The 89694-nt window shown below is 62.3% G+C and carries 79 protein-coding genes (1 of these 79 only partly in view); 38 read left to right on the forward strand and 41 right to left on the reverse strand.

The window, feature by feature from the left end; genetic code table 11:
• On the forward strand, positions 1-492 hold the end of the coding sequence (locus ACXJKE_RS20260) for a THUMP domain-containing class I SAM-dependent RNA methyltransferase (protein ID WP_457282378.1). It extends 939 nt beyond the left edge of the window; 492 of the gene's 1431 nt are visible here — the last part of the coding sequence; its start codon lies beyond the left edge, outside the window; the stop codon is at positions 490-492.
• Positions 489-935, forward strand: coding sequence for a putative toxin-antitoxin system toxin component, PIN family (locus ACXJKE_RS20265; RefSeq protein ID WP_457282379.1), 447 nt, complete (start codon positions 489-491; stop codon positions 933-935). Before ACXJKE_RS20260 ends, ACXJKE_RS20265 begins: the two co-directional genes overlap by 4 nt.
• On the opposite strand, the gene ACXJKE_RS20270 is transcribed toward ACXJKE_RS20265, so the two are convergent.
• The gene (locus ACXJKE_RS20270; RefSeq protein ID WP_457282380.1) at positions 886-1791 is read right to left on the reverse strand and encodes a LysR family transcriptional regulator; all 906 of its coding nucleotides are present in this window, start codon (positions 1789-1791) and stop codon (positions 886-888) included. The genes ACXJKE_RS20265 and ACXJKE_RS20270 overlap by 50 nt on opposite strands.
• 105 nt (positions 1792-1896) lie before the next feature.
• On the opposite strand from ACXJKE_RS20270, the gene ACXJKE_RS20275 reads away from it, so the two are divergent.
• Positions 1897-2292, forward strand: coding sequence for a tautomerase family protein (locus ACXJKE_RS20275; protein WP_457282381.1), 396 nt, complete (start codon positions 1897-1899; stop codon positions 2290-2292).
• Here ACXJKE_RS20275 and ACXJKE_RS20280 read toward each other — a convergent pair.
• Positions 2266-3993: an FMN-binding glutamate synthase family protein gene (locus ACXJKE_RS20280; protein ID WP_457282382.1), complete on the reverse strand. Its 1728-nt coding sequence runs from the start codon at positions 3991-3993 to the stop codon at positions 2266-2268. The two genes, ACXJKE_RS20275 and ACXJKE_RS20280, sit on opposite strands and share 27 nt — an antisense overlap.
• Positions 3994-4111: 118 nt before the next feature.
• Between ACXJKE_RS20280 and ACXJKE_RS20285 the strand changes: the two genes are divergently transcribed.
• The 8 genes from ACXJKE_RS20285 to ACXJKE_RS20320 all read left to right on the forward strand — a co-directional run bounded on the left by ACXJKE_RS20285 (position 4112) and on the right by ACXJKE_RS20320 (position 12421).
• A complete protein-coding gene (locus ACXJKE_RS20285) occupies positions 4112-4942 on the forward strand; it encodes a UPF0149 family protein (RefSeq protein ID WP_457282383.1) in 831 nt (276 codons plus the stop codon).
• A gap of 703 nt (positions 4943-5645) precedes the next feature.
• Positions 5646-7250: an ABC transporter substrate-binding protein gene (locus ACXJKE_RS20290; protein ID WP_457282455.1), complete on the forward strand. Its 1605-nt coding sequence runs from the start codon at positions 5646-5648 to the stop codon at positions 7248-7250.
• A gap of 13 nt (positions 7251-7263) precedes the next feature.
• Positions 7264-8358: an ABC transporter permease gene (locus ACXJKE_RS20295; RefSeq protein ID WP_457282384.1), complete on the forward strand. Its 1095-nt coding sequence runs from the start codon at positions 7264-7266 to the stop codon at positions 8356-8358.
• Positions 8355-9269: a nickel transporter permease gene (nikC, locus tag ACXJKE_RS20300; protein ID WP_457282385.1), complete on the forward strand. Its 915-nt coding sequence runs from the start codon at positions 8355-8357 to the stop codon at positions 9267-9269. The genes ACXJKE_RS20295 and nikC overlap by 4 nt, the downstream gene beginning before the upstream one ends.
• Positions 9266-10114: an ABC transporter ATP-binding protein gene (locus ACXJKE_RS20305; protein WP_457282386.1), complete on the forward strand. Its 849-nt coding sequence runs from the start codon at positions 9266-9268 to the stop codon at positions 10112-10114. The genes nikC and ACXJKE_RS20305 overlap by 4 nt, the downstream gene beginning before the upstream one ends.
• 23 nt (positions 10115-10137) lie before the next feature.
• The gene (locus ACXJKE_RS20310) at positions 10138-10902 is read left to right on the forward strand and encodes an ABC transporter ATP-binding protein (protein WP_457282456.1); all 765 of its coding nucleotides are present in this window, start codon (positions 10138-10140) and stop codon (positions 10900-10902) included.
• Between the two features lie 73 nt (positions 10903-10975).
• Positions 10976-11947, forward strand: coding sequence for a dipeptidase (locus ACXJKE_RS20315; protein ID WP_457282387.1), 972 nt, complete (start codon positions 10976-10978; stop codon positions 11945-11947).
• A 27-nt stretch (positions 11948-11974) separates the two neighbouring features.
• The gene (locus ACXJKE_RS20320; RefSeq protein WP_457282388.1) at positions 11975-12421 is read left to right on the forward strand and encodes an acyl-CoA thioesterase; all 447 of its coding nucleotides are present in this window, start codon (positions 11975-11977) and stop codon (positions 12419-12421) included.
• 94 nt (positions 12422-12515) lie between these two features.
• On the opposite strand, the gene ACXJKE_RS20325 is transcribed toward ACXJKE_RS20320, so the two are convergent.
• On the reverse strand, positions 12516-13442 hold the full coding sequence (locus ACXJKE_RS20325; RefSeq protein WP_457282389.1) for a LysR family transcriptional regulator: 927 nt from the start codon (positions 13440-13442) through the stop codon (positions 12516-12518).
• Positions 13443-13539: 97 nt separating this feature from the next.
• On the opposite strand from ACXJKE_RS20325, the gene ACXJKE_RS20330 reads away from it, so the two are divergent.
• Complete coding sequence (locus ACXJKE_RS20330; RefSeq protein ID WP_457282390.1) at positions 13540-14184, forward strand: NAD(P)-dependent oxidoreductase; 645 nt, start codon at positions 13540-13542, stop codon at positions 14182-14184.
• A 716-nt stretch (positions 14185-14900) separates the two neighbouring features.
• Here the strand turns inward: ACXJKE_RS20330 and pyrF are convergent.
• Entirely contained in the window at positions 14901-15740 is an 840-nt protein-coding gene (pyrF, locus tag ACXJKE_RS20335; protein ID WP_457282391.1) for an orotidine-5'-phosphate decarboxylase, read from the reverse strand.
• A gap of 271 nt (positions 15741-16011) precedes the next feature.
• On the opposite strand from pyrF, the gene ACXJKE_RS20340 reads away from it, so the two are divergent.
• The 3 genes from ACXJKE_RS20340 (at position 16012) to ACXJKE_RS20350 (ending at position 18769) form a co-directional block, all read left to right on the forward strand.
• Positions 16012-16836, forward strand: a complete 825-nt coding sequence (locus ACXJKE_RS20340) for a cupin-like domain-containing protein (RefSeq protein WP_457282457.1) — start codon at positions 16012-16014, stop codon at positions 16834-16836.
• A 21-nt stretch (positions 16837-16857) separates the two neighbouring features.
• Positions 16858-17637, forward strand: a complete 780-nt coding sequence (locus tag ACXJKE_RS20345; RefSeq protein WP_457282392.1) for a hypothetical protein — start codon at positions 16858-16860, stop codon at positions 17635-17637.
• Positions 17638-17872: 235 nt separating this feature from the next.
• Positions 17873-18769 carry a DMT family transporter gene (locus ACXJKE_RS20350; protein ID WP_457282393.1) on the forward strand — a complete coding sequence of 299 codons (897 nt, stop codon included), beginning with the start codon at positions 17873-17875 and terminating at the stop codon, positions 18767-18769.
• A 264-nt stretch (positions 18770-19033) separates the two neighbouring features.
• Here the strand turns inward: ACXJKE_RS20350 and ACXJKE_RS20355 are convergent, their stop codons facing one another.
• From ACXJKE_RS20355 to tsaB, 3 genes are read right to left on the reverse strand one after another with little or no spacing between them, the layout of a single operon-like run.
• Positions 19034-19810 carry a uracil-DNA glycosylase family protein gene (locus tag ACXJKE_RS20355; protein ID WP_457282394.1) on the reverse strand — a complete coding sequence of 259 codons (777 nt, stop codon included), beginning with the start codon at positions 19808-19810 and terminating at the stop codon, positions 19034-19036.
• Positions 19807-20286 (reverse strand): ribosomal protein S18-alanine N-acetyltransferase, encoded by a 480-nt coding sequence (gene rimI, locus ACXJKE_RS20360; RefSeq protein ID WP_457282395.1) that lies wholly within the window; start codon positions 20284-20286, stop codon positions 19807-19809. The genes ACXJKE_RS20355 and rimI overlap by 4 nt, the downstream gene beginning before the upstream one ends.
• Positions 20283-21038 (reverse strand): tRNA (adenosine(37)-N6)-threonylcarbamoyltransferase complex dimerization subunit type 1 TsaB, encoded by a 756-nt coding sequence (tsaB, locus tag ACXJKE_RS20365; protein WP_457282396.1) that lies wholly within the window; start codon positions 21036-21038, stop codon positions 20283-20285. The genes rimI and tsaB overlap by 4 nt, the downstream gene beginning before the upstream one ends.
• A 176-nt stretch (positions 21039-21214) precedes the next feature.
• On the opposite strand from tsaB, the gene dacB reads away from it, so the two are divergent.
• Entirely contained in the window at positions 21215-22720 is a 1506-nt protein-coding gene (gene dacB / locus ACXJKE_RS20370; protein ID WP_457282397.1) for a D-alanyl-D-alanine carboxypeptidase/D-alanyl-D-alanine endopeptidase, read from the forward strand.
• On the forward strand, positions 22717-22980 hold the full coding sequence (locus ACXJKE_RS20375; RefSeq protein ID WP_457282398.1) for a SemiSWEET transporter: 264 nt from the start codon (positions 22717-22719) through the stop codon (positions 22978-22980). Before dacB ends, ACXJKE_RS20375 begins: the two co-directional genes overlap by 4 nt.
• Positions 22981-23207: 227 nt before the next feature.
• Here ACXJKE_RS20375 and ACXJKE_RS20380 read toward each other — a convergent pair whose 3' ends face one another.
• The 4 genes from ACXJKE_RS20380 to purE all read right to left on the reverse strand — a co-directional run bounded on the left by ACXJKE_RS20380 (position 23208) and on the right by purE (position 26974).
• Entirely contained in the window at positions 23208-23831 is a 624-nt protein-coding gene (locus tag ACXJKE_RS20380) for a LysE family translocator (RefSeq protein WP_457282399.1), read from the reverse strand.
• 379 nt (positions 23832-24210) lie between these two features.
• Positions 24211-25200 (reverse strand): L-threonylcarbamoyladenylate synthase, encoded by a 990-nt coding sequence (locus ACXJKE_RS20385; RefSeq protein WP_457282400.1) that lies wholly within the window; start codon positions 25198-25200, stop codon positions 24211-24213.
• Positions 25200-26468 carry a 5-(carboxyamino)imidazole ribonucleotide synthase gene (locus ACXJKE_RS20390; RefSeq protein WP_457282401.1) on the reverse strand — a complete coding sequence of 423 codons (1269 nt, stop codon included), beginning with the start codon at positions 26466-26468 and terminating at the stop codon, positions 25200-25202. Before ACXJKE_RS20390 ends, ACXJKE_RS20385 begins: the two co-directional genes overlap by 1 nt.
• On the reverse strand, positions 26465-26974 hold the full coding sequence (gene purE / locus ACXJKE_RS20395) for a 5-(carboxyamino)imidazole ribonucleotide mutase (RefSeq protein WP_457282402.1): 510 nt from the start codon (positions 26972-26974) through the stop codon (positions 26465-26467). Before purE ends, ACXJKE_RS20390 begins: the two co-directional genes overlap by 4 nt.
• A gap of 160 nt (positions 26975-27134) precedes the next feature.
• On the opposite strand from purE, the gene trxA reads away from it, so the two are divergent.
• Positions 27135-28034 (forward strand): thioredoxin, encoded by a 900-nt coding sequence (gene trxA, locus ACXJKE_RS20400; protein ID WP_457282403.1) that lies wholly within the window; start codon positions 27135-27137, stop codon positions 28032-28034.
• Between the two features lie 3 nt (positions 28035-28037).
• Here the strand turns inward: trxA and ACXJKE_RS20405 are convergent, their stop codons facing one another.
• From ACXJKE_RS20405 to def, 9 genes are all read right to left on the reverse strand, one after another.
• A complete protein-coding gene (locus ACXJKE_RS20405) occupies positions 28038-28427 on the reverse strand; it encodes a hypothetical protein (RefSeq protein ID WP_457282404.1) in 390 nt (129 codons plus the stop codon).
• 28 nt (positions 28428-28455) lie between these two features.
• Positions 28456-29364: a phosphoribosylaminoimidazolesuccinocarboxamide synthase gene (locus ACXJKE_RS20410; RefSeq protein WP_457282405.1), complete on the reverse strand. Its 909-nt coding sequence runs from the start codon at positions 29362-29364 to the stop codon at positions 28456-28458.
• Between the two features lie 122 nt (positions 29365-29486).
• On the reverse strand, positions 29487-30551 hold the full coding sequence (fba, locus tag ACXJKE_RS20415; RefSeq protein WP_457282406.1) for a class II fructose-bisphosphate aldolase: 1065 nt from the start codon (positions 30549-30551) through the stop codon (positions 29487-29489).
• A gap of 500 nt (positions 30552-31051) precedes the next feature.
• Positions 31052-32485, reverse strand: coding sequence for a pyruvate kinase (gene pyk / locus ACXJKE_RS20420; RefSeq protein WP_457282458.1), 1434 nt, complete (start codon positions 32483-32485; stop codon positions 31052-31054).
• Positions 32486-32664: 179 nt separating this feature from the next.
• On the reverse strand, positions 32665-33858 hold the full coding sequence (locus ACXJKE_RS20425) for a phosphoglycerate kinase (protein WP_457282407.1): 1194 nt from the start codon (positions 33856-33858) through the stop codon (positions 32665-32667).
• A 388-nt stretch (positions 33859-34246) separates the two neighbouring features.
• A complete protein-coding gene (locus tag ACXJKE_RS20430) occupies positions 34247-34582 on the reverse strand; it encodes an AzlD domain-containing protein (protein WP_457282408.1) in 336 nt (111 codons plus the stop codon).
• On the reverse strand, positions 34579-35325 hold the full coding sequence (locus ACXJKE_RS20435) for an AzlC family ABC transporter permease (RefSeq protein WP_457282409.1): 747 nt from the start codon (positions 35323-35325) through the stop codon (positions 34579-34581). Before ACXJKE_RS20435 ends, ACXJKE_RS20430 begins: the two co-directional genes overlap by 4 nt.
• A 34-nt stretch (positions 35326-35359) precedes the next feature.
• Entirely contained in the window at positions 35360-36436 is a 1077-nt protein-coding gene (locus ACXJKE_RS20440; protein ID WP_457282410.1) for a methionyl-tRNA formyltransferase, read from the reverse strand.
• An 84-nt stretch (positions 36437-36520) separates the two neighbouring features.
• Entirely contained in the window at positions 36521-37042 is a 522-nt protein-coding gene (gene def, locus ACXJKE_RS20445) for a peptide deformylase (RefSeq protein ID WP_457282411.1), read from the reverse strand.
• 217 nt (positions 37043-37259) lie between these two features.
• Between def and ACXJKE_RS20450 the strand changes: the two genes are divergently transcribed.
• The 3 genes from ACXJKE_RS20450 to ACXJKE_RS20460 all read left to right on the forward strand — a co-directional run bounded on the left by ACXJKE_RS20450 (position 37260) and on the right by ACXJKE_RS20460 (position 40309).
• Positions 37260-38483 carry a LysM peptidoglycan-binding domain-containing protein gene (locus ACXJKE_RS20450; RefSeq protein WP_457282459.1) on the forward strand — a complete coding sequence of 408 codons (1224 nt, stop codon included), beginning with the start codon at positions 37260-37262 and terminating at the stop codon, positions 38481-38483.
• A gap of 105 nt (positions 38484-38588) precedes the next feature.
• The gene (gene dprA, locus ACXJKE_RS20455; RefSeq protein WP_457282412.1) at positions 38589-39737 is read left to right on the forward strand and encodes a DNA-processing protein DprA; all 1149 of its coding nucleotides are present in this window, start codon (positions 38589-38591) and stop codon (positions 39735-39737) included.
• A gap of 59 nt (positions 39738-39796) precedes the next feature.
• Positions 39797-40309, forward strand: coding sequence for a DUF494 domain-containing protein (locus tag ACXJKE_RS20460; RefSeq protein ID WP_457282413.1), 513 nt, complete (start codon positions 39797-39799; stop codon positions 40307-40309).
• 66 nt (positions 40310-40375) lie between these two features.
• On the opposite strand, the gene ACXJKE_RS20465 is transcribed toward ACXJKE_RS20460, so the two are convergent.
• The 5 genes from ACXJKE_RS20465 to ACXJKE_RS20485 form a co-directional block, all read right to left on the reverse strand.
• On the reverse strand, positions 40376-42838 hold the full coding sequence (locus tag ACXJKE_RS20465; RefSeq protein WP_457282414.1) for a DUF1631 family protein: 2463 nt from the start codon (positions 42836-42838) through the stop codon (positions 40376-40378).
• Positions 42839-42866: 28 nt separating this feature from the next.
• A complete protein-coding gene (gene secF / locus ACXJKE_RS20470) occupies positions 42867-43820 on the reverse strand; it encodes a protein translocase subunit SecF (protein ID WP_457282415.1) in 954 nt (317 codons plus the stop codon).
• 42 nt (positions 43821-43862) lie between these two features.
• Positions 43863-45737 carry a protein translocase subunit SecD gene (gene secD / locus ACXJKE_RS20475; protein WP_457282416.1) on the reverse strand — a complete coding sequence of 625 codons (1875 nt, stop codon included), beginning with the start codon at positions 45735-45737 and terminating at the stop codon, positions 43863-43865.
• A 68-nt stretch (positions 45738-45805) separates the two neighbouring features.
• A complete protein-coding gene (gene yajC / locus ACXJKE_RS20480) occupies positions 45806-46147 on the reverse strand; it encodes a preprotein translocase subunit YajC (protein WP_457282417.1) in 342 nt (113 codons plus the stop codon).
• 229 nt (positions 46148-46376) lie between these two features.
• On the reverse strand, positions 46377-49943 hold the full coding sequence (locus ACXJKE_RS20485) for an indolepyruvate ferredoxin oxidoreductase family protein (protein ID WP_457282418.1): 3567 nt from the start codon (positions 49941-49943) through the stop codon (positions 46377-46379).
• Positions 49944-50128: 185 nt separating this feature from the next.
• On the opposite strand from ACXJKE_RS20485, the gene ACXJKE_RS20490 reads away from it, so the two are divergent.
• Together ACXJKE_RS20490 and ACXJKE_RS20495 are read left to right on the forward strand one after the other, a co-directional pair.
• A complete protein-coding gene (locus ACXJKE_RS20490; protein WP_457282419.1) occupies positions 50129-50614 on the forward strand; it encodes an Lrp/AsnC family transcriptional regulator in 486 nt (161 codons plus the stop codon).
• A gap of 136 nt (positions 50615-50750) precedes the next feature.
• Positions 50751-51407, forward strand: coding sequence for a hypothetical protein (locus ACXJKE_RS20495; RefSeq protein WP_457282420.1), 657 nt, complete (start codon positions 50751-50753; stop codon positions 51405-51407).
• 80 nt (positions 51408-51487) lie between these two features.
• Here ACXJKE_RS20495 and ACXJKE_RS20500 read toward each other — a convergent pair whose 3' ends face one another.
• Entirely contained in the window at positions 51488-51826 is a 339-nt protein-coding gene (locus ACXJKE_RS20500) for a hypothetical protein (protein WP_457282421.1), read from the reverse strand.
• 35 nt (positions 51827-51861) lie between these two features.
• Positions 51862-53007 (reverse strand): murein transglycosylase A, encoded by a 1146-nt coding sequence (mltA, locus tag ACXJKE_RS20505; RefSeq protein ID WP_457282422.1) that lies wholly within the window; start codon positions 53005-53007, stop codon positions 51862-51864.
• Between mltA and ACXJKE_RS20510 the strand changes: the two genes are divergently transcribed.
• Positions 52997-53200, forward strand: coding sequence for a hypothetical protein (locus ACXJKE_RS20510; RefSeq protein WP_457282423.1), 204 nt, complete (start codon positions 52997-52999; stop codon positions 53198-53200). The genes mltA and ACXJKE_RS20510 overlap by 11 nt on opposite strands.
• A gap of 19 nt (positions 53201-53219) precedes the next feature.
• On the opposite strand, the gene ACXJKE_RS20515 is transcribed toward ACXJKE_RS20510, so the two are convergent.
• From ACXJKE_RS20515 to ACXJKE_RS20530, 4 genes are read right to left on the reverse strand one after another with little or no spacing between them, the layout of a single operon-like run.
• Entirely contained in the window at positions 53220-53846 is a 627-nt protein-coding gene (locus ACXJKE_RS20515; protein ID WP_457282424.1) for a response regulator transcription factor, read from the reverse strand.
• Positions 53847-53856: 10 nt separating this feature from the next.
• Positions 53857-55950 carry a two-component system sensor histidine kinase NtrB gene (locus tag ACXJKE_RS20520; RefSeq protein WP_457282425.1) on the reverse strand — a complete coding sequence of 698 codons (2094 nt, stop codon included), beginning with the start codon at positions 55948-55950 and terminating at the stop codon, positions 53857-53859.
• A gap of 10 nt (positions 55951-55960) precedes the next feature.
• On the reverse strand, positions 55961-56767 hold the full coding sequence (locus ACXJKE_RS20525) for a carbon-nitrogen hydrolase family protein (protein ID WP_457282426.1): 807 nt from the start codon (positions 56765-56767) through the stop codon (positions 55961-55963).
• 2 nt (positions 56768-56769) lie between these two features.
• Positions 56770-60975, reverse strand: a complete 4206-nt coding sequence (locus tag ACXJKE_RS20530) for a YhdP family protein (protein ID WP_457282427.1) — start codon at positions 60973-60975, stop codon at positions 56770-56772.
• Positions 60976-61048: 73 nt separating this feature from the next.
• On the opposite strand from ACXJKE_RS20530, the gene glnE reads away from it, so the two are divergent.
• The 8 genes from glnE to ACXJKE_RS20570 all read left to right on the forward strand — a co-directional run bounded on the left by glnE (position 61049) and on the right by ACXJKE_RS20570 (position 73367).
• On the forward strand, positions 61049-63871 hold the full coding sequence (glnE, locus tag ACXJKE_RS20535; protein ID WP_457282428.1) for a bifunctional [glutamate--ammonia ligase]-adenylyl-L-tyrosine phosphorylase/[glutamate--ammonia-ligase] adenylyltransferase: 2823 nt from the start codon (positions 61049-61051) through the stop codon (positions 63869-63871).
• A 45-nt stretch (positions 63872-63916) separates the two neighbouring features.
• Positions 63917-64675: a CerR family C-terminal domain-containing protein gene (locus ACXJKE_RS20540; RefSeq protein ID WP_457282429.1), complete on the forward strand. Its 759-nt coding sequence runs from the start codon at positions 63917-63919 to the stop codon at positions 64673-64675.
• Complete coding sequence (locus ACXJKE_RS20545) at positions 64662-66188, forward strand: efflux transporter outer membrane subunit (RefSeq protein WP_457282430.1); 1527 nt, start codon at positions 64662-64664, stop codon at positions 66186-66188. Before ACXJKE_RS20540 ends, ACXJKE_RS20545 begins: the two co-directional genes overlap by 14 nt.
• A 50-nt stretch (positions 66189-66238) precedes the next feature.
• Entirely contained in the window at positions 66239-67417 is a 1179-nt protein-coding gene (locus tag ACXJKE_RS20550; RefSeq protein ID WP_457282431.1) for an efflux RND transporter periplasmic adaptor subunit, read from the forward strand.
• An 11-nt stretch (positions 67418-67428) separates the two neighbouring features.
• Positions 67429-70551, forward strand: a complete 3123-nt coding sequence (locus tag ACXJKE_RS20555; protein WP_457282432.1) for an efflux RND transporter permease subunit — start codon at positions 67429-67431, stop codon at positions 70549-70551.
• Positions 70552-70707: 156 nt separating this feature from the next.
• Entirely contained in the window at positions 70708-71754 is a 1047-nt protein-coding gene (locus tag ACXJKE_RS20560; RefSeq protein ID WP_457282433.1) for an SDR family oxidoreductase, read from the forward strand.
• A 114-nt stretch (positions 71755-71868) separates the two neighbouring features.
• Positions 71869-72108, forward strand: a complete 240-nt coding sequence (locus tag ACXJKE_RS20565; protein WP_457282434.1) for an acyl carrier protein — start codon at positions 71869-71871, stop codon at positions 72106-72108.
• 26 nt (positions 72109-72134) lie between these two features.
• Positions 72135-73367: a beta-ketoacyl-[acyl-carrier-protein] synthase family protein gene (locus ACXJKE_RS20570; protein WP_457282435.1), complete on the forward strand. Its 1233-nt coding sequence runs from the start codon at positions 72135-72137 to the stop codon at positions 73365-73367.
• A gap of 66 nt (positions 73368-73433) precedes the next feature.
• Here the strand turns inward: ACXJKE_RS20570 and rfaE2 are convergent, their stop codons facing one another.
• Together rfaE2 and ACXJKE_RS20580 are read right to left on the reverse strand one after the other, a co-directional pair.
• Positions 73434-73940, reverse strand: a complete 507-nt coding sequence (gene rfaE2, locus ACXJKE_RS20575; protein ID WP_457282436.1) for a D-glycero-beta-D-manno-heptose 1-phosphate adenylyltransferase — start codon at positions 73938-73940, stop codon at positions 73434-73436.
• Positions 73941-74017: 77 nt separating this feature from the next.
• Positions 74018-74887: a ferritin-like domain-containing protein gene (locus ACXJKE_RS20580; protein WP_457282437.1), complete on the reverse strand. Its 870-nt coding sequence runs from the start codon at positions 74885-74887 to the stop codon at positions 74018-74020.
• A gap of 415 nt (positions 74888-75302) precedes the next feature.
• Here ACXJKE_RS20580 and ACXJKE_RS20585 point away from each other — a divergent pair, with 415 nt between their 5' ends.
• Positions 75303-75887 (forward strand): glutathione peroxidase, encoded by a 585-nt coding sequence (locus tag ACXJKE_RS20585; protein WP_457282460.1) that lies wholly within the window; start codon positions 75303-75305, stop codon positions 75885-75887.
• A gap of 640 nt (positions 75888-76527) precedes the next feature.
• Here the strand turns inward: ACXJKE_RS20585 and ACXJKE_RS20590 are convergent.
• Entirely contained in the window at positions 76528-77145 is a 618-nt protein-coding gene (locus tag ACXJKE_RS20590) for a glutathione S-transferase family protein (protein ID WP_457282438.1), read from the reverse strand.
• A 176-nt stretch (positions 77146-77321) separates the two neighbouring features.
• On the opposite strand from ACXJKE_RS20590, the gene purB reads away from it, so the two are divergent.
• A complete protein-coding gene (gene purB / locus ACXJKE_RS20595; RefSeq protein ID WP_457282439.1) occupies positions 77322-78713 on the forward strand; it encodes an adenylosuccinate lyase in 1392 nt (463 codons plus the stop codon).
• A 294-nt stretch (positions 78714-79007) separates the two neighbouring features.
• Here purB and ACXJKE_RS20600 read toward each other — a convergent pair whose 3' ends face one another.
• Both ACXJKE_RS20600 and ACXJKE_RS20605 read right to left on the reverse strand, forming a co-directional pair.
• Positions 79008-79313: a DUF2007 domain-containing protein gene (locus ACXJKE_RS20600; RefSeq protein ID WP_457282440.1), complete on the reverse strand. Its 306-nt coding sequence runs from the start codon at positions 79311-79313 to the stop codon at positions 79008-79010.
• A gap of 77 nt (positions 79314-79390) precedes the next feature.
• The gene (locus ACXJKE_RS20605) at positions 79391-79858 is read right to left on the reverse strand and encodes a DUF3717 domain-containing protein (protein WP_457282441.1); all 468 of its coding nucleotides are present in this window, start codon (positions 79856-79858) and stop codon (positions 79391-79393) included.
• 515 nt (positions 79859-80373) lie between these two features.
• Between ACXJKE_RS20605 and ACXJKE_RS20610 the strand changes: the two genes are divergently transcribed.
• The 3 genes from ACXJKE_RS20610 to ACXJKE_RS20620 all read left to right on the forward strand — a co-directional run bounded on the left by ACXJKE_RS20610 (position 80374) and on the right by ACXJKE_RS20620 (position 82149).
• Positions 80374-81102 carry a TerC family protein gene (locus ACXJKE_RS20610; RefSeq protein ID WP_457282442.1) on the forward strand — a complete coding sequence of 243 codons (729 nt, stop codon included), beginning with the start codon at positions 80374-80376 and terminating at the stop codon, positions 81100-81102.
• 79 nt (positions 81103-81181) lie between these two features.
• Complete coding sequence (locus tag ACXJKE_RS20615; protein ID WP_457282443.1) at positions 81182-81631, forward strand: hypothetical protein; 450 nt, start codon at positions 81182-81184, stop codon at positions 81629-81631.
• A 164-nt stretch (positions 81632-81795) separates the two neighbouring features.
• Entirely contained in the window at positions 81796-82149 is a 354-nt protein-coding gene (locus ACXJKE_RS20620) for a phage holin family protein (protein WP_457282444.1), read from the forward strand.
• Here ACXJKE_RS20620 and ACXJKE_RS20625 read toward each other — a convergent pair.
• Together ACXJKE_RS20625 and tfpZ are read right to left on the reverse strand one after the other, a co-directional pair.
• Positions 82105-83658 carry a M48 family metalloprotease gene (locus ACXJKE_RS20625; protein WP_457282461.1) on the reverse strand — a complete coding sequence of 518 codons (1554 nt, stop codon included), beginning with the start codon at positions 83656-83658 and terminating at the stop codon, positions 82105-82107. The genes ACXJKE_RS20620 and ACXJKE_RS20625 overlap by 45 nt on opposite strands.
• A gap of 64 nt (positions 83659-83722) precedes the next feature.
• Positions 83723-84502 carry a TfpX/TfpZ family type IV pilin accessory protein gene (tfpZ, locus tag ACXJKE_RS20630; protein ID WP_457282445.1) on the reverse strand — a complete coding sequence of 260 codons (780 nt, stop codon included), beginning with the start codon at positions 84500-84502 and terminating at the stop codon, positions 83723-83725.
• 42 nt (positions 84503-84544) lie between these two features.
• Here tfpZ and moaC point away from each other — a divergent pair, with 42 nt between their 5' ends.
• Positions 84545-85033, forward strand: a complete 489-nt coding sequence (gene moaC, locus ACXJKE_RS20635; RefSeq protein WP_457282446.1) for a cyclic pyranopterin monophosphate synthase MoaC — start codon at positions 84545-84547, stop codon at positions 85031-85033.
• A gap of 8 nt (positions 85034-85041) precedes the next feature.
• On the opposite strand, the gene ACXJKE_RS20640 is transcribed toward moaC, so the two are convergent.
• The 3 genes from ACXJKE_RS20640 to ACXJKE_RS20650 all read right to left on the reverse strand — a co-directional run bounded on the left by ACXJKE_RS20640 (position 85042) and on the right by ACXJKE_RS20650 (position 89135).
• A complete protein-coding gene (locus tag ACXJKE_RS20640; RefSeq protein ID WP_457282462.1) occupies positions 85042-86664 on the reverse strand; it encodes a PglL family O-oligosaccharyltransferase in 1623 nt (540 codons plus the stop codon).
• Positions 86665-86783: 119 nt separating this feature from the next.
• Complete coding sequence (locus tag ACXJKE_RS20645) at positions 86784-88517, reverse strand: Wzy polymerase domain-containing protein (RefSeq protein ID WP_457282447.1); 1734 nt, start codon at positions 88515-88517, stop codon at positions 86784-86786.
• 102 nt (positions 88518-88619) lie between these two features.
• On the reverse strand, positions 88620-89135 hold the full coding sequence (locus ACXJKE_RS20650; RefSeq protein ID WP_457282448.1) for a pilin: 516 nt from the start codon (positions 89133-89135) through the stop codon (positions 88620-88622).
• Positions 89136-89694 lie beyond the last annotated feature (559 nt).

The following is an 89694-nucleotide window of genomic DNA, read 5'->3' on the forward strand; positions in this document are numbered from 1 at the left end:
CGGATCGATGTGGCAGGCGTGGCCGGCATCACCGGCCTGCAGGGACGCGACCAGCGCCGCCAGCAAGGACATGCCGAAGGACGCGTGCAGCAGGACCACCGCAACCAACCCATCGATGAATTTGGCCAGCCGCTGAACCGGGACAGCGGCGATCGGGGCGACACGCGTGAAGAGCCCGCCTTCGAGACTTCGCGCGACCGTTCTGCCAATCCCGGCCGCGAACAGGCACAAAACGCCTGGGGCGAAGAAGCGACGGAGTTTTTTCCGCAACTGGCCGCGCACTGGAAGAAAAACTACGCCGGCTGGACCGCTCACGTGCTCACGCCCGACCTCAAACTGCCGGGCAAGATGCGCCTGAAAGAATCGCGGCGCGTGCCGATGTGGAATGGTCCCATCGAATGCCGCCTGTTCCGCTTTGACATGGTGGCGGGCTCCGCACGCGGCAAGCCCGGCGCAGCCACCCCCACCCCACCGAACGAGCCGGCGGCGTGACGGCCTCAGTGCGCCAGCCTGTCGTGCTGGACACCAACATCGTCCTCGACGTGTTTGTTTTCAACGATGCGGCAGCGCAGCCACTGAAAAAAGCGCTGGAGGCCGGCGAGCTCGACTGGCTGGCCACGCAGGCCATGCGCGACGAACTTGAGCGCGTGCTGGCTTATCCGCAAATCATTCCCCGCCTGGCGTTTTACGAATTAAGCGCCGGTGACGTGCTCGCTGCCTTTGACCGGCATGCTCGCCTGACGGATGTGGCAGCCAAGGCCGGTGTCACTTGCAGCGACCCCGACGACCAGAAGTTCATCGACCTGGCGGTGGCCGGCAAGGCCTTGCTGCTCAGCAAGGACCGGCATGTTCTCTCCATGACCAAACGGCTCGGCAACCTCGGCGTCAGGGTGCAGCGCTCGATGTCTGACGGCAAGCAGCCTTCAGGAAGGTGAGGAAGGCGCGTACGCGAGGAATGTTCTGCCGGCCGGGAAGAACCAGGGCTGACAGGGGCGTCGGGTCGCTGTCGTGGAGCGTCGTCAGTAGCGGCACCAGCCGTCCGTCAGCGAGCGCCTGTTCCCCCAGGAAATCACCGAGGCGGACAATGCCAACGCCGGCCAGGGCCAGGTCAAGCAGCAGGTCGGCGCTGTCGCATGTGATGGAACCTTTGACCGGCAGCATGACACGCTTGCCGTCCTCCAGCACCGGCCATTCCGCCAGACGCGTGAATCCACTTAATTGCAGGCAGTTGTGCGCGAGAAGCTCACGGGGATGCTGCGGAACTCCGTGCCTGGCCAGGTAGCCTGGGCTGGCGACCATGACGCGATGAACAGTTCCCAGCCGCAGCAGCACAAGTCCGGAATCCTGCAAGGGGCCTACCCGGATGGTGACATCGGTCTGGTCGAGCAGGGGGTCTATGCGCTGATCACCGACGGTTAGTGCGACAGAAATATCCGGGTATAGGGCCTGAAACTCCGGCAGCAGGCGCACCAGCTTGTGTTTCGCAAAAGCGGTACCGGTATTGATGCGAATCAAGCCCTGCGGGCGGCCCTTGACCGCCCCGATCTGGGCCTGTGCTTCTTCAACCCGGGCAATGATCGCGCGGGCATGGTGGAGATAGGTTTCGCCTTCCTGCGTGAGTACAAGCCGCCGTGTTGAACGGTGCAATAGCTTGGCGCCAAGCCGGCTTTCGAGCCGCGACACGATACGCGCGACCGCCGAAGCGGTGAGCCCCGCCTCTTTGCCGGCCGCAGCAAATGCCCCTAAATCCACCGTGCGAACAAAGATGGCGATGTCATCGGTGTACTGCATCCCTCATTATGTCGTTTTCAGTCGCAATGACTGACCAATGCACATCTTTATCTAATTTTTGGTCTCTATAAAGTCGGATTTCCACATTTTCAAGGAGTCCTGACCATGCCACTCGCCCGTATTTCGGTGCCCGCGCACCTTTCGCAGGAGTTCATCATGGCCCTTGCTGATGCTGTTCACCAGGGGTTGGTTGAGACATGCGGTGTGCCGCCCGGTGACCGGTTTCAACTGGTTTCGCGTTTCCAGCCCGACGCGATGATCCTGGATCCGACGTTTCCGGACGTGAGCCGCTCGGCCGGCGCCTGCATTGTGGAAATCACTTTTCTGGGTGGCCGCAACGACGCGCGCAAGCGTGAGCTCTACGCCCGCGTGGTCGCTAAGGCGGTCGCCGCCGGCTTTTCGCCGGACGACATCATGATCGCGCTGACGGAAAATTCGCCGATCGACTGGTCGCTTGGCCGTGGCCAGGCGTATTCAGGCCACTGCGACGCGGGTGCCTGAAGTCGCGGCGCCATCGGGTCCGGCGGGTGCCTGCATCGCGGCGCCGTTGGCGCGAAAACTGTGCGCGCTGGCCAGTGGCCAGTAGTAGCTGAAGACCGTGTTCTGCTTTTCCAGCGAGCCCAGCAGCGCACCGGGCTCGACTTGCATGATGAGGTTGCTCAGCAGCCGCACCTCGGTATCGGTCAGGCGCCGCACGATGTGATGCGCGTTGACTTCGCGCGGGTGGCACAGGCCCGCGGCCTGCACCAGCTCCTGCAAGGCATGCAGCGTGCTGCGGTGAAAGTTGCGCACCCGCTCGGCCTTGTCGGGCACCACCAGCGCCTGCTGGCGCACCGGGTCTTGTGTGGTGACGCCCGTCGGGCATTTGCCGGTGTGGCAGCTTTGCGCCTGGATGCAGCCCAGCGCCATCATGAAGCCGCGCCCGGCATTGCACCAGTCGGCGCCCAGCGCCATCAGCCGCACCATGTCAAAAGCGCTCACCACCTTGCCGGCGGCACCGATGGACACGCGGCTGCGCAGGTTCACGCCGATCAGCGTGTTGTGCACCAGCAGCAGGCCCTCTTGCAGCGGCGCGCCCACGTGGTCGGTGAACTCGACGGGCGCAGCGCCCGTGCCGCCCTCGGCGCCGTCCACCACGATGAAATCCGGCGTGATGCCGGTCTCCAGCATGGCTTTCACAATCGCAAACCATTCCCACGGGTGTCCGATGCAGAACTTGAAGCCCGTCGGCTTGCCGCCCGACAGCTTTCGCAGTTTGGCGATGAAATGCATCATCTCGACCGGCGTGGAAAATGCGCTGTGGCTGGAGGGCGAAATGCAGTCCTTGCCCTGCGGTACACCGCGCGCCGCCGAGATTTCCTCGGTGACCTTGGGGCCGGGCAGAATGCCGCCGTGGCCGGGCTTGGCGCCCTGGCTCATCTTGAGCTCGATGAGCTTGACCTGCGGGTCGCATGCGTTGGCGGCAAAGCGTTCTTCGCTGAAGGTGCCGTCTTCATTGCGGCAGCCGAAATAGCCCGAGCCGATTTCCCAGATCAGGTCGCCGCCATGCAGCCGGTGGTGCTGCGAGATCGAGCCCTCGCCCGTGTCGTGCGCAAAGCCGCCCAGCTTGGCGCCCTTGTTCAGCGCCATGATGGCATTGGCCGAGAGCGAGCCGAAGCTCAGCGCCGAGATGTTGAAAACGCTGGCGTGGTAGGGCTGCGTGCAGGGTTCGACCGAGGGCGATGGGTTTTCGGGCGAGCCGCCTATCCACACACGAAAGTCATGTGACGGCAGCTTGGTCGGCGACATCGAATGGTTCACCCATTCATAACCCTGCGCGCCCACGTCCAGCTGCGTGCCGAAAGGCCGGTTGTCGGGCTCACCCTTGGCGCGCTGGTACACCAGCGAACGCTGGGCGCGCGAAAACGGCGTGGCCTCGCTGTCGCTTTCGATGAAGTACTGGCGCATCTCCGGCCGGATGAACTCGAACAGAAAGCGCATGTGGCCGATGACCGGGTAGTTGCGCAGCACCGCGTGGCGTGTTTGCCGCAGGTCGTGCACACCCACGCCCACCAGCACCACGCCGCCGACCAGGCATACCAGGGCCAGCTTGCCCACGCCAAAAACCATCAAACCGAGCAGCCCCAGCAGCGCGGCAAGCCCGCACAGGGCCATAAAGGTGTAACGGACGGGGAACCAGGCATCCAGGCGCTGAAGAAACATGACGGGGCTTCCGTGGGAGGGGTCACAAAAGGGCACAAAACACAGGCATGCAGCCGCGACGCGCCAGATACACTTTGCATCATAAGAGCCTCACGTGACGCTCAGAACTGTTTTTTTCATGAAGCCCACCCCCAAATCCGTCATCCCCTCTAAGCCCTCGCCGGAGCCGGTTTTCCTGGAAGTCGAGGCGTTCGACGAGCTCGATGCCATCCTCGACGACCTGCGCATCCGTTACGACGAAACACCGCAGTGGGAATTCTGCGAAGGCTTCATGGCCGCCGTGATCTGCTCGCGCCGGCCCATCGAGGCAGCCGAATACCTGCCCGTGCTGCTCGCCGTCCCCGCTGAGGGCGAGGCACCGGATCCGGAAGGCGGCTCGTTCGCCAGCGAGGCGCAGCGTGAGCGCTTCCTCATGCTCTGGAACCAGCGCTGGCAGGAAGTCGAAACGGCACTGGACGCCGAAGTGGACTCGCTTGAAGACGACAACTGCTACCACCCCGAGGTCATGGACATACGCGGCGCCGTGGCCGACATGCCGCCCGACGAACGTGCCGCCTTCAAGGGTGAAGACCTGCCCGCATTCGCGCAGGTCTGGGCGCTGGGTTTCATGTTTGCCGTCGAAAGCTGGCCCGACGAGTGGATGGCGCCGCGTGACAAAGACGCCGCCAAATGGCTCGATGGTGCCCTGCAGGCCGTGGTCGCCATGACCGAAGATGACAGCGCCCCGCCCGAGGTGTCACCCCTGAGCGAAGACGGCACGCCCAGCACCAGCATTGCCAGGCTCAACGCGTTTGGCGAGGCCATCTGGGCGGTGTATGACCTGCGTGAGCTGTGGAAGACCATGGGCCCCAAAGTCGAGACGGTGCGGGTGGAGGCCACGCCCGGGCGCAACGACCTTTGTTATTGCGGTAGCGGGAAGAAGTACAAGAAATGTCACGGGGCGGGGTAAAGGCCGTGATCTGACGGCAGGTGTCCTTTGCCGGGTCCGGACGCATCGAATATTTGCTATCAATTTCATAGCTTGTTGCGCCCTATTTAATTGGCCTCAAGCCACTTTTTACCCACAAAAACAAGGCTTGCGAGGCCTCCCGAACGCGTGGGAAGAAGGAGATTTGTCCCCCGAAACTGAAATCAGGTCCGGTTCTGGCTGTTTTCAAGGGAAGTTTCAGCCTTAAGACCAATAAAGGTGGGCGCCAGCAGCTATGCTTTTAATAGCAACAACAAAACACCGGTAAAACCTGCAGAGATCGGCAGGGTCGTCCACCAGGATATTCCGCCGAGCCTCATCATCCGGCAGCCAGCAGGGCAGCAGGCCGTACCGCTCCACCCCGTCCGGCGGCGTCTGGACACGTTTTCCGGGGCAACGGTGTTGGCCGTACATGGGCGGCGACAAATCGGGCCACCGTTCAGCTCGCCAGTTTTCAGGAAGTCGGCAATCGCGGAAAACCCGGGTCTTGACGCGCCTGCTCGGCAGCGCAGAATGCATCAGTCGCGATCACCTCAACTTGTATGTACAAGTTACAGGCCGCCACAACAAGGGGCATGGGCATGATTCCTGCTCATCCCCGACGACCCCGGGGCGCTATCGCCACAAGCGCGTAGCCGCCATGTTTGTTTTGACTGTCCAACCGAAGGAAATCATCTTGAACCACATGCTTCCCCTCCTCAGCCGCCGCGTTCTTTGCGCCACTGCCGCAGCCGCCATGCTGGCTTGCAGCGCCGGCGCCGTGCTGGCCGCCACGCCCAAGGACACCCTGGTGCTGGCCTTCGGTTTCGATGACATCATCACCATGGACCCGGCCGAGGCCTTTGAGCTGTCCGCCGGCGAGATCATGGGCAACACCTATGACCGCCTGCTGCGCCTGGATGTGAACGACCCTTCCAAACTGGTGGGCGACGTGGCCAAATCCTGGACCGTCTCGGCCGACGGCAAGACCTATACCTTCGAGCTCAAGCCCGGGATCAAATTCGCCTCCGGCAATCCGCTCACGGCCGAAGAGGTGGCGTATTCGCTGCAGCGCGCCGTCATGCTGGACAAGTCCCCCGCCTTCATCCTGACCCAGTTCGGTTTCTCCAAGACCAACGTCAAGGACAAGATCAAGGCCACCAGCCCGACCGTGGTGACCCTGGAAACCGACAAGGCCTATGCCCCCACCTTTGTCTTCAACTGCCTGACGGCCAACGTGGCCGGCATTGTCGACATGAAGCTGGTGCAATCGAAAGAGGTCAACGGTGACTGGGGTTACGCCTGGCTGAAAACCAATTACGCCGGCTCCGGCCCGCTCAAGCTGCGCGAATGGCGTGCCAATGAAATCGTGGCGCTGGAACGTAACGACAACTACTACGGCGCCAAGCCCAAGCTGGCCCGCGTGATCTACCGCCACGTCAAGGAATCGGCCACGCAGCGCCTGTTGCTCGAAAAAGGCGACATCGACATCGCCCGCAACCTGAGCCCGCAGGACATCGCCGCGCTCTCGGCCAACAAGGACGTGAGGATGACCTCCACTCCCAAAGGCACGGTCTACTACATCAGCCTGAACCAGAAGAACGCCAACCTGGCCAAGCCCGAGGTGCGCGAGGCCCTGAAATACCTGGTCGACTACGATGCCATCGGCGACACGCTGGTCAAGAACATCGGCGTGATCAACCAGAACTTCCTGCCGCAGGGCCTGCTGGGCGCCAGCAAAGACAAGCCCTACAAGCTCGACGTGGCCAAAGCCAAGGCGCTGCTGGCCAAGGCGGGCCTGGCCAGCGGCTTCAAGGTCACCATCGACATGCGCACCATCCAGCCGGTGCAGGGCATCACCGAGGCCTTCCAGCAAACCGCCAAGCAGGCCGGCATCGACATCGAGATCATTCCCGGCGACGGCAAGCAGACGCTGACCAAGTACCGCGCCCGCACCCACGACATGTACATCGGCCAATGGGGCGCCGATTACTGGGATCCGCATTCAAATGCCGACACCTTCACGCGCAACCCCGACAACGCCGACGATGCCAAGGCCAAGCCGCTGGCCTGGCGCAACGCCTGGGCGATCCCCGAGCTGACCAAGCAGTCGGATGCCGCCGTGCTCGAGCGCGACGCCGGCAAGCGCAAGAAGATGTACGAGGACCTGCAGGCCGAGTTCCGCAAGACCAGCCCCTTTGTCATGCTCTACCAGCAGACCGAGGTGGCGGCTTATCGCACCAACGTGGACGGCCTGAAGCTGGGCCCCACCTTCGACACCAACTACATGTTCAACGCCTCCAAGCGCTGATAGCTCCACGACTTTGGCCATCCCCGACCCCACAGCCGCCGGCGTGGCGCCGCTCAGCGCGGTAGCCACGCGCACGGCGGGCCAGCGCTTCACGCCGCACGCCAGGAGCTTCGGCAACTTCCTGGTGGTGATTTTGCTCACCTACCTGGGCCTGCTCGCGGTCACGTTTTTCATCGGCCGGGTGATCCCCATTGACCCGGTGCTGGCCATCGTGGGCGACCGCGCGCCGGCGCATGTGATCGAGCGGGTGCGCCAGGAGCTGGGGCTGGACAAGCCGCTGTATGAGCAGTTCTACATCTACATCGGCAAGGTGCTCAAGGGCGATTTCGGCGTCTCGGTGCTGACAGCCAACCCGGTGATGACGGACATCAAGCGCGCCTTTCCGGCCACGCTGGAGCTGGCGAGCCTGGGCATCCTGATAGGCGCGGGCCTGGGCGTGCCGCTGGGCGTCTGGGCCGCAGTGCGGCGCGGCAAGCTGGTGGACCAGGTGGTGCGCGTGATCGGCCTGGTGGGCTATTCGGTGCCCATCTTCTGGCTGGGGCTGATGGCGCTGGTGGTGTTTTATGCGCGGCTGGGCTGGGTCTCCGGGCCGGGCCGGATCGACGTGAGCTATGAATACACACTCAAGCCCATCACCGGGCTTTTGCTGCTCGACACGGCCATGACCGGCGAGTGGGAGGCTTTTCGCAATGTGTTTTCGCACCTCATCCTGCCGGCTTCGCTGCTCGGCTATTTCGCGCTGGCCTACATCAGCCGCATGACGCGTTCCTTCATGCTCAATGAACTCGCCCAGGAATACGTGATTGCCGCGCGCGCCAAAGGCCTGTCGGAGTCGCGCATCATCTGGCGCCATGCGCTGCGCAACGCCATGGTGCCGCTGGTCACGGTGATCGCGCTGTCGTACGCGGGTCTGCTCGAGGGCTCTGTGCTGACCGAGACCGTTTTTGCCTGGCCGGGCCTGGGTCTCTACATCACCAACTCGCTCCAGAACGCCGACATGAATGCGGTGCTGGGCGGCACGATTGTGGTGGGTTCGATTTTTGTGGGCTTGAACTTGCTCTCTGACGTCTTGTACAAATTGCTGGACCCAAGGACGCGAATCCGATGACTTCAAAGGTTGCATCTTTGCGCGACTGGCTGAGCACCGACCGCCCTGCCTCGCGCCGCCAGGCCTTCATGGGCCGCATGTACCACGGCTGCCACGATTTTTCGCGCAACCGTCTGGCCATGCTGGGCCTCTTCATCGTGCTGGGGCTTATCCTCGTGGCGATTTTTGCCGACCTGCTCGCGCCGTATTCGGCCTACACCGGCGACCTGCGCACCACACGCCTGCTGCCGCCTTCGTGGACGCACTGGTTCGGCACCGACGACCAGGGGCGGGACATCCTCTCACGCATCATCATCGGCTCGCGCATCACGCTGATGGTGGTGATTCTGGTGGCGGTGCTGGCCGCGCCGCTCGGCCTCATCGTCGGCACTGTGGCCGGTTATGCCGGCGGCTGGATCGACGCAGTGCTGATGCGCATCACTGATATTTTTCTGGCGTTTCCGCGCCTTATCCTCGCGCTGGCGTTTGTCGCGGCGCTGGGGCCCGGCATCCAGAACGCGGTGATTGCCATCGCCATCACCTCCTGGCCGCCCTATGCGCGCATGGCGCGGGCCGAGACGCTGACGATACGCCAGACCGACTACATCGCGGCCGTGCAATTGCTGGGTGCCTCGCCCTGGCGCATCGTGCTGGGCCACATCATGCCGCTGTGCGTGTCGTCGGTGATCGTGCGCGTCACGCTGGACATGGCCGGCATCATCCTGACCGCCGCCGGGCTGGGTTTTCTGGGCCTGGGCGCACAGCCGCCCATGCCGGAGTGGGGCGCGATGATCGCCAACGGCCGCCTCTATGTGCTGGACCAGTGGTGGGTGGCGGCCGCGCCCGGTGCGGCGATTTTTGTCGTGAGCCTGGCCTTCAACCTGCTGGGTGACGGCCTGCGCGATGCGCTGGACCCGAAGGCCGCCAAATGACGGGCGCCAACGCTCCCCTGCTGGTGGTTGACGACCTGCGCGTCAGCTTTCCGCGCCGTGACGGCGGCATGACCGAGGCGGTGCGCGGCGTGTCCTTCACGCTAGGCCGTGAGCGCCTGGGCATCGTGGGCGAGTCGGGTTCGGGCAAATCACAAACCGGCCGCGCCATCATGGGGCTGACCGCACCGGAAGGCCGCATCAGCGCCAAGCGTCTCGAATTTTCCGGTGTGGACTTGCTCAACTGCCCGCCCGCCCAACGCCGTGCGCTGCGCGGCGGCCGCATCGCCATGGTGCTGCAGGACCCGAAGTTTTCGCTGAACCCCGTCATGACCATAGGCGCACAGATCGTGGAGACGCTGCAGGCCCACACCCGCGTCTCGTCGGCCGAAGCCAAAAAGCGCGCACTGGCCGCGCTCGAATCCGTGCGCATCGACGACCCGGCGCGTGTCTACAAGTTGTATCCGCATGAGGTGTCGGGCGGCATGGGTCAGCGCGCGATGATTGCGATGATGCTCATCGCCGACCCGGACCTCCTGATCGCCGACGAGCCGACTTCGGCGCTGGACGTGACGGTGCAGCTACAGGTGCTGTCCATCCTCGACACGCTGGTGGCCGAGCGCGGCATGGGCTTGATTTTGGTCTCGCACGACCTGCGGCTGGTGTCCACCTTTTGCGACCGCATCCTGGTGATGTATGCCGGCCGGGTGGTGGAAGAGCTGGCCGCCGGCGGCCTGGCAAATGCGCAGCACCCCTACACACGCGGCCTGATGGCTTGCCTGCCGCAGCTGGGCGCGTCCACGCATCCGCTGGCGACGCTGGACAGGCAACCGGAGTGGGCGCTGTGAACCCGGTGGCTTCATCCGCATCGCTGGGCCTGGAAGTCAGCAGCCTGCGCGTGGTGTACGACAGCTTTGTCGCCGTCGCCGATACCTCCTTCATCGTGAACCCCGGCGAAAGCTTCGGCATCGTCGGCGAATCGGGTTCCGGCAAATCCACCGTGCTACGCGCCATCTGCGGGCTCGCGCCGCGCACGGCCGGCACGGTCAGGTTGCTGGGCCAGGACAGCGCGCCCGGCAGCAAGGCCTTCAGGCGGCAGGTGCAGATGGTGTTCCAGGACCCGTACGGCTCGCTGCACCCGCGCCACACCGTAGACCGCATCCTCGCCGAGCCGCTGGCCATCCACGGCATCAGCGATGCGGAAGCGCGCATCGAACGTGCGCTGGAAGAAGTCGGCCTGGGCACGGGTTTTCGCTTCCGTTACCCGCACCAACTCTCGGGTGGGCAGCGCCAGCGCATCGCAATTGCGCGGGCTTTGATCCTCGAGCCGCAAATCCTGTTGCTGGACGAGCCCACTTCGGCACTGGACGCCTCGGTGCAGGCCGAGGTGCTCAACCTGCTCGAGGAACTGCGCCGCCGGCGCGGCCTGACCTTCATCATGGTGAGCCACGACCTGGCCGTCGTCACCCACCTGTGCGAGCGGCTCATGGTGATGCAGCGCGGCCAGACGGTGGAGATGCTGCCTGCGGCCGACCTGGCGGCACACAAAGTCACGAATGCCTATACGCTGAGCCTGATGGAGGCTTCCACCGGGTTCAAACGCCGCGCAGCGGACGACGTGTCCGCTACGGCGTAAATCGTTACCAGGCAGGTCTGGCGCGCCGCAGCGCCGCATGCTTTAATTTCTCTTCAACACCACACGCCACGCCATGATCCACTGGGAAGCCCACGCCTGCCTGCCATTGCACCCGGCAGCCGATTTTTCGCCGATGGACGCGTTGCGCGCCGCGGGCGTGAACTATGTATCCGTCAATGTCGGCATGGACATGAACCCGGTGGCGCAAATCATGGCGGTCATTGCGGCCTTCCGCGCGAAGATCGCCGCGAACCCCGGGCGCTACCGGCTGGTGTCCAGCGTGGACGAGATCCGCGAAGCCGCGGCGGCGAGCCAGCTTGCCATCGGCTTTGACCTGGAAGGTGCGATGCCCTTGCAGGAGCGGCCCGAGATGGTGACCCTGTACCGCGAACTCGGCGTGCGGCAAATCCATTTCGCCTACAACCGCAACAACAGCGTGGCCGACGGCTGCCACGACGAAGCACGCGGCCTCACGCCGCTGGGTGTGCGCATGGTGCAGGCCGTGAATGAGGCGGGCCTCTTGATGGACTGCTCCCATACCGGCCGCCGCTGCAGCCTCGACATCATGGCCGCCTCGGCCAAGCCGGTGATCTTCAGCCACGCCAACCCGCTGGCGCTGGTCGAGCACGGGCGCAACATCACCGACGAGCAAATACGCGCCTGCGCCGCAACCGGCGGGGTGGTGTGCGTCTCGGGCGTCTCTGCATTCCTGGGTACGCGCACTCCTACGGCTGACGATATGGCGCGGCATGTGGCCTACGTGGCGGGTCTGGTTGGCGCGCAGCACGCGGGCATCGGCCTGGACATCAGCTTCCGGCAGGATGAGCTCAATGACAACCCGCCGGGCGACTATGACCCCACCTACTGGTGGCCCAGGTCGGCCGGCTACGACCGCGCCGTGCAGCGCATGACTTACACGCCGGTTGAAACCTGGCAACTGCTGCCCGAAGCGCTGCGCCGGGTGGGCCTGAGCGCAACTGAGGTAGAGGGCGTGATGGGCGACAATATGATGCGTGTCGCCGCCGTCGCCTGGCAGCACGCCTGAACAACCCACAACACACCGGCAGCCCCCATGTCCTCCATCACCCTCCGCTTCCTGGCCGAACCCAGTACCGTCAACTTCGGCGGCAAAGTGCACGGCGGCACCGTCATGAAATGGATTGACGAAGCCGGCTACGCCTGCGCCACCAGCTGGGCCAAGCGCTATTGCGTCACCGTGTCGGTGGGCAGCATACGTTTTCAGCGTCCCATCATGATCGGCGACCTGGTCGAAGTCGAAGCCCGCCTGGCCTACACCGGCACGACCAGCCTGAACATCTCGGTGGAAGTGCGCGCCGGCGACATGAAAGTCGGGCAGATGCAGGTCATCACCGAATGCCTGGTGGTGTTTGTCGCGGTGGACCTGGACGGCAAGGCCTTGCCCGCCCAGGAATGGCGGCCGGAGACCCCCGGCGACGTCGCACTGGCCCAGCGTGTGAAGGCGCACCTGGATGCCGCGCGCTCCATGCAACTGACCTGAGCCCGCCGCATAACGCTACCAGATGCGAAGCAACGCCTGATGGGCCTTGACCTGACGGCCGCACTGGCTTGTGTGATGCTGGGCGGGCTGGTGCTCAGGCCGCGTCCGCAACAGGCCTGACACCTACGAACCAGGCCGCCAGCAACTCCAGCGTGTACCGCACCTTGGCCGGCTGCTCGCCGCGCCGCGGCGTGACGGCGTAGACCGGAACATCCGCCATGCGCCAGCCCGGCAGTATCGGCAGCAAGCGGCCTTCGGCCATCGCTTTGCGGTCGTCCTCGCTCACACCCATGCTGATGCCCCAGCCGGCTATGGCCAGCGCATGCAGCGCCGTGACCTGCGAGGCCTGCACCCGGCCTTCCAGCCTCAGGGTTTCGCGTTCGCCGGACGGGCCCAGCAGCTCCAGCATGTCCGCGCTGTTGCTGCTGTTGGGTTTGCTGGCCAGCCAGTCGTGGCGCAGCAAATCCTGCGGCGTGGCGGGCCAGCCGCGTTCGGCCAGGTAGGCCGGCGAGGCGCAGAGCTGGCGCGTCATATCGCCCAGCTTGCGTGCCACCAGGCTGGAGTCGGCCAACTCCCCCACGCGCACCGCGATATCCACGCGTTCGCCGATCAGGTCAACCAGCTTGTCGTCCAGCAGCAGACGCAGCGTGAGCCGGGGGTAGCCGCGCAGCGGCGCCAGCGCCGCTGCCAGCAGGCTGCCAAAGCCGGCCGGCGCGGCCAGGCGCAGCTCGCCTTCGGGTTCGTCGCGCAGCCGCACCAGCGCCTGTTCCGCCGAGCGCGCAGCCGCCACCATGGCGGCACAACCGGCGTGGTAGCGCTCCCCCGCTTCTGTCAGCGTCAGGCGCCGCGTGGACCGGTGCAGCAGGGCCAGGCCGAGCGACTGCTCAAGCTGCCGCAAATGCTGGCTCACGGCCGAAGGCGTCATGCCCAGCTGCCGAGCAGCCGCGGTCAGGGACCCTTTGGCAACCACCTCGGCAAAAATGGCCATGCGCTTGAGCTGGTCCATGGATTTATCGCTCATTAGTTAGCTCTACTTCACAGTGTTAGCGAATTTTGCCGTCTATTCAGGCCGTTGTGAAGTAATGAAACTAGAGACTCTTTTACCCATAGGAGTTTTTATGAACATCGCACTGATCGGCGCCACAGGTTTTATCGGCGCACCCATTCTTTCCGAACTGCTGAGCCGCGGCCACAAGGTCACCGTACTGGCCCGCAACCCTGGCAAGGTCAACCCGCAAACCGGCCTGACCGTAGTCGCCGCCGACGCACTGAATGCCGGCCAGGTGGCCAAAGCCGTGGCGGGCCACGATGCCGTCATCAGCGCCTACAACCCCGGCTGGAGCGAGCCGAAAATCCACGACCTGCACCTTGAGGCCAGCAAAGCCATCGTGAGCGGCGTCAAGCAGGCGGGCGTCAAACGCCTGCTGGTGGTGGGTGGTGCCGGCAGCCTGTATGTGGCGCCGGGCCTGCAGCTGGTGGACACGCCGGAGTTTCCCGCGCAATACAAGCAGGGCGCGCTGGCTGCACGTGAAGCGCTGAACCAGCTCAAGCTCGAAACATCGCTGGACTGGAGCTTTGTCTCGCCTCCCATTGGCCTAGCGCCCGGCGAACGTACCGGCAAGTACCGGCTGGGCGCGGACGACCTGCTGCCCGGCCAGGGTGACAAGCCGGCCGGTATTTCGGTGCCTGACCTGGCTGTGGCTATCGTGGACGAGATTGAAAACGCGCGGCATGTTCGGCGCCGGTTTACGGTTGCTAATTAATGGTCTTATTGGGCTCTGATTCAATGAGGGCGAGCGCAAGCAGCTCCCGAATTGATAGCAACCTCTTTTGGGGTTGTTGTTGATTTGATGGGGGTGCGCTTTGCTGAGTGTTGCTGGCCGGGGGTTGCCCGGCATGCAACTCACTTTCTTTTGCTTCGCCAAAAGAAAGTAAGCAAAGAAAAGGCGACCCTGGTTCCTGCGTCCCTACGCTTCGCTGCGGGCAACCTGCGGTGCTCGGTCCAGCCGGGGTCAAAAACAACTCGCTTCGCTCAAACAAGTTTTTGCCCTGATCCGTCTGGCCCTGCGCTCCTCGGCGCATACACAAGGGGGTGGAGGCAGGAATACCAAACAGCCGAAGACAGGGCCCTGAATACCGGAAGAAACAAGGACACGCCATGGCGTGTCCTTGTTGGTATTTGTCTTGGGTATTGGTATTCGGTCCCCGCTCCCGCTAGCCCCTTCTGTCTGCGCCGAGGAGCGCAGGTTCAGGCGGATCAGGGATCGCGATTGTCTGAGCGAAGTGCAACGTAGCGAGTTCGAGCGAGACCCCGCCTGGACCGAGCACCGCAGGTTGCCCGTAGCGCAGCGCAGGGACGCAGGAACCAGGGTCGCCTTTCTTTTGCTTACTTTTCTTTGGCGAAGCAAAGAAAAGTGAGTTGCATGCCGGGCAACCCCCGGCCAGCAACACTCAGCAAAAAGCGCTGGAACAAGAAAGACTACAGCTTCAGAGCCTCACCCCGAGCCGCTTCCAACACATCCCGAGTCTTCACCGCCTCGCGCCGCGCAGCCTCCGCAAAATCATCCGCCGAAGAGGCATAAATAATCGCACGCGACGAGTTCACGATGATTGGCGCGCCGGCCCGCCAGCCCGCTTTGACGGTCGCGACGGCATCGCCACCCTGCGCCCCCACACCCGGAATCAGCAGCGGCAAGGTCGGCGCCACCGAACGCACACGCTCGATCTCGGCCGGATAAGTCGCCCCCACCACCAGGCCAAGCTGGCCATTGAGGTTCCAGGGACCTTGCGCCAGACGCGCCACATGCTCGTACAACAGCGGCTGGCCTTCAATCGAGGCGAAGCGCTGGTTCTGCAGATCGTCGCCGCCGGGGTTGGAGGTGCGGCACAGCAAAAATGCGCCCTTGCCTTCGTACTTCAAATATGGTGCGACCGAATCAAACCCCATGAAGGGCGAGAGCGTCACCGCGTCGGCACCGTAGCGCTCAAAGGCTTCCTTGGCATATTGCTCCGCCGTGCTGCCGATATCGCCGCGCTTGGCGTCCAGGATGATGGGCACTTGCGGCGCCACGCGGCGCATGTGTTCCATCAGGCGTTCAAGCTGGCCTTCGGCGCGGTGCGCGGCGAAGTAGGCGATTTGCGGCTTGAATGAAATCACCAGGTCGGCGGTGGCGTCAACAATCGCCGCGCAGAAATCGTAGATCTTGTTGGCATCGCCCTTGAGCTTGCCGGGGAATTTCGTAGGTTCAGGGTCCAGGCCGACGCAGAGCATGGAGCGGTTCTGGCGTTCTGCGGCGCCCAGCATGTCGAGAAAAGTCATGTCCCATTTTAAGCTCCCACCATCTCCGCAGCTTGCACCCGGCCCTGATGGAAAACCCCCTGTATGCCAAACGCGCGATTGTCTCCAGCGGCTACCTGTCCGGCGTTTTACACGATGCAACAAAAAAACAAGCGCTAGCGTCATCAGGATTTCACAGTGAATTTTTACGATCACCGCATTGCAAGTGCTGAAGGTCGTTGTGAATTTGTGGATTACCCAAGGCGAATGCCCGCTAGGAATACCTCGCTCCAGGCTCGGGGCTGTGCCAGAGATGGTGTCTCCCCGGGGGCATGAGTGGATAGGTCATGGCCCTGTTGTTTTGCGGGGCATGGGGCGCAACTGGGCCGCGCTGGAGCGTTGGACGTTTCAGCACCTTGCCCATCTGGGCGGGGCCAGGCCTGTGACCTTGGTAGTGGGGAATCGGGAGAGGTCCAGTACCCGGTTTGTGACGTCCACACTTGACCGCTATGTGGCACAACTGGAGTTGCAGACAGCCGCGCAGGAAGAAGGCTCGCATATCGGCTACCTCAAAGAGTTTGATCTGCTCAAGGAGATACCCTCATTGCGCCAGGACGTGCAGCAAGACGCATTATTCCCGCCAGGCAACATCGTCTCCAGCAGCGCATGGATTGGCCCGCAAGGTGCACACACGGGTTTGCATTACGACTTGCTGGACAACCTGGCGGTGCTCACGCGCGGAGTCAAACGCTTTTACCTGGCACGCCCCGGCACCGTGGAACACCTGGGTGCGTTGTCAACTAAGTATGACCGCTGGGCCAAGCTGGCATCGGTGGGCATGCGCGACCTGGCACAAAGCGATGTGCCAACAGACGCACTGTTTGCCGTCGATCTGTATCCGGGTGATGCCATCTACGTGCCTCATGGCTGGTGGCATGAGGTGGTGAATTTGCAAGCCAGCATTTTTCTGAGCGGATTTTTCGGCAACAAGGCCCGGGTCACCCGGCTGTGGCTCACCACAGGTGCTGTGCAGCTGATGCATGACTTCCAGCCCTTGGGCACTCGCAATTGCGCCTGCCATTCGGGTACCGCACACCCGCCACCAGTCCCCGACGTTCCGGGCAGTCAACTCCTTTAACACCCACGCATACCGTTACCCATGACAACCAAACCGACCATCAAAAAGCGCAGCTACATCACCCGCAATTTGCGTATTGGCGATATTCCAGCCTTGCTGGATCTGGAGCGCAAGCAATGGACGCAAGAGCAGCAAGCCACCGCAGAAGACTTTCGATCACGCATTGCCGCGCATCCCGATTTGAGCGGGGGTGCATTTTGCGCAGAAACGGGTGAATTGCTGGCGTCGCTCTTTTGCAAGCCCACCACGGAGGCAGAGTGGGTCAACCCGGGCGACTGGCAAAAGAGTGCCGCTCTGGACGGCAAGGTGCCAACGAACAAGCACGCCTCCCGCTGCCTGTTTGGCATCAGCCTGACCAGCGTGGATGCCGGCGCGGCCTTGCAGCTGATCGCATTTAACTATCTGTATGCGGTGAAATGCGGCACTCGTGAAGTGTTTCTGGGCTCTCCCATGCCCGGGCTCAAACGTCATTTGCAACGCAAACCAGGCGCGTCGGTAGAGGCCTATGCACGGGCTGCGCGGGCCGGTTTGCCGGTTGATCCACAGCTGCGCTACTACCACGGCAAGGGCTTTTGTGAGCTTGTGGCCGTGCGTGAGAACTACTTCCCCCACGAAGCCTCGTGTGATTACGGCGCCATTCTGAAATCCAGAGTGCCCTATCCCTGGCTCACGCCGCTATTTCGCTGGACACCCGTCCCGGTGTTGAGGTCGCTTGCTGCACTGGCGCCGCGCTACGCCATTCCAGAAGACGACAGGGTGCCAGCACGAACAGAGTCTGCCGCTGAGCCAGAAGCGGCGTAGCAATTCAACCCGTGTTGCGCAACCCAGCCAGACTTTGGGCGCACGCTATGCCGGCCCGGCGCAAGCCAGTCCCACAGCTGCCCGCTGGTGAAATACCTCCATCACTGGCCGTACTCACAGAATTCTTCAAGCCAGCATGAGCCGCGGGACTGGCTTTGCCAGACCGCAGGCGGGCGGCCCCCTCGGGGGGCAGGAAGCTACACGAAGTGAGCGACCGTGGGGGCACAATAGTTCCATGCAACTCTCGCAACGCCAACTCATCCTGCTGGTTCTGCTCACCCTGGTCTGGGGCCTGAACTGGCCGGTGATGAAACTGGGGATTGCGGACTTTCCACCCTTGACGTTCCGGGCGATGTCGATCTGGCTGGGCATCCCGGTGCTGGGCATCGCCATGGTGGTGCTGAAGGTGCCGTTTGGGGTGCCGCGGGGCAGGTGGCGTGAGCTCTTCTGGCTGGCTGCGGCCAACATGTTTGTCTGGCATGCACTGATCATCCTCGCCGTCAAAAACCTCAGCAGCGGGCGTGCGGCGATTCTGGGCTACACCATGCCGATTTTTTCGGCGCTGCTGGGCGCCTGGTTTTTTGGCGCGACGCTAAAAGCCCGCAACTGGCTGGGGGTGGCGGCCGCCGCACTGGGCGTGGCGCTACTGCTATGGAATGAAATGACCAACCTGTCGGGCAGCCCCCTGGGTGTGCTGTGCGCGCTGGTGGCGGCCGCGGTGTGGGCGCTGGGCACGCAGCTGCTGCGCAAGACCACGATACCGGCCGCGACGCTGACGTTGTCGTTCTGGATGACGGTGATGACCGCCGTGATGCTGACCGTGTTGGGTGTCGTGTTTGAGATGCCGCAGTGGAAGGCTCCTTCGCCCACGACCTGGGGCGCGATTCTTTACAACGCGGTGCTGATCTTCGGTTTTGCGCATGCGGCGTGGTTCACGCTGGCGCGCGCGCTGCCGCCGGTGGCTTCCACGCTGAGCGTGATGATGATTCCCATCCTCGGGGTGTTTTCAGGCGCGCTGGGCCTGGGCGAAGTGCTGCACTGGCAGGACTGGGCTGCGGTGGTGCTGATGGTGGTGGCGATTGCCTCGGTGCTAGGGCCTGTTCGCCTTATTTCCGGGGCTGCGAAGACCTGACAAAGTGCGCCAATCAAGGCGCGCGACGCCGCGTGTGCATGCGCACACGTAAGGAGTGCAACGCCGAGTGGCGCACTTTGGCGGGCCTTCCCTACGGGTTGCCACTGCAAGGGACCGTCTGCGGCGTTGCCCGCGCTTGCAAGGCCAAAGCCTTGGCTGCGCCCGGGCGCCTTGCATCCAGTCCCTTGCAGTGGCAACGCAGCCCCGGAAATAAGGCGAACAGGCCCCACGCCCAGCCGTGGCGCAGTTAAGGCCTGACAAAAATCAGCCCGGATTGGTGACCAAATTCATGGCCAGGCACAGGTCGTCCCAGGCCTTGCCCTTGTCGGCCGGGTTGCGCAGCAAATAGGTGGCGTCGTAGGTCACGACCATGCGGGCTCCATGCAGGCTGTGCAATTGGCCGCGCTGTTTGCCGAAAGGCTCGGCGGACTGCAACACCGCCTGCGCGGCCAGGCGGCCCATAACGAGCACGACATCGGGCTGCGCGCTGGCCACCAGGGCGGGCAGCGCTTCAGGCAGGCCGGCACCCGCACCGGATGCCGCCTGCCGGACCAGCGGCGCCAGCAGCACCATGCCGGCCTTGTGCAGGCGCGCAGCGCGCAGCATGTTGTCGAGCAGCTTGCCGGCATCACCTTCAAAGGGGTTGAAAGGCTCCCGCTGCAGCGCAGCCGCCGGCGTTTCGGCCAGCACCAGCCAGCGCGCGCCTTCAGCATGGGCGGCGTCAGCGTACAGGGCTTGCGCGTCTCCCATGCGCCACGCAGCCGTCGTGCCGGGTGCAGCGGTTTCGCGCGCCTCGGCCTGCGGGCGAGCCGGCGCCTGCACGGGCCGCACGGGCGGCGCAGCCTCTCGCGGTGCAGCGGACGTGGAAGGCGCACTGACTTTTTGATCAAATTCACTTGCGGGCGTTACTGATCGTGCGCCAGCAGCTACCAAATCAATAGCAGCGGCAGCTTCAGCAGGCGCAGCGGCAACCGGCAGCCACACGCGCACACCCATTTCGCGCAGCATGGCGCGCTGGCGTTTGTCGAGGTCCAGGCTCATAGCGCCAGGCTCATGACGACCGCATCTTCGCGCGTGGAAGCGCCGTCCGGGTAGTAGTTGCGGCGCGTGCCGACGTGGCGAAAGCCGTAGCGTTCATAGATAGCCTTGGCCCGCACATTGCTCACGCGCACTTCCAGCCACAGCCACTGCGCGCCCTGCCCGCGCGACCAGAGGGCCAGCGCATCCAGCATGATGCGGGCCCAGCCCTGGCGCTGGTGTTCGGGGGCCACGGTGATGTTGAGCAGGTGTACTTCGTCAACGCCCTTCATGGCCACAAAATAACCCAGCAGCACGGCGTCGGGCGCATTGCCGGCAGTGAGCAGCTGCGCCTGGTAGCCGGCGTTGAGCGAATCGTTGAAATTGCCGTGCGTCCAGGGGTGGCCATACGCGGTTTTTTCCACGCGCACCACCTCATCCAGCCATGCGGGTGTCATGGCTTCGAACTGGGCTTCGAGGGGCTTGAGGATGGCGTTCATGAAAGGGGTGGAGCGGCGGCCAGCTTGGCGGCCCTGACCTGGTCGCGCTCTTCGGTGGTCAGCGCTACTTTATCGCGAACGTAGAGCGGCAGGGCGAGGTCGGCGCTGACGCACAGCCCGGCAGCAGCCAGCTGCGGCGCCAGGCGCAGCATGGCGGTGGCCGTGGGCAGGGCCTCGGCCTGTGCAAATGCCGCAAGGCTGCCCGGCAAACGCCCGGCGTACACCGCGAAAACATTGCCCGCGAACAAACCGGCCGCAGTGTCCGGCACCAGGTTTTCAGGCCGGACCAGCCCGCATTCGCCGAGCGCCCGGCAGTGCCCGCCGCTGAACTCAAAACCCTGCACATACATTTCGTCCATGCGCGCATCCAGCAGCGCGGTGACGCGCAGGGACGCTTCGTCATCACCCTGCAGCTGAAAGCGCGCTTCTTCGGCCACAGCCATCAGCGTGTCGACAGGCAGCACGGGAATGCCGGCGCCCTGGTTGGCGCCCAGCGCCAGGCCTTGCGCCACCGCGCAGGCGGTGCGCAGGCCGGTAAAGGAGCCGGGGCCGCGCCCGAAGGCGATGGCATCCAGCTCGCCCAGCGCCAGGCCAGCCTCGGCCAGCAACGCCAGGATGGCGGGGATCAGCGTGGTGGAAGCCTGCGCGCCGCCTGGGCCGTTGTGCTGCCAGACGTGCGCACCGTCGGTCAGCGCCACGGACATGCGGTCAGTGCTGGTGTCAAAAGCGAGGAATTTCACAAGTTCAGGCATTAAATCGGGCTCAAGCCCTTATATATCAGGCGCAAGCAGCTATTAAATTCATAGCGATCTGCGGGTACCCGAAGGCTGGGGCCGATGGGTATGCCCTGATTATCCGCGCCAATGGCCGGCCACCCCGGCGCCCACCGGCAGCGCCTTGCAGAACGCTCAACCGCGATAATCCCCGCATGACCCACGACTTGCTGCGCCCGCGCACGACACACACTGTTGCGCTGGCTGCCCTGGCGGCCATGGCAGCCCTGGCCGCAAGCCCCGGCCTGGCACAAACCGCACGCCTGCCGGCCCCGATTGAAAAAGCCCTGTCGCGCGCCAGGGTGCCGCGCGATGCGGTGTCCATGCTGGTGGTGGAAGCCGGCAGCGGCAAACCGGTGCCGCGCCTGAGCTGGCGCGCCGATGTGCCAATGAACCCTGCCTCCGTCATGAAACTGGTGACCACGTACTCGGCGCTCGACGCGTTGGGCCGCGACTTCACCTGGAAGACGAAGGTGATACTGGACGGCAGCGCCTCGGGCGGCCTGCTCAACGGCAACATGGTGGTGCAGGGCGGCGGCGACCCCAAGCTGGTCGTTGAACGCCTGCAGGCCTTGCTGGCCGAGGTGCAGGCCGGAGGGGCGCGGGCGATCCGCGGCGACATCGTGCTGGACCGCAGCGCCTTCAGCGTGCCGCCCACCGATCCGGGCGAATTTGACGGCGAGCCGCTGCGGCCCTACAACGCCCGGCCCGATGCGTTGCTGATCAATTTCAAAACCATCGTGATGACATTCACGCCGGACCTTCCAAATGGCCGTGCGCTGGTGCGCTATGAGCCGCCGCTGGCGGGTGTGCAGGTGGGCGCGACGGTGCCGATCGTGCGTGTGGCGCGCTGCGGCGACTGGCGCAGCGAGCTGCGTGCCAGCGTTGAAAACCCCGTCAACATCGAATTCCTGGGTACCTATTCTTCGGCCTGCGGCGAAAAAGTGTGGCCCAGCGCCTATGCCGACCCCGCGAGTTTTGCGGCGCGCGCCATCGAAGGGTCGTGGCGGCAACTGGGTGGCCTGCTGACGGGCACAGTGCGCGACGCCACGCCGGCAGAGCTGGCCATGCTGCGCAGGACCGGTACCCTCTCGGGCGAAAAGGCCGCGGTGCGGTTTGAATACCAGTCGCCGCCGTTGCTGGAAATGGTGCGCGACGTCAACAAATACTCCAACAACATCATGGCCCAACACCTCTTTTTGACACTCGGGCTTTGGGCCGGCCTGGGCCAGCCCAAAGCCGGCACGCTTGAATCCGCCCGCGCAGCGCTCACCGCCTGGTGGCGCAAAAGCCTGCCCGGCAGCACACCCCCGCTGATGGACAACGGCTCGGGCCTGAGCCGCGAGGAGCGCATCAGTGCCGCCAGCCTGTCGGCCCTGCTGCAGCATGCCGCCAAAAGCCCTTTTGCCGCCGATCTCGCCGATTCGCTGCCGGTGGCCGGCACCGACGCCACCATGCGCGAACGCGCCAGGCCGGTGGCCGGGCTGGCTTTCGTCAAGACCGGCTCGCTGCGCGACGTGACCGCGGTTGCCGGTTATGCCAATGGCGACAGCGGCGCACGCTACATCGTGGTGGGGCTGATCAACCACCCGAACGCGCCCGCTGCGCGCCCGGCACTGGATGCGATGCTGGAATGGGCCGTCAAGGAGGGCAAGCGATGAACGCAACAGACATCGTGGGCTTTCTGGCCGCCGTGCTGACCACGGCGAGCTTTGCCCCGCAGGCCTGGCTGACCTTTCGCAGCCGCGATGTCAGCGGCATTTCACTGGCGATGTACAGCGCCTTTACGGTTGGCGTGGCACTGTGGCTGGCCTACGGTGTGCTGGCGGGCGCCTGGCCCATCGTGCTGGCGAACGCGGTCACGCTGGGCCTGGCGCTGGCCATTCTGGTGATGAAGCTGGTATACGGGCGCGGCGACTGAATAGCCCGGTGCCACACACGCCCAGCGCGGCAGGCACGGATGCTTCATCAATGTGCCTGCAAGTTATCCCTGCCGCCTGTGGACAAGGCTGTTGATGGCGGCGGGACTTGTGGACGAAAACACCGCATGGCGCGGCATTGCGCCACAATGCCCGAAATTTGGGCAAAACGCCTGCCTGGCCCGTCACGGAGCCTGACGGGCAATTCGCGCTGCCCTGAGAACCGGCTCTAGGAGCGCGCTTCGCGCAATGATGCCGCCAGCAGCCCCAGGCCCAATGCGCCGACAGCCACCGAGGCGATGCGGTCCGCCGTGCCCCGCGTACGGGCATACGCAAGCCGCACCCGCTCGCGCGAAAACAAATAGGCCAGCAGCGTGTGCCAGCACAGCGCGTTGACCACGATCATGGCCACGGCCGCGGCCTGCAATGCCGGGCTGGGAGCGGCCGGAAACGAGGCGGCAAACACGCTGCCGAAAAAGAGCGCCGACTTGGGGTTGGTGATGTTGGTGAGAAACCCCAGGCGAAACGCCGCTGCCGATGACACCGCCGGGCCGCCATCGCCCAGTGCAAGGCCGCCCGAGCGCCAGAGCCGGCTCGCCACATAGAGCAGATACAGGCCACCGGCCACCTGCAGCACCAGGCGCAGCCCCGGAAAAATTTGGAAGATGGCGTTGACGCCCAGCACCGCGCACAGCGCCCAGATGGCAGCCCCGGCCGTCACACCCAGCGCCGCGAACACCGCGCTACGCGCCCTATCGCTGGCAGCGAGTTGCGAGACCAGCAGCACATTGGCGCCGGGGCTCATCATGGCCGCGACGTGGAGGAACCAGATGGTGAGGAGGATGGAGAGCATGGGTTACCTCTTTCCTGATGTCCCAGGTACATGGGGACAAATTCGATGTGATGCGCCGGTATCCATCAGCCCGAGTGATGCAAGTGATACCACATTAGCCCAACAAAAATGATCACGAGCCCAAGGACGAGCCAGCCCCAGACAAGCCGGTGGCGTGCACACTTCGCGCAGAAGTCAACGCGCTTGGTTGACCCTCCTTCGTACCTTCGCGTGACGGTCTTGAAGTCAAAGCCAAGCGCTCTTCCGCATTGGTAGCAACACCCGCCAGTGTTCCGCCGGTCGCTCCTGCGCTCGCGCCACATCATCCACAACCCGACGGCGGCACCGATGAGGAGACAAGCGATGGTTCCATCCAACATGGCAGCCGATTCTTGACGCTTCAGCTCGCGGCAGCCCGTTGCAGCCGGTCGCGCACGCCATCCCACTCGGCGGCCGCCGGTGGGTTTTCAATCCAGATCAGCTTGACGCCTTTGGCATCAAAGTCGCGCAACACGGCAAACAGTTGCTGCGCGGTGGCCAGCGCGTCGTCGGGCATGCGGCGGTACAACACTTTTTCTGACTTGATGCGCACGATGCTGCGCGCGTAAACGGCGATGTGGGCGGCCTCGGCGCCCAGCAAATCGAGTGCGGTTTGTATGGGGCCTGCGTCCATCAGGCGCACCTTGGCGTCGGGCGCGTAGTGCGCTTCGAGCGTGCCGGAAGCGCGCGGCGCATCGCCCGGAGCCTTTTGCTCGAATTCGTCTTTCCCCAGCACGGCCTCGCCACACGCGGCTTCGAGTTGCGCGCGCGTGAGGATGCCCGGGCGCAGCAACACAGGCCGCCCGCGCGTGCAGTCGACGATGCTGGATTCGATGCCGACATCGCAGGGCCCGCCGTCGAGCACCAGCAGGCTGTCGCCAAACTCCTGCTGCACATGCTGCGCAGTGGTGGGGCTGACGCGGCCGAAACGGTTGGCGCTGGGGCCGGCAACACCCGTGTCACATGCTTTCAAAAAAGCCAGCGCGACAGGGTGTGAGGGGCAGCGCAGGCCGATCGAATCCTGGCCGCCGGCCGCGGCCGCCGCCACGCCTTCCTTGCGCGGCAGGATCACGGTGAGCGGCCCGGGCCAGAAGGCTTTCATCAGGCGCGCGGCAAACGGCGGCACGCTGCTGGCGTAAGCGTCTACGTGCGCCGCATCGGCCACGTGCACGATGAGCGGATGGTCGGACGGACGGCCCTTGGCTTCAAAAATTCCGGCGACGGCTTGATCGCTGGAAGCGTCGGCGCCCAGGCCGTACACCGTCTCCGTCGGGAAGCCCACCAGCCCGCCGGCCCGGATGCGGCGTGCGGCTTCAAGAATGGCTTCAGGGTCCGTACCGGGAAGAATCATCAGAGGGCGTCCAGGCCGGGCAGGCCCAGGATGGATGCAACCTGGCGTGCCGTGGCCTTGACTGAAGCGACGTCGGGGCCCGTGATGTTGAGATGGCCCATCTTGCGGCCGATGCGGGCTTCGGTTTTGCCGTAGAGATGCAGGTGCGTGCCGGGCAGTGCCAGCACGGCCTGCCAGTCGGGTGTGCGCATCTTTCCATGGGTGTCAAACCACACATCTCCCAGCAGGTTGAGCATGATGGCCGGTGAATGCTGGCGCGGCTGCGGCAGCGGCAGGCCGGCCATGGCATGCACCTGCAGGTCGAACTGCGACACGTCACAGGCGTCCATCGTGTAGTGGCCGCTGTTGTGCGGGCGTGGCGCCATTTCATTGACGATGAGCGCGCCATCGGCGCTGCCGTCGTCCACCAGGAAAAACTCGACGCAGAGCACGCCGACATAGTCAATGTGTTTTGCTATGGTTTTGGTAGCTGCTTGCGCACGACCAGCAAGCGCTGCAGGCATATTTCCTTCATAAGCCTGCGTCACCGCGAGGATGCCGTCGACATGCACATTCAGCTGGGGCGCAAAACTCACGACGCTGCCGTCCCAGCCGCGCGCCACGATGACCGAGCACTCGGCCTTGAGTGGCAGCATTTTTTCGAGCACACAGGGCACCTGCTTCAGGCCGGCCCAGGCGGTGGCCAGTTCGTCCGCATTCTTGACGCGGACCTGGCCCTTGCCGTCGTAGCCCATGCGCGCGGTCTTGAGGATGCCGGGCAGCAAACCGGCGGGCACCGCCTTCAGCTGCCCGGCTGTTTCAATCACGGCGTAGGGTGCGCAGGTAACGCCGGCCAGCACGCCGGATTCGGCGGCGCTGGCGGTGAAGTGGGATTTTTCCTCGATGCGGTTTTGCGCGATGGCCACGGCGGCAGCGCCGGGTGCCACGGGGCGGCTGGCGGCCAGCGCCTGCAGCGCGCCGGCGGGCACGTTTTCAAATTCGGTGGTGACGGCGGCGCACAGTGCGGCCAGTTGGGTCAGCCCTTTTTCATCGCTGTAGCCGGCCTGGATGTGGTGATGGCTCACCAGGCCCGCGGGGCTTTGCGGATCGGGGTCCAGCACCGCCGTGAAATAACCCAGGCGCTGCGCGGCATGCACAAACATGCGGCCCAGCTGGCCGCCGCCCATCACGCCGAGGGTAGCGGGCTGGCCGGAGGCCGAGGCCGTGCCGGGAAAAATAGGCAACTCCGGCAGGCTGGAGGCGGCCCGGGAAGAGGTGGAGGCGGTCATGCGGGCGGCAGCGTCATGGCGTGCGCGGCAGCGGTTTGCTCTGCACGGAAAGCCTGCAATTGGGCGGCCAGCGCCGGGTTGTGCAGGGCCAGCATGGCCACCGCGAACAGGGCTGCATTGGCTGCGCCGGCGTTGCCGATGGCAAAGGTGGCGACCGGAATGCCCTTGGGCATCTGCACGATGCTGTGCAGCGAGTCCACGCCCTGCAAATGCTTGCTGGCCACGGGAACACCCAGCACCGGCACGGTGGTTTTGGCGGCCAGCATGCCGGGCAGGTGCGCTGCGCCGCCGGCGCCGGCAATGATGGCCTGCAAGCCGCGACCGCCGGCACCTTCGGCATAGGCAAACAGCTCGTCGGGCATGCGGTGGGCCGACACCACCCGGGCTTCGTGCGCAATGCCGAATTGCGTCAGGATCTGCACGGCGTGCTGCATGGTCTCCCAGTCGCTGCTGGAGCCCATCACCACACCCACCAGGGGTTTTGCCGAATTGTTGCTTGTTGTCATGCGGGGACCTTCAAGGCCGGGGTTGCAGGTTCTAACCCCATGATTTTAAGGGCAGGCCACCGCAAGGGCCGTGCCGTGCGTGCTACGCTCTTGCCTCTCAGGCGTCCAGCTGCGCCGACCCGGTTGAAAACCGGCCCCGATACCCCAACTCTGCCAGACCATGATCGACGTCACCATTGCCAACTTTGAAGCGGAAGTCGTTGCCGCATCCATGACCACGCCTGTGCTGATCGACTTCTGGGCGCCCTGGTGCGGCCCCTGCAAGTCGCTCGGGCCCATCCTTGAAAAAGTGGAAGTGGAATATGCCGGGCGCTTCAAGCTGGTCAAGATCGACTCCGACCAGGAGCAGCAACTGGGTGCCGCTTTCGGCATCCGGAGCATCCCCACCTGCATATTGATGATGAACGGCCAGCCGGTGGACGGTTTTGCCGGCGCCCTGCCCGAAGGCAAGGTCAAGGAATTCCTCGACAAGCATTTGCCGCCGGCTGAAGAGCAGCCCGAAGAGCAGGAACTCGCGCTCGAAGAAGAAAACACGGACCCCACTGCCGTGCTGGAAAAACTCCAGCATGCCGTCGCCGCCAACCCGGCCGACGACAACGCCCGCTTTGACTATGTGAAGCTGCTGCTGCAGCTGGGCCGCGAAGACGACGCCAAGGTGGCGTTTGCGCCTGTGATCGCCCAGACCACCGTGGTGCGGCGCTTTGACTCGCTCAAGCGCTGGATGGATGCTATGGATTTTGTAGCTACCGGCGCTCATGGAGTGGGCGCTGCAGCCGGTTTTGATGCAAGGATTACGGCCAACAAACGCGATTTCGAAGCACGTTTTGACAAAGCCCGCTGGCTCATGGCGCAGCAGCGCTGGACTGAGGCGCTGGACGAGTTGCTGGAAATCCTGATGCGCGACAAGGCCTGGAACGAAGACCTGGCACGCAAGACCTACATCGCCGTGCTCGACGTCATGGAAGCGCCCAAGCCCAAGGTGGCTGATGGGCAAATCCCGCCGGAAGATGCGACCGTGGCGACGTATCGTCGGCGCCTCAGCAGCGTCGTCTTGAGCTAGGGCTTATTGGCCAAACAGCCAGCGCGTCAAGGCAAAAGCAAACCCGAACAGCGCGGCATAGCCTGCCACCTCAACGCTGAATTCACGGCGCGATTCGCGCCACGCACGAGCCCTTTCGACCAGCAGCCCCGCCAGCAAAGGGGCAAGCAGCAGATTGAGAATTTGCAGCCAGTGCAGGCGAATCGCCAGATGAGGCACCACCAGCACGGTGAGGAGGCCGGCGCCAACACCTGTAGCCACAGACCAGGCAGCTTCCTGCACGGGAGTGAGCTCATGGTCGCGTCCGTGCAGCTTGTACCAGGCCGCCTTGAAAACACCGCCAAAAAACTCACCGAAGAGCTGCAAAAACAGTTCACCGAAAAATTCGAACAGCAACTCGAGCAGGAACTCCATGGAGGGCGCCGGCGACTGCTGCCGTGCCTCAGGCCGTCAGGCGGGCCAAGGCTTCCTGGTACTTGGCAGCAGTCTTGGCAACCACATCGGCCGGCAGGTGCGGCGCAGGCGGCGTCTTGTCCCAGGGCTTGCCGTTGATGCGCACGCTTTCAAGCCAGTCGCGCACAAACTGCTTGTCGTAACTGGGCGGGTTCTGGCCGGCGGCATACGCCGCTTCATAGCCTTCGATCGGCCAATAGCGTGAGGAGTCGGGCGTCAGCACCTCGTCCATCAGCGTAAGCACGCCATTCTCATCAAGGCCGAATTCGAATTTGGTGTCGGCAATGATGATGCCCTTGGTCAGGGCGAAGGCGGCGGCGGTGCTATAGATCTCGATGCTGATCTTTTTGATCTGCGCGGCCATGTCGGCGCCAACTACTTTCACCACCTGCTCGTAGCTGATGTTTTCGTCGTGCTCGCCGGCTTCGGCTTTGGCGGCCGGTGTGAAGATGGGCTCCGGCAGTTTGCCTGCGTTCTTCAGGCCCGCGGGTAGCGGTACGCCGCAGACGGCCTGGCTCTCCTGGTATTCCTTCCAGCCGCTGCCGGCCAGGTAACCGCGCACCACGGCCTCGACCGGGATGGGCTTGAGGCGCTTGACCAGCATGGAGCGGTTGACGACCTGCGGCACCTCGGCCGGGGTGACCACGCTTTCGGGTGTCTCGCCGGTCAGGTGGTTGGGGCAAATGTGGCCGAGCTTGCCAAACCAGAACAGCGCCATCTGCGTGAGCAGCGCGCCCTTGCCGGGGATTGGCTCACCCAGGATGACATCGAATGCACTCAGCCGGTCGCTGGCCACCATCAGCAGCCTGTTCTTGCCCACAGCGTAGTTGTCGCGCACTTTGCCGCGCGCCAGCAGGGGCAGGGAGGTCAGGGCGGAGGTATGGAGTGCTTGGGTCATGGTGGGGGCGAAGCGTAACGAAAGTGAGTCAAAGTAAAAAGCCCGCGCGACTCAGGAAGAGTCCACGGGCTTTGAATTATCGCCAATCCACGCGGGCGGACGGCGGGAATTTTCGGTGCTTTTTAATGCACGACCTGGGCGAGCTCGCCCTTGGCGTACTTGGCGGCCACGACCTGCAGGGCGTCACCCTTGATCTTGGCGCCCTGGCCTTCACAGCCAAATTCGATGTAGCGCCGCTTGCACAGAGCCTTGGCGGCTTCACGGGCGGGCTTGAGCCATTCGCGGGCGTCGAATTTCTCGGGGTTTTCAGCCAGGAACTTGCGCACCGCGCCGGTCATGGCCAGGCGGATGTCGGTATCGATGTTGATCTTGCGCACGCCGTGCTTGATGGCTTCCTGGATTTCCTCGACGGGCACGCCGTAGGTTTCCTTCATCTGGCCGCCGTACTGGCGAATGACAGCCAGCATTTCCTGCGGCACCGAGGACGAGCCGTGCATCACCAGGTGGGTGCTCGGGATGCGCTTGTGGATTTCCTTGATGCGGTCAATCGCCAGGATGTCGCCGGTGGGCTTGCGGGTGAATTTATAGGCGCCGTGGCTGGTGCCGATGGCAATCGCCAGCGCGTCAATTTGCGTGCGCTTGACGAAGTCGGCGGCCTGCTCGGGGTCGGTCAACAGCTGCTCGCGCGTCATGGTGGCGTCGGTGCCGTGGCCGTCTTCCTTGTCGCCCTTCATGGTCTCCAGCGAACCCAGGCAGCCGAGCTCACCTTCGACGGTAACTCCGTATTTGTGGGCCAGCTGCGAGACCTTCTTCGTCACCTCGACGTTGTATTCATAGCTGGCGATGGTCTTGCCGTCGGCTTCGAGCGAGCCGTCCATCATCACGGACGAAAAACCAAGGTCGATGGCGCCCTGGCAAACGGCAGGGTTCTGGCCGTGGTCCTGATGCATGACCAGCGGGATGTTGGGATACATCTCGATAGCCGCCTCGATCAGGTGTTTGATGAAGGGTTCACCGGCGTACTTGCGGGCGCCTGCGCTGGCCTGCAGGATGACGGGCGCGCCGGTCTCTTTGGCCGCTTCCATCACGGCTTGCACCTGCTCAAGGTTGTTGACGTTAAAAGCCGGAATGCCGTAGCCGTTGACTGCCGCATGGTCCAGCAGCTCGCGCATAGAAACGAGTGCCATGTGTGATATCCCCAGAAGTTAGAAAAACACTGCCAAAAGGCGGGTTCCTCGCGAGGGCCGTGCGGCGTAAAAGCCGCCTGGAAACGCCCGTAACCACGAAGTAACCGAAGCCTTGATTCTAACGTTTACCCGAATAGGGTGGGATAACCGAACTTGTGTCTGAATGCATGCCGTAACGGCGTGTAAACATCGTCCACCCCCGTCCAGGCTCACTGCGTGTAGCCTGTTCCCCCCTCGAGGGGGCGGCGCCTTGGGCCGGCGAAGCCGGACCCTTGGCCCCCACTGGTGAAAACCCCCGCTGGTTACGCTACTGATTCTTCATGCCAGCATGGGCCGCGGAACCGGCTTTGCCGGGCCGCAGGCGCGGTCCCCTGCAAGGGGAAAAGGGCTACACGCAGTGAGCCCGATAGGGGTGTGCCAATTTTTCGGCTTTGCCGGGCCGCAGGGCGGGCGGCCCCCTCGGGGGGCAGCGCATTACACGAAGTGAAAAGCGTGGGGGCTCAAGCTACCCTGCAAATCTTCAGCATATTGGTGCCGCCTGGCGCGCCCATGGGTTCGCCGCAGGTGATGGCATAAATGTCACCGCTTTCGACGATGCCGCGTTTTTTCAGGTGGGCCTCGGCATCGCCGAGCGCAGTGTCGCGCTCGACACTCTGGTCCATAAGCAGCGGCCTGACATTGCGGTACAGCGCCATCTTGCGCTGGGTCGCCAGTTTTGGCGTCAGTGCGTAGATGGGGATATGGATACGGTGGCGGCTCATCCACAGCGCCGTAGAGCCCGAGTCGGTCAGCGCCACAATGGCCTTGCAACCCAGGTGGTGGGCCGTGAACAGGGCGCCCATGGCGATGGACTGGTCAATGCGGTCAAAGGTCATGCCGGTGAAGTCGGCATCCAGTTTCACGTCCTCGGCTTTTTCGGCTTCGGCGCAGATATTGGCCATCTCGACAATGGTCTCCAGCGGATAACGGCCGGCGGCGGTCTCGGCCGAGGTCATGACGGCGTCGGTGCCGTCGAGCACCGCGTTGGCCACGTCGCTGACCTCGGCGCGCGTGGGCACCGGGTTGGTGATCATGGATTCCATCATGTGGGTCGCGGTGATGACCACCTTGTCCAGCTCACGGGCCATGCGGATCATGCGTTTTTGCAGCGCCGGCACAGCGGCATTGCCGACCTCGATGGCCAGGTCGCCGCGCGCGACCATGATGCCGTCGCTGGCCCTGCAGATGGCTTCCAGGTTCGGGATCGCTTCGGCACGCTCGATCTTGGCGATCAACCCCGGCTTGTGGCGGTGCTCGGCGCCGGCCACATTGCACAGCTGGCGCGCCATTTCCATGTCACTGGCGTTCTGCGGAAAGCTCACTGCGACATAGTCGGCCTGGAAACTCATCGCAGTGCGAATGTCTTCCATGTCTTTGGCCGTCAGCGCCGGCGCCGTCAGGCCGCCGCCCTGCTTGTTGATGCCCTTGTTGTTGGACAACACGCCGCCAATCTTGACCGTCGCATGGACCTGCTCGCCCTTTACTTTGTCCACGGTCATGACGATCAGGCCGTCGTTGAGCAGCAGGGTGTCGCCGGCCTTGACGTCGCGCGGCAGTTCCTTGTAGTCCAGGCCCACGCCATTGATGTCACCCAGCTCGGTGCGGGACGCGTCGAGCACGAACTTCATGCCTTGCTCAAGCTGCACCTTGCCCTCGGCAAATTTACCGACACGGATTTTCGGGCCCTGCAGGTCGGCCATGATGGCGACCTCGCGCCCGGCGCGGGTGGCGGCCTCCCGCACCAGCCTGGCACGGTCGATGTGGTCTTGCGCCGTGCCGTGGCTGAAATTCAGCCGCACGCAGTTGACGCCAGCGCGAATCATCTGCTCCAGCAAGGCCGGATCGCTGGAGGCGGGGCCAAGGGTGGCAACGATTTTGGTGCCGCGGCGCTGCATCTTCATGTCTGTCTCCTGTAATTTAGTTTCTTATTTTTACACGAATGAGTTACGTAGCGGTTACCAAGCCATCGCCGCAGCCGGGGTATTGGCCAGAAGCCGGAGGGTGGCCCGCTGCATGCAACGTGTCGCGCCCTGAACCTGCAAACCGCGGTTTGCCGTATTTTGCAAGTAGCGCCTCAATGGCCCGCGCGCTTTTGCAGGATTTCAAAGGCCGGAAGCGTCTTGCCTTCCAGCACTTCCAGAAAAGCGCCGCCGCCGGTCGAGATGTAGTCGACCTGCTTTTCAATGCCGTATTTGGCAATGGCGGCCAGCGTGTCCCCGCCTCCGGCGATAGAGAACCCGCTGCTGTCCGCAACGGCGCGCGCAATGCCTTCGGTGCCTTTGGCGAACGCGTCAAACTCAAACACGCCGACCGGGCCGTTCCACACGATGGTGCCGGCCGCCTTGAGCTGCGCCGCAAGTCTCGCGGTGGTTTGCGGGCCGATATCAAGAATCAGGTCGTCATCGGCGACGTCAGTGGCCGCCTTGACGGTAGCCGGCGCGTCAGCGGCAAAGGTTTTGGCGGTGACGACATCGGTCGGGATGGGCACCTCGGCGCCACGCGCCTTCATGGCGTCGATCACTGCTTTGGCTTCGGCCAGAAGATCGGCTTCGGCCAGGCTTTTGCCGATTTTCAAACCGGCGGCCAGCATGAAGGTGTTGGCAATACCGCCGCCCACGATGAGCTGGTCAACATTGGCGGCGAGCGACTTGAGGATGGTGAGCTTGGTCGAGACCTTGCTGCCGGCCACGATGGCAACCAGCGGCCTGCGCGGGCTGGAAAGGGCTTTGGAGATGGCGTCCATCTCGGCGGCCAGCAGCGGGCCGGCGCTGGCGACGGGCGCGTACTGCGCAATGCCATAGGTGGAGGCTTCAGCGCGGTGCGCCGTGCCGAACGCATCGTGCACAAAAATATCGCAGAGCGCAGCCATCTTGCGCGCCAGCTCTTCGCTGTTTTTCTTCTCGCCCTTGTTCAGCCGGCAGTTCTCCAGCATTACCAGCTGGCCGGGTTTGACATCCACACCGTCCACCCAACCCGACGCCAGCGGAACATCGCGTTTCATCAGCTCGCCCAACCGTTTGGCCACAGGCGCCAGCGAATCCGAAGGCTTGAATTCACCCTCCACCGGCCGACCGAGATGGGAAGTCACCATCACGGCGGCGCCGGCATCCAGCGCCATCTGGATGCAGGGAATCGAGGCGCGGATGCGCGTGTCTTCGGTGATGTTGCCGCTGTCATCCTGCGGCACGTTGAGGTCGGCACGGATGAACACGCGCTTGCCGGCAACTTTGCCGCTGGCACACAGGTCGGAGAAACGGATGAAGTTCATGGATGTCTCGCAAAATAAAAAATGCTTTGGGCCACAGCGCCCAAAGCCCTAAATTGTAGGTGCCTGTATGTGCCTGGGCCCGTCAGACAAAGCCGGAAAAGCGTAAATTGAAGCATCAAATGATGCCTCCCGCCCATGCAAAACGTGCGCAAGCAGCTACTGATTTGATAGCGCCCACCATCAACCGCGATGCGAAGCGAGCCGTACCAGGCCAGCATGAGCCCCGGAACCGGCTTTGCCGGGCCGAAGGGCGGGCGGCCCCCGAGGGGCTGGAGCCCGCGGCTCCAAGCCTGCCTGCGCAGGCTTGGACGGGCGACAGAGGCGCAGCGTCTCGCGAGCCGCGGCCTGCAAGGCCTCGGGAGCTACACGAAGTGAGCGACCGTGGGGGCTACCAATTCAACCCCATATGCAACGGCAAATACACCGCCATGCCGGCCAGGATGGTGCCCAGCACGCCGTGACGCCAGTAATACCAGGCGGTGCCGGCGACTACTGCAAAGAGCCGCGCGTCTTTCCAGGTTGCGATGAAGTGGCCCTGCGTCATCACCATTTCCGGCACGATCACTGCGGCCAGCGCAGCAATGGGCGCGTAATGCAGGCCGCGCTGCGCCCAGCCGGGCAGCGTCCAGGGCTTGCTGGAGAGAAAAAAGAAGGAGCGCGTGAGGACGGTCATCAGCGTCATGCCGATGATGGTCACCACCGTCCAGAGATCCGTCTGGTTCATGCTGCGTCTCCGGTTCCGGGAGTGGATACCGCAGGCTTGGCCGGCGCTGATTTTTCCAGCACCAGGCAGACGATGACGGCCACGGCAATGCCCACCAGGATATTGAACTTGAGCGGCAAGGCGAAGGTGGCGACAGCGGCGGCACCCGCGATGGCTGCAGACACCGCGCGCAGTCGGGTGGTGGCCAGCGACCACATGATGCCCAGCAGCGCCAGGATGCCGGCAAAGCCCAGGCCCCAGGACAGCGGAATGGAATTGGCCAGCGCGATTCCCACCAGCGTGGCGCCCACCCAGCTGACCCAGCTCATGCCGCAGCTGCCTACCCAGTAGGCGTCCTGGGCTTCAATGCCGGCAGCATCGGCGGCCGGGTGCGGGAAGCGTTTGGTAAAAAGCACATAGTTCAGGTCGGCCATGCCGTAGCCAAAAGCCATGCGGCGCCACAAGCTCTGGTGCATCACATAGGGGCGCAGGTGGGCGCTGAAGACCATGAAGCGCAGGTTGACGCAAAACGAGGTGGCCAGAATCACCCACATGGGTGCGCCAGCCACGATAAGTGGCAAGGCTGCCAGTTGGGAACTGCCGGCAAAAACCAGCACCGCCATCAGCAGCACCTCGATAAGACTCATGCCCGACTTGACCATCGCCACGCCTGTCATCAGGCCCCAGGCGGCGATACCCGGCGCGACGGTGGCGAGCTCACTCACCCCGAGCCGGAAGTCCGGATGCTTGAAGAATGTCTTCACAAAAAACCCGCCCTTTTCTGTCCCGTCATTTTTTTCACCCCTGTCTGGCGATATCCGGTTGAATGAAGACCATGCCGGGACGTATCTCAAACCCCCGCAAAAACTCGGACGCATCCAGCGCCTTGCCGCCGGCTTTTTGAAGCCGGCTCACACGCAGAACGCCATCGGCGGCACAAATGTCCACACCTTGTGGCCCTGCGGCAAGGACTTCACCGGCCTCGGCCCCGCCCGGCCGGCGCACATCCGCCAGAACTTCGGCACGCCAGAACTTGAGGGTTTGCCCGTCTACAACACCGGCCGCGCCGGGAAACGGGTTGAACGCCCGGATGCGCCGCTCGAGTACGGCAGCGCTTTGCGACCAATCCAGCAATGCTTCATGTTTTTCAATTTTGTGTGCGTAAGTGATGCCCTCTGCGGGCTGAGAGACCGCCTGCAGGCCTCCGCACGCAGCGATCTCGAGGGCCTCCACGATGAGCCGCCCGCCCAGATTGGCCAGCCTGTCGTGCAGCGAAGCCGTGGTGTCGCCAGGTGCGATGCGCAGCTTTTCCGTCAGGAGCATGTCGCCCGTGTCCAGCCCGGCATCCATTTGCATGATGGTGACGCCGGTTTCCGGATCACCGGCTTCGATGGCCCGGTGAATCGGCGCGGCACCGCGCCATCTCGGCAACAGCGACGCGTGGATATTGAGGCAGCCGAATTTCCCGACCCCCACGCTTTTCACTTCGTGTAATGCGCTGCCCCCCGTGGGGGCTAATTTTCCTTGGGGCGGCCCTGCGGAAAATTGCGGGCTCATAACGTCAAGAACCCACTGCGGAAGAATGAGTCCGTAGGCCGCCACCACCATGACGTCCGCGCGTGCTGCGGTGATGGCTTCGCGCGCCGCGGCGGCATCGTCAGGGAATTTGCCGTCCAGCCGCAAGCTTCTGGGTTGGGCGATGGGCGTGTGTGAGGTTTCGGCCCATTGCTTGACGGGCGAAGCCTGCAGTTTCATGCCGCGGCCTGCGGGGCGGTCAGGCTGGCTCAGTACGAGGGGAATCTCAAAACCGGCTGCATGCAGCTTTTCAAGGGCCACACGGGCGAACTCAGGGGTACCGGCAAAAATGACACGCATGGAGTCCGATTCTAAAGACTCCTAGGGAAATCCCGTGGTTCCGGCACGCGGTACTGACGGCCGACGTCCGTACGTACGGACAGGTTAACGGGGCGAGTCGCGCTCCTCGTCCTTTTTCTGCTTGATCATCTTGGTTTTGATGCGGTTGCGTTTCAGCGGGGACAGGTACTCCACAAACACCTTGCCCATCAGATGATCCATTTCATGCTGGATGCAAACCGCCAGCATGCCTTCGGCTGCGTGCACCTGCAGCTTCCCGTCTAGATCCAGCGCCTGTACCTTGATGGCGGTAGAGCGTTCCACGCCGTCATAAATACCAGGCACCGACAGGCAGCCTTCGTCGCCCACGCGTGTTTCTTCGCTGGCCCAGACAATCTCGGGATTGACCAGCACCAGGGGCTGGGTCCGGTCTTCGCTGACATCAATCACGACCAGGCGCTCATGCACATCCACCTGGGTTGCCGCCAGGCCGATGCCCGCCGCTTCGTGCATGGTTTCGAGCATGTCGTCGACCAGCTTGCGCAGGCGCGCATCAACGGCCGCCACAGGCTTGGCAACGGTGTGGAGGCGGGGGTCGGGGTAACGAAGAATGGTTAACTGGCTCATGGAGGAAGGCTGGGCAATGGGTGAGATGTCGCTATTTTCGCCACTTTTCTCTGTTTTTCGGCATCCTGATATTCCCAGAATCGTGTATTCGTTGCTTAATCAAGGGCTTAGGTACAAAATCGTTAGTGATTTATCAAGATATAAACACGGTTTTTTTCGCGGGGTTGCACCCCGAAAACGCCGTCCTAGCCCCATAAAAGCGCCGAAGGCCTACAAGATGCAAACAATTTCTGGTCGTTTCAGTCAAATTTCAATAGCCGCTGCAGCTCTTTTGGGCATTTCGGTCGGCTTGCATGCTCAGAACTTCCCCATCACGGCCGACCAAAAAGCCACGGCAGCCCAAGTGGCCCAGACAGGCGTTCCCCTGGGCGATCTGGCTCCCAATGCGCCCGATACCTACACCGTGAAGCGCGGCGACACCTTGTGGGCAATTTCCGGTTTATTTCTGAAAAACGCCTGGCGCTGGCCCGAGCTATGGGGCATGAACCTCCAGGACATCCGCAACCCTCACCGCATTTACCCGGGGCAACAGCTCTATCTGGAGAAATCCGATGGGCGTGCCGTTTTGCGAACCCGCCAGGCCCAAACCGATGGCCCGCCGACAGACACCGTACGAGTTTCTCCGCGCACCCGCTTTGAAACCCTGGCAGACACCTCCATTCCCACGATCGCGCCCAACCTGATCGAGCCCTTCCTGAATGAGGCCTTGATCGTCGACGAGGCCATGCTTTCCAATGCGCCCCGCATTGTGGCGGCCCAGGAAGGCCGCGTTCTGCTTAGCCGCGGAGATCGCGCCTATGCGCGTAGCCAATACGGCACCGGCAGCACCACCGGCAAACCCCTGAGCATTGAAAAAGGCGAACCGGTCAATTACCGGGTGTTTCGCAACGCAACGCCGCTGAAAGATCCGACGACCCAGGCGATTCTGGGCTACGAGGCGCAATACGTCGGCAAGGCGGAAATAGCACGCGGCGAATCGGTTGCGGAAATAGCCGGTAAAGACGGCAAGCTGCAATCCGAAATCGTGCCGGCGACGATCGACATCGTTGCTACCAAAGAAGAGATGCGTGTGGGTGACCGGCTGTTGGTTGAACCGCCACGCGAGTTGCTGAATTACATACCGCACGCGCCTTCTTCTGCCGTTGCCGGACAGATTGTGTCTATCTATGGAAGTGCCGTGACCAATGCTGCGGAGAACCAGGTCGTGGTCATCAATCGTGGCGCCAGGGATGGCCTGGAACGTGGCCATGTCATGGCCATTCTCAAGGACGGGGAACGACTGAAAGACAAAACCGACAGTAACCGCACGCAGATCAAGTTGCCCAACGAACGAAATGGCCTGTTGATGGTGTTTCGCACTTTTGATGCCGTTTCCTATGCTCTCGTCCTTCAGGTGACTGACGGCGTGAAGGTAGGGGACCGTTTCGCCAACCCCAATTAACCGGCGGACAAGCAACGCACCGGCGTCGGTAATCCGAGCCCACCTACATTCGGGGCAAGTTCTCGAAGTCGTTGACCCTTTCTTCCTTTCAGCTCTGGCTATCACGTGGAAAAACATGAGCTCCAGGCCTGGTTGCGCCTGACCCTCTCAACGGGCGTAGGAAATGAGAATTCCCGCAAGCTGCTAGCCGCTTTTGGATCAGTGCAGGCGATTTTTGACCAGAGTTCAGCCGCGCTGGAACAGTTGGGTTCGGAGAAATTGGCCCGCGCACTCAGGGCAGAGCCTCCAAATCTGGCAGCCCAGCTGCAAATGACGCTGGACTGGTTGCAGGCCGGCGAGCACCGGCGGGTGGTCGCGATTGGAGACGCGGCCTACCCCGCGGCCTTGCTCGACATCGCCGATCCCCCGCTGATGCTCTACATGCTCGGCAAGCATGCACCCCAGCCGCAGGCGTTATCGCCATCCCCCGTGGCCCATATAGCCATCGTAGGCAGCCGCAACCCGACGCCGCAGGGCGAAGCTAATGCGCGCCAATTCGCCAAGGCCCTGGCCGGTGCCAAACTCTGCGTTGTGTCAGGCCTGGCCTTGGGTATCGACGGTGCGGCGCACGACGGCGCCATGCAAGCCGGCGGAGATACCATTGCCGTGGTGGGTACCGGACTAGACCGTGTCTATCCCAAAAAACATCTCGAGCTGGCGCACCGTATTGCGCAGCAAGGCATGATCATCAGCGAATTCCCGCTCGGCACGCCACCGCTGACCGCGAACTTCCCGAGACGCAACCGCATCATTTCCGGCCTGTCGCTGGGCACTCTGGTCATCGAGGCGGCTCTGCAATCCGGCTCGCTGATCACCGCGCGGCTGGCGGCCGAACAGGGCAAAGAGGTGTTTGCCATACCCGGCTCCATCCATTCGCCCCAGTCACGCGGCTGCCACGCACTGATCAAGCAGGGAGCCAAGCTGGTGGAAACTGCGCAGGACATATTGGAGGAATTAAATCTCCCTGCGCGGGGTGTGGCGCCGGGTGCAGCGGCATATACGTCAACAGAGAAAGAAACCGGTCTCCTGGTCGAGTCCCCCTCATCTACCGCCCTGATCGCCGCACTGGGATTCGACGTGGTGAGCCTGGACACACTACAGGCGCGAACCGGGATCGAAACAGCCATGCTGCAGGCACAGCTACTTGAGCTGGAACTCGACGGACAGGTGTTCAGGCTTCCCGGCGGCCTGTTCCAGCGACGCGCTGACGCATAAACACCGCACTCTTTTCACCGGCTTGACAATGCTGCCGCCAACTGCGTTATATTGGACGCATGTTCGAAGTACTCGTGTACGTCTACGAAAATTACTGGCAAGGTGACGCTTGCCCCGAACTTCAGCGGCTCGGCCGCAAACTGACAGCAGCGGGTTTTGAGGCGGAAGAAATCCAGGCGGCCCTCGTCTGGCTCGACGGCTTGAATATCGCCGCCCAAGGCACGCAAATCAGTCTGCCGGCCAGTGCCCCGTCAGAGCTCACCGAGCCCGGTGCGCATCCGGTCATTCAGCCCCAATCCCCCGACAGCCTTCGCGTTTATTCGGTTGCCGAGCAAACACAACTCGGCGCACAGAGCCTGGGATTTGTGAGCTTCCTTGAGTCGTCCGGCGTATTGCCTCCGCACATGCGCGAGATTGTGATTGACCGTGCCATGGCGGCACCGGGCGACCCCGTCACGCTGGATGACCTGAAAATCATCGTATTGATGGTCTATTGGAGCTTCGGCGAAGAACCCGATGCGCTGGTTCTGGACGAATTGTGCGACGACGCGGAAGGTCGCCTTGCTCACTGAATAGCACTGCGGCACAAAAACGACATTTTTGAACCGGTTGCCCGGGCACGCCGGACAACGAGGCCCTTAGCCGAGCAACCGCTCGGGATTTGCATCCAGCTTGGCAAGCGCGTCGCGCGTGGCACGTACCGTGAGCGCTTCCTCTTCCGTAGGCACCAGCAAACCCGACTGCAGGTAGGCCGCGAGCCGACGAGCCTGGATCAGGAAGTTCCGGCCATCGGCAGAAGCAAACAGGTGCAACTGCTTGCGATCACTGCACCAGGCAAACTGCACATGACTGATCTTGCCGTTGTGGTCCAGGCTGAACCATGTACCTACCTGGAGCTCCCGGGCCCATGCGCGCATGGCTTCCGTGGGCTGGCTGCCACCATCGGCGATCACTTCAATGTCGGTAGCATCGATCCCGATCATGGTGACCAGGCTGTCAGTATCTAGCGGCAGGTCGCCGACGTCCTCATCGGAAAGATAGTCTTCCAGGTTCATCAGCCGTTTGGCCATGATCTCCACCCGCTCCTGGGAAATGGTGTCGGTTTTGGACATGAATGCATCGGCCAGCGTATCGCTGATGGTCTTCAGGTGCCCGTCCTGGTCAGACACACCCAAGCCCAGCATGGACATGCCCAGGCGCAGCAGCTGCAGCAATTTCGGCAGGTCTGCAATCACACGGGCGCGATCATTGCGGTTCGGTTTGGCGCTCGCGGCCCACACCAGATCAGCGGCAGCCCGCTTGAGCGTGATGGTTTCCTCGTGCTGCGGCCCGTTCTTCATCGCGGCGATGGCCAGTACTTCGGCCCATACCTTGAAGAGGAATTCGCGGATCTCGTCACGAACCGGCATGTCATTGAGCATGTTCCGCATCTCAATGGTGTACTGGATCGTCATGGTCTCTTTTTGTTCGACCTGTTGCGCGACGCTCACAACACGGGCGGCGCTGCCATGCTCGGAAAGGAATTTGGATAAAAACTTTTCGAACTCGTCATAAACCAGCTGAAACACCCGGCGCCCTGTTTCGGGATACTGCTCTATCACTTGCACAATGCGCTTGACTTCAGATTCCATGGCGCCGCCGGCCACCGTGACGTCAAAGCCCAATACGCAGGAGCCCATGCGGTCGATCAACCGGCGTGCAGGATGCTGCAGCGACTCAAAGAACTCTGGCTCGGAAATCGCCACACGCAATACCGGCATCTGCAAACGGGCAAACCAGACCCGGATCACAGGCGGAATGCGGTCTTCGGCAAGAATGCTCTGGAACATCAGGGCGACGATTTCAATCGTCGCCTTCTCGGATGAGGTGGACGCCGCCTGCTTGAGCGTATTGGTTCGTTCCCGCAAGGCAGTAGCAGCATTGTCGACATGCACCTGGCCATAGATCTGCCCTTGCGCATCTGCGAGCAAGGTACGCTCTGCACCGGTTTCTTCCTGCTTCTGCACACTCACCATGGCCTGCGCGAGCTGAGGCGACGCCTGTGTGGGGTGGGTATCGTCGAAGCCTGCGACCTGGTTCGACAGCAAACGCTTGAGGTGCCCCATCACACCCTGGGCCCTCATGCGTGCCCTGGCGAGCGGCGTCGTCGCCGTTTGCATGCGGGTTTCATCGTAGACTGCGCCGCCTTGCCTGGATACGCCTGGCTGCGACCCTGCCCCTTCGGACGCCGCACCTCGAGAAGCTGCACCCTGACGGCCGGCAGAAGCTGAAGATCGCCCGCCACCCACACCCTGAACCCGGCTATCAGGCCCATCGCCCTGGCCTCCGCCAAAACCACGTGCGCCACCGCCTTCAGACCCGCCGGTCCTGGAGCCGGTTTCGCCGCCGAATTTGCCGCGTTCCTTCTCGGAAGTGGAGGCTTTCCTGGCAGACGCTCCGGCATCCGCAGCGGAGGGTGTGCGTTTGACCAGCGGTCGTAAGTCGATTTCCGCCATCACCCCCTGCTGCACCAAAAACTCGTTGGTGGCATGGTAAGTCTCCAGCAGGTGTGTGCCCATGTCCTTCTGGATGACATCCTGGACAACGAGCCAGACATCCCGTGGCAGCGATGCAAGACTCCATTGCTCAACCATGTGCTGGGCAAGCACCTCGGGGCGAAGAATGTCCTGCTTGTGCAATTCCGTGACGGCCTCCAGGTTTTGGATGCGCAACCGGAGGTCGTTCAACTCCCAGCTTGCGAAGTCCAGCAACCGAAGCGCGAGCCGCGAAGCAAGGATTTTGTCCTCCATCACGTCGTTACCCATCAATTCAAATTTGCCGCTGTCGGCAAACCTCGAGGGCGAGTTTGGCGCAGGAATCGTCTGGGCAGTGGTCCATGCGGCGGTTGTGCCACGAACCCAGGTGGCACCACTTTTCTGGAAAGCCATCCAGGCATCACGCCGGTCCTGCATTTCCCGGACACCGCCGGGCTGATCAACTGCGGCAGTGAGCCTGTCTTGAATGGTTTTCGCCAGTGCAGGCAGTACGCGTACAGCACGCTCCGCAAACAGCGCACGTGCCTGCTCGACCAGAACCCTGCTATTTTTGTTACTTGGAGCCACAGCCGCCCTAGGATGATTAAGTCATAGCTTACACCGTGGCCCCGGCGTTGGGGTCGTTGGGATCCTCGTCTTTTTTGGCCGGCCCTTTCATCAGGTCCTCACGCCGAATGCCAAGCCACATGGCGATTGCAGCGGCAACAAACACCGACGAATAGATCCCGAACAGGATGCCGATGGTCAACGCCAGGGCAAAGTAAAACAGGGTCGGCCCGCCAAAGAGAAGCATGGACAGCACCATGATCTGGGTGGAACCGTGGGTAATGATGGTACGGCTGATGGTGGACGTGATCGCGTTGTCGATGATCTCGGTGGTATTCATCTTGCGATAGCGTCGAAAGTTCTCGCGAATCCGGTCAAAGATCACTACCGACTCATTGACGGAGTAGCCCAGCACCGCCAGCACAGCAGCCAGCACAGCCAGTGAAAACTCCCACTGGAAGAAAGCGAAGAACCCCAAAATGATCACGACGTCGTGCAAATTGGCGATGATGGCCGCCACGGCATATTTCCATTCGAAGCGGAAAGCCAGATAGACCATGATGCCGAAGACCACCATGGCGAGCGCCTTCAGCCCGTCGTGGGCAAGCTCCTCGCCCACCTGTGGGCCGACGAATTCAGCGCGCCGCAGCGTCACATCCGGGCTGGCAGCCTTCAGGGCCGCAAGCACCTTGTCGCTTTGCTGCGCAGTGCTTACGCCCTTTTGTGCCGGCAAGCGAATCATCACGTCGCGTGAGGTGCCGAAATTCTGGACCTGCACATCGGCGAAGCCCAGCCCTGCCACCGTATCGCGGATTTTCCCGACGTCGGCAGCCTGGGTGTAGTTCACCTCCATCAGGGTGCCGCCGGTGAATTCGACGGACAGGTGCAAGCCGCGCGAGAACAGGAAGAATACGGCCAAAGCGAACGTGGCAAAGCTGATGGCATTGAAGATCAGGGCGTGCCGCATAAACGGAATGTCACGCTGGATTTTGAAAAATTCCATCTGGAGTCCTTGGGAAATTCAGGAAAAGGGCCGGGCGTGGGCTTACTTCGCCACCGCACCCGAAGTGGTGGGCCGCCACACAGTGCCAATGGAAACCGTCTTGAGCTTCTTCTGGCGGCCATACCAGAGGTTGACCAGGCCGCGCGAGAAAAACACCGCCGAGAACATGCTGGTCAGGATACCGATGCAATGCACCACGGCGAAGCCGCGGACCGGGCCGGACCCAAAAGCCAGCAACGCAAGACCCACAATCAATGTCGAGGTGTTGGAATCCAGAATGGTTGCCCAGGCCCGCTCATAGCCTGCATGAATCGCCGCTTGCGCGGAGGCACCGTTTCGCAATTCTTCGCGCACACGCTCATTGATCAGCACATTGGAGTCGATGGCCATGCCCAGCGCAAGCGCCATCGCCGCCATGCCAGGCAAGGTCAAGGTAGCCTGCAGCATGGACAGCACCGCGACCAGCAACAGCAGGTTGACGGCAAGCGCCAGGCCGGAAAACAGGCCAAAAAGCATGTAGTAGATCGCCATAAACGCCACGATCACGACAAAGCCCCACGACACGCTGTGAAAGCCCTTGGCAATGTTATCGGCGCCCAGCGTCGGGCCAATGGTGCGCTCTTCAATGATTTCCATGGGAGCGGCCAGCGAGCCCGCACGCAGCAACAGGGCGAGATCGTTGGCTGCGTTGATATTCATGGCACCCGAGATGCTGAACCGTGTACCCAATTCCCCGCGAATGGTTGCCACCGAAATAGCCTGCCCTTTGCCCTTTTCGAACAGCAGGATGGCCATCGGCTTGTCCATGTTCTCGCGGCTTGTTTCGCGCATCACCCGTCCACCCTTGGCATCCAGCGTCAGGGATACATTGGGTTCCTGCTTTTGCGAATCGAAGCCGGCCTGGGCATCCGTCAGGCTCTCGCCGGTGACAAGGACCTGCTTCTTCACAATCACCGGATTGCCGCTGATATCAGGGAATTTTTCCGAGCCGAAGGGAACCATGCCTCCCCCGGTCATGGCTGCACGGGCCTCAGCGCTGTCATCCACCAGACGCATTTCCAGGGTCGCCGTGCGCCCCAGAATATCCTTGGCCTTTGCCGTGTCCTGCACGCCCGGCAGCTGTACCACGATACGGTCTGCGCCCTGTTGCTGGATCACCGGCTCAGCCACCCCAAGCTCGTTGATCCGGTTGTGCAGCGTCACCATGTTCTGCTTGAGGGCCTGGTCCTGGATGCGGCGCGCAGCCTCGGGCTTGATCGTGGCCGTCAGTTTGTACTCGGTTCCTTCCGGCACCTCCATCGTCTGCAGGTCTGGAAACTGGTCCTGAATCAGGCCTTTTGCAGATGCCAGCGTGGCCGAGTCACGCACCTTGATGTCAATAGCCTGGCCGTTGCGGGCGATGCCACCGTGCCGGATATTTTTTTCGCGCAACGACATCCGGACATCTCCGGCCAGGGACTCGGCACGCTTGGCCAGCGCGGCCTGCATGTCTACCTGCAGCATGAAGTGCACGCCTCCACGCAAATCCAGCCCCAGATACATGGGGTTTGCATGCAACGATGTCAGCCATGCAGGCGATCGGGACAACAGGTTAAGCGCCACCACATAACCGGAGTCCCCCGCATCAGGGGCCAGCGCTTTCTGAATCGCGTCCTTGGCCTTGAGTTGCGTGTCGGTATCGCCAAACCGCGCCTTGACGGAATTGCCGTCCAGGGCGATGACATCCGCCGTAACGCCGGCTTCCTTCAATATTTGCTCCACTTTCGCCATCGTCGTACTGTCGATCTTGACGGTGGACTTGGCGCTGGAAACCTGGACCGCAGGCGCTTCGCCGAAAAAGTTGGGCAGCGTGTACAGGGCTGCGACGATGAGCGCAATCACAATGATGGCGTACTTCCAGGCCGGATAACGATTCATGAGAGGGCTGTTCCTGGTGGACGGATGAACAAAGTCAGGCCTGCCGGCCGTTGCGGCCGGCGAAAGCCTTATTTGGCTGGGGTGATAGCGCCTTTGGGCAGCACCTGAATGATCGCGCTGCGCTGCAGCTGGACTTCGACGCCTGGCGCCAGTTCGAGGGTCAGGTACACGTCGCCCAGCTTGGTCACCTTGCCCAGCAGGCCGCCAGCGGTGGCGACTTCATCGCCCTTGGCCAGCGCCTCAATCATGGCGCGATGCTCTTTCTGCTTTTTCATCTGCGGGCGGATCATGACGAAGTACAGGACTACGAACATCAGCACCAGAGGCAGCATGCCCGTCAGCGAGGACATCATGTCGCCGCCGGCGGCAGCAGCGGGAGCGGTTTGGGCAAAGGCAGAAGAAATGAACACGGCTAACTCCACAACGATTTAAAAGACACACTGGCGCGCGCCATCCGGCACGGACAGCGCACAGAGTTCACGATTGTATGCGGCGGGGCATCCGCAGAAGGGGGTAACTGGCGCGCGCCAGGGGCTTTTCAAGCCGGGTTGCGCGCAAAGGGCCGCTGCAAGCTCCGCAGCAAAGCCGTCCCATGAAGGAAACACCGGACCGGCGGCGAGGCCGGCGCCGGTCCAGGCTTTAAGCCGCTTCCCGCTGAACGGTAGATCCGGGGGTACGAAAGGACTCCATCAACGCGGCCCACTGGGGCCGCGCTGCGGCCAGGTGGCGTGCCTTGACATGGCCATAACCCTTGATCATTTCCGGAATCCGGGCAATTTCCAGCGCCGTGGCGTGGTTTTCGGCCGTCAGGCCTGCCATCACGTCCTGCAGGCTCGCCTTGTATTCCTCAATCAGGGCCCGCTCGGTGCGCCGCTCCTCCGTGCGGCCAAAGACATCCAGCGGCGTGCCGCGCAGACCTTTCAGGCGAGCCAACACCTTGAATGCGCCCAGCATCCAGGGGCCGAACTGCTTCTTCTGCAGCTCGCCCTTGTCGTTTTTGGACGCAATCATGGGCGGCGCCAGGTGGTAATTGAGCTTGAAGTCGCCTTCAAACATGCCGTTGACTTTGTTCAGGAAACCAGTGTCGGTGTGCAGGCGCGCCACTTCATACTCGTCTTTGTAAGCCATTAATTTGAAGAGGTAGCGAGCCACCGCCTCGGTCAGCAGCGTCTTGCCCAGCGGCGCTTCCGCGGCGCGCACCTTCTCGACGAAGGCCTGGTAGGTCTGCGCATAAGCCGCATTCTGGTAGGCCGTCAGGAAGTCAATCCGCTTGGCCAGCATGTCGGCCAGTGCGGGCCGTTTGACGAACTCGATCACCTGGGCTGCCTTGAACAAGGCCTGCACAGCAGCCAGGTCGTGCGCGCAGCGCCGGCCCCACTCAAAAGCTGCCTTGTTGTTGTCGATTTGCACGCCATTGAGTTCAATGGCCCGCATCAACGCAGCATGCGACAGCGGCACCCGGCCTTTTTGCCAGGCAAAGCCGAGCATGAGCGGGTTGGTATAGATCGAGTCACCGACCAATTGCACCGCCACCTGCTCTGCATCGAAGCTACCGAGCAAGTCAGCGCCCACTGCAGCAGTCACGGCCGTCTCGCAATTGCCACCAGGGAACTGCCAGGCAGGGTTGGTCACAAAGGCCGCCGTCGGCGTACCGTGCGAGTTCATGGCTACGTAGGTGCGGCCCGGCTGCATGACGGTGAGCGTGTACTTGCTGGCCGCCACGATCGGGTCGCAGCCAATCACCAGGTCGGCCTTGGCGGTGTCGACCTTGGTCGTGTAAATGGCTTCCGGCCGGTTGGCGATCTGGATGTGGCTCCAGGTGGCGCCGCCTTTTTGCGCCAGGCCGCCCGCATCCTGCGTGACCACACCCTTGCCCTCAATGTGGGCTGCCATGCCCAGCAATTGGCCGATGGTGATGACGCCGGTGCCTCCCACGCCGCCTACCACGATACCCCAGGCGTTTTCCGCCACCGGCAACACGGGCTCGGGAACCACAAACAGGCTGCTGGGTGCGCCTTTCTTGTCTTTTTTTGGCTTCTTCAGCTGCCCGCCTTCGACAGTGACAAAGCTGGGGCAAAAGCCCTTCACGCAGGAGTAATCCTTGTTGCAGGTGTTCTGGTTGATGCGGCGTTTGCGGCCGAACTCGGTTTCCAGCGGCTCCACTGACAGGCAGTTGGACTGCACTGAGCAATCGCCGCAGCCTTCGCAGACAAGCTCGTTGATCACCACGCGCTTTTCAGGGTCCACCAGGGTGCCGCGTTTGCGGCGGCGGCGCTTTTCGGTCGCGCAGGTCTGGTCGTAAATGATCGCGGTCGTGCCCTTGATCTCGCGGAACTCGCGCTGGATGCGGTCCAGCTCGTCGCGGTGGTGCACCGTCACGCCTTCGAGCAGCGGCGCGCCGTCGTATTTCTGCGGCTCATCGGTCACGATGACCAGTTTGGCCACGCCTTCGGCACGCAGGCTTTGCATGATCTGCAGCACCGAATGGCCTTCGGGCCGCTCGCCGACCTGCTGGCCGCCCGTCATGGCGACCGCGTCGTTGTAGAGGATCTTGTAAGTGATGTTCACACCCGAGGCGATGGCCTGGCGGATCGCCAGCAGCCCGCTGTGGAAGTAGGTGCCGTCGCCCAGGTTGGCAAAGATGTGTTCGTCGGTCGTAAAAGCCGCCTGGCCCACCCATGTCACGCCCTCGCCGCCCATCTGGGTGAAGGTGGAGGTGGAGCGGTCCATCCAGGTTGCCATGTAGTGGCAGCCGATGCCGGCCACGGCGCGCGAGCCTTCGGGCACGCGCGTGCTGGTGTTGTGCGGGCAGCCGCTGCAAAACCAGGGCGCGCGCTCGCCGGTGTCGGCTTTGCCGGCGGCCAGGGCGCGCTCGCGCCCTTCGATGACGGCCAGGCGCTCGTCCATGCGGGAGATGATGTCTGCGGGCACGCCCAGTTTCTTCAACCGCTTGGCAATCGCCTTGGCGATGATGGCCGGCGTCAGGTCGGCCTTGGCGCGCAGCAGCCAGTTGTCGCTCGGGTTGGAACGGCCCCATTCGCCGCCCGACTGGTCGCCTTCAGGTTCATCGAACTTGCCCAGCACATTGGGGCGCACATCGGCACGCCAGTTGTAGAGCTCTTCCTTGATCTGGTATTCGATGACCTGGCGTTTTTCCTCGACCACCAGGATTTCCTGCAGGCCTTCGGCGAAGTCGCGCGTGATGGTGGCCTCCAGCGGCCAGACAACGTTGACCTTGTGCAGGCGAATGCCGAGCTGGTGGCAGGTCTCTTCGTCCAGGCCCAGGTCGGCCAGGGCCTGACGCGTGTCGTTGAAGGCCTTGCCGCTGGCGATCAGGCCGAACCGGTCTTTGGGGCCGGCGATGACGTTGTAGTTCAGCTTGTTGGCGCGAATGTACGCGAGCGCCGCGTACCACTTGTAGTCCATCAGCCGCGCTTCCTGCTCCAGCGGCGCGTCGGGCCAGCGGATGTGCAGGCCGCCGGCCGGCATCTCGAAATCTTCGGGAATGATGATCTTCACGCGGTCCGGATCGACCAGGATGGAGCTGGACGACTCGACAACTTCCTGGATGGTTTTCATGCCCGACCAGACGCCGGAAAAGCGGCTCATGGCAAACGCATGCAGCCCCATGTCGAGGATGTCCTGCACATTGGAAGGAAAGAACACCGGCAGGCCGCAGGCCTTGAAGATGTGGTCGCTCTGGTGGGCGGCGGTGGAACTTTTGGAGACATGGTCGTCGCCGGCAATGGCGATCACGCCGCCGTGTTTGGCCGTGCCCGCCATGTTGGCATGCTTGAAGACGTCGGAGCAGCGGTCCACGCCTGGGCCCTTGCCGTACCAGATGCCGAATACGCCGTCGAATTTTTTGCTTTGCGGATACAGGTCGAGTTGCTGCGTGCCCCAGACGGCCGTGGCACCCAGCTCTTCATTGACACCGGGCTGGAACACGATGTTTTGTGCAGCCAGGTGCTTTTTGGCGGCCCACAGGGCCTGGTCATAGCCGCCCAGCGGCGAGCCGCGGTAGCCACTGATAAAACCCGCCGTGTTCAACCCCTCGATCGCATCGCGCGTGCGCTGCAGCATGGGCAGGCGGACCAGCGCCTGGACACCGCTCATGAAAGCGCGGCCGTGGCCTAAAGAATATTTATCGTCAAGCGTGACGGTCTCTAGCGCTTTGCGGATGTGTTCAGGTAGGGGCGCGTTCATGTTCGTGGGTCTCCAGGACTGTTTTTTAGTACCGCCTTGTGGGCAGGCCGGCAGAAGGGTCACCCCCGGATAGGGGGCGCCCTCTAGTTGCATGCAAAGTGTATGCCGCCAGCCGTGATATGTCTTTGCTTTGTTTGCCCGATTTATGGCACTTCCAGAAAGGATATTGCTGTAAAGTGGCAAACATGGAAACATTAGACAAGTTTGACATCGCGATCCTGAATGAGTTGCAACTCGACGCCCGGTTGACGAACACGGAATTGGCCTCCCGTGTGGGCCTGTCGGCCGCGCCCTGCTGGCGGCGGGTGCGGGCGCTGGAAGAATCGGGCTTCATCACCGGCTACCGTGCCGAGATCAACCGCCACAAGATCGGGCTGGGCGTTCTGGCCTTTGTGCGGCTGGACGCTGACCGCAACAGTGGCGACGCAACGCGCCAGCTGGAAGAGGCCATCAAGAAGCTGCCGGAGATCGTCTCTTGCCACTACATCAGCGGCACCGGCACTTTCGAGCTGCAGGTGGTAGCGCAAGACCTGGAGGCTTTCAGCAAGTTTGCGCTGCAAAACCTGATCAACCTGCCCAATGTGAAAGACCTGCACACCAGTTTTTCGCTGGGTGAGGTCAAGGCGAGCAGCGCACTGCCGCTCGGGCACCTGACGCGGGTTACAGTCTAAAATTCAAGTAAATAGTGCTTGCAACCCTTTACTGACGGGCGCAACCAGCTATTGATTTAATAGCACGAAATTCGCTCGCTGTTCACAACAGCCAGCGCATGAAACACCTGCAAGACAACGCTTCAAGGAGCCCCGCATGAAACCATCTTCCAGCCCCACCTCTTTGGTCTTTATGCTTTTTATGGCCCTGGCACCCGCCCTGCAAGCGCAACCCGCTATCAATTCAGGAGCAAGTCCGGAGGCGCTACCCATGCGCAACCTGCAGATCGAAGTGCGGCAGGCCGGCAGCAGCCTGCGCTCCCAGAGTGCCTTGGGCGCGCAGGGCGGTGTTGTGCTGCAACCGGGCCGCTCGGGCCTCAATGCCCAGATCACAGCCCAGGACAGCCAGCGCAGCGATTCACGCGACCTGGTGCAGCGCGTGCTGGTGCTCAATGGCCGCAACGCCAACATCAACCTGGGCAACAGCCAGCCGCTGCGGCTGGTACAGGCGCGCCAGGCCGGCACCGTGTTCATCGAGGCCAACAGCGGCTTTTCAGCCAGGCCCACCTGGTACGGCGGCGACAGCGTGGAGCTGGAACTGGCCGCGGGGCAGGCCAGCCGCACAGGCTCGTCGCCGCAGGCTCCCCTGTCCTCATCGTCCACCAGCACCTCGCTGACCGTTCGCCTCGGGGAATGGGTCACCGTGGCCGAATCGGACGATGCGAGCGCCGGCAGCAGCAGCGGCATCGCCGACAGCCGGCAATCGACCCGTCGGGACGGTATGAGGGTCGAAGTCCGCCTCTCCGTGCGCTAGAAGAAGCCGCCCACAAATCGCGGTGAAGCGGTTTTGGCACGGCAGGTCCGCACAACAACGCAAAGAGGTTTTACAGGGAATCAGTCGCGCACGCAGTGTGCCGTCAGCGGCAGCAGCGGATAACGCAGCACCGCCTCGCGGCCGCTGGCGCCCAGGCCAAACTCGGCGCGCATCCGCGGATTGCTGTACACCGTCTGCTGCGCACCCTGGCCGCCTGCGTCACGAAACAGCAGGTCCGAGCCGCCGGCGCTATCCAGCACGGCGGTGTCGTCCACAAACTTCACCTTGAAGTCAGCGCCGTGTTCGCAGCGGTACTGCGCGGCAGGCGAAGGCCCGCCACCCGCCGCGCAGGCTGCCAGCACAAGCGCTCCGGTCACCCCCACCAAGGCCATCCCGGTTCGGGCCGACAGTTGTTTCATGGAATCTCCTTCAGCTTGCCCAACGTTTTGAGCACTCACTTCGGCCAGAGCACCCAGAGCCGCAGCGGCTGGTTGACACGTGCCGCCAGCAGGCCGGCTTCGGGGCCGGTTCCGGCAAAATAATCGGCCCTGACCGCACCCACAATGGCGCTGCCGGTGTCCTGCGCCAGCACCAGCTTCTGCAGGTTGGCCGCACCGCCACGGGACGCCAGCCACACCGGCGTGCCGTAGGGAATGCTTCCCGGGTCAACTGCAATGGAACGGCCCGGTGTCAGCGCCACGCCCTGCGCACCTTTGGGTCCAAAGGCGGTATCCAGTTCACTCAGCGGCTGCTCCTGGAAAAAAGTGTAGCGCGGGTTGCTCCAGAGCATTTGCTGGGCGCGCTGCGGATTTTTCGCAACCCATGCCTTGGTGGACTCCACCCAGGGCGCCGTCATGCGGCCTTCGCCCTGCTCCAGCAGCCACTGGGTCACGCTGCGAAACGGCTGCTCGTTCGTGCCTGCGTAGGCCACGCGCACGACACGCTGCGAGCCGTCGGCTTCGGTGATGTTCAGCCGGCCCGAGCCTTGTATGTGCAGCGACATCGCCTCAACCGGGTCGGCCAGCCAGGCGATCTCGCGGCCGCGCAGCGCCGCTTTGGCTTCAGCAAGGGTGTCGATTTCCTGCCGGGAGAACCACGGTTTGCGGCTGCCCAGCGATGCGGGAGGACGGTACAGCGGCACCTCGTAACCCGCAACGGGCTGCCGGCTGGCCCTGAGCACAGGCTCGTAGTAACTGGTCAACAGCCCCTCGGTTACGCCTTGCAGGCTCTCCACCCGGTAGGGCTGCAGCCGCCTGACCATCCAGTTGCGTTGCTCATCGGCAGACGCAATGCTGAGGCGCCGGATATCGCCGCATAGCGGCGCAAAACCCGGGCCGGGACGCTCGCAGCTTTTGAGCCAGGCGTTCCAGGCCTCAAACAGCGCGTCTTCCTCGAAGCCGGGCAACTCGGCCCAGCGGACCGCGACCCAGCGGCTTTTCCCCTGCACCATGGGCGCAGGCAATGGGCCGGTATCGCCGGCGCGCACGCCCGGGGCTGTGGGCTCGCCCGCAGGGACGGTCGAAGGCGGCCGGGGCGGGCTTGCGCAGGAAGCAAGCAGCGCCGCAATGGCGATAATTGGGACAAGCCGCATGGAACGCATTGACGGCAGCACAAGCATCGAAGCCTCTTTTGAAATCCAAGGAAATGTCATGGCCCTACTTTTGCTCGAAGCCCTGGGGGCATTGCTGCTGCTGGTGTTCATTGTGTGGTGGACGATGTTTTCGGGCCGTAAAAATGGCGAATTGAAGGAATCGGTCCACTCAGAGACCCCGGCAGAGCCCGAAAAAAAATAAGCCCGGCGCAGCGCTGCAATTACAGGTTACGCAGCAGATTGGCCAGCTCCACCGCCGACTTGACACCCATTTTGTCAAAAACCCGGGCACGGTGGACCTCCACCGTGCGCACGCTGATGTCAAGCTGGTCCGCCACCAGCTTGTTGGGCAACCCACCCACCACCAGCTTCATCACGTCACGCTCACGGTCTGTCAGGCCGTCGAGACGGGCCTGCAGGCCCGTCGACTCGCTGTGCTGCGCCAGGGCCCCGGCGGAATGGTTCAGCGCCTGTTCAATGCGGTCTACCAATGCGTTGTCTGAAAAGGGCTTTTCGCAAAAATCAAAAGCACCGCGCTTGACCGCGTCGACCGCCGTTGGAACGTCCGCATGGCCCGTCAAAAAGATCACCGGCAGCGTGGGCAGCAAGCCGTAAGCAATCAGCTTCTCAAACATGGCCAGACCGCTCAGGCCCGCCATGCGTACATCCAGCAGCACACATGAAGGCGACTTGACCGCGAATTGCTGGGATACGCGCGCATCGAACGCCTCTGCACTGTCGAAGGTTTCGCTCAACAGGCGGCGCGAGCGCAGCAGCCAGGCCAGCGCGTCGCGCACGCTGGCATCGTCGTCGACGATATATACCGTGGCATTTTGAATGGGTTCCATGCTGTGTCCTTCAGGCTGTATCCGCACCTGCATCATGCGGCAGGGCCGCCGGCAAGGTGAAACTGAAAATCGTACCCCGCGGCTGGCCGGGCTCAAACCCCAGGAAGCCGCCGTGCTGCTCAATCACCGTGCGGCACAGGCTCAGGCCCAGCCCCATGCCCTCTTCCTTGGTGGTGAAAAATGGCGTGAAGAGCTGCTCGGCCACTTCACTGGGAATGCCTTCACCGCAATCCGTCACCGAAAATTCCACCCAGCGGCTCTGCGCGTTCGATGCGGCTGGACGGATACGCAGCGTCAGCACTTTCTCCCGCGGGGCCGCCTCCGCCGCCCCGCCTTCATGGGTCACAGCCTGCATGGCCTGCATGCCGTTGCGCGAGAGGTTGAGAAGCACTTGCTCAACCATGGTGCGGTCACACAGCACGGGCGTGCAGGTCTCGTCGACCTCGATCACCACGCGCACGCCGAGCTTGCGTGCCTGAAGGGTCACCAGCGGCATGATGGCGTCCAGCAGGGCGCGAGGCTGCACGGCTTCGCGCACCTGATCGCGGCGCCTCACGAAGTCATGCACGCTCTTGATGACCTTTCCCGCGCGTTCGGCCTGCTCTGCAATGCGGCGCATGGCCAGCTGCAAATCTTCCGACAACGGCGCCACCGCTGAGCTGGCGTTCGCTGCCAGCGGCTTGTCATGGTCCATGCCATCCTGCAGCAGGTTGAGTGAGCCGGTGGCGTAGCTTGAAATGGCGGCCAGCGGCTGGTTGAGTTCGTGGCTGAGCAGCGAGGCCATCTCGCCAACCATCGCCAGCCGTGCGGTGGCCTGCAGGCGGTCCTGGCTGGCACGGGAAAGCTCTTCCACCCGGCGCTGTTCACTGACGTCCAGAATCGCGCTCATCCAGCCGGTGTGCTTGCCCACGGCATTGATCAGCGGGGCCTCCATGATCAGCACCGGGAACCGCGTGCCATCGCGCCGCATGAACACCGACTCGTGGCCCTCCCTGGGCAGGCTGTTACCTGCCAGCCGGATTTCCTGGCGCTGCTGGTACACGCCGGCCAGTTCGGGTGGCCAGTAGGGTGAGGGAAAGCTCTGGTTGAGCAGGTCCTTGGCGTCCACGCCAACCATCTTGCAAAACGCCGGGTTCACGTAAGTGATGCGCCCTTGCAGGTCGCGCGCGCGCAGGCCGGTCAGCACGGAGTCCTCCATGGCCTTGCGAAAAGCCAGGGCCTCGCCGAGGTCATGCTCGACTTTCAGCCTGCGGCGCATATCCCTGGCGAGGAGGTACAGCACGGCAAGCAGCGCCAGTGACATGGCCGTGACCAGCGCGGTGAGCACATTGGGGAAAAGGGCCGGCGTGCCCAGCCGGCTTTCCATCCTGACCACCAGCGTATTGCCGGGCAGGTCCAGCAGCTGTTGCGCAATATAGATACGGCTGCCGCGCGAAGGCACGCCTTGCAGGGCCAGGCGCGTCCCGTCCGCTTCGGTAAAAGACAGACCGATGCCCCGGGCGAGCTGGCGGCCAACCAGTTCCCCCAGAATGTCCTGCAGCGAATAGGTGACCACGCTATACCCCGTGAGTCGCCCCGCCACCACGACGGGCAGGCACATGTCGAGCACTTCCAGGCCCAGGCCATCGCGCTGCGGCATGAAATAACTGATGGAGTAAGCCGCACCGCTCAGGCGCCGGGCCGTGGTGCAGGTCAGGCCCACGTCGGTTTGCAAACTGCCCCGCCCGAGCCGCTCGAACACCGAGGTGCGATAGGGCGTCTCCACAAACCCGAGCACATCGAGCGCTTCGTTGCGCCATTCAAGCCGCATGATTTCACGGCGCTCGCGAAGCAGCTCGGCGGCGGATGAATGCCACGGCTCCGGCGTGCGGTCGCTGGACTGCAGCGCCTGCAAGGTCTGGATATTGCGCGTCAGTCCCGAGCGGATGTCTGTTACGGCTTCCGCTGCGTCATGCTCCAGCCGGCTTTGCACCATGCTGGACTCATAACGTCCCGCCAGCCACACCAGAATGCCCAGCAGCGCCACCAGCAGCGCCACCAGCAGCGCCCACAAGGACCAGCGCTTGCTGGCGCGGCTGACGCCGTTTGCAAACGGAAGCCTCACGCGGCCGGCCTCATAGGAAACGATGGTTCAATGCAGGCAAACGGCTTCGCACACCTTCCGTGTGAGTGCTGGAGATTTCACCCAGAACAACGCCTGCGCCTTCAGCCTGCTGAGCCATCACCTCACCCCAGGGATCCACCAGCATGCTGTGGCCCCAGGTACGGCGGCCGTTTTCATGCGTGCCGCCCTGCGCCGCCGCAATGACATAGGCCTGGTTTTCAATGGCGCGTGCACGCAGCAGCACTTCCCAATGCGCCTGCCCGGTAGTGTAGGTAAACGCGCTGGGCACCAGCAGCACATCGGCCTTCAGCGCGCGGTAAAGCTCCGGGAAACGCAGGTCATAACAAATGCTCATGCCGACAGCGTAGACATGGCCATCGCGGGAAGCCAGATCAAACCGGACGGGCTGCGCGCCAGGCTCCAGCACACGCGTCTCGTCATAGTCTTCCTTTCCCTGCGCAAAGCGAAAAAGATGGATCTTGTCGTACCGCGCGATGCATTGGCCCGTCGGCGCATAGGCCAGCGAACAGTTGCGCGCGCGCGCCGGATCAGACGTGGCCATGGGCAGCGTGCCGCCCACGATCCACAAGCCGAGCTCACGCGCCGACCGGCCCAGGAAGTCCTGTATCAAGCCCGTCCCGGCGCTCTCCTGGACTTTCAGCTTGTCGGTGTCCTTGAAGCCCATGATGCAGAAATACTCCGGCAGCACGGCCAGTTCGGCGCCCTGCGCCGCAGCCTGCTCAAGCAGGCTGCGGGCTGCGGCAAGGTTGTCCTGCACGCGCGTACCTGAGACCATCTGGATGGCAGCTATCTTCATGGTTAACGAACCTCCTGAACAGGCTCTGCTGCAGCCTGTGCCTTGCGATCCACCTTGATGATTTTCGGGTCAGACCAGGTTCCTTCAATGTGGAATTCCTGGGTCGCCGCCTGCATCAAAGGCCGGCGCAGGAACATCTGGGCAAGGAAGCTGCCCAGGCCGATGGCCGGATTGATGACTGTGGCAATCAGGGAAGCCGTACCGGCATTGATTTCCGGCACCACGACCGCCTTGATGTTCTGCGTCTCCTTGGCAATATCGGCACTGCCTTCCATCAGCACGGCCGCATTCACGCCCTTCATCTGCAGGTTGTTGGTATAGGCAACGCCCTGGTTGATATTGATGTCGCCGCGGACAAAGTCAAAGGCAAAGCCTTCGGAAAAAACGTCCCGGAAATCCAGGGTCAGCCGCCTGGGCAAAGACTGCAGGCTCAGCACGCCCAGCAGTTTTGTGATGCCCGGGTCAGCCTTGACAAACTGCCCCGACTCCACATTGACATTGAACTGTCCGCTCATGCTGGGATAGTCCAGGCTGAGAGGTGACCCCATCCACGCGACCTGCCCCTCCAGTTTGCCCTTGCCGCGGCGAATGACCTCACCCATGCCAAAGCGCTTGAGCAGCTCACCCGAGTCGGCGATGTCCAGCTTGAAATTCATCACGGTGCGGCGGCGCTCGGCAACCGCGCGCGCGGCACGCGGCGCATTTGCCGCAACGCTCTGGGCATTGATCGCCACCCAGTTGCCCGTTGCCGTCAGCACCGCCTCGGGAAGGATCACATTGAACTTGTTCAGGCGCCATTCGCGCACGCCCTCGCGGGCCGCGGCAGACGCTCCGCGGTTGACGGCGTCGATCTCGACCCGCCCCAGTTTTTTGCCGCGCAGTTCCAGGTCTTCCACCACGATGTCCAGGGCAGGGATGCTGGCGGGCTGCTCGTTCAGGATCGCTTCCACGTCACTGGCCGTACCTGGGGCCAGACTCAAACGGGAAAGCCGCGCATAGACCCGCCCCGCGCCTATGCCGCCAGGCTGCCGGAATTCGACATATCCATTGAGCTCCGACGCGTCGATATTTGCACGCCATGTCAGGCCTTCACGGGAACCTCCCACCACCACGTTGTTCAGCTTGCGCCCTTCAATCACCAGCTCCTTTGCGCGAATGGCCATGGAGGTCGGCAGATAAGTCAGGGACGCGTTCGCAGCGGCCCGGTTGGTCGCCGCAGTGGCAGCCACCGGTGGAGGTGTCTGGAGCGCGCTGCCGGAAGAAGAATCTGCCAGTATTTTTTGCCAGGCATCGAGGTCCACGTGGGCCAGGTTGATATTGGCCGCCACACCGGCTTCCTGCACGGGCACTGTCTCACCCGGCTCCAGCCCGACGCCGATTCCGCCCCGTATCACACGAGGCTCACTGCCGCTGACGTCGCGCACATACATGATGGACGCCACACGGCCAATGGTTACCGACAGCTGGTCCTCCAGTTTTTGCCCTGGCCCCATGGAGGTCGGCAAAAGCGAATTCTCAAACCGCAGCGGCAATGCCGTTTCTGCGGTCTTGCTCAGGGGCGCGGGCAGGTTGAGCGCCATGCCTTGCAGGCTGCTGGCGACAACCAGCTCAGGCACGCCACGGCGAAAACCCAACGAGGCGGTGTAGGCCGTGCTGCCCGTGGCATTTTGGGCCATGCGCGAAAGCGCGCCGAGCTCCCTGGCCTGGCGCAATCCTTCAGCGGTGACAACGCCTTGCGCCTTGAATGCCACCAGGCTTTCCGGCTCTGCATTGCCGGGCGATCGCGCCTGCACCCGCGTGCCACCGTCAAAACGGATGTCGCCGCCAAGCAGCCGTGCCTGGGCGCCTGTCACGGTGAAACCGCGTTCGCTCACGGTCACAACGCCCTTGAGTTTTGTCAGCGCAGGGGTATCCAGGCCAAATTGCAGGTCATTGCCGGGCAGAGTGACGGTTCCTTCCACCCGGGATTTATCGATCGAGTGGATAGGCAAGTCCAGCCGGAACCGGTATTCGCCCGTTCCGGCCGCAACCGCCTTGGCCAGCACATGATTGGTCATGCCGGCAACCGGGGACTGGTTAACGAACCCCAGCGCATCAGCAAGCGGCCCCTTGAGGTGTGTGTTCACCTCGACAGTGGTGTCATGGGTCAGGTCAGGGATACGTGCATTACCCTTGACCAGCTGCAAACCCGGCAGGCCATTGACCTTGCCGGTGACGTCGTTGACCTCAAGTGCCGCATGGTTAAACACCAGTTCGCCGTTGAGTTCAGTCAAGGCCGGCCACCCCGCCGCTCCGGCTGGCTGTATGGATTTGGGCACATAGGCATAGTGCCCATTCCGCACCTTGGCGGTCACCCGGAAGTCCCCTTGCGCCGGGTTGGTGAAAGGCAATTGCGCCAGCGGCCCCTTGACCTTGAACTTCACGTCGCTGACCTGGCCTTGCACGACCGCGTCACGCACATAGTGGCGCACCCGGTCCGGCAATACCAGCGGCAAGTAACGGTGTACCCGCTCGCCATCACCGCGGCTCAAAACGCCCTGCAGATCCAGCACACCCGGGAATCTGGGGTCTGCTGCATCTGCAGCATGCGGCTTGCTGGAAACCACGTCGTCGGTATGCCATGCGGCTTGCGCTTCTCCCTGCGCGTCGGCATTGGCAAATCGCAGGTTGTTCAGCTGCGCTTCGATTTTCCGGCCCGCAAACTTCCATTGCGTCTCGGCGGAAAGCTGGTCAAACGGCACCAGCGAATCCTCAAACACCCCCGGCAGGTCGAGCGAGCCGTTGAGTATCTTGACGCCGGCCCGTCCACCCGCTTGCGTCAGGTCAAAGTCAATGGTGGCGCCGCTGATTCCCGGCCTGCCGGGCTTGGGATGCGCTGACGCCGGACTGGGCGGCGCGGGCAGGGCAGCAATACTCAGCCCGGCAACGCGTCCCTTTGCGGCATAGGTGGTGGGGGCATCCAGCGGTCCCTGCCAGCGGGCCTCTACGCTTTCGACCAGTCCCTTCGGGGCAAAAGAAGTGATCAGCCCATGGACGGGAGCATCGAGCGGCAGGCGATTGGCAATCTGCGCGAGCGCTGCAAGATCGAGCTTGTCTGCCTTGAGTTCAGTGTGCTGCGCAACGCCGGCCTCGTCCCCCGTATGCACCAGCGCCACATTGCCGCCCGGCCACTGCAGGCCATCGCGGGTGCGAAAGCGCAGGCCTTCGGTATTGAAATCAAACCCATTGGTACGCTGGCCGCCGCCCACACGCCCGGCGACAAAATCAAAGGCCAAAGGCTGCAGCTTGGCACCCAGGCGAGCATCTACATCCTGCAGTGCCACATCGGCCGTGCCGCCGGTCACCCGGCCCTGGGAAATATCTGCCCATGCGCGGAGCGCGCCATTCCCGCGGGTCAGCTCAATGCCCAGTGCGTCCAGATTGAGGTACGGCCTGATGCGGGACGCATCCACCCGGTCGAACCCGGCAAATAGCTGGCCTGTCCAGGCATCAAAATCACCGGCGCTGCTTGATAGCAGCGATTGGCGGAATATGCCCCTGACAGTGAAGCGGTCACCCCATTCTGCAGGGGGTGTGGCATCCAGGCGCATGAGGTGGCGCCGCCGCGTATTGCGCATCACCCAGTCAACCTGCGTCAACGCCAGGGGGGGGGCCGGATTCATTTCATCTGTCCAGCGCACGGTGCCGCCTCGCATGACAAACTCGGTCTGCGAGAAGAACCAGTCGGCAGCGGCGCTCTCGCCGGCCGCCCGGTCCTGCGAAACATCGAGGCCGCCGACATAGATCTTCCCGTCAGCGGTTCGGCGTATGTCCAGCTCGGGCTTGTCGATGTAAAGCTGCTCAAAGCCCAACCCCCAGATCGAAGAGGCGGACAGGGCGCCGAGAATCACCGGCAGCCGCAGGGCCTCGCGCCCTTGGGCGTCGAGCAGGGTCACGTCGCGCAACTCGAACGAAGGAATCATCCCCTGGGAATGTGCGGTGATTCCGCCAATGCGAACAGGCACCCCCAAAGCCTTGCTGGCCTCTATTTCCAGGCGCGGACGAAACTCCCCGATTCGCGGCACAATCCAGCCATGCAGCACGAACCAGGTCAGGCCAAAGAGCACCCAGGCCGTGGCAACAAGCCACAGCAACACGCGCAGGGTAAGAGCAAGCCATCGCAGTCGTTGCGGCGGCGGGGTAGGCAGGCTGGGGATCGTTGGCTCCATTGACATGAGAATTATGACCGCCGGGGCCAGCGTTCGCCCGGCAGTGAACCATGAAGTTTTGTGAAGTAGTGTGATGACCGTCGCCCAAACCGCCTGCCCTGATACCTTATTCGCCGCCGGGCCAGCCGCGTCGGACTATTCACGGTTCGTTCAGCGCATCCGCCGCCGCTACGCCGATCAACTCTTCCTCCTGCCTGCGGGCGCCCCCGTGCGCGCCGCCATGCAGGTCGCGCTGGACGCGCTGCTGGCGCAGGGCATGGCGACAGGCGCGGCGCTTCGGGTGCTTCGCCAGCTGGTCATGGAAAGGCTGGTGGTGCTCGACTGTGACGGCGCCCTCGAAAGCCAGGCCCCACTTGCCGTGGTGACCTGCGCCATGACCGAGCTGGCCGAGCTGGCCCTGGATGTCGCCATGCGCGAGTCGGGCGCTGAACTTGACGGGCTCCATGGCGCACCGCAAGGCCCCGACGGGGAGCGTGCGCGCATGTGGGTCGTGGGCATGGGCAAGCTGGGTGCGCGCGAACTCAACGTTTCCAGCGACATCGACCTCATTTATGTCTACGACCACGACGGCGAAACCCGGGGGCGCAGCGATGGCCGCGGGCAGATATCCAACCACGAGTACTTCGCGCACCAGGTCAAAGCCGTCTTCAGCCTGATTGGTGATGCCACGGAGCATGGTTTTGTGTTTCGGGTGGACCTGGCGCTCCGGCCCAACGGAAGCTCCGGACCGGCGGCCATTTCGCTGAGCGCGCTTGAGGAGTATTTCCAGGCACAGGGTCGTGAATGGGAACGCTTTGCCTGGCTCAAGAGCCGGGTGGTGGCGCCGCTTGAATGCGTGCAGGACGGCTCGGCGCAGGCCCTGCGCGGCTCCGTGCTGCCCTTCGTCTTCAGGCGCTACCTTGACTACAACGTCTTCGATGCGCTGCGCACCTTGCACCGGCAAATCCGCGAGCATGCCGCCAAGCGCTGCGCCGGCCACCCGGAGCGGGCCAACGACGTGAAGATGTCGCGCGGCGGCATTCGCGAAATTGAATTCACCGTGCAATTGCTCCAGGTGGTGCGCGGCGGGCAGTTTCCCGAGCTGCGCACCCGCCCCACGGTCGACGCCTTGCAGCGTGTGGCGCGCGCGGGCCTGATGCTGCAGGAAACCGCCGATGCGCTGGCACGGGCCTATGATTTTCTTCGCCGCGTGGAGCATCGCATCCAGTACCTCGATGACCAGCAGACCCATGTCCTGCCCACGCGTGATGACGACCTGGCGTGGATCGCAGAAACGCTGGGCTACAGCAATTGCTGCCTTTTCCTCAGCGAACTGGACACCCACCGGGAGCTGGTGGCCGGGGAATTCGACAAATTGCTGGGCGGCAAGCCCGACTGCAAAGGCTGCGGAAAAACGGCCAAGGCAGCGCCGCAGCAGCTCGAAGACTTGCTGGAGCAATTGTCGGAACAATGGCCGGAACAGTTTCGCGCGCGCCTGGCGCTGTGGCGCCAGCATCCGCGGGTGCTGGCCTTGCGCGAAGATTCCCGCGCCCGCCTGGCGCGGCTGGTGCAGCGCACCGCCGCCTGGCTGGCGGAAGGCACGGTCACCGAGGAAGCGGCGGTGCGCATCATCGACTGGATAGAGCCGCTCCTGAGGCGGGAGAGCTACCTGGCGCTGCTGCTGGAACGGCCTGCGGTGCATGAGCGCCTGCTGCGCCTGCTGGGGGCCGCCAAATGGCCCGCACGCTACCTGCTGCAGCACCCCGGCGTCATTGATGAACTGGCCAGCGACGAGCTGCTCAGGGAACGCTTTGACGGCACAGCCTTCGCGCGTGACCTGCAACAGCGCCTGGCCGCACTCAGGAGCACCGGCGAGGACGACGAGGAAACCTGCCTGAACCTGCTGCGCCGCGCCCACCATGCGGAAGTGTTCCGCACCCTGGCGCGCGACCTGGAAGATGTACTCACCGTCGAGCAGGTGGCCGATGATCTGACGGCTCTCGCCGAAGCGGTGCTGAGCATCACCACCGACTGGTGCTGGCAGCGCCTGAAGAACCGGCACCGTGAAACACCGCAGTTCGCCATCATTGCCTACGGCAAGCTGGGCGGCAAAGAACTGGGTTACGGCAGCGATCTCGACATCGTGTTCGTCTATGAGGACGACGACGAGCGGGCCCCCGAAGTCTATGCGGCATTTGTGCGCAAGCTGATCAACTGGTTGACCATCAAGACCGGCGAAGGCGACCTGTTTGAAATCGATACCGCTTTGCGCCCCAACGGCAATTCAGGCTTGCTGGTCACCAGTTTTGAGGCCTATACCCGCTACCAGCAGCAGCGCGGCAGCAATACCGCCTGGACCTGGGAACACCAGGCCATGACACGTGCGCGCTTCGTGTTGGGTGACGAGTCGCTGCGCCTGCGGTTTGACGAAGTCCGGCAGACCGTTATCACCGCCCCGCGCGACATCGTTGCGCTGCGCAACGAAATTGTGGCCATGCGCGAAAAGGTTCGCGACGCCCATCCGGTCAAAAGCCTCCACGCAACGCCAAGCCCCACAGGCGGATCCGTCTCAGGCCCGCCTCCGCTCAAGGCTGAAAAATTTGACGTCAAGCACAGTGCGGGCGGCATGGTGGACGCTGAGTTCGCCGTGCAGTTCCTGGTGCTTTCCCAATCAGCCCGGCACCCGGAACTGAGGGACAACGTCGGCAACATCTCGCTCCTGCAACGCGCAGAAACGGCCGGCCTGCTGCCGACCGGCGTCGGCCAGCGGGCGGCAAGCGCCTACCGCGAACTGCGGCGTGTGCAGCACCGCGCACGCCTCAACGAAGAACCCACCCAGGTCAACCCGCCTGCGCTTGAGGCAGAGCGCGGCGCGATCCAGCAACTGTGGGTCGCCACCTTCAAATCAAACAATTGATTTAATTCAATCGACTGTTTGATTAATGTGCTCTAATCCGGGCACATGACACCCGACCTGCCCTCTCAAACACCTTCGCGCTCAGCCAAGCCTGAAGGCGAAAGCCGAAAACAGCGCTCCGACGGCGCGCACGCCAGGGCGCACCTGTTGCTCGCGGCACTCAGGCTGTTTTCCGAAAAAGGATTTGCCAAAACCTCGATTCGCGATATCGCCCATGCTGCAGGGGCCAACGTGGCGGCGATCAGCTATTACTTTGGCGACAAGGCCGGCTTGTACCGGGCCGTTTTCACCGAACCGATGGGCAGCGCGCGCGATGACATTGCGCTGTACAACCAGCCCCATTTCACCTTGCGGCAGTCCCTTGAAGGCTTTTTTTCGAGCTTCCTCGAACCTTTGCGCCAGGGTGAACTGGTGCAGTTGTGCATGAAGCTCCACTTTCGCGAGATGCTGGAACCCACAGGCCTGTGGGCCGAAGAAATCGACCAGGGCATCAAGCCGGCGCATACCGCGCTGGTTATTGTGCTGTGCCGCCATTTAGACGTCACAAAAGCCGACGACGAGGTGCACAGGCTGGCGTTTTCCATCACCGGTCTGGCACTTCAGATGTTCCTCAGCCGCGAGGTCGTGGAAGCGATCCGGCCCCAGCTGTTCGGAACACCTGAAGCCCTGGAGCAGTGGGCTGTCAGCCTGGTGGCGTATGCCGAAGCCATGGTGGGCGTCGAAATGGCACGCCGAAATCACCTTTCCGATTACCCCGTGGCCGCCACGCCGCGATTGAAAACAGCACACCATGAAAAAAACTGACTCCGGACGCGAACGCTTGCGCTTGCTGACAGCGGCGCCGCTGTTCGGCGCATGCGCGCTGTTGCTGGGCGGCTGCGCTTCCGACAATCCGCACACGCCACCTTCTGTCTCGATTCCCGCGCATTGGCAAACACCCTTGCCGGCGGCGGGCACCACAGCCGCATTGCCCCACGGCGGCAGCCTGAAAGGGCTGTCGCAATGGTGGCAGCAGCAAAATGATCCCTTGCTGGTGGAACTGATCATGGCGGCGGAATCGGTCAGTCCGACTGTTTCCACCGCGCGCTCCAACATCGAACAGGCGCGGGCTTCACGCGTGGCCTCGGGCGCGGCCATGCTGCCCACACTCGATGGCACCGCCAGCGTCAGCCGCGGACGCTCGGCGCCCGTGAACCGTGCAGCGCCACCTATTTCCACAACCGCCCAGGCGGGTTTGCAGACCTCCTGGGAAATCGATCTCTTCGGTCAGTACGCCGCGAGCCGGGATGCCGATCAGCAGCGGCTGGAAGGCTCCCAGGCGCTGTGGCATTCGGCACGCGTATCGGTCGCCGCCGAGGTCGCCACCCAGTACTACAGCCTGCGCGCTTGCGAAAAGCTGCTCGAGGTAGCGCGCTCCGATGCCACATCCCGGGGTGAAACTGCGCGTTTGGCGGAACTCAGCACCAAGGCAGGTTTTCAGGCGCCCGCCACCGCGGCATTGGCCAGGGCCAGCGCGGCCGAAGGCAACAGCAACGCCATCCAGCAGCGCGCACTGTGCGACCTGGATGTCAAGGCACTGGTGGCCCTGACTGCCATCGATGAACCCGCACTGCGGCAAAAACTGGCCAGCACACCGGTCGACCTGACACTGGAATCGGTAGCGCCTGTCATCAGCGTGCCGGCGGAAGTGCTGGCCCAGCGGCCCGATATCTTCAATGCGGCACGCGAAGTGGACGCCGCCCACCTGGAAGTCGGCAGTGCACGCGCGCAGCGCTTTCCAAGGCTCAACCTGAGCGGCTCGGTTGCGGCCAACAAGTCATACACGGCCAGCACCACGCAACGCTTTGACACCTGGACCGTCGGGCCACTGCAGCTGACCATCCCGATCTTTGACGGCGGCGCCAGTGAGGCCAATGTAGAAGCCGCCAAGGCGCGCTACGAGGACGCCGCCGCCCAATACCGCGGCAGCGTGCGAAAGGCCGTGCGGGAAGTCGAGGAAGCGCTGGTCAATCTGCAAAGCACGGCCGAGCGCAGCCAGGATGCATTGGTCGCCACACAAGGCTACCGCGCGTCATTCGTCGGCACCGAAGCCCGTTACAAGAGCGGGCTGGCGAGCCTGGTCGAACTTGAAGACGCCCGTCGCACCCTGCTGGCCGCACAAAGCGCCCTGGTCACGCTGCAACGTGACCGGCGCAGCGCCTGGGTTGCGCTGTACCGGGCGCTCGGCGGCGGCTGGACCACCGCCGAACCCCCTGTGCCGCCGCTGGTCTCCGATGTGCCGGCACCTTTCACCCCTGCTGCCCTCACTGCCCCCTGAGGCGCGGTTTGCCGACCCTGCCACACCTATTGACAGATCCTTTGAACACCATGCCAAACTTCAAACTAAAACCCGTCGCTCTCGCTGTGATCGCCGGTGCCGTGCTCGTTGCCGGGGCCGCAGCTTTTTTCCTTCTGAAGGCCAACGCAAAAGAAGACAAGGCAGTCACCGCAAAGCCGGCACTGACTGTCGCCACCGCGCTGCCGTCTCAAGTGACCTTGCCGGTGAAACTCAGCGCCAACGGCAATATCACCGCCTGGCAGGAGGCCGTGATCGGCTCCGAATCGAACGGCTTGCGGCTGGTGCAGGTGCAGGCCAATGTGGGCGACCAGGTCAAGGCCGGGCAAGTGCTGGCGGTGTTCTCGGGCGACAGCGTGCAGGCGGACACGGCCCAAGCCAGAGCCAGCCTGATCGAGGCCCAGGCCAACGCGGCCGATGCGGCGGACAACGCCGCGCGTGCGCGCACGCTGGCGAGTTCGGGCGCTTTAAGCGAGCAGCAGATCAACCAGTACAACACCGCCGAGCAAACCGCCAAGGCACGTGTCGAGGCAGCCAGGGCACTCCTTGAGGTGCAGCAGGTACGCGGTAAAAACACGCAGGTGCTGGCGCCCGACAACGGCGTGATCTCCGCACGCACCGCAACGGTAGGCTCGGTGGTGCCGGCAGGCACCGAGCTGTTCCGCCTGATCCGGGGCGGCCGCCTCGAATGGCGCGCGGAAGTCACCTCGGCTGAGCTGGGCAGGATCAAGGCCGGCACGGTTGCCAGCGTGGTGGCGGCCAGCGGCGCCGAACTCAAGGGCCGGGTGCGCATGATCGCTCCGAGCGTGGACCCGCAGACCCGCGCGGCGCTGGTCTATGTGGACCTTCCGGTTTCGGCAGGCATGGCCTCTCCGGCCAAGGCCGGCATGTTTGCCCGCGGCGAATTCGATCTGGGCAGCACCTCCGCGCTGACCATCCCGCAACCTGCGCTGGTCGTGCGCGACGGGTTCAACTATGTCTTTCGCCTCAACCCGGACAACCGCATCAGCCAGCTCAAGGTGCAGACCGGCCGGCTCGCCGGCGACCGGGTCGAAATTACCTCCGGTCTCACTGCCGATACACGGGTGATCGTCAGCGGGGCGGGGTTCCTCAATGACGGCGACCTGGTCCGGGTCAGCGACGCCACCCCTGGAATTACGGTAAATCCAGCCGTAGCGCCCGCCAGTCGTGCGCAAGCAGCTATCAAATAAGGAGCGACTCGATGAACGTCTCCTCCTGGTCAATCAAGAACCCGATACCCGCCGTCATGCTGTTTGTGCTGCTGACATTCGCCGGCATGCTGTCGTTCAAGGCGATGAAGGTGCAGAACTTTCCCGACATCGACCTGCCGACCGTGACGGTTGCGGCATCGCTGCCGGGCGCCGCCCCCGCCCAGCTCGAGACGGAAGTGGCCCGCAAGCTTGAAAATTCCATTGCCACCGTGCAGGGCCTCAAGCACATCTACACCAAGGTGCAGGACGGCGGCGTGACCGTGACCGCCGAATTCCGGCTGGAAAAGCCGGTACAGGAAGCCGTGGACGATGTGCGCGCGGCCGTGTCGAAAGTGCGCAGCGAATTGCCCGGCGACGTGCGCGATCCGGTGGTCAGCAAGATGGACCTGGCCAGCCAGCCGGTGCTGGCTTTCACCATCCGCTCACCGCGCATGGACGAGGAGGCGCTGTCGTGGTTTGTCGACAACGACATCTCGCGCAAGCTGCTGGCGGTGCGCGGCGTCGGTGCGGTGAACCGCGTGGGCGGCGTCTCACGCGAAGTCCGCATCGCGCTGGATCCCTCCAAGCTGCAGGCCCTGGGCGCGACAGCTTCCGACATTTCCCGCCAGTTGCGGCAGGTGCAAACCGAAAGCGCAGGTGGGCGCGCCGACCTGGGCGGCAGCGAACAACCCATGCGCACGCTGGCGACGGTCAAGTCCGCGCAGGAGCTGGCCCAGCTTGAGCTGGCGCTCAGCGACGGACGGCGTATCCGCCTCAGCGAGGTCGCCACCGTGAGCGACACGACCGCCGAACCGCGCGCCGCCGCGCTGCTCGACGGCAAGCCTGTCGTTGGCTTTGAGGTGTCCCGCAGCCGGGGCGAAAGCGAAGTGGCGGTCGGCGCGGCCGTGCAGGCGGCGCTGGCCGAACTGAAGCAGCAGTACCCTGAAGTGGAAGTCCACGAAGCCTTCAATTTCGTCACGCCAGTGCAGGAGGAATATGACGGCTCCATGCACCTGCTGTACGAAGGCGGCATTCTGGCGGTGCTGGTGGTGTGGCTGTTCCTGCGGGACTGGCGCGCCACCTTTGTGTCAGCCGTTGCGTTGCCGCTGTCGGTGATCCCGGCTTTCATCGGCATGCACCTGCTCGGCTTTTCGATCAACGTCATCACCCTGCTCGCGCTGTCGCTGGTGATCGGTATCCTGGTCGACGATGCCATTGTGGAGGTCGAAAACATCGTGCGGCACCTGCGCATGGGCAAGTCGCCGTACGAAGCCGCCATGGAGGCGGCCGACGAAATCGGCCTGGCCGTGGTGGCCACCACGTTCACGCTGATCGCCGTGTTCCTGCCCACCGCCTTCATGAGCGGCGTAGCGGGAAAATTCTTCAAGCAGTTCGGCTGGACGGCCTCGCTGGCGGTGTTTGCCTCACTGGTGGTGGCACGCGTGCTGACCCCCATGATGGCAGCCTACATCCTCAAGCCCATGGTAGGAGCCCATTCCGACCCAAAGTGGATGAACACCTATATGCGCGCAGCGGCCTGGTGCATGAAACACCGGGTAGTGACCATGGCGGCGGCTACGGTCTTTTTCTTCGGTTCGGTCATGCTGATCCCGTTGCTGCCGACCGGCTTCATCCCGCCCGATGACAATTCGCAAACCCAGGTTTATCTCGAGCTTCCCCCGGGCGCTTCGCTGGCGCAGACCAAGGCCTCGGCTGAACATGCGCGCCTGCTGATCAGCAAGGTAAAGCACGTCAAGAGCGTGTACACCACCATCGGTGGCGGCTCAGCTGGTACAGACCCGTTTGCCATGCAGGGGGCGGCAGAAACCCGCAAAGCCACGCTCACGGTGCTGCTGGACGAGCGCAGCGAACGGCCGCGCAAGCAGGGCATTGAAAGCAAGATGCGGACAGCGCTGGAAACCCTTCCGGGCGTGCGCAGCAAGGTGGGGCTGGGCGGCTCGGGAGAGGCCTACATCCTCATGCTGACCGCCGAAGACTCCAATGCCCTGCAAACTGCGGCGCTCGCGATTGAAAAAGACCTGCGAACCATTCCCGGCCTGGGCAATATCTCGTCCAGCGCCAGCCTGGTGCGCCCCGAGATTGCCATCAAGCCGGATTTCGCCCGGGCAGCAGACCTGGGTGTCACCAGTTCAGCCATGGGTGAAACCCTGCGCATCGCCACGGTAGGCGACTACGAAGAGTCGCTTCCCAAGCTCAACCTTTCGCAGCGACAGGTGCCTATCGTCGTCAAGCTGGACGAAGCAGCACGCAAGGACCTCAGCGTGCTGGAGCGCCTCGCGGTTCCAAGCGTCAAGCCGGGTGTCGGGCCCGTCATGCTGGGTCAGGTGGCGAGCCTGGAAATCACAGCCGGCCCGGCCGTGATTGACCGCTACGACCGTTCCCGAAATGTCAAGTTCGAGATCGAGCTGTCGGGCCGGGCGCTGGGGGACATCACCGAAGCCGTGAAACTGCTGCCGTCCGTCAAGAACCTGCCGGCCGGCGTCAAGGTGGTGGAGGTCGGCGATGCCGAGGTCATGGGCGAGCTGTTTGCCAGCTTCGGCCTGGCCATGCTGACAGGCGTGCTCTGCATTTACATCGTGCTGGTGCTGCTGTTCAAGGATTTCCTGCACCCGGTGACCATTCTTGCCGCTCTACCCCTTTCCCTGGGCGGCGCCTTTGTCGGCCTGCTGATCGCGCAGAAGAGTTTTTCCATGCCCTCGCTGATCGGGCTGATCATGCTGATGGGGATCGCGACCAAGAATTCCATCCTGCTGGTGGAATACGCCATCGTCGCGCGGCGCGACCACAACCTGTCGCGCTGGGACGCCCTGCTGGACGCCTGCCACAAGCGGGCGCGGCCCATCATCATGACCACGCTGGCCATGGGGGCGGGCATGATGCCGATTGCCCTGGGCTTCGGCGCGGCCGACTCCAGCTTTCGCTCACCGATGTCGATCGCGGTGATCGGCGGCCTGATCACCTCCACCGTGCTCAGCCTGCTGGTGGTGCCTGCCGTGTTTACCTATATCGACGACCTGGAGCGGCTGATCAAGCGCATGGCGGCAAGATTGCGCGGCCACGGCAGTGAAAAGCCTGAAAACGGCCAGCCCGCCGCTGAATCAGGCGCCCCATAAGCTGCAAAGTAATGCACATACAGCCGCGTACCGCTTTGTAAAAGGCGGATCAGACGTGTAATTTTGCTGATTTGGACAGGTCCGTCCGAGTGAATTAGGGCTGACCGTCCAATACCCCTCGCTTATACTTGCAGGTTCAGCTTTACATTTCTTAACATGTCAAAACGCGTACTGCTTTCGGGCGCAACAGGCCTGATTGGCGGCGAATTAATGCTTCTTTTGGCTGCGCGCGGCGTTTACAGCACTGCTGTGGTGCGCGCTGCCGATTCGAACCAGGCCCGTGACCGTCTGCTGGATCGCCTGAAAAAGAGCATCCTCTGGAAGCCCGAATTTGCCGACATGGTGTCTGCCGAGGCCGGCGATGTGGTCGAGCCCGGTTTTGGCCTCAGCGCGGCAGTTCTCCAATCGGCCGATGTCATCCTGCATTCGGCGGCCAGTACCTCGTTCAAGCCCGGTGCCGGGGTTTATCCCATCAATCTCAGGGCCGCCGAGCATTTTTCCGGCATCCTGAAAGACCTGCGGCCCTCACAACGCGGTTTTTTTGTCGGGACGGCGGCAGTGACCACCGAGCCGCGCGGCGTCATTACCGAAGACATGCCGTTTGCCGGCTATGCCAACGACTACATCCGCTCCAAACGCGATGCCGAAACACTGCTGCGCGGCAAAGGCCATCCTTTTGTAAGTTTGCGCCCGGGCATTGTGCTGTCGCGCGGGATTGACGACGCCAAACTGGCCCGCAACATGTTGTGGTCCATCCCGGTCATGGCCGAACTCGGTGATGTGCCGCTGGATTCCCTGGGCAAACTCGATTTCGCGCCGGTGGATTTCATCGCGGGCGCCTTTGCCGAAATGCTGCTCAAGGACGAGCTCCGGCACGATTGCTACCACGTGTCCACGGGCGAAGACTCCATGACCTTCGCAGCGCTGGCCGAAGAATTGAAAGCCAGCATGCCCGGCATCGGCAAGATGGTGATGCGCGGCAGGGATTTCGTGCCCACGCCGAAGTTTGCCCGCCAACGCTGGATGTTTGAAGCATTGCAGCCGTATTTGCCTTTCCTTACGGCAGATGCGGTGTTCAGCAATGCGCGCCTGCGGGCGGAAATTGGCGCGGCAGCTGTCGCGCCTGCGCCCATTAGTTATCTGGGTGAATTGTTGGGGACCTTCAGCCTGTCGGACGCCGTCAGGCAGATGTACACGCCCTGAGGTACGAAAACAACGCGGCTGCTTTTGTAAAATGCCCCTACAGGCCCGAAGAGGCCGGCCGTCATATCGATGGTGGGACAATGGCGGTTCGCATTACATATTTACTGGTTCGTGATGAATTCTGATTTGATTAATCTTTTTGCCGAGACATTTGGCATCAGCGAAGAAAAACTGCTGCCGGATGCCACGCTGGAGAGCCTGGGTCTTGACTCCCTCGCCGTCATCGAATTTCTGTTCCAGATTGAAGACCAGTTTGGCATCCAGATTCCGGACCAGGCCAGCCCGCCGCGCACCCTCGCCGAAATGGTCCAGCTGATTGAGCCCCTGCTGCCATCAGGCAAGCCTGCCGCCTGAGCCCTGCCGGGCCCGCCAGACCGCCCATGCGTCGCGTAGCCATCACGGGTCTTGGCGTTGTTTCCGCCGTTGGAACCGGCACTCCCGCATTCTTCGGGTCCCTGCTTTCCGCCCGCTCCGGCATCCGGGGCATTGACATTGGCTTTCCCACCGGCAGCGAAAGCGTGCTGGCCGGCGCCGTCCAGTTCGACCCGGACCAGCATTTCCCTCGCGCCCGTCTCCTGACCATGGACCGGGTCAGCCAGCTCGCAGTGGTGGCTGGCCGCGAAGCCATGGCGCAGGCTGGATGGGGCCCTGAGGGCGGCTTCGCACCCGAGCGTTTCGGCGTCTCGCTGGGCACAGGCAGCGGCGGCGCAGGATCGACGGATGTGGCTTACACGGCATTGCTGGAGCAAAAAGTGGCGCGGCTGCGCCCCATGACGGTCGTGCTGGCCATGCACAACGCCATTGCCGCCCATGTGTCCATGGAGTTCGGGTTGAAGGGCCCCAGCAGCACAGTTTCCAATGCCTGCGCATCGTCGGCCACCTCCATTGGCGAAGCTTTCCGGCAGATCCGCCACGGTTATGCCGACGCCATGCTGGCCGGAGGTTCCGAGGCATTGCTGAACCGCGGCACCATCAAGGCCTGGCAAGCCATGCACACGCTGGCCAAGCCCCATGCCGAAGGCGCCGAAACCTCGTGCCGTCCATTTTCGGTTGACCGCTCCGGTCTGGTGCTGGCCGAAGGCGCCGCCATGCTGGTCCTGGAAGAATGGGAAAGCGCCAAACGGCGCGGCGCCAATATCCTGGCCGAACTTTGCGGCTACGCATCCACCACCGACGCCCATCACCTGACGCAGCCCGACGCCCAGGGGCAATCACTCGCCATGACGCTGGCGCTGAAAGACGCGGGACTGCAGGCCGCCGACATCGGTTACCTCAATGCCCACGGAACCGCCACCGATGTCGGTGATGTCATCGAAACCAGCGCCATCAAGCTGGCCTTCAAGGACCTGGCCGGGCGCCTGCCCATCAGCTCCAGCAAAGGGGTGCACGGCCACGCCATGGGCGCTGCGGGCGCCATGGAATTCATTGCGAGTGTGATGGCACTGCGCGCGGGGCAGCTGCCGCCAACAGCATTCCTGGTGAACCCCGATCCGCGTTGTGACCTGGACTACATACCGCTGGAAGCGCGCGATGCGAACGGCCTGCGCGCGGTGATGTCCAACTCGTTTGCCTTTGGCGGCTCCAACGCCGTGCTGGTGGCGAAGTCCGCCTGAGGGCGATCATCACCCTCCGAAGAAGAGCCGGCCGGGCTCTCCCAGATACCGGCTGATATCAGCGGATCAGCGCGTGGCGCGGATTTTTTTCACCAGGGCCGTCGTCGAATAGCCATCCACAAACGGGATCGCCCGGGCGCTGCCGCCATACGCCTTGACCACCGCGGTCTCTGCCAGTTTGTCCATGTCGTAGTCTCCGCCCTTCACCAGCAGATCCGGCTGGAGCTCACGGATCAGTTCAAGCGGCGTGTCTTCGTCAAACCAGGTGACCAGGCTCACCGACTCCAGCGCAGCCATCATGGCGGCGCGGTCGTGTTCGTTGTTGAGCGGCCGGTCAGGGCCCTTGCCCAGCCGCCGCGCCGAGGCATCGGTGTTCAGCGCCACCACCAGGCTTGCGCCCAGCGCGCGTGCGTCGGCCAGGTAGGTGACATGCCCGCGGTGCAAGACATCAAACACCCCATTGGTAAAGACAACGGGATGCGGCATTGAAGCAAGCCGCTGCCGCGCTTCTTCGCGGGGGACTATTTTTTGCAGGAAGTGGGTAGAGGAGGGGGTAGGGGGCTCGCTGGGCATCCCGCCACTTTAACGGAAGGCCTGGACCACCACCCGGCTTCTGCCGCCCGAGGCACCCGGCCAGCGGACGTCGTGCATCAGGCGCCGGCAGGTGCCGGCTTGGCGGCGATGGACTCCGCCAGTTCCTTGGCGACTTCCTTGCGGTAGCGGTTCAGTTCCTGCACGGTCTTGAAGCTCTGGTTCAGCAGCAGGCTCAGGTTGTGCAGGATGCGTTCGACCACCTTGCCCTCCCACACCGCGTCAAACTTGATCTGCGTGTCGAGCCAGTGCTCCAGCCACTCGGGGTTGGGCAGGCGGCTCTGGATGGTGTCGCGCGGAAAAAGGCTTTTGTTCACATGCAGGTTGGTCGGGTGCAGCGCCTGGGCGGTACGCCGTGCGCTGGCCATCAGCACGCCCACCTTGGTGAAGGCGGACTTGGCTTCATTGCCGAAGTTGTTGATGGCGCGCTTCATGTAGCGCAGGTAAGCGCCACCATGGCGGGCTTCGTCCTGGCTCAGCTGGGTATAGATCTGCTTGATGACGGGTTCGGTATGCCATTCGCTGGCGCGGCGGTACCAGTGGTTCAGGCGGATCTCGCCGCAGAAATGCAGCATCAGCGTTTCCAGCGCGGGTGCGGGTTCGAACTCGAAACGCACTTCGTGCAATTCTTTTTCCGTGGGAGCGAGGTCCGGGCGGAAGCGCTTGAGGTATTCCATCAACACCAGCGAGTGTTTTTGCTCTTCAAAGAACCAGATGGACATGAAGGCCGAGAAATCGCTGTCGTCCTTGTTGTCGCGCAGGAACATTTCCGTGGCGGGCAGCGCAGACCATTCCGTGATGGCATTCATCTTGATGGTCTGGGCCTGCTCGTCGGTCAGCTTGGACGCGTCAAAACTTGCCCATGGAATGTCCTTGTCCATGTCCCAGCGGACGGATTCAAGTTGTTTGAACAGTTCGGGATAAAGCATGAGAACTCCTTCGCAAGGGATATGCAGATATATCTGCCTCGGATGTCCTGCGGGAGCATCCTGGGTACTTGTAACGATTTTAGGCGGCTAATGTGACAACGGGCGACTTATGCGCTATTTACCGGCAAATCAGGGTAATTCGGACCCCATTCCGGCGTGTTGGACCACACAAGTGCTCTTTTTCGGACTGCATTGTGCCAAATAAAGCCATGCAGACCCCGGATAGTCCGGGGCTGAATTCCCGCTGAATCCATTCACCGCGATACGGGCGTATCGTCAGGGCATGTTGTGAAACATGTATGACAGCGCCAAATAAACCTGAATCGGCCCGATCACCAGCCCGCGAGTTTAGCCAATGACTGCCACTGCCTCTTTTTGCGCCCCTCGTCAGGCGGCCCAGTTCCTTTTGCTGATCATGCTGGCTGCCCCTGCGCTGCTGGCCTCCCGCGGCGCGCTGGCAGCGCCACCGGCACCTGCCGTAGCGCCCGCCGGCTCCGCACCGGCAACCTGCCCCGCGCTGCTGCTGCAGACGTTTTTTCGGCTGCAGGATGAAAAGCCCCAGACGCTTTGTCAATACAGTGGAAAAGTGGTGGTCGTGGTCAACACCGCCAGCTTTTGCGGCTTTACCCCGCAGTACCAGGGGCTTGAAGCGCTCTATGCCAAATATAAAGACCAGGGCCTGGTGGTGCTGGGTTTTCCGTCCAATGATTTTTCGCAGGAAACGGGCAGCAACAAGGAGATCGCGGACTTCTGCGAAAACACCTTCGGCGTGAAGTTCCCCATGTTCACCAAGACCAGCGTGACCGGGAAGGACGCCAACCCCCTGTTCCAGAAGCTGGCGGCCACAACAGGCACCACACCGCGCTGGAATTTTTACAAATACGTCATTGCACGCGATGGTGTCGGCGTCACCAGCTTCAACTCCATGGCTGACCCGGCCGGCGGCGCGCTGGTCAAAGAAATCGAAAAACAGCTGGCCATCAAGCCCGCGGCCCGTTAACAAAAATTTACCTGAGGGATCTTTTATTTGCGGGAACTACCCCGCACTTGTGCTCTCATACTTCTGCAAGCGCGATTTGCCTTCACCGGTAGCGCTGGCAAGAGAACAGTTTCATTGTTGCGAAGCCTTCTGAGCCGTCCAGGTTCAGCTGCAATCCCGGGGCGCTCCTCCTCCTCCCTCCCTCCCTCGTTCGCGCCGGGGCGCTTCGCAGCATTTTTATATTCCGGCCCCCTTGCCGGGCCAGGGCCAACGCATGCGTTGCGCCCGCCTGAAGTTCACCGCCGATGGCCTGGTGGACTTTCACCGTGATGAGCGTGAAACCCGTGAAGCCCCCGCAAGAGCTATTATTTTGATAGCTGCTTGCGCTTGTTCTGATTGGGTCAGGAGCCATTTTGATGCCTGAAATCAGGCTGTCTCGACCTCAAAACACCTGAAAAGGACCGCCCAAAGAGGCGTTGAAAGAGGCCTTGAGCCTGTTTTTGAACTGCTTTCAAACGCCAATAGTAGCCAGAGCCCAATAAAGATGGGCGCAAGCAGCTATTAAATACATAGCAATATCCGGCGGCGTCTGGAGTTTGTATGCGATTTGGTGATTTGGCGTCAGCGAGAAATGTTGTCGCCTCCACCATTCAGCACCGCATCAGCCCGGCGGAATGCTTTCCGCAAAGCTGGGCCGTTGCATCAGCTTGTCCTGCAGCTTGGTCAGGTTCGGATACATCTCACGCCAGTTGATTTGCGCAAACCGCAGGTCGAGGTAGCCGAGCGCGCAGCCGACCGCGACGTCGGACAGGCTGAAGTGAATGCCGCTGCAGAACGACTTGTCGCCCAGGCCGGTGCTCATGGCCTTGAGGGTGGCTTCGATCTTGCCCATCTGGCGGTCGATCCAGGCGTCGCTGCGTTGCTTGACGCTGCGGCCGGCCCAGGTGGCTTCGAGGCGCGCCAGGATGGCGGCGTCGATCAGGCCGTCGGCCAGGGCTTCCCAGGTTTTGACTTCAGCGCGCTCGCGGCCCTGGCTGGGGATGAGCTTGCCGACAGGTGACAGGGTGTCGAGGTATTCGACGATCACGCGGGAATCAAATACGGCTTCGCCGCCTTCCATGACCAGGCAGGGCACCTTGCCGAGCGGGTTGGAGGCCTGGATGGTGGTGTTGGCTGCCCAGACATCTTCCAGGACAAACTGGTAGTCGAGCTTTTTCTCGGCCATCACTATGCGCACTTTGCGCACATAGGGGCTGGTAGCGGATCCGATGAGTTTCATGATGGTGTGAGATCGTGGTCCGGGGGAAGAGCATTCTATCGAGTAAGCCGGCAGCCGGGCTGACGGGGGTGTAACGCGCCGGGCAAGAAGATTCGCAAATATGCACATCTTTTCGGGCTCGCGGCAGCGGCTCCCGGCACGGCTGGCGCGGCAGGCACCCGGCCTACAATTGGGCCATGAGCTCTTCCCCCCCCTTTTCCACGATCAACGCCCTGTCCCCGCTGGACGGCCGCTATGCGAACAAACTGAACCAGTTACGTCCCCTGATGTCCGAACAGGGCTATATGCACCGCCGCGTTCAGGTCGAAGTGGCGTGGTTCATCGCGCTTTCCGATGCCAAATTCGCCGAATTCAAGCCGCTGAGCCCGGGCGCCCGCACTTATTTGCTGGGTCTGGTCAAAAACTTCTCGGAGGCCGATGCGTCGGCCATCAAGGAAATCGAAAAAACCACCAACCATGACGTGAAAGCCGTCGAGTACTGGATCAAGTCGAAATTCGAAGCCCGGCCGGAGCTGCAGGGCGCCAGCGAATTTGTGCACTTTGCCTGCACCAGCGAAGACATCAACAACACCAGCCACGCGCTGCAGCTTAAAAGCAGCCGCGACCTGGTGGTGTTGCCGGCGCTGGACAAGGTCATTGCGCAGCTGCGCGAAATGGCCCACATCTATGCCGAAGAACCCATGCTGAGCCGCACGCACGGCCAGACGGCCAGCCCGACCACGGTCGGCAAGGAAATCGCCAACGTGGTGGTGCGCCTGGCCAATGCGCGTGACAAGATCGCCGGCATCAAGCTGATGGCCAAGATGAACGGCGCGGTGGGCAACTACAACGCGCATCTCTCGGCCTGGCCCGACTTCGACTGGGAGGCCTTCAGCCGCAACGTGATCGAAACGCCGGAACCACTGGGCCTGGGCCTGACCTTCCAGCCCTACAGCATCCAGATCGAGCCGCACGACTACATGGCCGAGCTGTTTGACGCGGTAGCCCGCACCAACACCATCCTGATCGACCTGGCCCGCGACATCTGGGGCTACGTGAGCGTGGGCTACTTCAAGCAGCGCCTGAAAGACGGCGAGATCGGTTCCTCGACCATGCCGCACAAGGTCAACCCGATTGACTTCGAAAACGCCGAGGGCAACCTGGGCCTGGCCAACGCGTTGCTGCGCCACCTGAGCGAAAAGCTGCCGATTTCCCGCTGGCAGCGCGACCTGACCGACTCGACCGTGCTGCGCAACATGGGCGTGGCGCTGGGCTACGCCGTGCTGGCCTACAACTCAATGGGTGTGGGGCTGAACAAGCTCGAACTCAACCGCGAAGCGCTGGGCGACGACCTGAACGCCTCCTGGGAAGTGCTGGCCGAACCGATCCAGACGGTGATGCGCCGTTACGGCGTGCAGGGCGCTTACGAGAAGTTGAAGGAAGTCACGCGCGGCAAAACCGTGAAGGCCGAAGACCTGCACGCGTTGATCCGTTCGCTGGAAATTCCTGCAGCGGAGAAGGAACGCCTGCTGAAGATGACGCCCGGCAGCTATGTCGGCATGGCTGCCGAACTGGCCAAGAGGGTCTAACCCCCGTCCAGGCTCACTGCGTGTAGCCTGTTCCCCCCTTGCAAGGGGGCGGCGCCTGCGGTCTGGCAAAGCCAGTCCCGCGGCACCTCTGGTTGTGCCCCCAGAACTCTTCGAGCAAGCAGGGGCCGCGGAACCGGCTTTGCCGGGCCGCAGGCGCCGTCCCCTGCAAGGGGAAAAGGGCTACACGCAGTGAGCCCGATAGGGGTGCGCCCATTGTTCGGCTTTGCCGGGCCACAGGCGGGCGGCCCCCTCCGGGGGCAGCGACCCACACGAAGTGGGGGAGCGTGGGGGTGCTTACCCCACCGTGGGGGCTAATCCACAATTCCAGCACTGCTCAAAGCCACCTTCAACGACTTCACCGCAGACGCACAGCCAGCGCCGCTGCGGCATATTTTGCAGGTGGTCGAGCAACTCGCGCGCGCGGGGTTCTTCTTCGTGGTGGGTGAGCCAGACTTCGGGCTGGCATTGGTCGGGTGGAAGCTCCCCGGCGACGCTGCCCAAAAAATAGCGCTGCACGCTGGCGGCAATACCGGCCTGCTGCAACACGTCGACCCACAGCGCGGCGATGGCGATATTAGGGGCGCGCGTCAGTCGGAGCATGCCGTCAGTGTAGCGGGATCACTATCAAATTCATAGCTGCTTGCGCTTGCTGTGTATGGGCCAGGAGCCAAAAAGTCTTAATTTTTTGGCGCGACTGCCGGCGCCTCCGCGGTGGCATCTTTCTGTGCGTCCTTGTCCTTGTTTTCAAGGGCGCGGTCAGCGTAGCGGCCAAACCGCCAGGCAGTTGCTTCCTGCGTGATGCGCCGCCAGGTACCGCGTTTCTCGGCGGGCGTCATCTCGGGCCAGTGCTGTACTTCGTCAAACGTGCGGCCGCAACCCTTGCACAGGGCATCTCCCTGGCTGGTTGAACAAATGGCAATGCAGGGCGTGTCGGCGGTTGTGTCATACCAGGTCCGCCACGCCGCCAGTGCCTTGGGCGGAAAGCTTTTTTCGTCGGCCTCGTCCTCATGGTAAAAAACCAGGAGCGCGTAGACCTCGGCGAGCGCACGCAACTCGGGCGCCAGCGTCACCCCGTCGGGCGAAGGTTTTTTGTCACGCCAGTAATTGATGGCGGCTTCAATATCGGTGATGTGGATGCCGGGCATGGAACGGTGGGTCTAAGGGGCTGCCGCTGAGCGGATGGAGCGAGCGCAAGGAGGCGAAGAAAGGCGAGGAAGCAAAGAGGCAGCGCCGGGCCATTCATTATCGGCCAGACGGGCGGGCCAGCCGCCTATGGGGGAAATTGGGGCATGTCCCCGCATCGCGCCGCTGCGCGGCAAAGACCGGGTTGCAAAAAATCTTTTTTTATTGTCAAATACCCAGACGAAGGGGAGTAACTCCCTCGTTTTGCTGCAATATACGAAAACAGACACCACAGCAAAATCGCTAACAACAAGTCGTCATTACGAAGTTGACACTTCCGGCTTGTTGGGCATGCAGCGACACTGCATGTCGAGCCAGACCTTCGATTGAAACCTGAACAGGTTTGATCGAGGTATCTGCGGCGTCCATTGGCGCCGACCCCAGCCACCCATCACACCCGTTCCGGTTTCACGAAGCCGGGAATCCGTCGTGCGCCGTCGCGCGGATTTCCAAGTCGAAACTTGACATGGAGTGTGACGTGGAACTATTTACTACCCCCTGGTGGTCCGCCCTGCTGGCGATCATCCTCATTGACCTGGTGCTCGCCGGCGACAACGCCATCGTGATCGCACTGGCCGCGCGCAACCTGCCATCCCACCTGCAGAAAAAAGCCATCGTCTGGGGTACGGTCGGCGCCATTGTGGTCCGCTCTGCCATGACGGTTGGCGTAGTGTGGTTGCTGAAAATTCCCGGCCTGATGCTGGTGGGCGGCCTGGGGCTGCTGTGGATTGCCTACAAGCTGCTGGCCGACCAGGGCGACAAGGAGCACGACGGCCCGGTTGCCCACACCTTCTGGGGCGCCATGAAAACCATCGTGGTGGCCGACGCCCTGATGGGCATCGACAACGTGCTGGGCGTGGCCGGTGCTGCGCACGGCTCGTTTGACCTGGTGGTCATCGGCCTGCTGGTCAGCATCCCGATCGTGGTGTTTGGCAGCACCATGGTGCTCAAGCTGGTGGAGCGTTTCCCCATCATCATCAATATCGGCGCCGCCGTTCTGGCCTTTACCGCCGCGAAGATGATTGTGAGCGAGCAGCTGCTCGACCCGATCTACGGCGGCCCGGGCACCATGCCTTCGGCTGAAACCCTGCACCTTGCAGCGCAGTGGGCAACCTACGCCCTTGCGGTGGCAGGCGTGCTGGGCGCAGGGTGGTGGGCCACACGACGCTCACGGTCCGCGCAGGATGCCGACCTGATTCCACATTGAAACCAGCAACCCGTGGGGGGCGTATGCCCCTCTTTCAGCCAGCAAGCTTCTAAAACGACGACAACTCAAGGAGAACTTTATGGACAACATCATTGTGTACATTGACGATGCCGCATATGCCCTGCAGATGCTGCAACCCATGCTGCCGGCCGGCGAGGCCCACAGCCCTACTCGCTGGATCGTGGTCGGCTGCGCACCCCGCGTGACGCACCGCGTCAGCAAATGGGTAACACACAGTGCGCGGGAAAGCTGGCGCGGCAAGTGGGCCGAAAAGGTGTTCGCACAGTTGACGCCTCTTCTTCAAAAAGAAGGCAACACCGTGTTGACCCAGCTGGCGCAGGCCACCCTGATCACCCAGACCGAGGGCCTCATCAAGCAGTATGGCGTTGCACGCGTGCTGGATGCCCGGCGGCCGAAATTCGGCCAGGACATGCAACCGGTCACGGCAACGCAGGCCCAGGAAAGCCACGGCATCCTGGGTTATGCCACGGCACTGGCAGGTGCCGGGCTGCTGGTCGCAAGCGACTGACGGCTTTCACTTCGTGCTGAAGTCGGGAGGGCCACCTCCCCGGCTTGATCCGCTGAATCGGGTTGCACACGGACACAAAAGACCGTGTACAACCCCGGGCACGCGGCTTCTGCTTGCCAGGGGGATGGGGGCCGAATCGGGCAGGCCGGTGGTATTCTTTGCCCATGAAACTTATCCTCAAATGGCTTTTAAGCGCAGCGGCCTTGCTGGCCGTTGCCTATCTCTACCCCGGGGTCGTGGTGACCAGCTTCACCGGCGCGCTGATTGCCGCGGCGGTGCTCGGTGCGCTCAACATGGTGGTGCGCCCGATCCTGGTTCTGCTGACGCTGCCCGTCACGCTGGTGACGCTGGGCTTGTTCCTGTTTGTCATCAACGCGCTGATGTTCTGGGCCGCGGCCAGCCTGATCAGCAGTCTGAACGTCACGGGTTTTGCCGCAGCGCTGATAGGCTCACTGATTTATTCGGTGCTGCAGCTAGCGATCGACTTTGTCCTGGAGCGCCTGCTCTTTAACAAGTAGTTCGGTCTGACGGGTTCGTGTGTCGATGATCGAACCCTCCACGTAATCTGCGTTGCCGGGGTTGCTGCGCATCAAGCCCTGCGCCGCCTTGAAGCGGTCCAGCGCCGCCGGGTAGTCCAGCTGGGCGGCGCGGCTTTCCGCATCAGCGCGAATCGCCTGAACCTGCTTGTTTTGCTTGCCGTACGCGACCGCAAGCAGCTGCCAGGCCATCGCGTCCTTGGGATGCAGCGTCACCCAGCTTTGTAGCCGGCCCGAAACGTCCTGCGCACGGTTCGCGGCCATCAACGACTGGGACTGCAGCAGTACCTCAGCGCGAGATGTCGCCCTGGAAATGTCGGCAGATGCCGCTGTCGGGGGAACCAAGCCGGCCATCAAGTCAATTTCAACGGCCAGCAGATCCACCGCATTGGCGGCATGCGGCGCACCCACAGCAAGCGGTTTCAACCGTTCCAGCAAGCTTTTCGCCGTGGTGAAATCGCGCAGCCGGGCCGCCGCAAAAGCGCCACCATACACAACTCCAGCATCACGCACATTGTCGGCCGTGGGAAGCGGTTGCAGTGCGGCAACAGGGCCTGTCTGGCGCTGGGCCTCCGCCACCATGGAGCGCAGAACATCAACCCCCGGGGCTGCCAGGATGCGCGCCCGCGATGCCATCATGGCGTGTAACACGCGGGCTCTGCCGGCCTCGGTTTCTTTTTCGCGCGAGGGTTTTGCCGCGTCCGTTGAAGACAGTTGCACGCGCGCCCGCGCTTCGGCAATTCGCTCGGTCGTCAACGGATGGGATCTCAAATAGGGAAAGGAGCCGTTGTCGTTCAGGCGCGAGGCCTGCTGCAGCTTTTCGAACATGGCCGAAACACCGCGGCTTTCAAAACCCGCATCGGTCATGACCCCGAAACCCACGCGGTCGGCCTCCCGCTCCATGTCCCTGGAAAAGTTGAGCTGGTTCTGCATCGCGACCGCCTGCCCGCCGACCACGGCGGCGCTGCCGGCATTGCTGCTCTTCCCGGCAGCCAGCACGCCAAGAATCATGGCGGCAATCATCCAGGGGGTCTGGCGCGACTGTTGCGTCAGCATGCGCGCAATGTGCCGCTGGGTCACATGGCTGAGTTCATGGCCCATCACTGCGGCCACCTCATCGGAACTGCTCACCGCGGCCAGCAGGCCCAGGTGCACGCCAAAGTAGCCCCCGGGCAATGCAAAGGCATTGATGCTGCGGTCCCGGATCAGAAAAACCTGCCAGGCAAAACGCTCTTCAAGTTCGGCATTGAGCTCGCCCCGGGCCCTTGCGGCGGCTACCAGCGGCAACCAGATACTCTGGAGGTAATCGCCGAGCACCGGATCATCAATGTAGTCAGGGTCGCGGTAGATGCTGACGGCGATGCGGTCTCCAATACGGCGCTCTGCTGCCGCTGCGAGGTCGGAAGTTTCACCCAGCGATGGCAATGAACCCGTTGAGCCTCCGGTCGTACCGACGGGCGCCTGAGCCAGCGAGGAACCGCCCAAAGCCATGAAAACAATGCAGGCCAGAGCAAGGCGGTTCAGGGCCGGACGCGGCTTCACGGACACAGTTCGCCTAGAAGGAGTCAATGGGTACAAATGCAATTACCTCTGCGGTTTTGGTATCGATGAGGACAGTCCAAAAAGTCTTGCGCCCGATCATTGGAATATAGCCAATATCGCTAATCTTGCGACCCGATGCCAACGCTGATGCCAATGCGTTATCGATACCAACAATGTCCGCAGGAAAACGGGTTTTGAGTTCTGCAAGAGGCTTGGCCTGTCTCAGGATCTGGGGCTTGGCCATTTCATAGTTTTGCCATAGATCGGGACGAGCACCCAGAGGCGCGCCGTCCAGCGCCGCCATGGTTGCGTCGAAACTTTCCTTGGCGTCCTTGAACTCCCGCACTGACAACAGTGTCGGCCCGGTCAACGGCAGTTGCCGCAGCCCTTCAGGCGCAAGAGAAAGAAGCCCCGGGTCAACTTCAATGGCATGAACCACCCGAAAACGGTCGAATTCAAAAACCAGATGCACAGGACGGGCCACTGCAACCGTCCAGAGACCGTAAGCAAGCGCGGCCAACTGCAACAGCCCGATCACACACAAATCCAGACACAACTCCTTACGCGGCTTGGCGGTGTTGAACACGGCAAGGGTCATCAGCGGGCCCATGATCACATCCACCACAATGACCAACAGGAAGAGCTCGCGCCCCCCGGATATCTCGCGATAGGGATAGGGATACCAAATGATAAAAACCAGCAAAGCCGCGCACAAGGCTATTGCCAGGCTAACACCTAGATGAATACCGGAAGCCTTAAGCCGGCTCCTCCAAAACTTTGGATTTTTGAACATGGTCTTATGATGATGGATACATGTAAAGGTTCTTGCCGCAAGATGTCCGACCCAACACTCACTCATTTTGACGCTCAGGGCCAGGCCCATATGGTGGATGTATCCGGCAAAACTGCCACGCACCGTGTGGCCATCGCGCAGGGCCGTATAGTAATGAATTCAGCGACGCTGTCCATCATCCTTGCCGGTAGCGCAAAAAAAGGGGATGTGCTGGGCATTGCTCGCGTCGCCGGGATCATGGCGGCCAAAAGAACCAGCGACCTGATACCGCTATGTCATCCTTTGGCTTTGACACGGGTAACCATCAAATTCACCCCGGATGAGAAAGTCTCCTGCATCGCCTGTTCCGCAACAGTAGAGACCGTTGGTCCAACGGGCGTCGAAATGGAAGCACTGACTGCGGTGCAAATTTCTCTCTTGACGATCTATGACATGTGCAAGGCCGTAGATCGAAGCATGACCATCACCGACGTGCATGTGCTTGAGAAACACGGCGGTAAATCAGGCAGTTTCGTCCACGAGCCCTTGTAGTACCGTCCTCATCTGGCGGCCGCCGCTCCCGTCGGTGGCGCCTGCCCCGGTACAAATTTGCTGTTTTGCCGCGTCCATTGTGCGTATTCCGTCGGGAAAGCGGCCTTGTAACGCGCCAGATGCTCGACAGCTACATCATCAGAGCCGAGCATCACTGCACTTTCAATGAGCTTTTCGATAACTCGTGGCTCCGGCGAATAATGCAGCAATGCGCTTGCGGTATTAAATGTCCATTGGGCGTTTGCCGGAGTCAGAGGCGTGAGAGATATCTGGGCAAAGCGCACTTGATCGGCGAATAGCCACGAGCCCTCAATTTTGGCAAGCGTGTCGCTGCGATAGACGGCAGATCGTTCGTCCACGGGAAGATAGATCTGGCTGACGCGGCGATAGTCCCACGCAGCATAGACAACGGCTATTGCCAGAGCACCTCCCAGCAAAGGCATGCCTATGACCGATACACGGCGGGCTAATACAGGTTTTGGCAGATTCGCCGCCATCGGGGCCGCATTCTCCCGCCTCCAGAGCATTGCGATGCAAAGACAGAAAGCCATCTGAAATGGGCCATACCATAGCGGATATTCGAGCATGCTGTGGAGCAGAATCACTAGAAGCACGGTCCATGCGAGCTGGCGTGTCGGATTAGTTTCGCGCCATGGTGCACGGCGGATTGTCCAATACGCAAAGGCACCGCAAACGAATAGCGACGCGGGAAGCCCTAGCTCAACAGCCAGTTGCAGAGGTAAGTTGTGCGCGTTGTCGAGTATTTGACAGAACCGGGGACCGTTGTAAAGGGTGATGTAATGCGCGTAATCCAGTTCACCCCATCCCCAGCCAAACCACGGTTTTTGGGCAATCAGATTCAACACGTTCGACCAGAGCGTCCAGCGGCTAACGCAGAGTTCATCGCCGGCCAGAAATCGGGCTGCCGCCCCGTACAACAAGGGATCCAGCCCGGCCATCCATGGGAGGAAGAGTATGCCCAACACGTACACAGCCACTGATACCCATAGCAGCCGGCGAACGCGGGGTAGTCGCATCGCCCCCCAGTACCACCACAATCCAGCTACGAAAAATAGCTGAACCATTCCCGTGCGGGAGGAAGAAGCGGCATTTCCCAACGCAAGTACTCCCGCAGCCGAGACAAGTGCAAGTAACCGCCAGCTGTAGGCCTTCACAGCGGGGCCACGGGGCCCCGTATCCTTCGTCACCCACCAAATCACGGCAGCCAGGGAAATATTGCTAAGGGTGGCAAATTGATTGCGCTGGCGCAAGTTTGCGAAGGCCTCACCCAGTCCGGCATTGGCCACCCAGGGGGCGAGGGCATCGGCATGCCCGGAGTATTGCAACAAGGCAAAGATGCTGCTGATCGTCCCCGCCAGAAGCCATGCCAGGGAAACCGGGGCTGTCCAGTACCCGCAAAACGGAGCCTCGCTCGTCGCCTTATCCTTATATATATTCGGCAAGAAGGAGTGAAGAAACATCAGGCCAGCACCAGCGGCGAGACTCATCAGCAACGGAACAACATTGGGGGAGGGCCCTCCCGCGATTGGATTAAGCCAGGGCAACGTGATGAGTAAGGTAACGAGCCCCTTCCATGTGCCAGCAAGAAGCTTCCCTTTTCCTGTCACCATCACCTGTCGCAATCCATCACAGGCGATTTAGCTCTATAGCACGCGTTCACTTGCACTGGATAGGTCAGCTTCTCTGGCATATCTCGTTGTTTTTTTAACTGGTACAGYTGATGGTAAATTCATTTTTCCGGGGGCATCGCAGGAAACTGGATATCCGAAAGTTGTGGCCATTTACTTTTGGATAGCTCCGTCCACGACATTCTTGCCTCAGAACATGTTGCAACCGGATGCAGGCTGCAAAGAAGTTGCAGCGCACGTTTTGCTTCCACTTTATCTCCATTCAAACCCGCAGCCGTAGCATAGCGAAACAATGCGGAGGAATATGCATATCGCCTTGATACTTCTCGCATCCAGTTCAACTGCTCTGCTGTCATACCGGGGCTAGCCTGGGTTCGCGTAAAGCGGAGTAATTCCTCCAGTTGGTTTAACAATAGCGCCCGTGCCGGCGGGGATACATTGTTCCCAATGCGCGCTTCCTCATAGCGCATGTTTTGCCAGTCCTCTTCAAATGCCGGATATTCCCTTAAAACAAGAATAAAGAGGACCGCCGTCGCGATAACGATAGAAATCAATGCCGGACGTACTATCCGCTTGGCAGCCCACGGGCGCCAATCACGCAGGACCCAACCGGAGTTAGCATTCAAAACTCCCATCCAAAAGCCGACAGGAAACAGAAAGTAAGCGTAGTTCAAGGGCAATTCAACCATGGCGTGACTGAACACAAAACCCACACCGAGCAAAAGACACCAAGACAAGGCGTCATGAACTTTGCGATATTGCAAAAAAAACCAGCCCGAGAGCAACAGCACAACAGCGAGCCCTATAGGTAGTCCATTCCACAATATCAAGTCAAGAAAAAGATTGTGAGAGCTCTCAAAAAAGGTGTGTGTTGGCGGATAGGCCAATGCGGTAGCTTGTTGCGCCGCAGGTATCTGCCCCCAACCATACCCCTGCCATGGCGCCAGAGAAATTGCTTTCAGCATGGACTCCCAGTAAATGGTTCTTACGCCGGGGTTAAGCCGATCCACCGCACTGGTCACTCCATCGCCTAGCAGTAGCCATTCGTTAATCGAAGACCACATCAAAGAGATAACCAGGTAAAACGAAGCGACCGCAGCAATGCCCTCCCACTTGACGCGCAATTGACATCGTCGTCGTAGCGTTATGAACAGAAGCAGAAACCAGCACCACGCCAATAACACGGAGCGAGAGCCAGTCATGACAAGCCCAAATGCCAGCAGGAAAGCAGCTATCAGACCTATAGATGGGCGAATTTTCCCGGCTTCGAATAGAAACAGAAGCCCTGTAAGGCTGAGGAGCAGGAGCGTTGCGAAATGGTTAGGTTGCGCCAAATTCGCGTAAACACGGGCATTCGGGGGGAGTTCGATCAAAAAGAGTCCCAGCAACCGAAGGTCCAGCCACTGGTGAAATGCAATTCCCATGGAAACAATTCCAGCCAGCAGAATGGCGACCCACAACGCCGTAATGCGGGTGAGGTCGATTAAATCTTTATCGCTCGACCTTGCGTAGCGAAAACCCGTCAAAACGACCAGCCCGAACCCAGACAGGTAGAGGAACGCCATCAGGGCATCACTCCGATAAACAATCAGCCCCGTACCCAATTGAAAAAATGGAACTACTGCCAGGGCCCAAGCGGCCACCGCCAGTATTGGCACATTCACTGTTCTGTAAAAGGCCACCCACATAACCAGAGGCAAAAAAGCCACCGCCATCGCCGATTCCTGATGCGCAGAGAGCCAGGGAGAGTAATGATTCGGCAACAGATACGCAAGGAATGCCAACACAGACAACCATGCAAATAGCCTGACTCGCACTGAAGTTTCAGAAATCAACTGTCGGACTCCATCGGACAACTTTTGCCCAAATAAAAGCGGCGCGTCAAAGACGCGCCGCTTGTTAACCCATGAATTGCTGCGTTACGCAGCAATCAGGTTTTAGCCCCGGCAAGAACCTGGGAGGTATTTCGTAGGCATTGCGGTACCCGTCGATCCGGGGCCACACACCCACTTGAAGATGGTTGCGCCAACATCGGTGCTCGTCAACGTAGCGGTGGAATCCTTGAACGGAACCAGTTGAACTGTTTTATTAGCAGCGTCCTTCAGGTCAGGCGCATTGGTCGCATCCATCGTGAGAACAGTGATTTTACCGACAGCATCCGTTACGATGGACCAGACATATTTCGAAGGCGCGCTTGCAGCCGTACCGGCGCCGCTGGCGTTCTTTTCACAGCCCCAGTTATTGGCGATCGGCAGAACCGTACTGGCAGCAGATTGAACAGTTTCCGTGATGCTGGTACGGCACTGTGATGCAGCCAGAATCACTTCAGACACTTTCGCACGAATGGTGTAGTCCTGATAGGCAGGCAGAGCCACCGCAGCCAGGATACCGATAATCGCCACGACGATCATCAATTCGATCAGGGTAAAACCCCGTTGGATGGAACGCTTCATAAAAACTCCTTGGTTAAAAAAACTAGCTCAGGTAAAAAGCAGTTTTTGTGCCACGTCAAAAGGGCGTCTTTTCCGTGATTTTTCGAGCTCAAAAAGCCGAGAGCTTACTTTTTTGACTACCCTCTGTGAATTTCACGACACTTTTGTCATTTGAGGCGGATGAACCGGACCCTCTTGAGCGTCCGAATGCCGCTACTGACTGTGCCGGGAATACGCCACACTATGCATGCCTGCATTGCTGAATCAGATCACATCAGTTCATGCAAACCAGTACAACCCTTGTAGCCGGTCTTGCTTGCGCTTGTCACGGCTGATCGTCGATGCAGGGGGTCAATTTATCGTCCTTCCCATGGCGCACCATCCATTGAAGTTTTCAGAAATCAACTGTCGGACTCCATCGGACAACTTTTGCCCAAATAAAAGCGGCGCGTCAAAGACGCGCCGCTTGTTAACCCATGAATTGCTGCGTTACGCAGCAATCAGGTTTTAGCCCCGGCAAGAACCTGGGAGGTATTTCGTAGGCATTGCGGTACCCGTCGATCCGGGGCCACACACCCAC

The organism is Polaromonas sp. P5_D5 (genome assembly GCF_054049435.1).

Bases quoted from the DNA above. Each gene is read 5' to 3' on its own strand.
- ACXJKE_RS20270 (WP_457282380.1), bottom strand. From the start codon at position 1,791: ATGCAGTACACCGATGACATCGCCATCTTTGTTCGCACGGTGGATTTA.
- ACXJKE_RS20275 (WP_457282381.1), top strand. From the start codon at position 1,897: ATGCCACTCGCCCGTATTTCGGTGCCCGCGCACCTTTCGCAGGAGTTC.
- ACXJKE_RS20280 (WP_457282382.1), bottom strand. From the start codon at position 3,993: ATGTTTCTTCAGCGCCTGGATGCCTGGTTCCCCGTCCGTTACACCTTT.
- ACXJKE_RS20285 (WP_457282383.1), top strand. From the start codon at position 4,112: ATGAAGCCCACCCCCAAATCCGTCATCCCCTCTAAGCCCTCGCCGGAG.
- ACXJKE_RS20290 (WP_457282455.1), top strand. From the start codon at position 5,646: ATGCTTCCCCTCCTCAGCCGCCGCGTTCTTTGCGCCACTGCCGCAGCC.
- nikC (WP_457282385.1), top strand. From the start codon at position 8,355: ATGACTTCAAAGGTTGCATCTTTGCGCGACTGGCTGAGCACCGACCGC.
- ACXJKE_RS20305 (WP_457282386.1), top strand. From the start codon at position 9,266: ATGACGGGCGCCAACGCTCCCCTGCTGGTGGTTGACGACCTGCGCGTC.
- ACXJKE_RS20315 (WP_457282387.1), top strand. From the start codon at position 10,976: ATGATCCACTGGGAAGCCCACGCCTGCCTGCCATTGCACCCGGCAGCC.
- ACXJKE_RS20320 (WP_457282388.1), top strand. From the start codon at position 11,975: ATGTCCTCCATCACCCTCCGCTTCCTGGCCGAACCCAGTACCGTCAAC.
- ACXJKE_RS20325 (WP_457282389.1), bottom strand. From the start codon at position 13,442: ATGAGCGATAAATCCATGGACCAGCTCAAGCGCATGGCCATTTTTGCC.
- ACXJKE_RS20330 (WP_457282390.1), top strand. From the start codon at position 13,540: ATGAACATCGCACTGATCGGCGCCACAGGTTTTATCGGCGCACCCATT.
- pyrF (WP_457282391.1), bottom strand. From the start codon at position 15,740: ATGACTTTTCTCGACATGCTGGGCGCCGCAGAACGCCAGAACCGCTCC.
- ACXJKE_RS20340 (WP_457282457.1), top strand. From the start codon at position 16,012: ATGGTGTCTCCCCGGGGGCATGAGTGGATAGGTCATGGCCCTGTTGTT.
- ACXJKE_RS20345 (WP_457282392.1), top strand. From the start codon at position 16,858: ATGACAACCAAACCGACCATCAAAAAGCGCAGCTACATCACCCGCAAT.
- ACXJKE_RS20350 (WP_457282393.1), top strand. From the start codon at position 17,873: ATGCAACTCTCGCAACGCCAACTCATCCTGCTGGTTCTGCTCACCCTG.
- ACXJKE_RS20355 (WP_457282394.1), bottom strand. From the start codon at position 19,810: ATGAGCCTGGACCTCGACAAACGCCAGCGCGCCATGCTGCGCGAAATG.
- rimI (WP_457282395.1), bottom strand. From the start codon at position 20,286: ATGAACGCCATCCTCAAGCCCCTCGAAGCCCAGTTCGAAGCCATGACA.
- tsaB (WP_457282396.1), bottom strand. From the start codon at position 21,038: ATGCCTGAACTTGTGAAATTCCTCGCTTTTGACACCAGCACTGACCGC.
- dacB (WP_457282397.1), top strand. From the start codon at position 21,215: ATGACCCACGACTTGCTGCGCCCGCGCACGACACACACTGTTGCGCTG.
- ACXJKE_RS20375 (WP_457282398.1), top strand. From the start codon at position 22,717: ATGAACGCAACAGACATCGTGGGCTTTCTGGCCGCCGTGCTGACCACG.
- ACXJKE_RS20380 (WP_457282399.1), bottom strand. From the start codon at position 23,831: ATGCTCTCCATCCTCCTCACCATCTGGTTCCTCCACGTCGCGGCCATG.
- ACXJKE_RS20385 (WP_457282400.1), bottom strand. From the start codon at position 25,200: ATGATTCTTCCCGGTACGGACCCTGAAGCCATTCTTGAAGCCGCACGC.
- ACXJKE_RS20390 (WP_457282401.1), bottom strand. From the start codon at position 26,468: ATGACCGCCTCCACCTCTTCCCGGGCCGCCTCCAGCCTGCCGGAGTTG.
- purE (WP_457282402.1), bottom strand. From the start codon at position 26,974: ATGACAACAAGCAACAATTCGGCAAAACCCCTGGTGGGTGTGGTGATG.
- trxA (WP_457282403.1), top strand. From the start codon at position 27,135: ATGATCGACGTCACCATTGCCAACTTTGAAGCGGAAGTCGTTGCCGCA.
- ACXJKE_RS20405 (WP_457282404.1), bottom strand. From the start codon at position 28,427: ATGGAGTTCCTGCTCGAGTTGCTGTTCGAATTTTTCGGTGAACTGTTT.
- ACXJKE_RS20410 (WP_457282405.1), bottom strand. From the start codon at position 29,364: ATGACCCAAGCACTCCATACCTCCGCCCTGACCTCCCTGCCCCTGCTG.
- fba (WP_457282406.1), bottom strand. From the start codon at position 30,551: ATGGCACTCGTTTCTATGCGCGAGCTGCTGGACCATGCGGCAGTCAAC.
- pyk (WP_457282458.1), bottom strand. From the start codon at position 32,485: ATGCAGCGCCGCGGCACCAAAATCGTTGCCACCCTTGGCCCCGCCTCC.
- ACXJKE_RS20425 (WP_457282407.1), bottom strand. From the start codon at position 33,858: ATGAACTTCATCCGTTTCTCCGACCTGTGTGCCAGCGGCAAAGTTGCC.
- ACXJKE_RS20430 (WP_457282408.1), bottom strand. From the start codon at position 34,582: ATGAACCAGACGGATCTCTGGACGGTGGTGACCATCATCGGCATGACG.
- ACXJKE_RS20440 (WP_457282410.1), bottom strand. From the start codon at position 36,436: ATGCGTGTCATTTTTGCCGGTACCCCTGAGTTCGCCCGTGTGGCCCTT.
- def (WP_457282411.1), bottom strand. From the start codon at position 37,042: ATGAGCCAGTTAACCATTCTTCGTTACCCCGACCCCCGCCTCCACACC.
- ACXJKE_RS20450 (WP_457282459.1), top strand. From the start codon at position 37,260: ATGCAAACAATTTCTGGTCGTTTCAGTCAAATTTCAATAGCCGCTGCA.
- ACXJKE_RS20460 (WP_457282413.1), top strand. From the start codon at position 39,797: ATGTTCGAAGTACTCGTGTACGTCTACGAAAATTACTGGCAAGGTGAC.
- secF (WP_457282415.1), bottom strand. From the start codon at position 43,820: ATGGAATTTTTCAAAATCCAGCGTGACATTCCGTTTATGCGGCACGCC.
- secD (WP_457282416.1), bottom strand. From the start codon at position 45,737: ATGAATCGTTATCCGGCCTGGAAGTACGCCATCATTGTGATTGCGCTC.
- ACXJKE_RS20485 (WP_457282418.1), bottom strand. From the start codon at position 49,943: ATGAACGCGCCCCTACCTGAACACATCCGCAAAGCGCTAGAGACCGTC.
- ACXJKE_RS20490 (WP_457282419.1), top strand. From the start codon at position 50,129: ATGGAAACATTAGACAAGTTTGACATCGCGATCCTGAATGAGTTGCAA.
- ACXJKE_RS20495 (WP_457282420.1), top strand. From the start codon at position 50,751: ATGAAACCATCTTCCAGCCCCACCTCTTTGGTCTTTATGCTTTTTATG.
- ACXJKE_RS20500 (WP_457282421.1), bottom strand. From the start codon at position 51,826: ATGAAACAACTGTCGGCCCGAACCGGGATGGCCTTGGTGGGGGTGACC.
- ACXJKE_RS20510 (WP_457282423.1), top strand. From the start codon at position 52,997: ATGGAACGCATTGACGGCAGCACAAGCATCGAAGCCTCTTTTGAAATC.
- mltA (WP_457282422.1), bottom strand. From the start codon at position 53,007: ATGCGTTCCATGCGGCTTGTCCCAATTATCGCCATTGCGGCGCTGCTT.
- ACXJKE_RS20515 (WP_457282424.1), bottom strand. From the start codon at position 53,846: ATGGAACCCATTCAAAATGCCACGGTATATATCGTCGACGACGATGCC.
- ACXJKE_RS20525 (WP_457282426.1), bottom strand. From the start codon at position 56,767: ATGAAGATAGCTGCCATCCAGATGGTCTCAGGTACGCGCGTGCAGGAC.
- ACXJKE_RS20530 (WP_457282427.1), bottom strand. From the start codon at position 60,975: ATGGAGCCAACGATCCCCAGCCTGCCTACCCCGCCGCCGCAACGACTG.
- glnE (WP_457282428.1), top strand. From the start codon at position 61,049: ATGACCGTCGCCCAAACCGCCTGCCCTGATACCTTATTCGCCGCCGGG.
- ACXJKE_RS20540 (WP_457282429.1), top strand. From the start codon at position 63,917: ATGACACCCGACCTGCCCTCTCAAACACCTTCGCGCTCAGCCAAGCCT.
- ACXJKE_RS20545 (WP_457282430.1), top strand. From the start codon at position 64,662: ATGAAAAAAACTGACTCCGGACGCGAACGCTTGCGCTTGCTGACAGCG.
- ACXJKE_RS20550 (WP_457282431.1), top strand. From the start codon at position 66,239: ATGCCAAACTTCAAACTAAAACCCGTCGCTCTCGCTGTGATCGCCGGT.
- ACXJKE_RS20555 (WP_457282432.1), top strand. From the start codon at position 67,429: ATGAACGTCTCCTCCTGGTCAATCAAGAACCCGATACCCGCCGTCATG.
- ACXJKE_RS20560 (WP_457282433.1), top strand. From the start codon at position 70,708: ATGTCAAAACGCGTACTGCTTTCGGGCGCAACAGGCCTGATTGGCGGC.
- ACXJKE_RS20565 (WP_457282434.1), top strand. From the start codon at position 71,869: ATGAATTCTGATTTGATTAATCTTTTTGCCGAGACATTTGGCATCAGC.
- ACXJKE_RS20570 (WP_457282435.1), top strand. From the start codon at position 72,135: ATGCGTCGCGTAGCCATCACGGGTCTTGGCGTTGTTTCCGCCGTTGGA.
- rfaE2 (WP_457282436.1), bottom strand. From the start codon at position 73,940: ATGCCCAGCGAGCCCCCTACCCCCTCCTCTACCCACTTCCTGCAAAAA.
- ACXJKE_RS20580 (WP_457282437.1), bottom strand. From the start codon at position 74,887: ATGCTTTATCCCGAACTGTTCAAACAACTTGAATCCGTCCGCTGGGAC.
- ACXJKE_RS20585 (WP_457282460.1), top strand. From the start codon at position 75,303: ATGCTGGCTGCCCCTGCGCTGCTGGCCTCCCGCGGCGCGCTGGCAGCG.
- ACXJKE_RS20590 (WP_457282438.1), bottom strand. From the start codon at position 77,145: ATGAAACTCATCGGATCCGCTACCAGCCCCTATGTGCGCAAAGTGCGC.
- purB (WP_457282439.1), top strand. From the start codon at position 77,322: ATGAGCTCTTCCCCCCCCTTTTCCACGATCAACGCCCTGTCCCCGCTG.
- ACXJKE_RS20600 (WP_457282440.1), bottom strand. From the start codon at position 79,313: ATGCTCCGACTGACGCGCGCCCCTAATATCGCCATCGCCGCGCTGTGG.
- ACXJKE_RS20605 (WP_457282441.1), bottom strand. From the start codon at position 79,858: ATGCCCGGCATCCACATCACCGATATTGAAGCCGCCATCAATTACTGG.
- ACXJKE_RS20615 (WP_457282443.1), top strand. From the start codon at position 81,182: ATGGACAACATCATTGTGTACATTGACGATGCCGCATATGCCCTGCAG.
- ACXJKE_RS20620 (WP_457282444.1), top strand. From the start codon at position 81,796: ATGAAACTTATCCTCAAATGGCTTTTAAGCGCAGCGGCCTTGCTGGCC.
- ACXJKE_RS20625 (WP_457282461.1), bottom strand. From the start codon at position 83,658: ATGGCTTTGGGCGGTTCCTCGCTGGCTCAGGCGCCCGTCGGTACGACC.
- tfpZ (WP_457282445.1), bottom strand. From the start codon at position 84,502: ATGTTCAAAAATCCAAAGTTTTGGAGGAGCCGGCTTAAGGCTTCCGGT.
- moaC (WP_457282446.1), top strand. From the start codon at position 84,545: ATGTCCGACCCAACACTCACTCATTTTGACGCTCAGGGCCAGGCCCAT.
- ACXJKE_RS20640 (WP_457282462.1), bottom strand. From the start codon at position 86,664: ATGGTGACAGGAAAAGGGAAGCTTCTTGCTGGCACATGGAAGGGGCTC.
- ACXJKE_RS20650 (WP_457282448.1), bottom strand. From the start codon at position 89,135: ATGAAGCGTTCCATCCAACGGGGTTTTACCCTGATCGAATTGATGATC.